At 49.1% G+C, this 115,343-nt stretch carries 98 protein-coding genes, 7 pseudogenes, 2 riboswitches and 1 other annotated feature (1 of these 108 running past the window's edge); of the genes and pseudogenes, 15 read left to right on the forward strand and 90 right to left on the reverse strand.

The window, feature by feature from the left end:
- The first annotated feature begins 280 nt into the window (after positions 1-280).
- From DWZ16_RS05610 to DWZ16_RS16630, 3 genes and pseudogenes are all read left to right on the forward strand, one after another.
- Positions 281-601: an AAA family ATPase gene (locus DWZ16_RS05610; RefSeq protein ID WP_107001446.1), complete on the forward strand. Its 321-nt coding sequence runs from the start codon at positions 281-283 to the stop codon at positions 599-601.
- Positions 602-703: 102 nt separating this feature from the next.
- Complete coding sequence (locus DWZ16_RS05615) at positions 704-991, forward strand: hypothetical protein (protein WP_107001445.1); 288 nt, start codon at positions 704-706, stop codon at positions 989-991.
- A 66-nt stretch (positions 992-1,057) separates the two neighbouring features.
- Positions 1,058-1,182: pseudogene (locus DWZ16_RS16630) on the forward strand (hypothetical protein); the annotation flags it as partial.
- Between the two features lie 40 nt (positions 1,183-1,222).
- Here DWZ16_RS16630 and DWZ16_RS05620 read toward each other — a convergent pair.
- Positions 1,223-1,437: pseudogene (locus DWZ16_RS05620) on the reverse strand (type II toxin-antitoxin system YafQ family toxin); the annotation flags it as partial.
- Between the two features lie 75 nt (positions 1,438-1,512).
- Positions 1,513-2,841: an RNA-binding domain-containing protein gene (locus DWZ16_RS05625; RefSeq protein WP_118522442.1), complete on the reverse strand. Its 1,329-nt coding sequence runs from the start codon at positions 2,839-2,841 to the stop codon at positions 1,513-1,515.
- Between the two features lie 212 nt (positions 2,842-3,053).
- Here DWZ16_RS05625 and DWZ16_RS05630 point away from each other — a divergent pair, with 212 nt between their 5' ends.
- Both DWZ16_RS05630 and DWZ16_RS05635 read left to right on the forward strand, forming a co-directional pair.
- Entirely contained in the window at positions 3,054-4,598 is a 1,545-nt protein-coding gene (locus DWZ16_RS05630; RefSeq protein ID WP_118522443.1) for a glucan-binding protein, read from the forward strand.
- Between the two features lie 229 nt (positions 4,599-4,827).
- A complete protein-coding gene (locus DWZ16_RS05635; protein ID WP_118468352.1) occupies positions 4,828-6,504 on the forward strand; it encodes an AAA family ATPase in 1,677 nt (558 codons plus the stop codon).
- 203 nt (positions 6,505-6,707) lie between these two features.
- Here the strand turns inward: DWZ16_RS05635 and DWZ16_RS05640 are convergent, their stop codons facing one another.
- From DWZ16_RS05640 to DWZ16_RS16640, 3 genes are all read right to left on the reverse strand, one after another.
- Positions 6,708-8,234: an AAA family ATPase gene (locus DWZ16_RS05640; RefSeq protein ID WP_243015228.1), complete on the reverse strand. Its 1,527-nt coding sequence runs from the start codon at positions 8,232-8,234 to the stop codon at positions 6,708-6,710.
- A gap of 405 nt (positions 8,235-8,639) precedes the next feature.
- Positions 8,640-9,560, reverse strand: a complete 921-nt coding sequence (locus tag DWZ16_RS16635) for a hypothetical protein (protein ID WP_412694293.1) — start codon at positions 9,558-9,560, stop codon at positions 8,640-8,642.
- A gap of 113 nt (positions 9,561-9,673) precedes the next feature.
- Positions 9,674-10,237, reverse strand: a complete 564-nt coding sequence (locus tag DWZ16_RS16640; RefSeq protein ID WP_412694294.1) for a hypothetical protein — start codon at positions 10,235-10,237, stop codon at positions 9,674-9,676.
- A gap of 630 nt (positions 10,238-10,867) precedes the next feature.
- On the opposite strand from DWZ16_RS16640, the gene DWZ16_RS05650 reads away from it, so the two are divergent.
- Both DWZ16_RS05650 and DWZ16_RS05655 read left to right on the forward strand, forming a co-directional pair.
- A complete protein-coding gene (locus DWZ16_RS05650) occupies positions 10,868-12,655 on the forward strand; it encodes a phosphotransferase (protein WP_118468357.1) in 1,788 nt (595 codons plus the stop codon).
- Positions 12,656-12,978: 323 nt separating this feature from the next.
- Positions 12,979-14,349 carry an N-acetylmuramoyl-L-alanine amidase family protein gene (locus DWZ16_RS05655; protein ID WP_118468359.1) on the forward strand — a complete coding sequence of 457 codons (1,371 nt, stop codon included), beginning with the start codon at positions 12,979-12,981 and terminating at the stop codon, positions 14,347-14,349.
- A 113-nt stretch (positions 14,350-14,462) separates the two neighbouring features.
- Here the strand turns inward: DWZ16_RS05655 and DWZ16_RS05660 are convergent, their stop codons facing one another.
- The 22 genes and pseudogenes from DWZ16_RS05660 to DWZ16_RS05765 form a co-directional block, all read right to left on the reverse strand.
- Positions 14,463-16,580, reverse strand: coding sequence for a glutamine synthetase III (locus DWZ16_RS05660; RefSeq protein ID WP_118468361.1), 2,118 nt, complete (start codon positions 16,578-16,580; stop codon positions 14,463-14,465).
- 103 nt (positions 16,581-16,683) lie between these two features.
- Positions 16,684-17,547 carry a class II fructose-1,6-bisphosphate aldolase gene (fba, locus tag DWZ16_RS05665; protein WP_022360285.1) on the reverse strand — a complete coding sequence of 288 codons (864 nt, stop codon included), beginning with the start codon at positions 17,545-17,547 and terminating at the stop codon, positions 16,684-16,686.
- A gap of 118 nt (positions 17,548-17,665) precedes the next feature.
- Complete coding sequence (thrC, locus tag DWZ16_RS05670) at positions 17,666-19,150, reverse strand: threonine synthase (RefSeq protein WP_118481948.1); 1,485 nt, start codon at positions 19,148-19,150, stop codon at positions 17,666-17,668.
- Positions 19,151-19,338: 188 nt separating this feature from the next.
- Entirely contained in the window at positions 19,339-20,850 is a 1,512-nt protein-coding gene (locus tag DWZ16_RS05675; protein WP_243015227.1) for a tetratricopeptide repeat protein, read from the reverse strand.
- Between the two features lie 37 nt (positions 20,851-20,887).
- Positions 20,888-21,463, reverse strand: a complete 576-nt coding sequence (locus DWZ16_RS05680; protein WP_118481940.1) for a TPM domain-containing protein — start codon at positions 21,461-21,463, stop codon at positions 20,888-20,890.
- Positions 21,373-21,768, reverse strand: a complete 396-nt coding sequence (locus DWZ16_RS05685) for a TPM domain-containing protein (protein WP_118481939.1) — start codon at positions 21,766-21,768, stop codon at positions 21,373-21,375. The genes DWZ16_RS05680 and DWZ16_RS05685 overlap by 91 nt, the downstream gene beginning before the upstream one ends.
- Positions 21,765-22,850: a TFIIB-type zinc ribbon-containing protein gene (locus tag DWZ16_RS05690; protein ID WP_118481938.1), complete on the reverse strand. Its 1,086-nt coding sequence runs from the start codon at positions 22,848-22,850 to the stop codon at positions 21,765-21,767. The genes DWZ16_RS05685 and DWZ16_RS05690 overlap by 4 nt, the downstream gene beginning before the upstream one ends.
- Before the next feature lie 5 nt (positions 22,851-22,855).
- On the reverse strand, positions 22,856-24,166 hold the full coding sequence (locus DWZ16_RS05695; RefSeq protein ID WP_118481937.1) for an SPFH domain-containing protein: 1,311 nt from the start codon (positions 24,164-24,166) through the stop codon (positions 22,856-22,858).
- Between the two features lie 55 nt (positions 24,167-24,221).
- A complete protein-coding gene (locus DWZ16_RS05700; RefSeq protein ID WP_243015226.1) occupies positions 24,222-25,115 on the reverse strand; it encodes an ABC transporter permease in 894 nt (297 codons plus the stop codon).
- A 7-nt stretch (positions 25,116-25,122) separates the two neighbouring features.
- Positions 25,123-26,085: an ABC transporter ATP-binding protein gene (locus tag DWZ16_RS05705; RefSeq protein ID WP_118481935.1), complete on the reverse strand. Its 963-nt coding sequence runs from the start codon at positions 26,083-26,085 to the stop codon at positions 25,123-25,125.
- Positions 26,085-28,541 carry a hypothetical protein gene (locus tag DWZ16_RS05710; protein WP_118481934.1) on the reverse strand — a complete coding sequence of 819 codons (2,457 nt, stop codon included), beginning with the start codon at positions 28,539-28,541 and terminating at the stop codon, positions 26,085-26,087. The genes DWZ16_RS05705 and DWZ16_RS05710 overlap by 1 nt, the downstream gene beginning before the upstream one ends.
- Before the next feature lie 196 nt (positions 28,542-28,737).
- Entirely contained in the window at positions 28,738-29,877 is a 1,140-nt protein-coding gene (locus tag DWZ16_RS05715; protein ID WP_333489842.1) for a HAMP domain-containing sensor histidine kinase, read from the reverse strand.
- Entirely contained in the window at positions 29,867-30,571 is a 705-nt protein-coding gene (locus DWZ16_RS05720) for a response regulator transcription factor (RefSeq protein ID WP_022360295.1), read from the reverse strand. Before DWZ16_RS05720 ends, DWZ16_RS05715 begins: the two co-directional genes overlap by 11 nt.
- 158 nt (positions 30,572-30,729) lie before the next feature.
- Positions 30,730-32,857 (reverse strand): annotated as a pseudogene (locus DWZ16_RS05725) (RNA degradosome polyphosphate kinase).
- 2 nt (positions 32,858-32,859) lie between these two features.
- On the reverse strand, positions 32,860-34,425 hold the full coding sequence (locus tag DWZ16_RS05730; RefSeq protein WP_118293389.1) for an HD domain-containing protein: 1,566 nt from the start codon (positions 34,423-34,425) through the stop codon (positions 32,860-32,862).
- Position 34,426: 1 nt separating this feature from the next.
- Positions 34,427-35,699, reverse strand: a pseudogene (locus tag DWZ16_RS05735) (ATP-binding protein).
- Between the two features lie 130 nt (positions 35,700-35,829).
- A complete protein-coding gene (locus tag DWZ16_RS05740) occupies positions 35,830-36,954 on the reverse strand; it encodes a bifunctional chorismate mutase/prephenate dehydratase (RefSeq protein ID WP_118468371.1) in 1,125 nt (374 codons plus the stop codon).
- Between the two features lie 3 nt (positions 36,955-36,957).
- Positions 36,958-37,701: a lysophospholipid acyltransferase family protein gene (locus DWZ16_RS05745; protein ID WP_107001428.1), complete on the reverse strand. Its 744-nt coding sequence runs from the start codon at positions 37,699-37,701 to the stop codon at positions 36,958-36,960.
- 296 nt (positions 37,702-37,997) lie between these two features.
- Positions 37,998-38,441, reverse strand: coding sequence for a type IV pilin protein (locus tag DWZ16_RS05750; RefSeq protein ID WP_118468373.1), 444 nt, complete (start codon positions 38,439-38,441; stop codon positions 37,998-38,000).
- On the reverse strand, positions 38,413-38,595 hold the full coding sequence (locus tag DWZ16_RS05755; protein WP_022360303.1) for a DUF4250 domain-containing protein: 183 nt from the start codon (positions 38,593-38,595) through the stop codon (positions 38,413-38,415). Before DWZ16_RS05755 ends, DWZ16_RS05750 begins: the two co-directional genes overlap by 29 nt.
- Positions 38,596-38,615: 20 nt before the next feature.
- Complete coding sequence (locus tag DWZ16_RS05760) at positions 38,616-38,903, reverse strand: hypothetical protein (RefSeq protein ID WP_243021938.1); 288 nt, start codon at positions 38,901-38,903, stop codon at positions 38,616-38,618.
- A gap of 114 nt (positions 38,904-39,017) precedes the next feature.
- Positions 39,018-39,968, reverse strand: a complete 951-nt coding sequence (locus tag DWZ16_RS05765; RefSeq protein WP_118481933.1) for a hypothetical protein — start codon at positions 39,966-39,968, stop codon at positions 39,018-39,020.
- Positions 39,969-40,640: 672 nt separating this feature from the next.
- On the opposite strand from DWZ16_RS05765, the gene DWZ16_RS05770 reads away from it, so the two are divergent.
- Positions 40,641-41,585: a D-2-hydroxyacid dehydrogenase gene (locus DWZ16_RS05770; RefSeq protein WP_022360306.1), complete on the forward strand. Its 945-nt coding sequence runs from the start codon at positions 40,641-40,643 to the stop codon at positions 41,583-41,585.
- Between the two features lie 120 nt (positions 41,586-41,705).
- Here the strand turns inward: DWZ16_RS05770 and DWZ16_RS05775 are convergent, their stop codons facing one another.
- The 10 genes from DWZ16_RS05775 to DWZ16_RS05820 form a co-directional block, all read right to left on the reverse strand.
- Positions 41,706-42,140 (reverse strand): protease complex subunit PrcB family protein, encoded by a 435-nt coding sequence (locus DWZ16_RS05775; RefSeq protein ID WP_107001425.1) that lies wholly within the window; start codon positions 42,138-42,140, stop codon positions 41,706-41,708.
- A gap of 55 nt (positions 42,141-42,195) precedes the next feature.
- Positions 42,196-43,338: an ABC transporter ATP-binding protein gene (locus tag DWZ16_RS05780; protein ID WP_118468376.1), complete on the reverse strand. Its 1,143-nt coding sequence runs from the start codon at positions 43,336-43,338 to the stop codon at positions 42,196-42,198.
- 28 nt (positions 43,339-43,366) lie between these two features.
- The gene (locus tag DWZ16_RS05785; protein WP_181357239.1) at positions 43,367-44,443 is read right to left on the reverse strand and encodes a FecCD family ABC transporter permease; all 1,077 of its coding nucleotides are present in this window, start codon (positions 44,441-44,443) and stop codon (positions 43,367-43,369) included.
- Between the two features lie 36 nt (positions 44,444-44,479).
- Positions 44,480-45,829, reverse strand: a complete 1,350-nt coding sequence (locus DWZ16_RS05790; protein ID WP_118522444.1) for an ABC transporter substrate-binding protein — start codon at positions 45,827-45,829, stop codon at positions 44,480-44,482.
- On the reverse strand, positions 45,826-46,620 hold the full coding sequence (locus tag DWZ16_RS05795; protein WP_118481931.1) for a sirohydrochlorin cobaltochelatase: 795 nt from the start codon (positions 46,618-46,620) through the stop codon (positions 45,826-45,828). The genes DWZ16_RS05790 and DWZ16_RS05795 overlap by 4 nt, the downstream gene beginning before the upstream one ends.
- 219 nt (positions 46,621-46,839) lie before the next feature.
- The gene (spoIIID, locus tag DWZ16_RS05800; protein WP_117796058.1) at positions 46,840-47,121 is read right to left on the reverse strand and encodes a sporulation transcriptional regulator SpoIIID; all 282 of its coding nucleotides are present in this window, start codon (positions 47,119-47,121) and stop codon (positions 46,840-46,842) included.
- Between the two features lie 88 nt (positions 47,122-47,209).
- Positions 47,210-47,689 (reverse strand): acyl-CoA thioesterase, encoded by a 480-nt coding sequence (locus DWZ16_RS05805; protein WP_107001412.1) that lies wholly within the window; start codon positions 47,687-47,689, stop codon positions 47,210-47,212.
- Between the two features lie 244 nt (positions 47,690-47,933).
- Positions 47,934-49,148 (reverse strand): AAA family ATPase, encoded by a 1,215-nt coding sequence (locus DWZ16_RS05810; RefSeq protein ID WP_022360314.1) that lies wholly within the window; start codon positions 49,146-49,148, stop codon positions 47,934-47,936.
- A gap of 13 nt (positions 49,149-49,161) precedes the next feature.
- The gene (locus tag DWZ16_RS05815) at positions 49,162-50,607 is read right to left on the reverse strand and encodes a sodium:proton antiporter (RefSeq protein ID WP_227589679.1); all 1,446 of its coding nucleotides are present in this window, start codon (positions 50,605-50,607) and stop codon (positions 49,162-49,164) included.
- A gap of 217 nt (positions 50,608-50,824) precedes the next feature.
- Positions 50,825-51,157 (reverse strand): hypothetical protein, encoded by a 333-nt coding sequence (locus DWZ16_RS05820; protein WP_118472607.1) that lies wholly within the window; start codon positions 51,155-51,157, stop codon positions 50,825-50,827.
- Positions 51,158-51,427: 270 nt separating this feature from the next.
- Here DWZ16_RS05820 and DWZ16_RS05825 point away from each other — a divergent pair, with 270 nt between their 5' ends.
- The 3 genes from DWZ16_RS05825 to DWZ16_RS05835 all read left to right on the forward strand — a co-directional run bounded on the left by DWZ16_RS05825 (position 51,428) and on the right by DWZ16_RS05835 (position 54,367).
- The gene (locus tag DWZ16_RS05825) at positions 51,428-52,165 is read left to right on the forward strand and encodes a glycyl-radical enzyme activating protein (protein WP_118522445.1); all 738 of its coding nucleotides are present in this window, start codon (positions 51,428-51,430) and stop codon (positions 52,163-52,165) included.
- Positions 52,166-52,525: 360 nt separating this feature from the next.
- Entirely contained in the window at positions 52,526-54,061 is a 1,536-nt protein-coding gene (locus tag DWZ16_RS05830) for a BCCT family transporter (protein WP_118522446.1), read from the forward strand.
- 48 nt (positions 54,062-54,109) lie between these two features.
- The gene (locus DWZ16_RS05835) at positions 54,110-54,367 is read left to right on the forward strand and encodes a DUF4177 domain-containing protein (RefSeq protein WP_022360320.1); all 258 of its coding nucleotides are present in this window, start codon (positions 54,110-54,112) and stop codon (positions 54,365-54,367) included.
- Positions 54,368-54,425: 58 nt separating this feature from the next.
- Here the strand turns inward: DWZ16_RS05835 and DWZ16_RS05840 are convergent, their stop codons facing one another.
- From DWZ16_RS05840 to DWZ16_RS05895, 12 genes are all read right to left on the reverse strand, one after another.
- On the reverse strand, positions 54,426-56,684 hold the full coding sequence (locus DWZ16_RS05840; protein ID WP_118522447.1) for an ATP-binding cassette domain-containing protein: 2,259 nt from the start codon (positions 56,682-56,684) through the stop codon (positions 54,426-54,428).
- Between the two features lie 146 nt (positions 56,685-56,830).
- On the reverse strand, positions 56,831-57,424 hold the full coding sequence (locus tag DWZ16_RS05845; protein ID WP_107001407.1) for a TetR/AcrR family transcriptional regulator: 594 nt from the start codon (positions 57,422-57,424) through the stop codon (positions 56,831-56,833).
- Positions 57,425-57,628: 204 nt separating this feature from the next.
- Positions 57,629-58,384, reverse strand: coding sequence for a HesA/MoeB/ThiF family protein (locus tag DWZ16_RS05850; RefSeq protein WP_182427301.1), 756 nt, complete (start codon positions 58,382-58,384; stop codon positions 57,629-57,631).
- Between the two features lie 20 nt (positions 58,385-58,404).
- Positions 58,405-58,602 (reverse strand): sulfur carrier protein ThiS, encoded by a 198-nt coding sequence (gene thiS, locus DWZ16_RS05855; protein ID WP_022360324.1) that lies wholly within the window; start codon positions 58,600-58,602, stop codon positions 58,405-58,407.
- A gap of 39 nt (positions 58,603-58,641) precedes the next feature.
- On the reverse strand, positions 58,642-60,852 hold the full coding sequence (locus DWZ16_RS05860) for an aldehyde ferredoxin oxidoreductase family protein (protein WP_207663868.1): 2,211 nt from the start codon (positions 60,850-60,852) through the stop codon (positions 58,642-58,644).
- 15 nt (positions 60,853-60,867) lie between these two features.
- Complete coding sequence (locus tag DWZ16_RS05865) at positions 60,868-61,254, reverse strand: 4Fe-4S binding protein (protein WP_022360326.1); 387 nt, start codon at positions 61,252-61,254, stop codon at positions 60,868-60,870.
- Positions 61,254-61,706 (reverse strand): MOSC domain-containing protein, encoded by a 453-nt coding sequence (locus tag DWZ16_RS05870; protein ID WP_118468388.1) that lies wholly within the window; start codon positions 61,704-61,706, stop codon positions 61,254-61,256. Before DWZ16_RS05870 ends, DWZ16_RS05865 begins: the two co-directional genes overlap by 1 nt.
- Before the next feature lie 13 nt (positions 61,707-61,719).
- Positions 61,720-63,627 carry a molybdopterin biosynthesis protein gene (locus tag DWZ16_RS05875; RefSeq protein WP_117796064.1) on the reverse strand — a complete coding sequence of 636 codons (1,908 nt, stop codon included), beginning with the start codon at positions 63,625-63,627 and terminating at the stop codon, positions 61,720-61,722.
- Between the two features lie 74 nt (positions 63,628-63,701).
- Positions 63,702-64,931 carry a gephyrin-like molybdotransferase Glp gene (gene glp / locus DWZ16_RS05880; RefSeq protein ID WP_118522449.1) on the reverse strand — a complete coding sequence of 410 codons (1,230 nt, stop codon included), beginning with the start codon at positions 64,929-64,931 and terminating at the stop codon, positions 63,702-63,704.
- 250 nt (positions 64,932-65,181) lie between these two features.
- Positions 65,182-65,322: riboswitch (molybdenum cofactor riboswitch) on the reverse strand.
- Positions 65,323-65,464: 142 nt separating this feature from the next.
- A complete protein-coding gene (locus DWZ16_RS05885; protein WP_118522450.1) occupies positions 65,465-66,175 on the reverse strand; it encodes an ATP-binding cassette domain-containing protein in 711 nt (236 codons plus the stop codon).
- Positions 66,162-66,845, reverse strand: a complete 684-nt coding sequence (locus DWZ16_RS05890) for an ABC transporter permease (RefSeq protein WP_022360331.1) — start codon at positions 66,843-66,845, stop codon at positions 66,162-66,164. Before DWZ16_RS05890 ends, DWZ16_RS05885 begins: the two co-directional genes overlap by 14 nt.
- A 209-nt stretch (positions 66,846-67,054) precedes the next feature.
- Entirely contained in the window at positions 67,055-67,975 is a 921-nt protein-coding gene (locus DWZ16_RS05895; RefSeq protein WP_022360332.1) for a substrate-binding domain-containing protein, read from the reverse strand.
- A gap of 127 nt (positions 67,976-68,102) precedes the next feature.
- A riboswitch (molybdenum cofactor riboswitch) is annotated at positions 68,103-68,224 on the reverse strand.
- Between the two features lie 585 nt (positions 68,225-68,809).
- On the opposite strand from DWZ16_RS05895, the gene DWZ16_RS05900 reads away from it, so the two are divergent.
- Together DWZ16_RS05900 and hypD are read left to right on the forward strand one after the other, a co-directional pair.
- Positions 68,810-69,730 carry a trans-4-hydroxy-L-proline dehydratase activase gene (locus DWZ16_RS05900; protein ID WP_118522451.1) on the forward strand — a complete coding sequence of 307 codons (921 nt, stop codon included), beginning with the start codon at positions 68,810-68,812 and terminating at the stop codon, positions 69,728-69,730.
- 17 nt (positions 69,731-69,747) lie between these two features.
- The gene (gene hypD, locus DWZ16_RS05905) at positions 69,748-72,183 is read left to right on the forward strand and encodes a trans-4-hydroxy-L-proline dehydratase (RefSeq protein ID WP_243021939.1); all 2,436 of its coding nucleotides are present in this window, start codon (positions 69,748-69,750) and stop codon (positions 72,181-72,183) included.
- 195 nt (positions 72,184-72,378) lie between these two features.
- On the opposite strand, the gene DWZ16_RS05910 is transcribed toward hypD, so the two are convergent.
- The 33 genes and pseudogenes from DWZ16_RS05910 to DWZ16_RS06070 all read right to left on the reverse strand — a co-directional run bounded on the left by DWZ16_RS05910 (position 72,379) and on the right by DWZ16_RS06070 (position 103,403).
- Positions 72,379-73,461 (reverse strand): ethanolamine utilization protein EutH, encoded by a 1,083-nt coding sequence (locus tag DWZ16_RS05910; RefSeq protein WP_118522453.1) that lies wholly within the window; start codon positions 73,459-73,461, stop codon positions 72,379-72,381.
- Positions 73,462-73,558: 97 nt separating this feature from the next.
- Positions 73,559-74,851 (reverse strand): 2-hydroxycarboxylate transporter family protein, encoded by a 1,293-nt coding sequence (locus tag DWZ16_RS05915; RefSeq protein WP_118522454.1) that lies wholly within the window; start codon positions 74,849-74,851, stop codon positions 73,559-73,561.
- A 21-nt stretch (positions 74,852-74,872) separates the two neighbouring features.
- Positions 74,873-76,018, reverse strand: a complete 1,146-nt coding sequence (locus DWZ16_RS05920) for an SEC-C metal-binding domain-containing protein (protein ID WP_182427302.1) — start codon at positions 76,016-76,018, stop codon at positions 74,873-74,875.
- Positions 76,019-76,378: 360 nt separating this feature from the next.
- On the reverse strand, positions 76,379-76,891 hold the full coding sequence (locus DWZ16_RS05925; RefSeq protein WP_117796070.1) for a nitroreductase family protein: 513 nt from the start codon (positions 76,889-76,891) through the stop codon (positions 76,379-76,381).
- Positions 76,892-76,920: 29 nt separating this feature from the next.
- Positions 76,921-77,424, reverse strand: a complete 504-nt coding sequence (gene greA, locus DWZ16_RS05930) for a transcription elongation factor GreA (protein ID WP_022360596.1) — start codon at positions 77,422-77,424, stop codon at positions 76,921-76,923.
- A gap of 3 nt (positions 77,425-77,427) precedes the next feature.
- Positions 77,428-78,780, reverse strand: coding sequence for a phosphoglucosamine mutase (gene glmM, locus DWZ16_RS05935; protein WP_107001396.1), 1,353 nt, complete (start codon positions 78,778-78,780; stop codon positions 77,428-77,430).
- A 179-nt stretch (positions 78,781-78,959) separates the two neighbouring features.
- On the reverse strand, positions 78,960-79,814 hold the full coding sequence (rfbD, locus tag DWZ16_RS05940; protein WP_107001395.1) for a dTDP-4-dehydrorhamnose reductase: 855 nt from the start codon (positions 79,812-79,814) through the stop codon (positions 78,960-78,962).
- Complete coding sequence (gene rfbB / locus DWZ16_RS05945; RefSeq protein WP_022360599.1) at positions 79,814-80,836, reverse strand: dTDP-glucose 4,6-dehydratase; 1,023 nt, start codon at positions 80,834-80,836, stop codon at positions 79,814-79,816. Before rfbB ends, rfbD begins: the two co-directional genes overlap by 1 nt.
- A gap of 14 nt (positions 80,837-80,850) precedes the next feature.
- Positions 80,851-81,744 (reverse strand): glucose-1-phosphate thymidylyltransferase RfbA, encoded by an 894-nt coding sequence (rfbA, locus tag DWZ16_RS05950; protein WP_022360600.1) that lies wholly within the window; start codon positions 81,742-81,744, stop codon positions 80,851-80,853.
- Positions 81,745-81,922: 178 nt separating this feature from the next.
- On the reverse strand, positions 81,923-82,474 hold the full coding sequence (locus DWZ16_RS05955; RefSeq protein ID WP_118522455.1) for a class B sortase: 552 nt from the start codon (positions 82,472-82,474) through the stop codon (positions 81,923-81,925).
- Positions 82,475-82,669: 195 nt separating this feature from the next.
- Positions 82,670-83,158 (reverse strand): deoxycytidylate deaminase, encoded by a 489-nt coding sequence (locus DWZ16_RS05960; RefSeq protein ID WP_022360603.1) that lies wholly within the window; start codon positions 83,156-83,158, stop codon positions 82,670-82,672.
- A gap of 31 nt (positions 83,159-83,189) precedes the next feature.
- Positions 83,190-84,266: a peptide chain release factor 1 gene (gene prfA, locus DWZ16_RS05965; RefSeq protein ID WP_107001390.1), complete on the reverse strand. Its 1,077-nt coding sequence runs from the start codon at positions 84,264-84,266 to the stop codon at positions 83,190-83,192.
- An 18-nt stretch (positions 84,267-84,284) separates the two neighbouring features.
- A complete protein-coding gene (locus DWZ16_RS05970; protein WP_118492409.1) occupies positions 84,285-85,283 on the reverse strand; it encodes a N5-glutamine methyltransferase family protein in 999 nt (332 codons plus the stop codon).
- A gap of 32 nt (positions 85,284-85,315) precedes the next feature.
- The gene (locus tag DWZ16_RS05975; RefSeq protein WP_118492411.1) at positions 85,316-86,272 is read right to left on the reverse strand and encodes a DUF1385 domain-containing protein; all 957 of its coding nucleotides are present in this window, start codon (positions 86,270-86,272) and stop codon (positions 85,316-85,318) included.
- Positions 86,273-86,358: 86 nt separating this feature from the next.
- On the reverse strand, positions 86,359-86,568 hold the full coding sequence (gene rpmE / locus DWZ16_RS05980; RefSeq protein ID WP_022360607.1) for a 50S ribosomal protein L31: 210 nt from the start codon (positions 86,566-86,568) through the stop codon (positions 86,359-86,361).
- Positions 86,569-86,884: 316 nt separating this feature from the next.
- Positions 86,885-88,696, reverse strand: coding sequence for a transcription termination factor Rho (gene rho / locus DWZ16_RS05985; RefSeq protein ID WP_118522456.1), 1,812 nt, complete (start codon positions 88,694-88,696; stop codon positions 86,885-86,887).
- Positions 88,697-88,961: 265 nt separating this feature from the next.
- The gene (locus tag DWZ16_RS05990) at positions 88,962-90,284 is read right to left on the reverse strand and encodes a replication-associated recombination protein A (protein WP_118492413.1); all 1,323 of its coding nucleotides are present in this window, start codon (positions 90,282-90,284) and stop codon (positions 88,962-88,964) included.
- 9 nt (positions 90,285-90,293) lie between these two features.
- Positions 90,294-91,001 (reverse strand): polysaccharide deacetylase family protein, encoded by a 708-nt coding sequence (locus DWZ16_RS05995; protein WP_182427303.1) that lies wholly within the window; start codon positions 90,999-91,001, stop codon positions 90,294-90,296.
- 234 nt (positions 91,002-91,235) lie between these two features.
- Entirely contained in the window at positions 91,236-92,075 is an 840-nt protein-coding gene (locus tag DWZ16_RS06000; RefSeq protein ID WP_022360611.1) for an undecaprenyl-diphosphate phosphatase, read from the reverse strand.
- Positions 92,076-92,087: 12 nt separating this feature from the next.
- Positions 92,088-92,762, reverse strand: a complete 675-nt coding sequence (locus DWZ16_RS06005; protein WP_022360612.1) for a uracil-DNA glycosylase — start codon at positions 92,760-92,762, stop codon at positions 92,088-92,090.
- 165 nt (positions 92,763-92,927) lie between these two features.
- Positions 92,928-93,590, reverse strand: a complete 663-nt coding sequence (locus DWZ16_RS06010; RefSeq protein ID WP_118492417.1) for a hypothetical protein — start codon at positions 93,588-93,590, stop codon at positions 92,928-92,930.
- A gap of 164 nt (positions 93,591-93,754) precedes the next feature.
- The gene (gene rplL, locus DWZ16_RS06015; RefSeq protein ID WP_107001383.1) at positions 93,755-94,126 is read right to left on the reverse strand and encodes a 50S ribosomal protein L7/L12; all 372 of its coding nucleotides are present in this window, start codon (positions 94,124-94,126) and stop codon (positions 93,755-93,757) included.
- Positions 94,127-94,230: 104 nt separating this feature from the next.
- Positions 94,231-94,719 carry a 50S ribosomal protein L10 gene (gene rplJ, locus DWZ16_RS06020; protein WP_022360614.1) on the reverse strand — a complete coding sequence of 163 codons (489 nt, stop codon included), beginning with the start codon at positions 94,717-94,719 and terminating at the stop codon, positions 94,231-94,233.
- Positions 94,720-94,766: 47 nt separating this feature from the next.
- Positions 94,767-94,901, reverse strand: a sequence feature (ribosomal protein L10 leader region).
- A gap of 37 nt (positions 94,902-94,938) precedes the next feature.
- A complete protein-coding gene (ispD, locus tag DWZ16_RS06025) occupies positions 94,939-95,706 on the reverse strand; it encodes a 2-C-methyl-D-erythritol 4-phosphate cytidylyltransferase (RefSeq protein ID WP_107001382.1) in 768 nt (255 codons plus the stop codon).
- 116 nt (positions 95,707-95,822) lie between these two features.
- Positions 95,823-96,868: pseudogene (gene tsaD / locus DWZ16_RS06030) on the reverse strand (tRNA (adenosine(37)-N6)-threonylcarbamoyltransferase complex transferase subunit TsaD).
- Positions 96,869-96,996: 128 nt separating this feature from the next.
- Entirely contained in the window at positions 96,997-97,908 is a 912-nt protein-coding gene (locus tag DWZ16_RS06035) for a ribonuclease Z (protein ID WP_118293360.1), read from the reverse strand.
- 221 nt (positions 97,909-98,129) lie between these two features.
- Positions 98,130-98,372 carry a hypothetical protein gene (locus tag DWZ16_RS06040; RefSeq protein WP_181357235.1) on the reverse strand — a complete coding sequence of 81 codons (243 nt, stop codon included), beginning with the start codon at positions 98,370-98,372 and terminating at the stop codon, positions 98,130-98,132.
- A 116-nt stretch (positions 98,373-98,488) separates the two neighbouring features.
- Positions 98,489-98,893 carry an ACT domain protein gene (locus DWZ16_RS06045; protein WP_022360619.1) on the reverse strand — a complete coding sequence of 135 codons (405 nt, stop codon included), beginning with the start codon at positions 98,891-98,893 and terminating at the stop codon, positions 98,489-98,491.
- Between the two features lie 85 nt (positions 98,894-98,978).
- A complete protein-coding gene (gene rimI, locus DWZ16_RS06050) occupies positions 98,979-99,467 on the reverse strand; it encodes a ribosomal protein S18-alanine N-acetyltransferase (RefSeq protein WP_118492421.1) in 489 nt (162 codons plus the stop codon).
- Complete coding sequence (gene tsaB, locus DWZ16_RS06055; protein ID WP_118492422.1) at positions 99,467-100,216, reverse strand: tRNA (adenosine(37)-N6)-threonylcarbamoyltransferase complex dimerization subunit type 1 TsaB; 750 nt, start codon at positions 100,214-100,216, stop codon at positions 99,467-99,469. The genes rimI and tsaB overlap by 1 nt, the downstream gene beginning before the upstream one ends.
- Positions 100,217-100,239: 23 nt before the next feature.
- A complete protein-coding gene (gene tsaE / locus DWZ16_RS06060) occupies positions 100,240-100,665 on the reverse strand; it encodes a tRNA (adenosine(37)-N6)-threonylcarbamoyltransferase complex ATPase subunit type 1 TsaE (RefSeq protein WP_022360622.1) in 426 nt (141 codons plus the stop codon).
- Positions 100,568-101,158 carry a YcxB family protein gene (locus DWZ16_RS06065; protein ID WP_118522457.1) on the reverse strand — a complete coding sequence of 197 codons (591 nt, stop codon included), beginning with the start codon at positions 101,156-101,158 and terminating at the stop codon, positions 100,568-100,570. The genes tsaE and DWZ16_RS06065 overlap by 98 nt, the downstream gene beginning before the upstream one ends.
- A gap of 93 nt (positions 101,159-101,251) precedes the next feature.
- Positions 101,252-103,403 (reverse strand): annotated as a pseudogene (locus DWZ16_RS06070) (Tex family protein).
- A gap of 232 nt (positions 103,404-103,635) precedes the next feature.
- On the opposite strand from DWZ16_RS06070, the gene DWZ16_RS06075 reads away from it, so the two are divergent.
- Positions 103,636-104,016 carry a hypothetical protein gene (locus tag DWZ16_RS06075; RefSeq protein WP_118492426.1) on the forward strand — a complete coding sequence of 127 codons (381 nt, stop codon included), beginning with the start codon at positions 103,636-103,638 and terminating at the stop codon, positions 104,014-104,016.
- 93 nt (positions 104,017-104,109) lie between these two features.
- Here DWZ16_RS06075 and DWZ16_RS06080 read toward each other — a convergent pair.
- The 5 genes and pseudogenes from DWZ16_RS06080 to DWZ16_RS06100 form a co-directional block, all read right to left on the reverse strand.
- Positions 104,110-105,326 (reverse strand): annotated as a pseudogene (locus DWZ16_RS06080) (homoserine dehydrogenase).
- A 5-nt stretch (positions 105,327-105,331) separates the two neighbouring features.
- Positions 105,332-105,775, reverse strand: coding sequence for an ACT domain-containing protein (locus DWZ16_RS06085; RefSeq protein ID WP_107001373.1), 444 nt, complete (start codon positions 105,773-105,775; stop codon positions 105,332-105,334).
- Positions 105,776-105,979: 204 nt separating this feature from the next.
- Positions 105,980-107,107, reverse strand: a complete 1,128-nt coding sequence (prfB, locus tag DWZ16_RS06090) for a peptide chain release factor 2 (protein ID WP_117796089.1) — start codon at positions 107,105-107,107, stop codon at positions 105,980-105,982.
- Positions 107,108-107,319: 212 nt separating this feature from the next.
- Positions 107,320-109,902 carry a preprotein translocase subunit SecA gene (gene secA / locus DWZ16_RS06095; protein WP_117796090.1) on the reverse strand — a complete coding sequence of 861 codons (2,583 nt, stop codon included), beginning with the start codon at positions 109,900-109,902 and terminating at the stop codon, positions 107,320-107,322.
- Between the two features lie 145 nt (positions 109,903-110,047).
- Positions 110,048-110,431 (reverse strand): hypothetical protein, encoded by a 384-nt coding sequence (locus tag DWZ16_RS06100; protein WP_118492430.1) that lies wholly within the window; start codon positions 110,429-110,431, stop codon positions 110,048-110,050.
- Between the two features lie 372 nt (positions 110,432-110,803).
- Between DWZ16_RS06100 and raiA the strand changes: the two genes are divergently transcribed.
- Positions 110,804-111,331, forward strand: a complete 528-nt coding sequence (gene raiA, locus DWZ16_RS06105; protein WP_022360630.1) for a ribosome hibernation-promoting factor, HPF/YfiA family — start codon at positions 110,804-110,806, stop codon at positions 111,329-111,331.
- 112 nt (positions 111,332-111,443) lie between these two features.
- On the opposite strand, the gene DWZ16_RS06110 is transcribed toward raiA, so the two are convergent.
- The 3 genes from DWZ16_RS06110 to DWZ16_RS06120 all read right to left on the reverse strand — a co-directional run.
- Positions 111,444-113,111 carry a formate--tetrahydrofolate ligase gene (locus tag DWZ16_RS06110; protein WP_107001369.1) on the reverse strand — a complete coding sequence of 556 codons (1,668 nt, stop codon included), beginning with the start codon at positions 113,109-113,111 and terminating at the stop codon, positions 111,444-111,446.
- A gap of 125 nt (positions 113,112-113,236) precedes the next feature.
- Positions 113,237-113,881 (reverse strand): cyclodeaminase/cyclohydrolase family protein, encoded by a 645-nt coding sequence (locus DWZ16_RS06115; RefSeq protein WP_118492433.1) that lies wholly within the window; start codon positions 113,879-113,881, stop codon positions 113,237-113,239.
- 254 nt (positions 113,882-114,135) lie between these two features.
- Positions 114,136-115,343: the 3' portion of an SH3 domain-containing C40 family peptidase gene (locus tag DWZ16_RS06120; protein ID WP_118492435.1), read on the reverse strand. The gene runs 340 nt beyond the window's last position; only the last 1,208 of its 1,548 coding nucleotides appear in the window; the start codon falls outside the window, past its right edge; the stop codon is at positions 114,136-114,138.

Below are 115,343 nucleotides of genomic sequence, written 5' to 3' on the forward strand. Positions count from 1 at the left end.
CCGACATCAATTCCGAGTACCAAAGTTTTTTCTGTAATAGCTTCAATTTTTGCGTTCTGTGTGTTAGACTTCATTGTAGATACCTCTCTGTATAATAAGATTTTTACTAACCTGCCAGTCAGTAGTCTTATTGTACTCTGAGGTATTTTCAATTTTCAACGTCTACGCTTTTTATTATACAGGAAGCTCCTTTTACTTTTTGAAATAATTTTCTCGAAATCCTAACTGCATTACCAGGTCATTATACTTCGGATATGGAAAAGTATCGGGAGGTGTTTTCATGTATCGAAAAATTACAATATTTTTAGAATACTGGAAAAACAGTAAACATCGCAAACCATTGATATTGCAGGGGGCCAGACAGGTAGGCAAAACCTATTCTGTTCTCGAATTTGGACGTACCCATTACGAAAATACTGTTTACTTTAATTTTGATACAAATCCAAAGCTTAAGCAGACATTTGATGAAGACATTAGTCCTGAATACTTGGTTCCGATTCTTTCTCATATATCCAGTCAGACGATTGTCCGCGAAACAACATTAATTGTATTTGATGAAAACAAGAAAATCGTGCCTCTGTATGCTGCTTTTTGTATATAAAATACTTTTTACAAAGATAACCAGAAATTTTATGTATTCTTCACAAAAGGAACACATCTTTGCGTTACACTAAAGCCATCAATTTTAAGGAGGCAATCGAGTATGACAGCTAATACAAAAACAACCTGGAGTGTCTGGGGAATCCTTTTTGGCATGGCGATTGTGCTGGGAATCGGAGTGGCATTTTTAGCATTTACTTTAACCAGAGATCCACAGATTCTGGCATTTTTATATGATAAAATCACAGTTCCGCAGAGCCTGCACTTCATTACCAATTTTAAATGGATTTTTAACCTGCTGGTTGTCTGCGTAACAGCAATTCCGGCCGCAGCCGTACTTTATGTAAGCGAGCGGGGATTCAGCCGCTGCGTGCAGCCAAAAGAAAAATAAAGACAGATAAACAAGAAGTGATATATGCTCTAAGTGACTTCTTAATCATGATATTTGTCATGGTTAGTGAAGAAATCACTTAGAGCATTTTTGTTTCAAGACGAACTTGAGATTGAGATCGCGGAACTGGAAAAGGCTGTTACCGGCTACGAGCAGAGCCAGAAATCAGCAGAGAAATTTATAGCCTTGATTGACAAGTATGAGAATTTTGACACGCTGACAAACACCATCCACAAGCAGCCAGTCGGGAGAATATGACATTCCCGATGACCTGCCCAATCGCCGGACAGGTCATGGTCGCGGTTCTTATCCGGCAGCGGCTCGCCCATTGCCAGCAATGCTACGACCTGCTCCAGCAGCTCGATCTTCAAGCCACGCTTTATGGCTCGTTTGTAGTCTTTTTTGAAACCGGTCGTGTATTTAACGGTATATTTGGTTTCTTTCATCTTTTCAGGTCAGCAAAGCTGAATCGGAATCCGAGCTTCCAGTTTGCACGTTTAAGTTCTGATTTAGCTAATCGCTTACTCTCCTGTATAATAAACATTTTTTCCAGAACCATTTATATGCAATTTTCCGGCACTGGATAATTCCTTTAAGATCCTATACGCTTTTGTTGTACCTATATTTAAAAGCGCTTCGGTTTCTTTTCTTGTTATTTTTTTATGCTCTGCTACATAGGAGAGAATTTCTTCTTTTTCAGAGGCAAGCGGCTGTCGATAAACTGCTACCAGACGTTTCCTTGGTTTTGACAGCTTTTGTATTCCTTCGTTTCTATTTGGAAGTGTAACACGGAAAACACCTTTTGCTGTTTCAAAAAAAGGCTTTTTTTCGTTATCTCTATAGGCTCGTTGAATTTTTCCAATTCCTGTACCATAACTTTCTATTAACATCATGCGATAAAAAATAGCTGCCAAATTAGGATTCCTTGGCTGCGATACACCCAGAAAAATAGAATTTAATTCCAGTCCGGAAACCAATCCTCCCAATGAGACAATTTCTATACGATCGTCATAAATATTTATAAGATTACTTCCACTAAACGAATAATCTCGATGAACAATACTATTTAAAAGAGCTTCTCTGATTGCCTCTTCTGGGTAATCTTTTTTGTCAATACGGATTAAACCCGAAAAACTGGCTTGCGTTTTATTGTTTAAATCAATAAACTGATAAACGTCTTCCAATTGTTTTAAAATAGAACCAGAAAATTCCTTTCTATCTCTGAAAACCGCTTTATCTGTTCCTTGAAAAAGAGCCACTTTTGTTGTTACTTCACATTGATCCGATAATAGCAATGCAAGATTTGTGTATAAATGATCATCACCTATCAGTTTTAATGTTTGCATCTGTGATCTTCCAAACGCAATTTTTCGTTTGTGCATCTCATTTTCAAAATACTCAAATGTCAAATCCTGATTCATGCTTCGGCTTGTTTCATAGGAACATCTGCCGCTTTGAATGATCATTTCCCGGATGCCCTCATCTGTCATGGGTTGTGAAGAACTTCCTTTTCGAACATATACACCACTGGGCTTTAGACCTTTTTCCCGAATATAATATGGACGATTCGTTCCTGTTGCAATATTAATTTCAACGACCGTTTTTCCGTCAATTTCCACAGTTTTTATATTGACAAAAGGCATAATATCAGGTGCGATAGAATCTTTTAAAGAACCTGCAACCTGAAGCATGATTGCATCTGGATCATCTACGCCAATAATTGCTCCATCTTTTCTAACACCAATCAAAATAGTACCTCCAGAAGCATTTGCAAAGGCAATTACTTCTTTTCGAATCTCAGGTACATATTCTTGCTTAAATTCCACCTCTTGATTCTCAAACGAAAGCATACTATTCACCTTTCTTTCTTTCTTTCTTTCTTTCTTTCTTTCTTTCTTCTATTGTATTTGGGAAAGAAAGAAAAGTCAACGAAAAAAAGAAACGAAAAATCGACAAATCCCACCTCCCGATACTTTTCTATATCCGAAGTATAATGACCTGGTAATGCAGTTAGGATTTCGAGAAAATTATTTCAAAAAGTAAAAAGGAGAGTGCATTAATTATGAGAAAGCAGACTAAATTAGTTGCAGTACTTTCTGCAGCAGCTTTACTCGCTATGGGTGCTTCCATGACTTCTTTCGCAGCTGGTTGGGAGAAAGATGACGCTGGTGTTTGGCACTACTATGACAGCGACGATGAGATGGTAACAGGCGAGTGGAAAAAAGACGGTGGTAAGTGGTTCTATCTGGATGATGACGGCAACATGCTGACAGATTCTTGGGTAGACGATGACTACTATGTAGCTGAAGATGGTCATATGCTGACTAACGAGTGGAAGAAGACCGTGTCCGATGACGATCAGGATGATCCGGACGAGGATGGCGAAAGCTGGTACTACTTCGGCAGCAAGGGTAAAAAGACCACTTCTGATGATAAAAAGATCAATGGCAAGACTTACTTCTTCGATGAAGATGGAAAAATGCAGTATGGTTGGTATGCTGATTCTAACAACAACGTATACTACTTAGGCGAAGAGGATGACGGTGCTAGAACCAACTCTTCTTGGCTGTGGTTAGCTGCTCCGGATTCCGAAGATGATGATGAGAAAGATGCAGCAGATGCCGTAAGCCATGATTCTCAGAATGATGATCCGTGTGATGAAGAAGGTTGGTACTGGTTCGGTAGCGACGGTAAGATGTACAAAGACGCTAAGCAGAAAAAGATCAACGGTAAATACTACTACTTCAACAATCATGGTCAGATGCTGTATGAGTGGATCAATGGTGTTAAAGCAAACGTGGCTTCCAATGCAAAACTGGATAGCGATTCCATCGAAGCTACCGCTTCTGAAGTACGTTACATGAACGTAGTTGAAGAGGGCTGGAGAGCTGATGGCTGGTATCAGATCGATGGTGCTGATGCACTTAAGGCAGGCGATGATACCGATTGGTATTACTTCAAAGACGGTAAGGCTAAGAAAGCTGATGACGGTGAGAAGAACAATACTGACTTAACTGATGACGGTGCTAAAGTATATACCAAGAAGATCAAGATCAATGGCAAGAACTTCTGCTTCAATGAAATTGGTCAGATGCAGACTGGTTTACAGATGATCGATAAGAAATTCTACTACTTCGACAATGATGGTTATATGAAGACCGGCAAGATTGCTAATGTTGAAGAAGAGGATGATAACTACACCTACTACTTCGAGACCAAGAATGGTAAGAATGGTCAGGGTTATACAGGTGAGAAATCCGGTTACCTTTACTGGAATGGCAAGAGACTGGAAGCAGATGATGATTACAGAATCTATGTTGTAGATAAGAAATACTATCTGGTAAACAACAAAGGTAAACTTCAGAAATCTACTTCTAAAGAGTATGATGTAGAAAATTTTGGTGATGACGTTAAGTTTACGTTCAGAAACACATACGAGATTGCCTCTTCTACTAAAGATGGTTCTGAGGGCACCTATAAGAACGCCGCTACATTACCGAAGATTGAGCTGTTCGACAATGCAATTTATCAGGATGCACTGGGCGTTACACACTACGAGAATACAGATGCTTACGAGGCAGCACAGAACGCTGTAGCTAATAAATAATCTATATCTCAAATAACATTTAAAGAAGAGCTGTTACACAAACGTGTGGCAGATCTGAATAAAATGAAAAGGGTTGTGCACTTATATGGTGTAACAACCCTTTTTTGTTAGGGCGATTCCCAGGGGACTTTTTTCTATCTGTTCAATCTCTTTCTCCACCTTGTTTCCCCCATCCTTTCATGATATGATAATAAAAACAGCCTGATTTTTCGAAAGGAGCGATGATTCTATGACGAATCTTAATATTCCGGTTGGCGTCTCGGATTTTTCTCAGATACGTGAAAATGAATATTACTATGTGGATAAAACGGGACTCATTTCGGAATTATTAAAGAAAAGCACAGCAAACGTCACGCTGATTACTCGCCCCAGACGATTTGGAAAGACGCTGGCTATGAGTATGCTGGAACATTTTTTCGATATTCGACATGATAACCATTCGTTATTTCAAGATTTGGAAATCAGTCATGAATCAGCTATTTGTCAAACATGGATGAATCAGCGTCCGACTCTTTTTATTACCTTTAAGGATGTAGATGGGATTACATTTGACAGTGCTTTTGATATGCTGAAATTTGTCATATCCCAGATATGCATCGAATACTCTTATTTGGAGCAAAGCGATGCCGTCAGCGATGCATATAAAGAGATTTTTAAACGACTAAAAAATCAGACTGCATCTGCAACAGATGTAAAGGGTTCTATCCTGATTTTGATGAAAATGATGCAGGCTTATTATGGGAAGACAGTTATTCTTTTGTTGGATGAATACGATGTTCCCGTTGCGAAAGCAAGCAGCAATGGGTATTATCAGGAAATGCTGGAAATCATGAAAGCAATGATGAGTACCTCATTAAAAGATAATTCCAGCCTCTGCTTTGCGGTTGTGACAGGATGCTTGAAAATTGCTAAAGAAAGTATCTTCACTGGAACCAATAATTTTGTTTCGGATACCATCACAGATTCTCGATTAAATGAATATTTTGGCTTTACACAAAACGATGTAAATCAGATTTTAAAGGAATCCAATACTGCCGAATATTCGGATGAAATTAAAGCCTGGTATGACGGTTATCATTTCGGATGCTTTGATGTATATTGCCCGTGGGATGTGATGAATTATCTTCGGGATCTTCAGCATAATCCTTCCATGAAGCCTGAGAGTTATTGGAAGAATACAAGCGATAATGCAATTATTCGCTCTTTCATTGATTATGCTGGAAGCAGTATCACAATGAAATTGGAAAAATTATTGTCCGGCGGATATATTTTCCAAAAGATTGAAGAAAATTTAACCTATGATTATCTTCATTCTTCCGAGGATAACTTATGGAGTATTTTATATTTAACCGGTTATCTGACGCGCGTTCGAGAGATGGATATTCAAGAAACTATTCCAGATGGAACAACCGCGTTGATGATTCCGAATAGGGAAATCAAAGATATTTTTGAGTCAACAATTATAAAATGGTTTAACGAATCAACGAAGCATTGGAACCGCACAGAATTATTTCATGCGGTATGGGATGGAAACAGCGACAGGATGACGGATGAGATGAATAAACTTTTAAGAAAAACCATCAGTTATCATGATTACCGAGAAGACTTTTACCATGCATTTCTGGCAGGTATTTTTACTGGTGCCGGTTATGTGGTGGAGTCGAATAAAGAGCATGGAGAAGGACGAAGCGATGTGATTGTCTACGACTCTGAAAATGGACAATTGGCCCTTTTTGAAGTGAAATATTCCAGCACGCTTGACCAGATGAAACAATCCTGCCAAAAAGCACTTGCCCAGATCGATGAAAAAATGTATGCAAAAGAATTTGAGGATTCCTATGATAAAATTTTGTGTTATGGAATTGCTTTTTTTAAGAAACGCTGCCTGGTATATTTGAAAGATTGAATTAGTAAACGGTACAACGTTCGACCTTGACAAAAAGAGGACTCCGCCACCTCAGACTTCTCTGAAGTGACGGAGTCCTCTTATATCAAGCTATCAGCTTAATGATTCAGATTTGAATTGGATGTCAAATCACATCGGCCGCAAAAAGAGGATTTCTCAATCAACATCTCTTTTTACTGCCGCCGTGACAAATAACTTGCTTTTCATTTTTTAAATTCTAAAATTTTACATTCATGTTTTCGCGTCTTTAAATCATAATTGATTCCAACCAGCAGCATATTTCCTGAATAATCTTCCAGATTCTGGAAATATTGTTTTTTTAATATCTGGTGAATTGCGCCTTCGGCCGATTTGTTCCATTTTAGTTCGACAATCAAAGCTGGCTTATCCGGAAATTCTTTTCGCGGTAAATAAACTATATCTGCAAATCCAGATCCCGATGGAAATTCACGATAAACCTGATAAAAGTTTCTGGCAGCGTAGAGTGCCAGTGATACAGTATAACTCAGTGCATTTTCATTATTATACTGTAAATGGGATGTTTCAAAATGAGCCTGTTCCATATAGACAGCTACTTTTTCTTCATCTTTTCTCCAGATAGCATTAAGTAAATCAGCTGAGTTTTTTAATGCTTTCGAGACCTCTCCCCATTGAGAAACCGAAACCGCATTTACAAACTCTCCACGGATTTCATTATTCGGAATAAAAACTGATTTATGGCTGAAATCGTATCCAAGATATCCCAGATGAATCAGCAAAGTCAGGACATCATCCTCGCTGTGAAATGTCGTCATATCATTGCTGAAACTACCTGTATTGACCGGTACCATTTCTCCGGCCATCATGCTGAGAACATCGTCTTTCAGCCCATCAAAATTCATGTCAATATATCCGCGCAGTGCCTCAAATGTTTCGGTCTGGTTCCAATAAGAATCGCAGATACCAGAAGTCATAGCAGCCACAACCGAACGCGGACTGTAAATAGAAGAGGCTTTTTCAAAGCGATATCCATCATACCATTCTTTGATTTCTGCCAAATCCATTTGATAATCTGAGCAGAGGCAGCGCACCTCATTTTCTGTGAAACCGACATATTGCGCCAGAACACCTGGATTTGCCATCGAGAATTCATCAAACATATTGAGCGCAGAATGGGTACCGTATTTTTTTATTGGCAATATTCCTGTCATATATGCCAGATGTATATGTGCCTTATCCTTTAGAAAATCACGAAGAAAATCCAGATATCGTTCCTGAGCCGCTTTATCTTCTGCGTATTCCCTAAAAATACAATCCCATTCATCAATGATTATAATAAATGGCTCATTTGTTTCAGCATAAATTTCCTTCATATTTTCCGTCAGATCTAATTCATCATAAAAATCAATCGTTGGATATTCACGGCGAATTTCTCTCATGAGTGAACGCCGGATCCGCTGAATCAATTCTTCTACATTAGAGCTTCGACTTAAAAATTCCTGGATATTTAAAAATATAGTTGTGTAAGTGTTTAAATATTTTTTATAATCTTTTGAACAGCTGATTTTTCGGTCTTTAAATAAAGTATCAGACTGACATCCCTTACTATAATAAGCAGCCAGCATATTGGCTGTAATGGATTTTCCAAATCTCCTTGGGCGGCTGACGCAGATATTTTTCTGGTTTGTTGCCAGCACACTGTTGGTATAAGAAATCAGCTCTGTTTTATCTACATAGATCTGAGAATGCACCGCTTCTGAAAAAGCTGCGTTTCCGGGATTTAAATATATACCATATGGCTCCCTCTCTTTTTAATAAAACTGCACGTTTATCACACATCATGATAATTTGTTGTTTTTATTATCATATCATGAAAGAATCAGTGAAACAAGACTTGGAAGATATGCTTAAACTCAAAATGATAGTACTGCAGAGAGTTTTGCATATTCTATTCTTTAACTGACAGAGGGCAAATGCAGTCATACAGACAGGCTTCATTTACATTGCGACCACATAAAAAACTCCGCCATCTCGAAACACTTCGAGGTATCGGAGCTCTTTTTACTAAAAAAGAAGCGGCATTCCAGGAAATATCCTGAAATACCGCTTCTCAATTATCCTAGGTCAAATGACTAATCGAATAAAATTCAGATTAATTATTTGTTTAATCCTAACCAACCTTCAACAGCCTTAGTACCAGCCAGATTTGTGTAGGTATAAATATCGTCATCATACAGCTGGATGAACGGTACAGATACGATCTGATCCTCTGTAACAACATCTTTACCAAACTGAGCTTCTGCATCAGCAATCAGATCCTCAGCTTTGATTGTCTTACCGCTAGCTAAAGTAACGGATACAACTTTCTTGCCGCTGATCTCTACTTTTACATCATCCTCAGCGATGCCCTTGTTCTCGATGTCATACTTCTTGGAGGTCTTCTGAACTTTACCCTTGGTATTGGTCAGATAGATATCTCCATCATAGTAGTACAGTCTGTAGTCATCATCTGCATCCAGTCTCTTACCGTTGAAGTACAGATAATCATCTTTCAGACCATTGTAGCCAAGACCATTCTTACCATTCTTGGTGTTGAAGTAGAATGTGTAATCATCATCGTCGTTCTCTACAGATGTTACGCGGCCAGTCTTCTGATAGCCGTTGGCATCGAAGTAGTAGAATCCGCCGTCAGCCTGGCAGTACTGTAAGCCATCCTGCATCTGACCTTTTTCGTTGAAGGAGAAGTATTTACCTTCAATTTTGATTCTCTGAACGTATACAGCTCCGTCATCATCGTAAGTAGCGAAGTCTTTGGAACCGCCATCAGCGTATTTAACTTCACCGTCATCGATGTAGTACCAGTCTGTATCACCATCAGCATCCAGATCCTCAGCGCCGTCGATCTGATACCAGCCGTTACCTCTGGAACCATCTTCAACTTCGTTGTAGTATCTCATTACGCTGGTTGTAGCTAATTCGCCCTTAGCAAGGTTACCATCAAGCTGTGCGTTGGAACCCTGTTCAACAGCCTTACCATCAATCCACTCGTACAGCATCTGACCGTGCTCGTTGAACATATAGTATTTGCCGTTGATTTTCTTCTTGCCTGTGTCATGATATGCTTTACCAGAAGACTGGAACCAGTACCAACCCTCATCATCACAGTTGTCATCTTCAGAACAATCAAGAACTACTTCCAGATCATCATCATCATCCAGATCGTTCTCATTGTTACCGGATTTCTCAAGCCACAGCCACTGAGACTCAGCTCTCCAACCTCGTCCTCAGTACCTAAGTAGTATGCGTTGCCGTCTTCCTCGTGCCAGCCATACTGCATCTCACCATCTTCGTTGAAGTAGTAGGTCTTGCCATTGATCTTCTTATCTGTATCGGTAACTTTTTTACCTTTGTTGTTGAAGTAGTACCAATGCTCGCCGCCGTCTTCCGGATCATCTTCATCCTCATCAGCCATGGTCTTTTTCCACTCGTTGGTCAGCATATGACCATCTTCAGCTACATAGTAGTCATCATCTACCCATGTATCTGTCTCCATCTCACCATCTTCGTCAAGATGGAACCATTTACCGCCATCTTTCTTCCACTCATCGGTTACCATCTCATCATCGCTGTCATAGTAGTGCCAAACTCCAGCGTCATCTTTCTCCCAACCAGCTGCGAAAGAAGTCATGGAAGCACCCATAGCGAGTAAAGCTGCTGCAGAAAGTACTGCAACTAATTTAGTCTGCTTTCTCATAATTAATGCACTCTCCTTTTTACTTTTTGAAATATTTTTCTCGAAATCCTAACTGCATTACCAGGTCATTATACTTCGGATATGGAAAATTATCAATAGTTTTTTTACAGAATTTCCAACTTTTTATTTTGAAGTGGAATATTGTCTGTATTTCCTATGTTTCTCTTCCCTGTGAAGTACTGCCTTTCTCCGATACACCCACATTATAATACACGTTTTTCCAAAATACCATAACATTTATCTGTGCATTTTCTTACGGATTTTTTACGAAAATTCTTTATAGTTTCGTAATTGTATTTATATTTGTACAATCATGTTTTAACCGCCAAAATGCCTATATTTCCAGTATTTTTTACGTTTCTTATTTCCCACAGACCACCTTATCAAGCCTTTCGTCACTGTTCACGCATACGTGCCCAGTAACAGTCTTTATTCTTCCCCCCGCAGCATTGCTTTTTCCGTTTACTTTCTCTGTGTTTATGCTATAATGTTCATATATCACTTTTAATTTTATTTTTTGAACACACAACAGCTAGAACCTATTTTCACTCTTATCCATCTATAATGATGACGAAATACGTGAATATATAAGAGAAAAATAAAAGAATTTAATAATTCAGGAGGTTTTATATGGATCGCTATGGACTGATCTGCCGGAGTTTCTATGAGAATCCGGATGTGACCCAGCGGGAGCTTGCTTCGATTTTGAATCTTTCCCTGGGGACTGTGAATAAATTGCTTGGGGACTGCCTGGAGGAGGCATTTCTCATGACGGATATGGATACGGGGAAATATCTGCTGACCGAACAGGGGCTTAAGTATCTGGAACAATTTAAAGTGGATGGCGCCGTCATTACCGCCGCCGGGTTTGGCTCTCGGTTTGTGCCGCTGACGTTTGAAACGCCAAAAGGGCTTCTGGAAGTGTTTGGCGAGCGGATGATTGAGCGCCAGATCAAGCAGCTCCATGAAGCGGGGATCACGGATATCACAATTATCGTCGGTTATTTAAAGGAAAAGTTTGAATATCTGATCGACAAATATCAGGTCAAACTCCTCTATAACCCGGAGTACGCCACCAAAAATAATCTGGCTACGATCTACCATGCCCGCGAGCTGTTCCGCGGCCGCAATATGTATCTGCTTGTCTCGGACAACTGGATTCGGAACAATATGTACCATAAATATGAGTGCGGCGCATGGTACTCTTCTGTTTATATGGATGGTGAAACGTCGGAATGGTGTCTTTCTTCTAATAAAAAGGGACGTATCACATCGGTGCAGGTCGGTGGGCATGATTCCTGGGTCATGTATGGACCTGCGTTCCTCTCGCGTGATTTTTCCAACCAGCTCATTCCGCTCATTGAGGAAGCCTATCATCAGCCTGGCACAGAACAATGGTACTGGGAACAGGTTGTCGTCGATCATATCAAAGAACTGGATTTTTCGATGAACTGCCAGCCGGCGGATCAGGTCTATGAGTTTGAAAACCTGGAAGAACTGCGCCTGTTTGATCCGAAATATCAGAATCATTCGGACAATGCCGCCATGCAGCTGGTCGCACACGTTTTCAATGTAAAAGAGGAAGCGATACACAACATCCGCTGTCTCAAATCTGGTATGACAAACCAGTCGTTCCTGTTTGAACTGGATGGAAAACATTATATCTGCCGCATTCCGGGTCCGGGAACAGAATTTCTGATTAACCGGAAAGAGGAGGAGGCTGTTTACAAGGCGGTCACACCGCTTGGCATTACCGAACATATTTTGTATTTTGACGGAAAAACCGGCTACAAGATCGCCCAGTATTATGAGGGCGCTCGGAATGCGGATGCAAAGAATCCGCAGGAGATGGCCGCCTGCATGGAGATGCTGCGGAAGCTGCATCATTCCGGCGTGACGGTTCCGCACACGTTCCGCATTCGGGAACGGATTGATTTTTATGAAAGGATCTGCCGCGGACATGAGGAAATGCTGTTCGAGGACTACCCGGCGGTCCGCGCCCGGATGAATGAACTGATGGATCGGCTGGATACACTGAAACGTCCTTGCTGCCTCTCCCATATTGATTCGGTTGCAGACAATTTCCTGTTTCTGCCGGACGGCTCCCTGCGTCTGATCGACTGGGAGTATGCAGGCATGTGCGATCCGCTCATTGATATTGCGATGTGCAGTATTTATTCATATTATTCACAGGAAGAGCTTGACCACCTTCTGGAAGAATACCTCCAGCACGCCCCATCAGACGAGGAACGCTTTGTCACGTATGCCTATGCGGCGCTCGGCGGTTTCCTGTGGGCGCTCTGGGCGGTCTTCAAGAGTATGGAAGGGCGCGAATTTGGCGATTACACGATCGTGATGTACCGGTATGCGAAAAATTATTATCGAAAAATTGTTTCCGAGGACTTGTTAAAATTGTAATATTTCCGTTAGGTATTTTACATTTTTCTATGTTATACTTATAAAGTAATTTGATATGATACCAGGGTCAAAAGGTCAGAAGTTCGACGCAAGCTTGCTTGCAGGAGAATTTTTGACCTTGGGACCCGCCAAAAACATGAGTAAGTAGCCATTTTTCAAAGAAAAATGAGCGAATTACGAATGTTTTTGAAGATTGCGGGAGCATATAGTGCGGAGCATCTGGTATCAGAGGGGTCAAAATGCCTTTTGACCCCAACATCTTTGATATTAATTTCTACTGTAATCATAGATAACGATAAATCACATTGCAAGGGGGATACGCGATGCGGAAAAGATATGCAAAGCTGCTTGGGCTTGCCTGCCTGATCGGTGCCATGGGGCTGCTTCCTTCTTCCCAGAGCCGTGCGGCTGGATGGCTGAAGGACGGAAACTACTGGTACTACATGACCGACGACGGTCAGAAGCATACCGGATGGGTACATATCGGAGAGAAATATTATTATATGGATGAATCGACCGGCAAAATGGTGACTGGATGGCGTCAGGATTCATCCACTTCCGCCTGGTATTATTTCAACCAGAGCGGCGAGATGATGACTAAATGGCAGAAAATCAACAACTACTGGTACTATTTTAACCAGTACGGTGTGATGCAGAAGGGCTGGCTCCAGCTTGATACGGTCTGGTATTATCTGGGCGATGATGGACGGATGTTTACCAACTGGCAGAAGATGGATAACGGCACCTGGTACTATTTCGGCACGGACGGGGCGATGCGGACTGGCTGGCAGAAGGTAAACAGCACCTGGTATTATCTCGACGAAAATGGAAAAATGCTGACCGGTTGGCAGCTTATTAAAAATGAATACTACTATCTCCATGATGGCAAGATGCTGACTGGCTGGCTCAATGACAGCAACGGAAACACCTACTACATGGACAAGACAGACGGCAATATGAGCCGCGGCTGGAAGCAGATCGACGGCACCTGGTACTATTTCAATGAGTACGGACACCGTCAGAAAGGCTGGATTAAGGTATCCGGCACCTACTATTATCTGGATGAGAACGGTAAGATGGCTTCGAACACAACCCGGACGATTGATTCGGTGAAATACACCTTTGCCAAGAGCGGTGCGTGCCAGAATCCACCGTCCAGTCTCTCCGGCATGAGCGACAGCTATTTTGACCCAAGTGCTTCACAGGGAACAGGGACTTCGTCTGGCAGTTCTTCTTCAAGCAGCACTTCGGGGCCAAGCGGAACGGCTTCGAACAATTCCAATTCAGGGACCTCCAGTTCAGGTAACACCAACAATTCGAATAGTTCCGATCCTTCGACCAGTTTTACTGCACCGGGAAGTTCCAACAGCTCCAGCTCGTCAAATGCTTCTTCGTCGGGCACAACCGTTCCGATTCCTGGAAGCGGCTACAGCAGCTCCACTTCCACGCCGGGCGGGACTTCCAGTTCGTCAGGCTCTTCGAATAACCAGACAAGCAGCAGTTCCACCAGCGATACCGGCAATGTACCAAGCCGCATCTACAGCAACGGCACGTCTTACACCGCACCGACGACATCGAACTCCAGCTCGTCAGGCTCTTCGTCAAATTCGTCCGATAAACGGATTAACGGATTTACCTCCAATCAGGGCGATACGATTCAGGAGGGACAGACGCAGGGTCCTGGACGGAAATAAACCGTATTTGCAAAATATATAAGTGTTGTTAAAAAAAGATTTTGACCAACGATTCATAGCTTATATCGATGGTCAAAATCTTTTTAATTAAAATCATACCTTCTAAAAGCTGCCTACACCTCAAACACCAAATCCCCATAACTCGGAAATGGCCATAATTCTTTATCTACCAGCATTTCCAGTTCGTCTGCCGGTTTACGGAGAGCTACCATCGCCGGGCACACCTCATGCAGATAGGCGAATGCTTTTTCTTTGTTATCCTTGATCGCAGATGCCTTTGCCAGGATATCTTTGAGTGCCGCCAATGCCACCTTCATCTCTGAAAGTTTATCAGAGGTCTCTAAAAGCAGTTCTTTCTGGACACTGACATCGGCCTCCTCACAGGCAGTCCGGACGGCTGTCAGGGAGGAAGCAAGCTGAGTCGTATATTTGACAACCGCCGGGATGATCTGCTTGCTCGCCATGTCGATCATCGTCTTTGCCTCGATGTTGACGGTCTTGGAATATGCCTCATACTCAATCTCGGCGCGGGATTCCAGCTCGGTCCGGGTGTACACGCCAAATTCTTCAAAGAGCTTGATCGCTTTCTCGGTCCGGATTGCCTCGACAGAATCGATACCCGCTTTCAGGTTCGGGAGTCCACGGCGCTCTGCCTCTTTAACCCATTCCTCAGAATAACCATTTCCGCTGAAAATGATACGGCGGTGCTCTGCAAACAGACGCTTGATGATATCATGGACTGCGCTGTCAAAATCATCGCTGTTTTCCAATTCGTCCGCAGCCTCTTTAAACGCTTCTGCCACGATCGTGTTGAGCACGACGTTCGGGGATGAAACAGAATCCGAAGAACCAACCATACGGAACTCGAATTTGTTACCGGTAAACGCAAACGGTGAAGTACGGTTGCGGTCGGTTGCATCCTTGACGAAATCCGGAAGTGTCGCTACTCCCGTCTGAAGTACCTCGCCTTTCTTAGAATGTGCGGCTTCGCCCGTGCTGCACAGCTGATCGATAACATCCTCCAGCTGCTCGCCCAGGAAAATAGAGATGATCGCTGGCGGCGCCTCTGCCGCACCCAGACGATGATCGTTGCCCGGAATCGCGGTGGACTCGCGCAGCAGATCCGCGTGTCTGTCAACTGCTTTCATGATGCACGCCAGAACCAGAAGGAACTGTACATTTTCGTGCGGCGTCTCGCCCGGATTCATCATGTTGATGCCGTCGTCGCTCGTCAGGGACCAGTTGTTGTGCTTACCGGAACCATTGATTCCGTCAAATGGTTTCTCATGCAGCAGACAGGTCAGACCGTGATGTCCTGCGACACGCTTCATCGCCTCCATGACCATCTGGTTGTGATCGACTGCCAGATTGACCTGACAATAGGTTGGCGCTAATTCATGCTGTGCTGGTGCAACTTCGTTGTGCTGTGTCTTTGCACTGACCCCCAGACGCCACAATGTCTCATTTAACTCTTTCATGAACGCACCGACTCTCGGACGGATGCTTCCAAAATAGTGATCATCCATCTCCTGCCCTTTCGGCGGCATCGCGCCAAACAGGGTACGACCGGTGTAGATCAGGTCTTTTCTCTGTAAATATTTGTTCTTATCAACCAGAAAATACTCCTGCTCCGGTCCCACATACGGAATCACACGGTGGGAAGTCGTATTTCCAAACAGGCGGAGAATCCGGAGTGCCTGCTCGTTGATTGCCTGCATGGAACGCAGCAGCGGCGTCTTCTTATCCAGTGCTTCGCCGCGGTACGAACAGAATGCAGTCGGTATGTAGAGTGTCACGCCCAGCGTATCTTCCCGCAGAAATGCCGGGGAAGTACAATCCCAGGTTGTATAGCCGCGTGCCTCAAAGGTGGAACGAAGTCCGCCCGACGGAAACGAGGATGCATCCGGCTCGCCCTTAATCAGCTCTTTACCGGAAAACTCCATGATAACGCGTCCGTTGGAATCCGGTACGGAGATAAACGCATCATGTTTTTCTGCCGTGATGCCGGTCAGCGGCTGGAACCAATGGGAATAATGCGTCGCACCGCGCTCGATCGCCCAGTCTTTCATCGCGTGTGCGACAACATCTGCGATGGACGGATCCAGCTCAGCTCCGTCTTCAATGGTTTTCTTCAGTTTTTTGTAAACACTTTTCGGAAGGCGTTCCTGCATCGCCTTGTCATTAAACACATTTTTTCCGAAAATTTCCGGTACATTGATAATCTCGCTCATTCAATCCCTCACATTAATATGAAAACAGACCGGACCGCCGGTATGTATATCCGCGTTGCGAAATGTACATTCCTGCAGTCCGGTCATGAACCTTACTTATTCATCAGGCTTTTCCGATAGAACCGAACAGTTCCATCTTTGTCTTAACCGTCTCTTTGATCGCCTCAAAACCAGGTGCAAGAAGTTTACGCGGGTCAAATCCTTTGCCCTGCTGATCCTTACCAGCCTCGATATACTGGCGGGTTGCCTCTGCAAATGCCAGCTGGCACTCAGTATTTACATTAATCTTCGCTACACCTAAAGAAATGGCTTTCTTGATCATATCTTCCGGAATACCGGTACCACCGTGAAGAACCAGCGGCATATCGCCTACTTTTTCTTTTACGGCTGCCAGCGTCTCAAAGCTTAAGCCTGGCCAGTTTGCCGGATATTTGCCGTGGATATTGCCGATACCTGCTGCCAGCATATCAACTCCGAGGTCTGCAATCGCCTTGCACTCGTTCGGATCTGCACATTCGCCCATACCGATCACGCCGTCTTCCTCGCCGCCGATGGAACCAACCTCAGCCTCCAGGGAAATACCTTTCTCCGCGCAGACTTTGACTAATTCTTTGGTTTTCTCTACGTTCTCGGCGATCGGATAATGGGAGCCGTCAAACATGATGGAAGAAAATCCAGCATCGATACATTTGTAGCAGCCCTCGTAGGTGCCGTGATCCAGATGCAGCGCAACCGGAACCGTGATGTTCAGCTCTTCGATCATCGCTTTTACCATCGCAGATACTGTCTTAAAGCCAGTCATATACTTGCCTGCGCCCTCAGAAACACCTAAGATAACCGGTGAGTTCTGCTCCTGTGCCGTCAGTAAAATCGCTTTGGTCCATTCAAGATTGTTGATGTTGAACTGACCAACCGCATATTTGCCATCTCTTGCCTTCTGAAGCATTTCCTTCGCACTAACTAACATATACAAACCTCCTCGTTGTCTCTTTTTGATCTAACCAGAGTCTATTATATACCATAATTCAGTATTTGCCTAGCCTGTCAAAAAAATAACAGGCAATTATTTTAATATTTTGTAACTTTTACTGTAAAATCTCCGAAACGGTTTTCTCCATCTCCTCCGGCTTGCACTGGCGGTTGTGACGGATCTCTGCCTTGCGGATCTCCTCGATCGCCTGCGGGATCTTCACGCCGGATGCTTTCTCCATCTCGTCGATAAGCTCGAACTCGCCCTTGCCTTCTTCGCTGCCGAAGATTGCCTCCATGACGCTGCGGGAGAATTTATATGGGCTTGCCGTCGATGCGATAACTGTCTTCTTGGTATCGCCTGTCTCCTTCACATAGTTATGGTATACGCAGGATGCAACGCCGGTATGCGTATCGATCATATAACCGGTCTCATCATAGAGACGCTTGATCTCGGCTGCATTTGCCGCCTGATCAGCATAACCGCCGACAAAATCTGCCATGCGCGCACGCATCTCGTCGGTAACCGAATATTTGCCATCTTTCGAAAGCTCTTCCATGCGTTTCTTGGTCTCCTCCGCATCGCAGCCGGTGGAGAGATAAATCAGACGTTCCAGGTTGCTGGAAATCAGAATATCCATCGACGGGGAAGAGGTCAGGATGAATGGACGGTTCTTGTCATATACGCCTGTCTTAAAGAAGTCGTACAGAACTTTATTGTCATTGGACGCGCAGATCAGCTTGTCGATCGGCACACCCATCTGTTTTGCAAAATAAGCCGCTAAGATATTGCCGAAGTTTCCGGTCGGAACGGTTACATTGATCTTCTCACCGTTCTCGATCTCGCCGTTTTCAAGCAATTTTGCATACGCATATACATAGTATACAACCTGTGGTACGAGACGACCGATGTTGATGGAGTTTGCGGAAGAGAGCTGATAGCCTCTGCCTGCTAATTCTTTGGCAAATTCTTTGTCACCAAAGATTTTCTTGACACCGCTCTGTGCATCATCAAAGTTTCCGGAAATACCGACAACGCTTGTGTTCGCGCCCTTCTGGGTCAGCATCTGCAGCTCCTGCACACGGCTGACGCCGTCCTTCGGGTAAAATACGATAATTCTGGTTCCCTCAACGTCTGCAAAACCAGCCATCGCTGCCTTTCCGGTATCGCCGGAGGTTGCGGTCAGGATCACGATCGTGTTCTCCGCATGGTTCTTCTTCGCCGATACGGTCATCAGATGCGGCAGGATCGAGAGCGCCATATCCTTGAAGGCAATCGTGCTTCCGTGGAACAGCTCCAGATAATATGCTCCGTCTGCTTTGACAAGCGGCGCAATCTCTTCCGTATCAAACTTACTGTCGTAAGCGCGCTCGATACAGGTTTTCAGCTCTTCCTCTGTGAAATCAGTCAGGAACTGCTTCATAACTGCATAAGCTACTTCCTGATATGTTTTATGGGATAATTCTTCCAGGCTGCAATCTAACGCCGGGATATGATCCGGCATGAACAGGCCGCCGTCTGCTGCCAGTCCCTTTAAGATCGCCATCGAAGCCGTTACGTTGTTTTCACCGCCACGGGTACTGCTGTAATTGATTGCCATGATTTTCATCCTCTCTTTTTATCTTTCCCCGTCGTCCCCATCTTTGCAAAGGATGCCGGAGTCAAACTTTCTGCCATGTAAGTGTTCTGTGTGGTTTTGCAGTTCTCCCGCAAAGTTACGGACCCCCCTGCTCACTTTAGTTAAAAATTCTATCATACTTTATGGCACAGCGCAAGAAAAATTCCCCCTTAATACGTGATCTTCCAGCGCCCAAACAATCCCTTCTTAAAATGGGAAAACCGCCGTGAAGCACTCTCATTTCCCATCTCGATCGCCTTCTGGTAGCACTGTGCCGCCCGCTCGAGATCTTCCGGGGATTCATTTTTCCGTTCGTAGATAAATCCAAGCTCATAGAGTGCATATCCGTCACATTCCGTCTGTGCCGCCCGCTCAAAAAGCTCCTTCGCCTTATTTTCATCGGCGGTGCAGCCTTCTCCCTTCATATAGAGATAGCCTAACTTGGATGCAGACTGCAGGCTTCCGGCTTCTTCGCACCGGTTCAGCCACTCAAATGCTTTTGCATAATCGCGGTCTACTCCCTCTTCGCCCTGGAAATACAGGCATCCAAGAATCTCCATGCACTCTGGATTTCCCTGCGAAGCGCCTTTTTCGTACCAGGAAACCGCCTGCTTCATATCAATCTCGCCGTTCAGACCATCCCGATAGATATTTCCAAGCGCCAGACTTGCCTGTCCGTCCGTCTCGATCCCAGCTGCCTCCCGCAGAAGTTTTTCTGCCCGGACGGTGTCCTGCTCGTCGGACGGGCGCAGATACAGGCGGGCTAACGGAAGCGCCGCCTCTTTGATGCCTGCCGCATATGCTTTTCCATACCAGTAAAACGCTTTTTCATCATCGCGCTCCACCAGTTCATCCTGATAGAACAGATTTCCAAGTTCTTCAAAGCTCTCCGCCTCGTTCCGCGCCGCGGCTCCTTCCAGCGCCTGGACGGCCGCCTGGATATCGCGCTCTGTGCCCTGTCCGTTTAAGTACATCTGTCCCAGATACAGCATGGCGCGGGAAGACCCCTGCTTTGCCGCCGCATAGTCATATTGGAATGCAACTTCCCAGTCTTCTTCCTGGCGATAATGTTCCCCCATCTGGAAGAGTCCCCAGACCTCCCCGCTGGCGGCGCACTGATTCGCCCAGCGAAGTGCCTCTTTTTCATCTTTTTCCCGGTATGTACCATTCTGGCAGCATTTTCCCATCTTAACCATCGCCGGGATAATGCCGCCGTCCGCCGCCCGTTCGTACCAGAAGAGGCACTGCTCACGGGCGCTCTCAGTCTGCGGCATATAATCGGCCAGATCTTCCCACTCAACTGCCTCGCCCATCTGCCACGCGGCATAGACATCGCCCATCTCAGCGGCATCCCGCACCTGACGGTAACTTTCCTCGATGGAATAACGTGCCGACTGCTTCATCTGTTCGTCATACTGACCGGCGCGCAGCGCTCCTAACACTGCCCGGGCACTTCCCGCCGAAGCCCCCCGCAGGTAACATTCATACGCTTTTTTCTCATTGAACCCGACAGCCCCGTCCCCCCAGCTGTAACAGTGTCCTAAAAAGAACCATGCTTCTGCATCGCCCGCATATGCCGCCTCTTCCAGCCAGGTAACTCCCTGGGCGTACATCGCATCGTTACACTGTTTCCAGATCTGGTCTGCACCTTTCTCACATAAGCCTGTCATCAGGATTGTCATATATCATTCATCCGCCTTCCACACGAAATTGTATCAATTAAAACTTTCTGCCTCCGCCGCCGTGCATCCTTCCGCTGCTGCCCTGATGTATGGTCGTCCTTCCAGCCGAACCGCCCGAAGCGCCCGGACCCGGATTTTTTGGAATCCGTCTGGTCACTACCGACCGGTTTACAAACTGCTCCTCATTTTGGACAAAATGCAGCGCACTGTCCGCTCGGTATGCCATATGGAAACCCAGCGACTGGCGGTGTTCTTTCTGCATCTTATACTGGCGCATCACCGAAAAGCACGGGAGTGCCGCCACGATCGCTGCCGCAACCGCCGCAAACAGCGCCTCATACCATTCCAGGGAATGTTTTTTCTCCTCGCGCACCTGCGTATATTGTCCCGCCGGAACGCCCATCTCCAGATAATTTTCGATGCTGTCGATCGCCCCCAGAGCGCCTTCCGCATAGTTTCCATCCGCCACGCTGTCATATGCCGCATCCAGCACCTTCTCTACCCGCGCATCCGTCAGCACCTTCATCGCATACCCGGTGGTAGAAACGTATATCTCCCGGTTGTCCATATCGATCGAAAGCAGAATACCACTCGCATCGTCCCCGACGCCCAGTCCGTGGGTGTCGTAAAATCATCGGCATAGCTTTCCGCCGATTCTCCCTGTGCGTCCTCGACTGTCAGTACCGCCAGATCGGCATCCTGTGAATCACGCACCTCATCGATCCGTGTCTCCAGCTCCTGCACTTCTTCCGCGCTGAACAGTCCCGCCTCGTCGAAGACGCGCGTGCCTTCCGCCGCCCATATAGGGCTGACCTGTGAAAATGAAATAAATGCTGCAACGGAGAAGCATATAAAATCTTTCAGCCGTCCATATTTCTTCTTTTTCTGTGTGACTCCCGCATTTTGATTCTCTATCATATCAGGTATCCTCCCAGCAGCAAAAGTACAAACACAGGAATGAAAATCGTCAAAAACAGGCGCACCAGTTTTTTCGAATCAACCGGCAGGACGCCGCAGACCTTTCCATTTTCCCCATTCATCGCAAAATAGTACATCTGACCGCTCTTCGGATCCGGGTAGGTCATCATCCACACTGGAAGCATGGCATAGTTCCATTTTTCCCCCGTGATGGTCTCCCGGTGGTTCCGGATATCCACATGATCGTAGCCGGAGACGCTATTTTGCAGAGATTCTCTCGTATACTGCTTGATCTCCTGCTCAATCTCCTGTGTAAATTCTTCCTTTTCCCGGTCGCGCCGCTCCGCTCTAAATCCCAGAAAATAGCCTGCCTGAAACGGGCGCAGCTTCTTCATATCAAACGGAAGCACGGTCTCGGCAAGGCTGCGGTCCGCCTGCTTTAACGCGTTGCGCGCCACATCCTTGATGGGAAGCTCCGCCTTTTTCTCCAGATGGTAACGGCTCGTCTCGATATACTCGATCTCCCCCGCCACCGTCACGCGTTTCCGCAGCGCCTCCGCCTGCATCTCACCGGATACCTGGCAGCTATACATCCAATATGGATAATAAATTCCTTCCAGATACTCCATCTGACGCGGCGAGTAGAAATCATCCGGCACATACTTTTTCTTCTGAATCCAGTTTTTAAAGATTTCTTTTGCCTTTTTCTTGTCGATCTCAAACGGAATCAGACCGTCCGGGCGGTATTTACCGTCCAGACTTCCCGAAAGAACCACCGGATTGTGACAGTAACAGCAGTACGTGGATGCTGTCGTCTCCTGTGCCACAATCTCCGCGCCGCAGCTCGGGCAGGTATAGAGAACCATCTTAGACTCCGCCTGCTTCTGGCTCTCTATCTTTTCCGCTTCCGGCATTCCACCCGGCTTCGAAGCTTCCTCTGACTTTCTGGCTGCCTCTTCCATCTCTTTCAACGTCTCTTCCGTAAACGCTGAGAGGCAGTATTCACATTTAAATTTCTGCGTCTTCGGATCAAACACCAGTCCGCCGCCGCAGTTTGGACACTTATATGATTGTATCTCCATACGCCCTATGACCTCGGTTTTCCGCATTCGGAACAAAACTTACCTGTATTGACCGTTCCGCAGCTGCAGGTCCACGGACCGGCTGGTCTTGGCTTGCCGCACTCGGAGCAGAACTTTCCGTGGTTGACATTGCCGCACTCACAAGTCCAGGATTCTGCCGGAGCTGCCGCACTGCCCTGCGGCGCTGCGTTCTGTCCTGCCGGTTGTGCATAGCCGCCCTGTGGTGCTCCCGGCTGCTGTGCATAACCACCCTGCGGCGCTCCATTCGCCTGCCCCGGCGCATAGCCGCCCTGCGGTGCCGCATATCCCTGCCGCGCCGCCTGCTGCATCTGCATCTGCTGCAGGTTGGACGCCGATGCGGCGCCCATAAATCCGCCGCCGAAGTTCATGCCGGCGCCCATTCCCATGAAGCCTGCCATCGCACCGCTTCCGTTGGAACCGGCTGCCTCAAAGCCGCGTGCCATCGCGCCCTGCACATACCCCTCGCGCACCGACGGGTCGCCGAGCATCGCGCCCTGATTCCGCATATTGATGAGTTTCTGCGATTCTTCATCATAGGAAATGCTGGCGATACCGACTGACTGGATCTCCATGCCACGCAGACGGTTCCACTCCTCATCCAGCGTCTCCGCCATATAGCGTCCCAGTTCCCTGCCTTTGGAGGCTACAAAGGAAATCCGCACGCCATCCGCCGACATCTGGTTGATCGAGGTCTGCAGCGCTTCCAGAAACTCCGCTAAATACTGCTCATTGATGGAATCAATCTCCACCTGATCCTGATTTTTCGGAATAGCCTCCGCATAAAATTTCAGTGGATCCGTAATCTTGATGGAGTAAGTTCCATGTGCGCGCAGAAACAGCTCGGAATTATAGAATAAATCAAAATAGTTGATCGGCGTCCGTGTGCCGAACTTGATTCCCTTGATCTCCTGGAGATTAATATAGTAGACCTTCTGTGCATACGGCGTCTGTCCGCCATAACGCACACGGTTGAAGGATTCTTTCAGTGCATCGCCGAACTGTCCGTTAAACAGAGACGGCAGGGATGAATTCTGCACTGTATAATAACCCTCTTCCGCTGTATAATCAACGACCTTACCGCCGTCCACCAACATCATAAACTGATTCGGGTACACATGGATCACAGAACCATTGGACACCGTTTCCGGTGTTCTCTTCCGGTTCTCCCCGCGGCGTGTCTGCACACCCGCTGAAAATACGGTCTGTTCCCCCATATTTTCCGGTTCAATCACTTCCAGCCACTGATCTGCCAGCCCGCCGCCGACCGCGTGTGCCGCTGCTCTGATAATTCCCATACTCACTGCCTCCTTCTCCAAATTCATAGTTTCTCTGTTTTTCTGCTTTTTCTATCTATCGGTTATCATTCCCTTTATTTTTCCCATGCCGATTCCATTTTCCCGGCGTGATCGCCCATACTGCTGCCGCGATCAGCACCATCGCCAGCATACACTGCAAAATCAGGCTGCACGCCGTCCAGTGTGCTGTGATCGCATTGTCTGGAAATACGCCAAACAGTGGCTCGAACCATTTTCTCATGTCGCCGCTTCCCGCCTGTCCGTTAATTACATTATAAAACGAGACAGCCGGATTGAAAAGAAAGAGATAGCGTAAAATGCCGGAACTTGCCATTTCCGATGCATTGAGATTAGATGCATACGAATCTGCCGCCCGGAGCGCCATCCGGTATGCAAACAGATTGACCGCCATCGTTCCCGCCGTCAGCGCCACCACCGTCACATAGGAGCAGACGGTCGATACCGTCGAGCGGCGCAGCACCGATGAATAAAAGATCCCGATACTGCCCGTTAAAATTGCCACAACGCCGTGGCACAGGAACAGCATCCCGATGTCCTGCAGCGTAACGCCCCCGTAGACAAATACGAGCGCCTGTACCGGAAGCGCCGAGACCGCCAGCACCAGCATCGTCACCAGCGAGGACGCCAGTTTTCCAAGCACCATGTCACGCGGCTCCATCGTGGTCGTCAGCATCAGTTCCAGCGTCTGGCGTTCCCGCTCGCCGCTGATACTGCTGGCAGTCAGCGCCGGCATGATGAAAAGCAGCATGATAAATTCGATCGAGGAGACGAACGTGTAGAGATCCAGAAACTGCGAATACTGGATCTCCGCCGTCGTCCTGACCTGCTCCGCCACCGAATACATATTAAACAGCGCCACCGCCGCCAGAATACTGTTAAAAACAAACAGAATCGCCATCATGCGGATGCTGCGGCTCCCGACTGTCATTTCCCTCCTAAATACCGGATTCCATCTCATGTTTCAGCACCGCCCTCTCTTCTTCATGTTCTGTGATCTGCATAAACAGTGATTCCAGGCTTCCCTTCTCGCGCATAAAGCTGCTGACCATCACATCTGCATCGATAAGCTGCTGCAAAAGCAGCGCCTCATCCTGCCGATCCCCCAAAAAGCCCAGCTTGATCTCATCCCCCTGCACCGCGATCGTCTGCACGCAAGGATGGCTTTTCAGGATCGCAAGCGCCTTTTCTTTCTGGCTGAAAATCGAGATCAGAAGCGGATTGGACGAGTTGATCCGCGCAAAAATCTGATCCATGCTGCCCTGCAGAACCGTTCTTCCCTGCTCAATGATGCCGATCGAGGTACAAAGCTCTGACAATTCCGATAAAATATGGGAGCTGACGAGCAGCGTTTTTCCCTGATCGCGCAGTTCTTTCAGAATCGCCGTATACTCCACCCGGGTGCGAGGATCCAGCCCGGAAGCCGGTTCATCCAGGATCAGAAGATCCGGATCGTGGATGAGCGCCCGCGCCAGACATAGGCTCTGCTTCATACCTCTCGAAAGCCCGTCCACGAAAAAGTCCTCTTTATCTTCCAGCCGCACCTGTTCCAGAAGCGTATGGCAGCGCGTCCGCGCCTGCAGCCCCGTAATTCCGTAGCAGGATGCGAAAAATTCCATATATTCCGATACTTTCAGGTTATCATATACTCCGAAGAAATCCGGCACATAGCCGATCCGCCGCCGGAGTTCTTTTCCGTCTGAGTAAACATCCAGTCCGCCGATCTCCACCTCGCCCTCGTCGGGAACGAGAAGTCCCGCAAGAATCTTGAGCGTCGTCGTCTTGCCTGCCCCATTGGGACCCACGAATCCAAAGAGTTCCCCGTCCGCGACCTCCAGATTCAGCCCATCCAGCGCTTGAAAATTGCCATATCGTTTTCTGAGGTTTTTAATCGTCAGCATCACTCTCTCCTCCCTACGACATAGATTCTTGGAAGCTGGCTTTCCCAGCCATACTCTCCCGTCTGTTCCGGCACATATTTGACGGTCAATGTGTTCGACGGAGACAGGTACGGCGAAAGCTCCTTTGCCGAATACTCTGATTTCAGCTCAATCCGGTCATTGCGCCCGGTCTCATAGTTATAGAAATACATACTTCCGGAGAAGGATGACATATACGGATAGAGCGGATTTTCCGAAAATCGCGGTGACAGAGTCTCAAACGTAAGCTTTTCAATGACAAGGTCACTTCCCAGCGAATATTCGACCGTCGCAGCCTCCGCTGTTTCCCCGCTATACATTGTGTTGTACGCCGCCTCATAATTTCCGGCGAGCACCGTTGGATCTTCCTCAAGCGCCGAACGGTAAAGTTTTCCGTCTTTTTCACGGTTCAGCGAGATTGACTCGGTCACCATGCAAAATCCTTCCCGAAGTGTCCTCGCATCCGCCAGGAAATCTTCCTCTCCCTGGAGCTTCCGGGTTGAAAATGCCACCAGGCACGCCTCAGACGGATTGCGCCCCGCGCCGGAATCCAGATAAAAGCTCAAAAGTCTCGTCCACTCCTGCGCCTTTAAATAGTCCGGATCCTCAATCTCCGCTTTCTCATACTGATCCGCCCCGGTCACCATCTGTGCTGCCGCATACGAATAGCTGACCGGATAATCGCAGCTCTCCTTTCCATCCAGAGAAACCGTCTGCCCAGGCTCTAATCTTCCCAGCAGCACCGCTTTCCCATTGATGAGCAGAGCCGCATTCTCCAGCGGTTCCTCAAAACAGTTTTTTACCGTTCCCGACACCACGCCGTCAAAATAGGAAATATTTCCCTGAACGCCCATCGCGTCCGTTTTCTCCAGCTCACGACGCAGGGTAAACAGATTCGGTGAAAATGCGACCGTATCCCGCATTTTAATTTCGACCCGTTCCGGCTGATAAACAAAGTTTGTATGATACTCTTCCTCACCGGTAAAGCGCACCGCCGAAACCGCATCGTAATAGTAACTGCGCGTCATCGGGCGCACCTCATAGCCCGGCTTTAAGCTCACCGAATACGGCTTGTTATAAGGGCTTCGGATGTTCATATAAGTGGCTTCTTCCGCCTCTTCTCCCGAGGTATCCAGAATCGACGCATACGTCACAAACGGCTCCCGGAAGCGTGTCTTTACGCCCAGCGCATAAATAATGCCGGTAAACAAAAACGCCCCCAGTGTCACCGCCGGCAGATAATACCGGTAAATTCCCCGCTTTTTTAAGTAGAAATAGATGCCCGGACCGATCAAAAGCAGATAGACCACCACGATCACCGTATATGCCGCAACCTTCGGAAGCCGCCCCGCATTGCCGGTGTTGACCAGCCCCTGTACGCTGAAATACGAGCCCGAATAACCGTAGTAATCCTCCTGTGCCAGCTCGTCCACGGTATCACTTCCCAGCACCAGCGTATACAGCTTTTCAAATGAGGATGGATTGGCCAGACACAAATCGCTGATCGCATCCATCGAAAAGGCAGCTGCCACGATCCGCCCCTGTTTGCAGTTCGTATGGGATAACAGCGGGAACACTTCCCCCGCCAGCAGAGTGCTGCCGTTCTTCAGGTTCACATCGACGCATTCTGCCTGGATCTCCCCCGTCTGCTCGCCCGGTGCCGTCTCCCCGCCCAGACTGACCGGAACGATTACCGCATCCAGATACGGCGGCTCCAGCACCTTCTCTGCAAACCTGCCATAATTTCTCGCACAATCCACACCGCCGCCAAAGAGGATCGTACCGCCGTCTTCCACCCAGCGCCGCAGCGCCTCATACTGGACATCGCTGAGCGAATCCAGGTCAAATCCAGACACAATTACCAGATCCAGCGGATCGTAACCCAGCCGGTTATCCGGCGCCTGCTCGGCATCAAGAAAAACCGCCCGCGTCCGAAGCGTCCCATACCGGATGCCCGCGCCGTCTAAATAAGAAAGTGCCTCCGGCGTATCCGTCAAAATTCCGATATAGCTCTCCGCAACGTCCTCCTCAGAACCAAGTTTCAGACGTTTCCGGATGACCGTTTTCCCGCTTACATCCTGTACCGATACAAACATCTGATCTGCCCGCACACCCAGCGGGATATAATATTCTTGTTCAAACTTCTCCCCCGCTGCCAACGATACCGGATAAGAATACTGGTACGCCTCCAGACTGGACTGTGCGGTCAGAAACTCCAGCGTTCCCTCAAACGGCGCTGTATCATTATTCAGAAGGACCGTTACCCGAAGGTAACGGTCACTCTTTGCCGTATTGTCAAATCCATAGGAAACATCCATCGACAGCGGCGCATCTGCTTCCTTCTGTGAGGCATATGCGTACCCTGCAGGAAGGCAGAATAGTGCCATCCATCCGATCAATATCGCAAAAAAGAACTGTATTCCCCTCTTTTTCTGCATCCTTTCTCTCCCTATCTGTAACTGTTCACGCATACGTGCCCAGTAACGGAATTTGCCGTGGCTTCGCATTTAAATACGGCAAATTCCTGCTGCCACCATGTTTTCTTACGGCACTTTCGGTTCCAAAAGTGCCTACCTGTGAACAGTAACCAAAAATCCATTAAAATGTCTATCAGATTCTTTCCCACACTCGCCTTTACGGCGTCTGGAAATTTTCCCTGTTGATGTCAAAATTCGTCCGCAGGCGCACCGTAAAGACCGTTCCATTCAGATCGCTCGTTACCTGAATCGTGCCGCCGTGCATATCGACGATATTTTTGGCGATCGCCAGACCTAACCCTGTGCCGCCCGTGTTGGTCGATCGCGACTGTTCCACGCGGTAGAATTTATTAAATAAGAGAGGCAGCTCGTCTGCCGGAATCACGTAACCGTAGTTCGTCACCGAGACGGTCACGACCTCTTCCTCCGCATGAATCTGCACCAGCACCCGTTTTCCGTCCGCACCGTACTTGATCGCGTTATTGATCAGGTTGTCAAAAAGGCGCGCCAGAAGATTTCCGTCTGCCGTGATAACCTTGCCCGGGACATTGCTCTGCAGCTCGTAGGAGAGGTTTTTGTCCTTGAAGCTCGGATAAAATTCCTCCAACAGCTGGCTGAGCAGTTTGACGATGTCCACCTTCGACACGTGCATTGCCACTTTTCCATAATTCATTTTGGTAAAACCAAACAAATCTTCGATCAGTTTTTCCAGACGTTTCGATTTTGCATAGGCAATATCAATATATTTTTTCTGCATTTCTGCAGGAATCTCCACCTTGCCGGACAGAAGTTCAAGATAGCCGGTGATCGAGGTCAGCGGTGTCCGCAGATCGTGTGCCACATTGGTAATCAGCTCGTTCTTCGTGCGCTCCGCCTCGCGCTCCTTGTCCATCAGATTCCGGATATCCCCGACCATCTTATTTAAATTGACCGCCATCGCCGTAAACTCGTCATCGCCCCGCACCTCGATCGTCGTATTCAAATCGCCCTCGGAAATATTCTGAATCGCGGACGAGATCCGGCTGATATAGCGCATGGACCGCTCCTGGAGGGCAAAAAAAGTGACTGAGAAGATCGCGATGCCCGACAGAAGATAGACAAATGCCATCAGTGTCTCTGTCTCCGTCAGGCGCAGGAAAAAAGAATCCCGGTACCGCGTCTCCCGCAGATAGCTGCTGATCATCGAAACATTGGCAATCAGAAACACCTCCACCAGGCATGCCACCACGGTGCTGTAAACGATGTTCATGACCATCCGTGTCCGGAACCGGCGACTCATATCTTTTTTATTTTTCAATTTTGTATCCTACCCCCCAGACCGTTGTAATGATCTTGTTCTGTCGGGTGTCCTCCTTCATCTTGCCGCGAAGCCGTCTGATATGTACCATAACCGTGTTATTTGCCTCGTAGACTTTCTCATTCCATACCTTCTCAAAGATTTCATCGGTGCTGAAGACCCGCCCCGGATTGGATGCCAGCAGATACAGAATGTCAAATTCGATCGGCGTCAGCTTGATCTCCTCGCCGTACACCGTCACTTTATGATTATCTTTGTTGATCGTGAGCCCCTTGATCGAGATCTCATTTTTAACCTGGTTTCCTGCACCGCTCTGCGGATTTAACTGCGTATAGCGGCGAAGCTGTGATTTGACGCGCGCCGTCAGCTCCAGCGGGTTAAATGGTTTCGTCACGTAATCATCCGCGCCGGTTCCCAGTCCCAGAATCTTATCCAGATCCGCTGAGCGCGCGCTCAGCATGATGATCGGGATATTGTTCGTCTCCCGGATCTTGCGGCACATCTCCAGACCATCCATTCCCGGCATCATGATATCGAGAAGCACCAGATGAATCGTCTCCTTCTCCAGAATCTCCAATCCCTCTAACGCATTGGATGCCTTATATACTTTATAACCATCACTGACCAGATAAATCTCCACCAGATCGGCAATCTCTTTCTCATCATCCACCACCAGAACGTGTATTTCAGACATAAAAAAACCTCCCTCATATGTAATGCAGGTTCCCGGTATCTCTATGCGAAATACCAGACGAATATACCTGTTTCCAGTTTACCATATGGGGAGGATTTATGCTTTAAAAATTTATTACATTTTTGGAGAATTTTGCTTATCTGCGAACTACAATTTCTTTATTGTTCCAGCGGAATAAATACCCTCATCGCCGCCGGGTCCTGCTTTTTTCCAGCTTCCTTCGCCGCCTGCACTGCCTCCGCACAGAAGGTATCCTGCGCGCAGACCGGCTCTTTGCCGCGGCGGTTGCGTTTAGCGTAGGTTCCATCCGGTCTCAGGTACTGCGCCTTGACATTGTCGGCAAGCTGTACCTCTAAGATGTGACAGATGCGTGCTTTCAGCTTCTCATCCTCAACCGGGAAGAGAATCTCCACACGACGGTCGAGGTTTCGCGGCATCCAGTCGGCACTTCCCATGAAAATCTGCGGTTCACCGTCGTTCTCGAAGTAGAAAATACGGCTGTGCTCAAGGAAATTTCCAACGATCGAGCAGACCGTTATATTCTCGCTTAATCCCGGAATCCCGGCGCGCAGACAGCAGATGCCGCGGACGATGAGTTGTATTTTTACCCCCGCATTGGACGCCTCATAAAGACTCGCAATGATCTCACGGTCGCACAGGGAGTTCATCTTTGCCACGATCCGCGCTGGAATACCTTCGCGGGCGTTGCGCGTTTCCCGCTGGATCAGGCGCAGAAAACGTCCGCGCAGCCACAGCGGCGCCAGCGACAGCTTGTTCCAGCCAAGCGGCTCCGAATAACCCGACAGCATGTTAAAGACTGCAGTCGCATCCTCACCGATCAGCGGATCACAGGTTAAAAGACCGCAGTCGGTGTAGAGTTTTGCCGTCGAATCGTTGTAATTTCCAGTTCCCAGATGGACGTAGCGGCGGATGCCCTCTTCCTCGCGGCGCACCACCAGCGTGATCTTACTGTGTGTTTTCAGCCCCAGCAGACCGTAGATAACGTGGCAGCGGCTTTTTCCAGCATCTTCGCCCAGAGAATATTGTTTTCTTCGTCAAAACGGGCTTTCAGCTCAACCAGAACCGACACCTGTTTTCCATTGTCCGCCGCTTCGGCGAGCGCCGCGATAATCGGGGAGTTGCCGCTGACACGGTAGAGGGTCTGCTTGATCGCCAGCACCTCCGGGTCGCGGGCAGCTTTCTTGATAAAATTGACGACCGGCTCAAAGGTCTCAAACGGGTGGGTCAGCAATATATCGCCTTTTCGGATATTGGCAAAAATATCATCCTCATTCATCAGCGCCGGAACCGGCTGCGGCGTATACGGCGGTGTCTTGAATTCATCAAAGCCCGGCAGACCGAACACCTTCATGAGGACGGTCAGATCAAGCGGCCCGTCAATCTCATAGATCGCGTGCCCGCCGACGTGCAGCTCCTGTTTGAGGATGTCTAAGAGGCGCTTGTCCGCCTTTTTCTCGATATCCAGGCGAATGACCTCGCCCCACTGGCGTTTCTTGAGCTTCTGCTCGATCTCCTTGAGCAGATCCTCCGCCTCATCCTCGTCGATGCTCAGATCGGCATTTCGCATGACACGGAACGGATGGCAGCTGATAATATCATAATTTAAGAACAATTTGTCGATGTTCCGCTCGATGACTTCTTCCAGGTAAATGATAGATTTGCCCTCCTGGCACGGCAGCTCCACCACGCGTGGAAGCCCGCCCGGCACGCAGACCATCGCAAATTCCAGCTCACCGTCTCCTTTTTTCTTGCGGACCAGCGCGGCGATATTTAACGATTTATTGTGAATAAGCGGGAACGGGCGGGAGGAATCAACCGCCATCGGCGTGAGGACCGGGTAGACCGATTCCTCAAAATACCGATCAACGTACACCGCTTCTTCCTTCGTCAGCTTCTCATGCTCAGTGACCACACGCAGACCGTGCTGTTTTAAGAGCGGCAGAAGCATCCGGTTATAGATCCGGTACTGATTCTCGACCAGCTCATGCGTTTTTCCATCGATCGCATCCAGCTGTTCCTGTGCCGTCATACCCGCAATATCCCGCTTCGTATAATTGGCGTGAACCATGTCCTTGAGGGATGCCACGCGGACCATGAAAAACTCATCCAGGTTCGACGCGTGATACTTAAAAATTTCAGACGTTCAAACAGCGGGGTCGTCTTGTCACGCGCCTCACCCAGAATCCGGTAGTTAAATTCCAGCCAGCTCAGTTCACGGTTTACATAATTTTCAGGTTCTCCGTATTTCAACACTGCATCCGACATCCTTATACCCCTCTTTTCTGCCTGAGTACAGGCCGTATTCCAAAGACTTCCTCAAAGAAATCTGCCTTCTGGTCAAATGAATACTGCTCCAGCACGATACTCTCCGGACAGTCCGTCGTAATCACCAGACTGCCGTTCCGCACAGCGATGCGGCTGTCGCTCAGCTTCTGGCGGTGGCTGCGGTCCATCGAATTGGCCAGACGCAAAATTGCCGTCAGCTTCGCAATCAGGATCGTCAGCTCTCTCCGGGAGGTTCCAAGCCCCGCATACTGGGACAGATCCGACTCCAGGATGACCTCATCGTAGGCATATTCCTGAATGTTGTAGCGCACAATATTGGCTACAACCTCGCGCTCCAGATGGGAAATTCCGATGATCTCCGTATCCATGATGATCTGGTACGAGCTTTCCGAACCGCGCGTGATGCTGACAAACTTGCCGCAGTCATGCAGGGTCGCTGCGATCTTTAAAAGCAGGCGTTCCCGCGCTCCCAGACCATGGTATTTTTTCGTTGCATCAAAAATCATCTCCGCCGACCGCTCTACCTCGCGCACATGTGCGCCGTGGCAGCGGTAGCGCTTCGCCATCTGGCGCGCCGTTGAGAGGATATCTGCCTCAAAATCATGATGGAAGCGGACCAGACGGTTTTCCTGTGCGTACTCTGCCGCGATACCATCGCAGAGTGTCGTCCCCGGTGCCCAGATATAGGAAGCACCCGTCATGTCTAATACCTTCCGGTAGAGAATCGCACTTGGAATCAGCACTTCTGCGTAATCCTGCGGCAGCTCATAGCGCTCCTGAATCTCCTCCGAGGACATTCCAATCAGCTTCTCGCAGAACACGCCAAATTCCTTTGCCGTGAACCGCGCCCCGCCTTTTTCATGCATGCCGCGGCTGATCATATAGTTCATTGTCTCGCCGGTCGCAATCAGCGTCTCGATCTGATGCTCTTTTAAAAATATCTTCCGGAATGTGTATAATTCATTTTCTACCAGCTCGTCGATGATCGCCGGGATCTTTCGGTAATCGACGCGCCAGTGTGCTGACATTTCGCTTAAGCGCAGCACGCCGAGCAGAAGGTTCTGCGTCGATACCAGTACCTCCTCATCAAAGAGGGAGATCTGGGTGCTTCCGAATCCGACATCCATCAACGCCGCGCCGTTTTTCACGGTGCGCTGGAATTCTTCCTCCCTGGCTGCAACAGCTTTATAACTCTTAAAACGCAGCTCCGAGTTGTTCATCGTGCGGACCCGGAGTCCGGTACGCACCAGAATCCGGTCCAGTACCATCTGGCTGTTCCGCGCCTCCCGAAGCGCACTGCTCGCAAATGCCCGGTAATCCGATACCCGGTATGTTTTCATCACTTCCCGGAACTTATTCAGGACCTCGCACATTTCCTCCACGATCTCGTGGCTCAAACGTCCGTCATTGTACGTGTCTTTGCCAAGCGCCAGCGCATGGCGCACATGATCGATCTCGCGGATTCCGGCGGAAGCAGAAATCTCGAAAATTCCCAGCTCCAGTTCGAAGGAACCCACATCAATAGCGGCAAAGGTTTTAACGGTCATATTACTTGATCTCTCCTTTCAGCTTGCTGCGTAAGTTTGCAATAAACTGGGTGGCAGTACGTCCGGACAGCCCGCCGTGGCTTAACTCCCACTTGTTGGCTTCCAGAAGCAGATCTGCCTCCGGCATATGGATGTGGTATTTGTCTGCCAGCACGCGAACGATGTTCTGGAATTCTTTCTTGTCCGGTGAGCCGTAGTAGATCGTGACGCCAAAACGCGCAACCAGGGACAGTTTTTCCTGCACCGTATCGTTGGAGTGCAGATCGTCGTCCAGCTCGCGCTTATCACTGAATTTTTCGCGGATTAAGTGGCGGCGGTTCGATGTCGCATAGATCAGGACATTCTGCGGCTTGATGCCGAGACCGCCTTCAATGATTGCTTTCAGATATTTATATTCCAGCTCATATTCCTCAAAGGAAAGGTCGTCCATATAAATGATAAATTTATAGTTGCGGTCTTTGATCTGCTCCAGGACGTCTGACAGTCCGCGGAACTGGTGCTTATACACCTCGATCATGCGGAGTCCGCGGTCATAATACTGATTTAAGATCGCCTTGATACTGGATGATTTACCGGTACCGCTGTCACCGAAAAGCAGGCAGTTGTTTGCCGCGCGCCCCTCGATAAATGCCTCGGTATTCTCAATCAGCTTGGCTTTCTGCAGCTCATAGCCTACCAGATCGCTCAGCTCGATATGTTCCACGCGCGTGATCGGCTCGATATCGACCTGTTTTGCCTCGTCATCCATGATAATATGGAATGCTTTGTTAAGGCCAAACTTGCCAACACCAAATTCTTTATAAAATTCGGTCACGATATCCTGAAATTCCTGATCACTCTCCGCATTCTCCAGGGAAACCGATAATTCAACGATCCGATCGCGGATGCGGTGGTTGAACGCCTTGCTGTTTTCCAGCGCATTTTCGTAATGCTTCATCTCCGACCAGATGCCGTTCTCAGTCTCGTCCAGACGGGCAATATCCAAGGAAAAAAGCTCTCTGACCTGTGCAAAATCGTGGCGTGCAAGCTCGCTCAAGCTGCCGCCGACCGGTCCGATGATCTCACAGGATGTGCTGTAGGCATTTTCATTGTTTGCCATGCAGAACGCCAGGAAACAATGCCACAGGTTCGCGGAATCCATAGGTCACTGCCAGATCGATGAGCTGACTCGCGCATGCATATGCATCCGGGCGTGCCTCGCCTTCTTCTGGTTTTAAGAGGCTGCACATGTCGTCAAATAACTGCTGATACCGCAGGTTGCGGTATAAAATCATCGTATTTTTTCTTTTTTCTTCCATTATTCTGCCTTTCCGGTTACCATCACATGCTTTTACGGCACTTTCAGTGTCAAAAATGCCTGCCCGTGGACAGCACCCCATTCTGTCTTGTCCTAAGCTAAAGAGTCTAGTAATTTCCTAATATTTTTACATTTTTCGCTTCGCGCATGATTCCGTACAGTGCATTCTGCACACCGGCATCCTCCAGGTTTCCCTCGATGTCCACGAAGAAGCGGTACTGCCAACTCTCCTCCGGGATCGGGCGGGACTCGATCATCCGCATATTGACGTCATTGAAAATAAAATTGCCGAGCATGCTGTACAGCGTACCGCTGCGGTGCGGCAGCTCGAAACAGAGGCTGATTTTCTCTGCGCCCGCCTGATAGACGCGATCCTTCGCCAAAATCAGGAAACGGGTCGTGTTGTCCGGACAGTTGTTGATCGGACCTGCCAGCTTTTTGAGCCTGTAAATCTCACCTGCCACCTCACCTGCCACTGCCGCCTGTGACGGATCCTTCTCATCGCGTACCTTCTGTGCCGCCACAGCATTATTTTCCATGCTGAGCTGCTGCCAGTCGTGCTGGTTTAAGAAGTCGCTGCTCTGCATCAGCGCCTGCGGATGTGCATAAACACGCTTCACATCGGAAAGTTCCGCATCCGGTGTGCCAAGCAGGTAGTGGTGTACCGGCAGAAATGTTTCCGCCACAATCACATTGTCGTATTTTAAAAGCAAATCATAGTTGTCCGTCACAGCACCGGCGGAAGAATTTTCAATCGGAAGCACCGCAAAATCAGATTTTCCCTCCTGAATCTCCACCATCATATCCTCGAACCGGCGTACATGATGGATATCCGCGTCTTTTCCAAAGAACTGCAGCGCCGCCGCATGACCGTAAGCGCCCTCTAATCCCTGGAACACCACGCGTTTTCCGGCTGTTTCAAGCTTCTCCACCTTATGGAAGCCCAGATCCGGACCGCCGACGCGCCCTGCGATCGTCTGATACTGATACCGGCGGCTCAGCGTCATCATCTGCAAAAACAGCTCGGCAACCGCCTGCTTGTTGAACTCGCCCTCTGCCATCGCCTGAACTGACTCGATCTTCTGTTTCTCACGCTCGGCATCGTAAACCGCCTTTCCGGTCGCGATCTTATACTCTGCCACCTCGCTGCAAAGGCGCATTCTCTCCTCAAATAACTTTTCTATCTGGGTGTCAATCTGATCCAGACGCCCTCTTATCTCCAGCAAATCCATCTCTTAGCTGTTCTCCTTTTCCATCTCTGAAAGCATCCCTGCGATCTTTTCTCTCGTATATGCGCCGACAAACTTCCGGTTCTCCGGATCCAGCTCTTTCACGATGAACGGCTCGCCGAACTCAATCACGACATGGCTCGGACAAATAAGTGGAATATGCTTCTCAAAGACCTCCGCTGTTCCCTTGATCGCCACTGGAACAACCGGACAGCCAGATTTCTCTGCAATCTTCAAGCTTCCCTCTTTAAATGGAAGCAGATCTGAAAGCTGTTCATTTTTATTGCGGGTTCCCTCCGGAAAAATCCAGACAGAAACGCCGCGGCGCACCTTCTCGATCCCCGCCAGAATCGTTTTTAAACCTTCTTTTATATTGTTCCGATCTAAAAACAGACAGTTGACATTGAGCATCCATTTTGACAAGAGCGGAATCTTCTCCATCTCTTTCTTTGCCACAAATCCCATCAGTCCCGGAACCGTCGTATAGCCAACCAGGATATCAAAATAGCTCCGGTGGTTTCCCACATAGAGCACCGGGCGATCCTGCGGAATATTTTCATATCCGCGCACCTCTACCGTCACACCTGCCATTTTGAGCAGTTTTTCAAAAATATTACGCACCATCTGGGTGCTTTCTTCCTCCACTGCGACCGGATCTACCTGTCCCTGTTTATCCATACGGTGCAATGTGCCGATGGAACCAACAAGGAAGCTGACGATCGTTCCTACTATCTTTATCGCGCGAAACATACTGATACCTCTCTTTTCTCTTGTATCTGTCCGAAACCGTCTGGTTTTTATCCTGCTATTTTCATTTCCAGACAGACTGCTTTACTGTCTCATTATATAGAAAGAAGCAGGGTTTTACAAGACTTTCCTTGTAAGACATCCTGCCTCTGTTACTGTTCACGCATACGTGCCCAGTATCGGAATTTGCCGTGGCTTCGCATTTAAATACGGCAAATTCCTGCTGCCACCACGTTTTCTTACGGCACTTTCGGTTCCCAAAGTGCCTACCTGTGAACAGTAACCTGCCTCTCTATTTTTTATGGATTCACAATCTCCGTCTTTCCGCTGATCAGCGCTTCCACCTCGATTCCACCTATCTCGCACAAGATTCCCTCATAGCTTTCCAGTGTATCGCTGTAATACACGCTGTAGATAGACACATCCTCAGAAATCTCTCCATCCAGATAGTTTTCCAGCGGATTTTCTCCCAGTTCCCGGAAAGAACCACCCAGATCCATCATCAGCTCCCAGCTTTCCGGATGAATGTCCTGTTCATCCAAATCATGTAGATACATCCAGAGCGCCATGCATAGAATCCTCGCCTCGGCTTTCGCCCGCACTTCCTTCGCTTTCTGTACCTGTCCGGACATGATCGGGATCGAAACTGCAACGAGAATCGCCACAATCCCGGTCACGATCAGCAGCTCTGCCAGCGTAAAGCCTGACCGTGCCCTAGCGGAACTGGTTCTTTTCTCTGTCATAGGTATATCCCACCGCCTGCAGCTTCTTCTCAAGCTCCGACCGTTCTGTATCAAACGCACTGCATAATTCATCTAAATCCGGGTAAAAATCTCTGAGCTGTGTGTTCACAAAGCTCAGGCACATAATCGGATCGTTCGGTATTTTTCCTGCCATCTTTTTCCCTTTCTGTCCTTTTATTCATACTCAAACGTAACCGTCACATAGTAACCGCGGTCATTTTCCTCGATCGCCTTTACCACGCCGTGATCGGCGGGAATCCGGTCATTCAGCTTAAAAAGCCCCGACATCGCCACCGCCGGTTCAATCATATAATTGACATTAAACGGCGTCACCGACTCCGTCACCTCTACTGTCTGTCCGACTTCTACCAGTCCCGGACGTTCCATTTTAAATACAACATCTCTTGTCACGCCGTTTTTCCTCTTCTTTCTGGTCTGATCCCCAATTCTGGCTGCCGGCATATCCTCACGCCGTGCCTCTGATTTCAAATTTTTTTTACACGAACCATAACCGCCAGCTTACCAGTTTTCTAGTATACGGCACTTTTTTCCTTTTATCAACTGCACCCACATAACCTACCGTTCGTTTTTTTCACGCGCCATCCGCCGCAGCTGCCGAAATCCAAGCCATGCCAGTAAAAGCAGCAGCAGACTTACACTGATCGTCAGTCCGTAGTGAATCCACCGTCTCCAGAACGGAAGCGGGAGGTTTTCCACCGGCGCAGTCTCTGTTTCCACCAGAGTTCCCGGATCCACTTCTATTTCTGTCATCTCTTCCACATCCAGTTCCGCTTTTTCATACTCCATCCGCCTCCGGTAACGCTCATATTCCGGAAGTCTGACCGTTCCCCCGTACACTGCCCGGCAATCCCATACGCGGCGTTTTGCCTGTACCGCCGCATTGCGGCACCAGATGCCAGCCTCATCCTGATAAGCATCTCCCTCCCAGCTTGCCGACTCAATCTGCACCTCATCCTCCGATAGCCCTGCACTTGCAAGCAGGTCTTCCCTGCACACCTCCAATGGCAGCACTTTCTCATCATGCATCACGGCAGTTCCACCCAGCCGGTATGTGTCCGCCCCGTATTCGTGAAATACGACCGAAATCTCAAATCCATCCTGCCAGTGTTCGTTCTCATAAGAGGTTCTTTTCAGATCCAGCATAACCGATACCGTCTTCCGGCTCTCCCGATCCTCCACCTCCATCGGCGCTCTCGCCGGGATCTCCTGTTCCCGCGTCACGGATGGATAGACCATCTCCCCCGAAACCTCCCGCGTTCTGCCGCGCACCGGCACCGCCTCTATCTCTGTCCCCACAAGCCGGTAGGTAATTTCCCCCTCTTCCAGATATTCTTCCGGCGCTTCTGGTATCTCAGCCTCTTTCAAATAGGAAGAAGAATAACGGATCCGCCGTTCTCCCGCCTTATCTTCCTGTGCGTAAGCCTGTCCGCCGGTGCCCTGCAGGCACAGCACAAATGTCAGCACTGCCAGCCTCCAGCCATATCTTCTGTCTTCTCTTTTCCCCATACATTCTCCCTTTCTGCCATTCCCCGGCAAATGTCTCCTGCCAGCCGAACCGCATTCTTTCGTAAGCACGTTCTAAATTTCCGTACTCCTCTCTCAACCTTCTCCATCCTTTCTAAAATTGTTATTGTTCACGCATACGTGCCCCGTAACGGAATTTGCCGTGGCTTCGCATTTAAATACGGCAAATTCCTGCTGCCACCACGTTTTCTTACGGCACTTTCGGTTCCAAAAGTGCCTACCTGTGAACAGTAACGATATGATACTTATATTCAGCACTGCTCAATCATATGACTGCTATTTTTTTGTTTCATAGGACGCAGTTTCCCCTGAAACAAAAAATGCATTATGAAATTTCATAAATACCCGGATATTTCTGTGAATCACAGATGCCCTCTTTGCGGGCAGAATCATCGAATGCCGTCCGGAACCGGACTTTGAACTGCATTGTACCTTTATTATAGTCTGCCCTATCTCAAAATACAATTTATAAATCGCTCCCGCGGCATTTTCTACAAAAACACCTTTTTATCCATCATTTACTTATAAGTGTTATACAAAAAATCGAATACGACTTTCTGTTTGGTACGGCAAAATGACTTGACTGGACAGCAGATTTTAGGTATACTTGCATATAGGTACATTTTACAAAATAAGAGCGGAGGAAATTAAACTATGAAGTGTCTTATCATTGACAAAGTATACGCTGGTATTGCTGAAGAACTCAGCAAATACATGGAAGTTAAAACTGCAGAGAATCTGCCGTCCACCAAGGATCAGTTATTAGCTGAAATCGGTGACGTAGACGTTCTGATCATGCGTGTAGATCCGAAGATCGATCAGGAGATCATCGACGCTGCTAAGAACCTGAAGGTTATCGGCGTTTGCTCCGTTGGTCTGAACCACATTGATATGGACTATGCAAAATCCAAAGGAATCCAGATCTTCAACGCACCGGGCTTAAACGCTAACGCAGTTGCAGAGCTGACCATTTCCAAGATGTTAGATATCTCCCGTGGTACTTTCACAGCTAACTACGATGTAAAAGTAAAACACGAGTGGAACAAATATAAATTCGAAGGTCGTGAGCTTCGCGGCAAGACTCTGGGTGTTATGGGCTTCGGTCGTATCGGTAAGAGAGTCGGCGAACTTGGTCGTGCATTTGGTATGACTGTCGTTGCTTACGATCCATTCCTGAAACCGGAAGATTTCGAGAAAGAGCATGCAACTGGCATGTCCGTAGACGAGATGTTAAAGGTAGCTGATTTCGTATCTATCCACGTACCGCTGACACCAGAGACAAAGGATCTGTTCAACGCTAAGTCCATCGCTGAGATGAAGGATGATGCAGTTGTTCTGAACATGAGCCGTGGTGGTATCGTAAACGAGAAAGACATGTACGAGGCTCTGAAAGCTGGCAAGATCGGCGGCTACGCAGCAGACGTTATGGAGAACGAGCTGGCTGGCAGCGGTCTGACAGGTGATGATACATTCGCAAGCCCGCTGTTCGAGTGCGACAACTTCATCGTTTCCCCGCACATCGGCGCTCAGTCCGTAGATGCTTCCAGAGACATCGGACTTCACATCATTTCCAAGGTAAAAGAGGCTCTTTCCCTGTAATCAGGAAACCAGTCTTATACTCATATAGGAAATCCTGCGGAAATCGTTCTGCAGAAACTGCATAAAGACAGGAACCGGATGATACTCTCGCCGGTTCCTGTTTTTTTGTTTCATAGGAAACTACTGGAATACCACTGGTTCCTCCAGCAGTTCCGTCCGCAGCACAATATACGGATACGACGGCTCTTCCCCGGTCGGCTCGCTTCTCTCCGGTCCTTTTAACTCGGTCTTGACGATGATCGAATTGTCCGTCAGGTACAACTCCGGAACCGTAATGCTGTAACCGCCGGTCTCCTGCTTGCCGTACCCGGCAGCTATGTAGAGGTCATTTCCGCTTGTGTAAGTCAGGCGGAAGGAATCGTTCTTCTTTTCTTCTATGATCTGCGCCAGCTCCTGCGGCGTCTCATCGGGACCTATGACGGCAAATTCCAGATCCCGCAATTTTTCTGCCTGTTTTTCACCGCCGCATGCAACCGCATAGACCCCCGCCAGAAAGATTCCCATCACAACCATAAGGCTTAGAAGCCATTTTTTCCTGCTTTTCTTACTTTTCATCAAATAAAAAACCTCCCGCTCCCCTGCACGCAGCCACGCGGCAAAATGCTTTGATTTACTGCATTTTATGAAGCGGAAGGTTGTGATATTCAATCTTTTTTCCTTTTTCCCTGGCATACGCCAGCAACCGGTCGTTCGCCGCCGCCCAGCCCCCATACTGCCTGCGGCACGCAATCACGCACTGGCACGCATCCAGACATTCTCTGGCTTCTTGTTCCTTTTCCTCTGATATTTCTTCAAATGCGGGGACTGCAATCAATCTGGACGCCAATGTACAAGCCGCCGGATAATCTAAGTCGGCTTCCGATACGATCCCTGCCGCAAACGTGGTTCCAGCTCTCTGAAGCTGCCAGAAGACAGCGCGCCCGCTTCCTCCTCCTGCCAGCACAAACACCTCTGGTGCCCCCTCCGGACGCGGAAGCTCCATACTGCCGCCTGTCTGACGGAAGCGCCCTTCCTCGACCTGGAAAAGCTCGGAAAGATGTTCTGGAGTCAGCATCTCTTCCGGGCGTCCAAACCGGCTTTCCTGCCCCGGGCTGACGCACAGCACCCAGTCAGAGACGCGCTCCGCCAGATCAAGTTCATGAATGGATAAAATGACTGCCACCTTCTTGCGGCGCGCCAGCTCCTGCAAGACCGACATAAATTCCAGCTTATAACGGATATCCAGATAGGAAGTCGGCTCATCGAGAAGCAGCAGTTCCGGCTCCTGACAGAGCGCCCGCGCCAGCATCACCCGCTGCCGCTGACCGTCGCTGAGCGTCTGGAAGTCCCGCTCCCGAAGCTCTGATACCTGCACTGCCTCCATCGCCTCATCAACTGCCTTCCAGTCCTCCTCCGAGAGGACACCAAACCGCCCCGTGTACGGATAACGCCCGGCTGCCACAACATCCCGGCAGGTCATCCACTCTGCATGAACCTTTTCCGTAAACATGACCGCCATCCTCCGTGCGCGCTCCGTTCCCTTCATTCCCAGAAGGTCCGCGCCGTCCAGGTAAACCGCGCCTCCCAGAGGGGGAAGCTGCGCGGCGACACTCTTTAAAATGGTCGATTTTCCGGCTCCATTCGGTCCGACTAAAGTCAGGATCTCACCCTTCTTTATCCCGATCCGGACTGGATTTAAGATCTGTTTTCCACCGTATCCAACCTGTAAGTCCTCTGTATAAAAGTAGATCTTCTCCTCATTTTCTGGATTCATGGTATTTTCTCCTCCGCTGCTCTATGCTTCAGGTGCTCTTTCGATGTTTCCGCATCATCACAAAAATCACGACCGGCGCACCGAAGACAGCTGTTACCGTGCTGATGCTCAATTCCGTCGGGGCAAAGACCGTCCGCGCCAGCCAGTCGCTGAACAGGCAGAACACGCTTCCGCCCAGGAAACAGCCCGGAATCAGCACCAGCGGTCTTGTATCGGCAAACAGCCAGCGGATCAGATGCGGAACCGCGATTCCAACAAAGGAAACCGGACCGGCAAATGCCGCTACGCAGCCAGATAAGATGCTGGACAAAATCACCATAAAGAAACGCAGATGTGCGACATTGACTCCCATGCTTTTCGCATACGTCTCCCCCATCTGGTATGCGCCGATCGGTTTGGATAACAGAAACACCGCTGCCGCTGAGACAAAGGTCACGCCCGCCATGACTGCCACATTTTCCCAGGTCATACCAGAAAAACTTCCGCGCGACCAGTTATGCAGGTTGACAATATCCGCATCGCTGGCGAAGGTCACAACAAAATCCGTGATTGCCGAGCAAATATAGCCGATCATCACGCCCCCGACGATCAGCATTGCCATCTGTTCCATTTTCCGCGCGACCAGGAGCACAAACAGCATAGAGAGAAGCGCTCCGGCAAATGCCGCTGCCACCAGCATCCCCGAATTGATCGTAATATTCCATTCCAGAAATCCGACCATCACAAGTGCTACCAAAAGCTTTGAACCAGAAGAAATTCCCAGCACAAAGGGACCCGCGATCGGATTGTGGAAAAAGGTCTGTAACAGATACCCTGACAGTGCCAGCGCCCCGCCAAGGATCAGCGCCGCCAGCGCGCGCGGCAGACGGATCTCCCAGATGATCGTCCACGCCATTCCACGCAGCTTAGGCTCCCGCAGTTCCTGTAAAAATTCCATGATCGGAACCGATACACTGCCTGAACAGACACTCCAGATAAGCGACAGGAGCAGCAGCATAATCAGAAGCAGAAATGCGCCTGCGATCCGCACCTGTCTGCCTGCCTGCGCCAGGTTTCTTTGTTTTTTTTCCTGTTTTTGTCTGTTTGCTTCTGATACTGAACGCATCGTTTCTCCTATCTATCTTTATTACACTTTCCATCCTCACGACTGCAATTTATACAGATATGTCCCATCTTCCTGGCTTCCGCTGAAAATCGCATGGATATCTTCCAGCATCGCTCCAACTGACATAGATTCCTGATAGAGATTCTTCGTCGTACACCAGACATTTCCCGCCTGTACCGCCTTGAAATCCTTGAGAACCGGCGCTTTTGCCAAAAGCTCCGAAATTGAGTGAATCTCCCCGTCGATTGTACTGTTATAAATCAGATAATCGGATTCTTTCGCAGCTGCATAAAATTCTTCCATCTGCATATTGACGGTCGAAGACCTCTTTCCGTCATCCCCCAGATGCCCGAATATGTATCTGCCGCCCGCTAATTCTATCATTTTCGGTATATAATCAGAGGAACGGCGCACGTTCACGCTGCCCTGGTTCGTAATATAGAAAAATGCCGCCGACGGCTTTTCCGCCTGTGCCGTCTGTTCTGTTTTTACGCTCCCGCCTGCGTTCTCCGCATCCGAACCTTCTTCTGTAACACGCTGCAAAGCTGCTTCCTGCTTTGCAAATGCCGCTTCCGCCTCTTTTTCTTTACCGGTCAGCACTCCATACAGGCGGATCCATTCCGTCCGCCCCAGCGGATGTGCTTCGTAGCTGGAATGATCCACAAGCACCGGGATTCCGAAACTTTCCAGCTTTTCTTTTACCTCCGGCGAATGGAGAATCATCGTATTTTCTATTGCCAGACCGCAGCCCTCCGAGACAATCCGCTCATAATCCGGTTCGCTGTACTTGCCTGCGTAGAGAATTGACCCATTCTCCATCGCCTCCTTTGCCTCCGGGATGTACCAGCCCGACGCATCGGTTCCCGAAAACCGGATATCCGGGAGCGCTCCCAGCATCCGGAACATATCCATGGTCGCGGTCGCTACCAGATAAATCTGTTTGACCGGGCGCTTAAGCACCTGGATCGAATCCGGAAGATCTTCCGGCACCTTTCCGCCCTCTGGAATCAGAAGAAAACGGCTTCCATCCGCAACCGAAACTGCTTCGTACTGCATCCCGTCCGCATCCTCATAGGTATCGACCGCAAACTGGGTCGCATAGGCAAGCTCCATCCGCGATTTCCAGGCCAGGGACGCACTGATCGCCTCACCCGGCTGTGGAAGTGATGCCTCCGCCACCTGTGCATCCACGTTTTCTGCCGGCTGGGACACTTTCGTACCTTTACCCGCCTCATTGGATATCTCACTGGCGGATGTAGACGACGCTGCCGCCACCGCACTCTTTCCCGTATTTCCACAGCCACTCAAGAGCAGCACCCCCATAAGCGACAGCCCTGCCATCCTAAGTAACCTTTTCTTTCCCGTTATCCATCCTATTTTCTTCATTTTTCCCACTCTGCCTCTCTCACGTGCGCCACATACAGCTTCCGGATCGCCTCAACCTCTCCCAGTCCCCGGATGCGGCATTCCACCTGGTATCCGGCGCGTTCCAGGCGGCTCTTCCAGGAATCCTCCTCTTCACCTGCCATATCCTGATTCGCATGGTCGCCTGCAACCACCATGAGCGGCTGCAGTACTGCCCTCTGATAGTGTTTCTGCGCGCCCAATTTCTCGATCACCGCCTGTAAATCCGGCTGCGCCTCCACGGTTCCGATGTAATAATTTGCATAGCCGCCCGCGATCATCCTATCCTGCATCTTCTGATACACCTGATTGGAAGCCGCGTCCGTCCCATGCCCCATCAGGCAGAGTGCCGTTTTTCCATCGTCATATCCGCCCAATTCTCCTGCCATCGCCCGGATCACCGCATCCAGATCCGCTTCACTGGCAAGAAGCGGTGCTCCCAGCGCCAACCGTTCAAAACGCCCCTGATTCGCTTCCACTTCCGCTTTTACATCCATGTATTCAAATCCATCCATCAGATGGGTCGGCTGCACAATCAGACTTTTAATCCCATCGGCTGCTGCCCGGTCAAGTGCCTCCTTCAAATTGTCGATCGACCGTTGATCCCGCTTTTTCAATTTATCAATGATCCTCTGGCTGGTAAATGCCCGGCGCACCTCATATGCCGGAAATGCCTCCGCCACTGCACGCTCAACCGCTCCGATCGTCTTTTCTCGGCTGTCATTGTAGCTTGTCCCGAAGCTGACTACCAGGATTGCCTGTCTTGGTTCCATCTATCCATTCTTCCTCTTTGTTTTTTATCTTTCAATTCAGAATTTTCCCGTTCCTCCTACGCTGCCATATGCCTGAATCTGGCTGACATATAGCTTTATGAATCGAAGCTACTATAGCATATTTTGAAATAGTTTGCAATGAAGCAGAAAAAATGGCACTCCGCCCGTCCAGGCGGAATGCCCCTTTTTCTGCTTTCAGCTTCAATTTTACCAGCTTTTCTATTTCTCGTCCCGGCTGCACGCGCGCAGCTGGTGCTCATGCTCATATTTTTCTTTCGTCGCCATCCCGCCCCGGATATGGCGTTCCGCTTTGTTGATGTCCAGTACCACACGCGCCCGGGATGCAAGCGGCGGATTGATATGGGAAAGGCGCTCGGCCACATCTTTATGCACGGTAGATTTACTGATCCCAAATTTCCGGGCCGCCTGCCGCACTGTCGCATTGTAGTCTATGATGTAATTAGCGATCGCAACCGCCCGTTCCTCGATATATTCCTTCATGGGAGTTCCCCTGAGAACGTTTTTTACATCTTATTACATCGGTTTCCGGTTTATGCAAATTCCCTTTCCCAAACAAAAACACTGCCGATTAGTAGTTCTCCGCACGGCGGTGTTTCCGCAAGTCGTTTCTCTTCACGCCAGCTTCCCACTCTGCCTTCTCCTCATCGGTCTCGACAAGCAGTCCCGGAACTTCCATCGGATGCTCGTTTTCATCCAGCGCTACCATAACCACATAAGCGGTATTAACCAGTTTACGTGCGCCGCTTAAAGACTCTACGAATGTATCGACACGCACTTCCATGGAGGTTCTTCCAACGTAAGTCAGCTTACCCTCGATAATCAGGGTATTGTTCAGGTGGACTGCCTCTTTGAACTGCAGGTTATCAACCGATGCAGTTGTCGGATTGCAGTGCGCGTGGCGGCGCGCAACAACGGTCGCTACAACGTCGATCCATTCCATCAGCTGACCGCCAAACAAACGACCAGCACCATTTAAGTGACTATTTAATACAAGCTGTGTCTGGATAACAGCTGAATCCGCTACGCGGCGCATAATTCTTTCTTCCATAATTTATTTCTCCTTTCGAGAAGGATGCCTCTTCCAATCTCCCGCTTTCGAAGGACTTCCCTGTGATATGGTACCTAGTATACTGGCTTTCCCTCAAATTTGCAAGTATTCCGCTGCAAAAATTCTGAATCTTTTTAGTTATACATCCTATTGGCAGTAAACTATAAATGTAAAAAAACGACCGAAGAATCTGGGGGCAGCGTCTGTTGTCTTTCGCTGACTCCCATCATCTTCAGCCGTTCTCTTATTTATCCTCTTCCCGCGCCGTGATCATCCGATAGATGAAATCCACGGTTCCATCGATACCGTAGCTGGCACTGTTGATACAGAGATCATAATTGTTGGAATGTCCCCAGTTTCGGTTTGTATAGTAATGATAGTACTGGCTGTGGACATGATCCAGATGCTTTAACATATGGCGTGCCTGCTTGACCGTCAGGGAACTGTCAATCTCCATCGCACGTTTGATACGCTGCTCAAACGGCGCCGTGATGTAGATACTGATATGCGGGATGTTGTTATTTGCCATGATGGCATCTCCGCATCGTCCCAGAATAACAAAATCTTCCTTCTTCGCCATGTCAACCAGAAGGTCGCTCTCGTTGAAGAAGACCGCATCACGCTTCGGCAGTCCATGGAAACGGCTGAACTCGCGCATGCGCTGGCGCAGGGTCAGATGGCGCTCCGGGATGAATGCCTCACTCGGGTTTACATTGGCATCCTGATCGTGCGCCGGCTCTTTCTTGATTCCCGGCTTGATTCCGTAGCTGACAGAATCCTGTATAGAATCCTTCTGAGCCTCGAGACGTTTCAGAACCGCTTCAAAGATCTCCGCGTCGTAGAAATTGATTTTCAGCTTATCTGCCAGCTTAAATCCGATATTTACACCGCCGCTTCCGTAGGTCCAGCTGATACATACGATCAGGTGGTCATTTTCGGAGAAACGGTTTTTCAGGTTAAATGTATTCAGCTTCGCCAGCTCTGCGTTGATAACGTCGCCGCTCGCGAAACTGGTCGGCAGACTCATGACTTCGGTCAGAATCCGGTTGTACTCGGTCATGACGAGCTTCCGCTCTTCCTTATTCTCGATGGTACGCGCCATGTTTCCGATCAGGGCAATCTCACTTCGAACCAGGTTACCCTGCGGGCGTGTCAGCATCAGATGAGTCAGCTCATCCACGCAGCGCTTCCGGTCACGATTGAAAACACGTCCCAGAGAAGAACCTAACTGTGCATAAACCTCCGCATCCAGATCGTAAATACTCTCCGCCAGTTCACGGATTCGTTTTTCATCTCTTCCAGGCACCGTGCTGCCCGGCTTCTTCCCTGCTGAATCCTTTTCGGCTGCATTTTCCGCACCCGTTACTTCATTCGCATACTGGGCGCTGTCCTTTTCAAGCGCCTGCTGCGTCTGATTTTCCATATTATCTGTATTGGTATGTTCCTGATTGTTGCTCATCGTCACTCACCCCCTATAAAAAGAATAACAGCATATCAAGTGCAAAGACCGGAACCAGAATACCGAACGACCAGAGCAGATATCCGAAGAAGGACGGCATACGCACACCGTTTTCATCCGCAATCGACTTAACCATGAAGTTCGGTGCATTTCCGATGTAGGTGTTCGCACCCATAAATACCGCACCACAGGAGATCGCCATCAGCATCTTGATCGGAACCGTTCCTAACGTCGTCACCATGCCCTCCGTAAATCCAAGCGCACCTGCCGTTGTTAAAAATACCAGATAGGTCGGCGTGTTATCCAGGAAGCTGGACAGCAGACCGGTCGCCCAGAACATTTCAAACGGCTCGGAGATGCCCAGATTCGCGCCATTTGCTTTCAGAATCATCAGGGCTGGCTGCATCGTGATGAAAATACCGATAAACAGAACCGCAACCTCCTGAATCGCGCCCCAGGTAAAGTGGTTCTCACGGCGGATCTCAACCTTCGTGGTCTTGAAGGACAGGAAGGCCGCCACCAGAATGATCACAATCTCAATGATGGCCGGATAGCTTAATTCTACCTCTCCAAACAGATGGATGCCAAGCACCTTTCCGGCTGCATCCTGGAACTGCGGCATGGACGGTAAGGTACCGCTTAAAATAACGGCTGCCACGATCATAACCAGGAAAATCAGGTTGTGCGCGCCGCGCAGCTTTACTTCGGTACCCGGTTTGCTGATATCCGGTTTCAGACCGCTCGCGATATCCTGACGATATGCCCTCTTATCAATAAAATAGAAGATTGTCAGCAGCACCAGCATATTGAAGAATAAGATCGGCGCCAGATGTAAGCTCCAGAAGAACGGTACGCCGCGCATGAAGCCCATCAGCAGAGGCGGGTCACCGATCGGGGTCAGACATCCGCCGATGTTGGATACAAGGAAAATAAAGAAGATAATGATATGACGTTTCTTCTTTCTCCATGCATTCATCTTGACAACCGGACGAATCATCAGCATACTGGCACCGGTCGTACCGATCCAGCTTGAAAGCAGGGTTCCCAGTGCCAGTAGTCCTACATTGACACGCGGAGAACCTGCCAGGTCACCGGACATCGTGATATTACCGGCAACGCAGAAAAGTCCAAATAACAAAATAATAAAGGTCAAATAGTCATTGACCAGGCATTCCAGAACCGTTTCCAGTGCTGTCCCCGCACTGTAACGCATCGCAAACGGAATGATAAAAAGAATTGACCAAAGAGCAACCGCATGAGGCTGGTGCTCTTCCCACCATTCTGCCTTCACAAGCGGCAGAATCGCAATACAGAGAAGCAGTCCCGCAAATGGAATACACATCCAGAGCGGCACAGAGGATGCCGATGCACCGCCTTCCTGTTCTGCTGCCAGAGCCGTCATCGGATTTGCCATCAAAAATAATCCCAGGCTCGCGCAAAACGCACTCAATCTTTTCACCTTCGTAACCTCCCAACTTTTTTCTTTTTTGTTTTACATTTTCCATTTCAGCCACTCATTATAACAAGTTTATTTCCTAAATACAACCGTGTTTTTCACGTTGTAAGCGTGATTTTCCGTGAATTTTTCGTTAAAAGTACCTTATATTAATTCTTATTAATAAGTGTTGTAAGCCTGTGCTCATAACATAAACAAATACCTCTTTTGTGTATAGAAATTATGTATAATACTGTAATTTCACGTTAGTGCCTTTTTGTGTAATAGGGGATTCCAAGGAATTTCCTATTACACAAAAAACCGCCCGCCGATATCCCGACAGACGCTTCCTACATTCACATATAACTTTCTCTTGAACTATACTCTCTTTCCAGAGTTCATATTTCAATTCCATATCTTCCCCGCCATCTTCCATCTTTTTCCTGCAGCTGTTTTCGCGCTTCATTTTAAGCCAGCCGCCCGATCTCTCGCGGTATTCCTTCGTGGTTTCTTTTTCGATATGTGCCAGTTGGCAAATCTGCCGCTGTATAACCTGCTCTTTCGCAGCGTTCACACATATTCTCTCTCGAACCTGTTTTATTATAGCGCTTTTTTGTAAAATTTATTTCCGCTTTTTTGTCAAATCTTTGTAAAAAAATCAAGCAGCAAATTGGAGAAACTGTCTCATTTACTTTTTATCTTCTTTATGCTATAGTTAGCCTGTATTTTGCATTCAGATGTATTACGAATCCATTCGGAAATTCCGGTGCCATCCCGTGCCGGAATTCTCAATGCCTTATCGTGTTTTATAAATATCAGAAGGATTTTCAGGAGTATTGTATTCATGCAGGCGAATATATTTAAGATCAAACGAAATGAATTGGCTGACGGTTCCGGGCTGCGGACTACGATTTATTTTAAAGGATGCCCCCTGCGCTGTGTCTGGTGTTCAACACCGCAGGCGCATGAGCGCCCGACCCGGATTCTCTGGGACAGCAAGCACTGTCTCTACTGCAATCTCTGTGTCAGCGAATGTCCCACCGGAAGTCTGGCATTTTCAGACAACCGTCTCACCTTTACCCCGGACACCTGTACATTCTGCCGTGCCTGTACGGATCACTGTCCGTCCCGAATGCTTCATTTCGTCGGTCAGATGATGAATATGGATGAAATCATGGAAAAAATTCTTGCCGACCGGGAGCTCTATGGAAATGGCGGCGTCATTCTCTCCGGCGGCGATCCGCTGATGCAGCCGGAAGCAGCCACCGCTGTCCTGAAAAAATGTAAAGAACACGGCATCCGCACCGCGATTGAGACGACCGCTTTCGCCAAACCGCTGGCCTTTTCCCGCTTCATCGCCAACGCAGACATGATTATCATCGATTTAAAACATTATTCTGAAAAGAAATATGTCCAGTCACCGGCGTCTCAAATCATTCGATTCTGGAAAATCTGGACTTTGCCGTCTCTATCGGAAAAAAAGTGGCGGTCCGCATTACCATTACCCCCGGCATCAACGACACGCTCATCGATGCCCGCAGGTATGCCCACCTTTTGTCTGAGCACCACATCAGACATGTAATTCTGCTCTCCTATTCAAATCTGGGGATCATTAAATATGAAAAATACATGCAATCTCCGACGCTTGCCCGCGAGCAGACCTTCTCCGGCCAGGATATGGAGAATTATGCGAATATGCTGCGCGGACTGGGGTTTGATGTGCAGATTGAGCAGTAGGGAGGCGGCAGGTTTTTTCCATTGCCGCCTCCCATACATTTTTCCATCTATTTCCTTGTTTCTCTATTTTTTCCCAAATTTTTCATTGATTTTTTTTCCACCCAATGCTATAATGTGTTCAATATTTAATTTATTTATCAAAAAATGAACATGAACCATTTGCAAAAATCCTCATTTTTACAAATGATTTAAAAGGAGGTTTCCCATGCAAAATCCACAATTCCAAACAGCGCCAGAGCCAAAACGCCTGGACTGGACCACGATGGTCGTCCCATTTCTTCTTATTATAATACTCTGTCTCTGCTTTCTGGCTGCGCCAGATGCATCCAAGGCAGTGTTGGAAAATCTCCGGAGCTTTCTCGGGGAAAACTTCGGTGTCGGCTACCTTGCCATCGGACTCGGCATTTTTCTTCTGTCAATCTACATCGCCTTTTCCCGCTACGGAACCATCCGGCTCGGAAAACCAGATGAGAAGCCGCTCTATTCCAATTTTGCCTGGGGTTCGATGATGTTTACCTCCGGACTTGCGGCGGACATTCTCTTTTACTCCCTGTGTGAGTGGGTTCTCTACGCCAATGACCCGCATCTGGCAGAAATGGGCAGTATTCAGGACTGGGCGAGCACATACCCGCTCTTTCACTGGGGTCCGATCCCGTGGGGCTTCTATGTCGTGCTCGCCGCTGCCTTTGGCTTCATGCTTCATGTGCGCGGCTGCCATAAACAGAAATACTCCGAAGCCTGCCGCCCGATCCTCGGAAAACACACAGACGGGCTTGCCGGAACCCTGATTGATCTGATGGCGGTCTTCGCACTGCTGGCCGGCACAACCACGACTTTTACGCTGGCGACCCCTCTGATGAGCCAGATCGTCTCCGAACTCTTCGGATTCGGCGACACCCGCCTCATCACCATCGCGATTCTGGCAGTCACCTGCCTGGTATATACCGTTTCCGTCGTGCGTGGCATGAAGGGCATCCAGAAGCTCGCGGCGTCCTGCGTCTACCTCTTCTTCGCTCTTCTGGCGTATGTGCTGCTGTTTGGCGGTGAAGCTCGCTATATCATCGAAACCGGCTTTTCCTCCATCGGAAATCTGGTACAGAACTTTATCGGACTCTCCACCTACACCGACCCACAGCGCACCACCTCATTTCCGCAGACATGGACAATGTTCTACTGGGCATACTGGATGGTCTGGTGCGTCGCTGCCCCGTTCTTCATCGGAACCATCTCTCGTGGACGTACGATCCGGCAGACAATCCTCGGCGGCTACGTGTTCGGGCTTGGCGGCACGTTTGTGAGCTTTATTATCCTCGGAAACTACAGCCTGGGACTCCAGGTGTTCGGAAAACTGGATGTCATGGGGCTTTATGCCGCCAGTGGCGACCTCTATTCCACAATCACTGCCATCATCCGCACGCTTCCGCTCGCCCCGATGGTTCTCGTTCTGCTCGCGGCGGCGATGATCGCCTTCTATGCCACCAGCTTTGACGCGATCGTACTGGTTGCCTCCGCCTACTCCTACAAGAACCTGACAAGCGAGGACGAACCGCACATGGCGATCAAAACCTTCTGGTCCCTGAGCCTGATTCTACTGCCGATGGTCCTCATTTTCAGTGATAATTCAATGGCAAACCTGCAGACCGTGTCCATCATTGCAGCATTTCCGATCGCGTTTATCATTCTCCTGATCGTGGCGGCGTTTTTTAAGGATGCGAAGAAATATCTTTCCAGGGAAATATAATTGTGATATCATTAAGTCAGTTTAAATATGCAAAGGAGGAGTAGCATTATGGCATGGGATGATGTTGCAGGAAAAGCTGCAGGAAATAATGGGGACAAATATGTTGTTTTACAGGTTGTTTTAACAGAAAAACTACTTGGCACTGGTTCAGGCACAGCAAGTCTTACTAATCTGCAATCAGAAATTAATAAACAAGCGGCCAAAGGATACCGGCTTCACACGATCTCAACAACATCTTCTGGCTCTAAGGGTTTTCTTGGCGGCGATAAAATTCAAGCTACCATGGTATTTGAACGAATTGATTAAGTGTTGTTAAAAATATCCCGAATGCACTTTCCGATGCATTCGGGATATTTTTCTTTATTTATAAGCTCTCCCGCAGATACTCCCGCGTCACACTCCGCTCCGCTTCCAGCATCTCCTTCGGTGTCCCGGCAAAGAGCAGGTCGCCGCCTGCGAGTCCGCCGCCCGGTCCGAGCTCCACGATATAGTCGGCGTCCTTCATCACATCCAGGCTGTGCTCGATGATAAACAGCGTATTGCCCTGATCGGTCATCCGGTTGAAAAGCTTCATCAGACGGCGGATATCGTCGAGATGCAGCCCGTCGGTCGGCTCATCCAGAATGAATATCTGTCCCCGCTCATCCAGCTTGCTCGCCAGCTTCACACGCTGCAGCTCGCCGCCGGAAAGCGTCGTCATCGACTGATTCAGGTGCAGGTAACCGAGTCCGACCTGTACCAGCGTATCGAGTTTCTTCACAAAATCCTCAGCCTCAAAGAACTGGATCGCCTGACGGACGGTCATATCCATGACTTCCGCAATATTTTTTCCCTTGTACTGATAGTGCAGCACTTCCTCCGAATACCGCGTTCCGTGGCAGACCTCGCAAACCGTCTCAATCGAGTCCATATATGCCATATCCGATATAATCACACCTTTACCCTGACACGCCGGGCAGGCGCCCTTGGAATTGAAACTGAAATATGCCTGTGCGACATGGTTCGCTTTCGCAAAAAGCGCCCGGATCGCATCCGCGATATCCAGATACGTCGCCGGGGTTGAACGCAAATTGATACCGATATCCTTCTGCCGGATCGAGATCACCTCGCCTGGATACTGGCTCGTAAAATATTCCATCAGGGAGCTTTTTCCCGAACCAGCCACACCGGCGATGACCGTCATCACGCCAAGCGGCAGCTTTATGCTCAGATCTTTTAAGTTATGAAGCTTCGCGTGCTCGACCTGATACCATCCGGTCGGCTTGCGGTACTCCATCTTCATCGGCGTTTTCGTCCGCAGCATCCGCCCGGTCACAGTGTCCGCTTTCAAAAGGTTCTCGTAGCTTCCCTGATACATGATCTGTCCACCGTTTATGCCCGCTTCCGGTCCCATATCCACAATGTGATCCGCCAGCGCAATGACTTCCCGGTGGTGTTCCACAATCATCACGGTATTTCCGTGCTCTTTCAGCTTGATCAGCGAATTTTTAAGATTCTGGATATCGCGCGAATGCAGTCCGACGCTTGGCTCATCAAGCACATACATCATATCGGTAAGCGGAGAATTGATGTAACGCGCGATCTTGATACGCTGCGCCTCGCCGCCGGAGAGAGTGTCTGTTCCACGGCTTAAAGAAAGATAGCTGAGTCCGATCTCAATCAGCGCATTCATCCGCTTCAGGATCTCGGTCTTGATATCGCGCGCCAGCGGATCATCGATCTGGCGGATAAACTCTGCCGCCTCCGGGATCGGCATATCCGAAACCTCGCAGATATTTTTTCCGTTAATCAGGCAGCTCCGGATCTTCGCATTCAGCCTCGCCCCGTGGCACTCCGGACACGTAAAGGTGCTGACAATGCGATCCAGCTCTTTCTTATGAAGCTGTCCTTCCTTAGATGTAATGATACTGCGGTACATACGCGGATAAATGCCCTCATACTTCGCGGATTTCGGCCAGTTTGCCGGCGGGTTTTTCAGGCGGATCTGCGGCGAATAGAGAAATAAATCCATCTCCTCCTTCGAATAATCCTTGATCTTCTTGTCCAAATCAAACAGACCGCTGTACGCGTACCGCTTCCACCGCCATGCACCGGTCGTGAACGCCGGCCACTGGATAACGCCCTCATCGTTTAGGCATTTATCAAAATCCACCAGCTTGTGGATGTCCAGCTCCGTCACAACACCCAGGCCCTCACAGCGCTCACACTTGCCGCTCGGATGGTTGAAGGAAAAGCTGTCCGAATAGCCGACAAACGGTTTGCCCACACGTGAGAAGAGCAGGCGCAGCAGCGCATATATATCGGTGTATGTGCCGACCGTTGAGCGGGAGTTTGCCACCGGCTTTTTCTGATCGATCACGATCGTGACCGGAAGATTCTCCATGCGCTCAACCTCCGGACGACCATATTTCGGCAGAAACTGCTGGACAAAACTTGGAAATGTCACATTCAGCTCCCGCCGCGACTCTGCCGCAATCGTATCAAGGCAGAGCGATGATTTGCCCGAACCGGACACACCGGTAAAAACCGTGATTTTCTTTTTCGGAATTTTCAACGACACATGTTTCAAGTTGTTTTCCGTTGCATTCACAATGCTTATGTACTCCTGATTTTCTCGTTCCATCTGGCATTTTTCCTTTCTTAAGCTGCATTTTCCCGTCCCAGGTTCCTTTATTTTAAAGGTACTCAATGCTATCCTGATCTGTACGCGGCTATCACGCACAAAAGCAGACAGAAAATACCCCTAAGAAGCATTTTCCGTCTGCTTTTTTATTTGACTTCCTGCTTTACACGCACTCCGCCGAACAGCAAAGGCATTGTCTTTCTTGTATACTCTCCAAGCGCATAGCCACCGTCTGAAATGCAGTAATCATAGATGATTGCCCTCTCGCAGAGTGCATACATATGTGCAATCTCGTAATATGGCATACTGCGGGTAATCTGCCCCCGGCGCTGCCCCTCATCGACCAGCTGATTTACCATCTTATAGTAAAAACGGTTCTGGTTTAAAAGATGCTTATCCCCCTTTGTCACCACCTGTGAGGAATAGAGTGACGCCAGAAGCCCTACCGGGATATCCGACTCTATCAGATCATGTACACTGAAGCAGAGCGTCATAAGCTTGTCAAAGCTGTCCATCTCCGGATCCAGCGCCTGCATTACCTCTTCATACTTTGCATCAAAGATCTCTGGGAGAGATGCCAGAAGCTCATCCTTTCCACTATAATAATGATAGAAGCTTCCCTTTGATGTTCCAGACTGCAGGATAATCTCATCGATCGTCGTCTCCTCATATCCCTTCTCATGAAACAATTTCCATGCAACACGGGCAATTTTTGCTTTTGTGTTATTACCCTTCGCCATTTGCCTTTTACCTCTTAACTTCTCAATAATCGTAATTTCAGGGAAACATTCCTGGTCATCTAATTTACCTTTTTGTTTACCTGAATCCAGCCGAAAGCAGAGTGGATAATCTTCCTCATCTGCTTTCGACAATTTAATTTATTTTATCATTCTTTTCCTGTGAAGTAAAGAGATTGTTCATAGTGTCTATTTTTAATACCATTTTCACGTCCGGTGAAGTTCAGTATGTGCATGGCAGCTGCACTGGGGATGCACCGGAACTTCTATCAGATCCGTGGACCACGTTTTGGCATCAATGAACAGCATTTTTCCAATCAGCGCCTCTCCCTTTCCCAAAAGAAGCTTCAATACTTCTGCCGCCTGCATACACCCGATCATGCCGGGAATCACGCCAAGCACACCATAAGCAGCCGAATTCGGGTTTCCGGATGGATCCTCTGCCTCCGGACAGAGACAACGCAGACATGGTCCGTTCGATGCGAACACGGTAACCTGTCCCGCAAATTCACAGATAGCTCCATATACATCCGGCTTTCCCAGCTTCATGCATGTGTCACTCAGCAGATAGCGGGTTGGAAAATTATCCGAAGCATCCACAATCACATCAAACTTTGCAAGAATTTCTTCTGCATTTTCAGCTGTAATCCCCTCTGGGTATAATTCTACCTGCACCGAATGGTTCCGGCTCTGAAGCTGCTCCGCCGCCAGTTCTGCTTTTGCTTTTCCAATGTCCTGTTCCCTGTAAAGGATTTGCCGCTGCAGATTGCTGACATCCACCCGGTCAAAATCAGCAATCCCGATCGTACCGACTCCTGCTGCTGCCAGATAGAGGCTGACGGGAGATCCAAGTCCCCCCGCCCCTACTACCAGCACCCGGCTTTCCGCCAGCTTTTTCTGTCCTTCTTCTCCTACCTCCGGCAGGAGAATATTTCTTTTATAGCGTTCTTTGTCTATCTCCAAACCAGCGTCTCCTTTCTGAATCAACCGCCCCCCAGTAAATGATAAATCTTCAAATCATCTGCTTCTTCAAGTGTTACTTTATCATAGTCTTCTGGCCAGACCAGCTGTCCATTTACCTTCACGACCAGCTTGGGCCAGGTAAATTTCATGTGTTCCATCACACCCCTGATTGTCAGTCCTTCATGCCAGTCCGGATATGGACGGTTATTCAGTACCATTATATCCACTTCCCTTCTGCAACGTATTAATGAATAGTCTTACTGAAGCGGCTCAACTACTTCCAAAAGCTCCGGAAGATCCATGCCAAGCTCTTTCAGGTGTGCAATTGTCGGAACGCCGTTTAAATTCCAGCCGCGCTTCGGATATACCGCATCAATCAGCTTCTCATATTCCCCTTCTCTGTACTTTCTGGTCGCATCCATCTTTTCCTTTAAGGACATTTTTTCGACTTCTTCTTTTGTAAAACCAACCAGCTCTACCAGCTGACCATCGTAGCGCTCCTGGCGGGACAGATACTCTTCTTCCGTAACCGGTCCCTGGGAGCGGTATGGAATCGCGTCGTTCGCACGCAGTCCCTTGCCCAGACGGATGTTGAAAATACGCTGGAAATTGTAGACACGCTCAGACATTTTAATCATATCATCCCTATCAATCTTGGTTCCAGTGACACCATAATAAAGATCCAGATAGTTATCTACGTGCTCCGGTACCTTCGCCGGTTCATCGGTCATGCTGTTGTCAGCCGGTACAATATCATTCCACGGCAGCTTACAAAGTCCCAGAAGACCAAACCAGGTTCTAAACATCGGATAGTAATACAGCGCTTCCGCCTTATCCTCAAAGGTAGGGATCTGGTTATTTACCTGATCCATGAAAATCAGCCATGCCTCATCATGCTGCGGTCCCTTATTGGTCAGACCATAGCCGCCCTGCTGCGCCAGGGATTCTTTGGAAGCATACTCTGAATATTCAAGTCCCTTCTGTTCCATCGCAATATCATTCATGAAATCCATATCGCCCCAGCCCTGCGCTGCAAAATACTCTTTCTGCTTGTGGCTTCCAAGTGCCGCAATCTTGCCAAAGCCTTCGTTTCGCGCCATCTGGTGCAGCAGCTCCAGCTCCGCCTCTGCATTGCCCCATACAAGCTCCAGACCGCCGGTTCTCTCCTTATTCAGGATACCATTTTCATAGCATTCCATCAGGAAGGCAGTCATGGTGCCAAAGGAAATCGTATCAATGCCATATGTATCACAGTAGAAATTTACTTCCAGAATTACCTGCGGATCGGTTACGCCGCAGTTCGGACCAACACCGGCTGCTGTCTCATACTCCGGACCATCCACACATACTTTATGTCCCTTATACGGACCTGTCTTTAATTCAAACTGATCGGCTGTTTTAGCACACGCCATCGAACATCCATACCAGCATCCGTCCGCTCCGCCCTGGGTCAGCCATTTATTTCTCCATACCTCCGGTGCCATCTCATCGATCTTATCCGTTCCGCCATATTTATAATTGCGTGTCGGCAGAATATCATAATCGCTCATGATACGCAGGGAGTATGCTGTTCCGGATTTACGCATTGAATTCTGTTTGTCATCCTGTGTCGCCACCTCACGATGGAATTTCAGGCCATCCCGGTTCAAGATACTGATATCATATACATGGTTCAGATTTGCTTTTACGCCTTTAAAATGGCATACCAGCGCTTTAATGTGCTTGTCCGCAAAGACACGTCCGATACCACCACGTCCAGCCTGTTTTAAGCGGACTACATTTCTTTTCGGATCATAGAATGTAAAATTCAACATAGAGAGGTTGCAATGATCCGCCGCTGAACCAGAACATACGACCGCCACGTTTTTGCGATCATTGTCATCCTCCGCATACATGGTTGTCAGCTCTTCTCCCAGTACATGTGCATCTTTATGCTCTAACGGTGCTTTTTCAATTGAAACGGTTCCCTTATTGCCATCGATGACAATAATCACGTCTTCCTCCGCTTTTCCAGTCAGCTCGATCACATCAAATCCGGAGAATTTTAAGAATGGGCCAAAATATCCGCCGACGTTTGAATCAATCGGGATATCTGTCATCGGTGAAATGCTGCATACCAGACATTTTCCGGTACCGCCGTACTGCGTGATTCCGGCAATCGGTCCTGCCGACATGGTAATGGCATTTTCCGGAGAGTTCCACTTTGTATCCGGATTCGTTGCATCCCACAGATAACGCAGGCAATAACCTTTGCCGCCGGTAAATTTTTCTTTGACCTCCTGAGGAATGTCGATCATATCGATGGTGTTATCTGTCACATTGATTCGAAGGCGCTTATCCGTATATCCATGATACAGCGGCTTTGGCTCATATGTAACCTGATTGAGAACCGTGTGGGCCTCTTTCATTTTTTTGATTTCTTCCATATCTGCGTCCGCATAACGCGGAAGATCACACATTTTAATCATGCCTTTCTCCTCCTTTTACTCTTCTACCAGACGGATCGCTCCGGTCGGACATGCTTTTACGCACAATCCGCACGCCGTACATTTGGACGGCTCCAGATAATCATCACACTGTACCATAACATTCTCCGGACAGAATCCAACGCACATCAGACAGCCGGCACATTCTTTCTTATTCAGCCGGTAAACGCCTCTCGCATCCTCCGTAATCACACCTGTATTGCATACTTCTGAACATTTTCCACACTGTGTGCACACAGCAATATGATGGCTTCCATCCTCCTTGTCGGTAATGCGGATGCAGGATTTCATTGGATCCGAAACCTTGTAAAATGCCTTCGAACAGGCTTCTTCGCACTGGTGGCATCCAATGCAGAGTGATTCATCTTTCTCTAATCGTCTCATCACAGTTCCTCCTTTTTGTTCAATTTCATTATTTCATCCGAAACAGATACATACCCGTCCCGAATCACTTCCAAAAATATGGCTCCTGCCGAAAGGCGGCAGAAAACTCCTTTTTCATGGTAAATACACTCTGGAAAACACTTTTTTCCATACCCGGAGACACGGAATACCGCCCCTCCCGCCGCCAGAAGATCCCCCGTATTTAACTGGGTGGTATCTATTCCCTCCGTTATCAGGTTTGCCTTGTAGCGACGGAAGCAGAGTCCCGGTTCTGTCTGCTTCTCCATCCAGTCCCGGGCTTCTCCCGCCAACAGCGAAGTCTGCCTTTCACCTCCCGCTGCATGCCGGTCACCCTCCATTCCGATCCCCCTTCGGAACCAGGCGCTCTCCACGGCTTCTCCCGGCTGTCCCCTCTGCCGGAACACATATAATTCACGCACAACTGCTCCCATCTAATCCCCTCTTTTATAAATATAAAATTTCTCCGGTTCTTGCCAGCCCATAACCACCGAGCTTCTCCACTCTCTCTGCAAACTCCCGGCTTTTCAAAACCGCCAGAAAATGCTGTACCGGTGGAAAATCCAGAAATCTGACTGGAATCGCAAAGTCATACTCTTCCCGTCCAATCTCAATAAAATCAAGTCCCATTGCCCTGGCTGCCGACTGGATTCCCATGCCCGCGTCTGCATCGCCGCCGGACACGGCAGCCGCCACTGCCATATGCGTTGCCGCCTCTCTGTCATATCCGTGAATCTCTTCCGGTGAAATACCGGCTTCCTTCAGCTTATAATCAAAAAGGACTCTTGTCCCCGCTCCTCTCTGTCGGTTGACATAATTCAAACCACGTAGATCTTCAATTTCATGGATTCCAAGCGGATTTCCTTTTTTTACGATAATTCCCTGAATTCGCTCAACCCCCTTGACAAGTGCCATTTTTTCACCCGCAAACAGTTTTTTCAGGATCGCAATATTATATTCTCCTGTCTCTTCATCCAGCAGGTGAGTCGGAGCCAGATGCGCCTCTCCCCGCTTTAATGCCATTAAACCGCCCATACTGCCTACATGCGTACTGGAAAGGTAATTACCCGGGTACATACACGGCAGCAAATCTGCCATCACATCCAGAATCAGATCATGGCTTCCAATTGCCACTGCCGTACTTCCAATTTCCTCCAGGGAACGGTATAGCTCTACGTCAACGGTATCTCCCGCCTCGACCCCCTCGCTATTCTGAGGAATCACACAGAATCCGTCTGCCCGCACCAGGCTCATTGCTGCTCCCGCCCCGCGCGCCAGTGGAGAAGCGACGAGCTTGTCACCCACTTCTCCCACCTTCACCCGCACATACTCTTTATGTTTCAGGGATGATACAAGGCGTTTGGATATGACAGCCCGCACCGTCGTGCCGCCTGTTTCTGTACGTCCTGCCAGTTTCTGCAGCACAGGAATCACAAAATTTTCAAAGTTGATATAGGCGGATACCGGATATCCCGGAAGTCCGATTACCGGTTTTCCATTGACAATCGCCAATATTACCGGTTTTCCCGGCTTGATTGCCACCCCGTGTACCAGAACCTCCCCCAATTCTCGAAGTACATGAACCGTAAAATCTTCAGTTCCTGCACTGGAGCCGGCATTGACAATCACCATGTCATAGTTTTCAACCGCCTCTGCCACCTTTGCTTTCAATGTTTCATATTCATCCGCAATCGGCGGAAAACGATGGGGCGCACCGCCATGTTCCGTTACCAGTGCCTCAAACACTCTCGAATTTGATTCGATGATGTCCCCATCCCTGGGTTCCTGTCCCGGCTCTATGATTTCGGTTCCCGTCGGAAAAATCGCTACCGACGGCTTTTTCAACACCTCAATCTCTGTAATTCCGCCAGACAGGAGAACACCTATATCAATCGGGCGTATCTCATGATAACCGGGCATCAGCATCTCACCCGCTACGATATCTTCTCCGATCGGGCGCACATGCTGCCATGATGCAGCTGCATCCGTAATCTGCACCGATCCGTCCTCCTGCTCCAGCAGATCCTCCGCCATGATAACTGCATCGCATGGTGCGTGAATCGGATCGCCCGTATCCACCACTGTAAAATCTGTACCTGGATATAGGGTAAGTGGTTTCCGCTCCGATGCTCCCTTTGTTTTCTCTGCCTCAACCGCGATTCCATCCATCGCCGCCGCATTGTAAAGCGGGGAACAATATTTCGCATAGACTGCCTCTTTTGTAATCCGGTGCAGGCTTTCCGTCACAGGAATCCATTCTGCCTTGGGGCTTAATAATTCCCCCAGTGCTTTCTGGTAAAGGGCTTTTGCCTCCTCCACCGGTGTATTATTCAGATATAAATTTCTCTTTCCCATCTCTGCCTCTATTCTGTTTCCACCAGGCTCTGCCGATCCTTTATCCTCCGCCGCCCTTCTGGAAGCAATTCATTTTAAAAGCGGTATACCTTCACCTGCTCACCCTTCTTCAGCCCCTCCTGATTCATATCAATCAGAACGTAGCCGTCTGCCTCTGCCATCGTCGAAATCAAACCTGATTTTCCAAATACCGGTTCTGCCTCCAGCCCCTGCGGAGCCATCTGAAGCTTTACCAGCAGGCAGGTTGTTTTTCCGGGTGCACCCGCCAGGTTCGTTGTCATAAAGGCTTCTAACGGAGGTTGATCCGGCTGACCGGTTACCTGCTTCCAGAGCCACACAAATAATAAGTGGAAAACGGCAAGCGCTGCTGCCGGATGCCCAGGAAGTCCTCCTAACAGCGTATGTTTCTCTTTATCATATCCCAGAATCGTCGGTTTTCCCGGTTTCAGTGCCAGCCCATGGGTAAATACTCCCTCCTTGGAGATGCGGTTTAATATCTCCATAGTCATATCTTTCTTTCCCTGGGAACTTCCTCCGGAGATCAGAATCAAATCACAGGCTTTGACCGCCTCCCTGATTTTCTCCTCTAAAAGCACTTCTTCATCCTTCACTGCCTCTGCCGAAACAAGCTCCAGACCTGTCTTCTTCACATAACATGACAGCGCCCATGTATTAATATCCCGCACCTGCCCCGGTCCAGGAACCTGATCGATCCTAACCAGTTCGTCGCCCGTCGATAGAACCGCCACCTTCCACGGTTTAAAAACCGGCACCTGCACCACGCCAAGCGCTGCCAACGTTCCCGCCTGCGCCGGGCCAATCCGGGTTCCCACTTTAAGGACTATATCCCCGGTTTTTACATCTTCTCCCGGAAGCACGATGCATTTTCCATACGGAACATTTTCATACAGGGCAACCTCATCTGTTCCGAACCGTTCACTGTATTCTACCATCACCATGGCATCTGCCCCTTCCGGAACCATGCCGCCGGTCGGTACATAGGCACAGGTACCCGGTTCAATCTTTGATACCGCCGGATGTCCTATCTCTACTTCTTCCAGCACCTTCAGAAAAACCGGGATACTTTCTGTTGCGCCCGCCGTGTCCTTTGAACAGACTGCATACCCATCTACACTGGAACGGCGGAATGCAGGAATCATTTCCTCAGAGACAATATCTTCTGCTAAAATGCAGCCAGATGCATCTGCAAGCGCAACCCGCTCCGTCTCTGGCAGGCACTCTTTTGCCGCTTCAAGCAGACGTTCCCGCGCCTGCGCCAGCGTATCAACTTTCAATAACTTCATAGTTCCTCCCTTGCGGCATGATTCTTCTTCGCGAAGGTATGCATCCACGCGAAGTGCTTTGGATTCATAGACCGCCTCTCCGAATGAAACAAAAAAAACGAATACAGAAAACCTTCCGCTCTCTGTATCCGTTCCTGATGATGCAGTCTGCCTCTTATGGCTTTCTGCTGATATGCACTTATCTACATCAGGCTTTGCTTGGGCTAGCGGAATTTACTGCTCTTTTCCAGAACTTCCGGGGCTTCATCCCGATCTTCCGAGAGCTATTCCTTTCCAATGCATCGTCTGATGCGGGGAGGCACCCGCGTTTCCCCGGATACCCATTGGCTTTTCTTCCATCCTGTCAATCGGTTCACAGCTTAGGCAGAAAAGCTCGAAATCAACTCTGTATAACTGCCGCTCTCGTGCGACAATTCTCTTTCTCATGATTTTCTACCAGAAATTATACCACATTTTCACAAACTGTGTCAATCATCCCAAGCAAAACTCTTTTCATTTTTTTCACATCCAGCGCAATTATCTCGCATTTTTATTCATATTTCTAAACTTTTTTCATTTTCACGATATGAAACCTCTGTATCTGCCAGATATCGGCGTATGGACGGGTGAGACGGGTGAAGAAGGATTTCTTCCGGTGTTCCAGACACCAGAACATTCCCCTGCTCCATAAAATGTACCTGGTCACAAATCTTGCGGACATGCACCAGCTGATGGCTGATTAGCAGCCATGTCATCTTATTTTTCGTCTGCTGCTCCCGCATCAGCTGTTCAAACAATTCTGTACTGTCAGGATCCAGGTTGGAAAGCGTTTCATCAACAATCACAAACGCAGGGTCAAATACCAGCGCCCTGATAAATGATAATTTCTGCTGTTCTCCGCTGCTCAGGGAACGAGCATACTGATTTTTTTTCTGCAAAAGCCCACATCGTTCCAGCCAGGCATCCATCTTCGCCTCATCTGGGCGGATTCCCCGTATTTTCAGCGGATAGATCAGGTTCTGATACACCGTATCATGCAAAAGATACGGTCTCTGTGTTGTCATCGTAATATCCCGGGGTGTCAGTCCCTCGTAATCAATCCTCCCACCATCCGGAACCAATATCCCCTGTATCAGCTTGGAAAGAGTTGTTTTTCCGCAGCCATTGGTTCCTATCAGACCATGGACCTTCCCGCTCTCCAGATACAGTTCCTCGATTTGAAGCGTAAACTGATCTATCTTCTTTTGCAGTTTAGAGATTTTCATCCGGTGTCTCCTCCTGTCTGAAATGTTCTGCCAATGTCTGTACCGCAAATGCCAGAAGCATCAGGATCACTCCCAAAAATACCCCTTCATAATAATCGCCTGCACCTTTCAGGGTTGAAATCGCAGTTGTCATTGTCCGGGTGCTGTTTTTTATATTTCCACCTACCAGAAAGACCGCCCCGACCTCACTGATGGAACGCCCATATCCAGACACAACCGCAAAATAAATTTCATTTTTCATTTCACGCAGCAGAAGCCGCGCGGTCTGATGCCGGTCAGCTCCCATCGTCCTGGCAAACGCCCGGATCGAAGGCGCCGTGCGGACCGCATATGAATATACCATTCCACAGACGATCGGAGTGATGATCAGAACCTGGGCTGCCACCATTCCTTTGATCGTAAATACCCATCGAAGCGCCCCAAACGGACCTTTTTTTCTCAAAAGCATATATGTGAGCAGTCCGATGACGACCGGAGGTGCTCCCATCAAGGTCCGGTTCACGCGGACTACCAGCTTTTTTCCTGGAAATTTCGTCTGCTCCAGCACAAGTCCCAGAAAAATTCCAAGCATGGACGCAATCAAGGTTGACCAGAAAGACATCACCAGCGTTACCCGGATAGAATCTATCACTCCGACCGTACCAAAAAATTTTGAAAACAGGTTTCCCATATTTTTTCTCCCAGCATATCCACTGAAACACCTTATGTTCTGCAGGCGTTCTCATTTTCTCAATTCTTAATGACAGAAAACCGGAAAAAGTGCATCCTCCCTTCTCCGGTTTCCTGTTTATACATTATAAATTCTGCAAGGTTCAACTGCCTGCTTTATTCGTTTAAATACGCTAATCCCTGCACTGCCGCATATCATCCGGCAGTATTCTATTTCTGCTCTGCATTCGGGAAGAATAACGGCTCGCCGTACTCCTTTACGCCGTATTCACCGATCAGCGTCTGGATTTCCGGAGAACAGATCCACTTGATAAACGTATTCGCTGCCTCGTTGTTGACATCCGGATATTTCTCCGGATTTACTGCGATAACGCCGTACTGGTTTAAAAGTTCCTTGCTGCCTTCACATACAATATCCATATCCGGGAAATCTGCCTTCTTGGCAAGCCAGGTACCACGGTCAGACAGGCAGTAGCCGCCTTTTTCATCTGCCATCGCCAGTGTATCAGCCATTCCAGCGCCTGCCGATACATAGTTTGGATTGCTCTCATAATCTGTAATTCCCAGCTTCTCCCAGATTCCGGTCTCCTTGTTATGGGTACCAGAGTTGTCTCCACGGGACACAAATGTCAGCTGCTCGTCCATGATCTGTTTAAATGCAGCGTTGATATCATCCGTCTTTGCAATCGGACCATCCTTCGGTCCTACGATCACGAAATCATTATACATAACCTGGAAGCGCTCTACACCGTAGCCGCTCTCCACGAATTCTTCTTCTTTTGCTTTGGAATGAACCAGTATCACATCGACTTCACCATCTTTTGCTTTCTGAATCGCATCACCGGTTCCTACTGCCGTCCACTGTAAGTCAATACCTGTATCCTCTAAAAAGATTGGCTTTAAGTAATCCAGAAGACCCGTATTATCGGTACTGGTCGTCGTTGCCATCAGAAGCGTCTCTCCGGATGCTTCCTTGGTCTCCTCTGCACTGCTTTCCTCAGCAGCCTCTGCGGTTGTCTCTGCGGCGCTTTCCGCCTCCGTCGTCTCTTTTGCACTTCCAGAGCAGGCTGTCATAGACAATGCTGTCATAGCCGCCATTGCTAATGCAATGATTCTGTTTGTCTTCTTCATAAAATTGTTCTTCTCCCTTCTTTTGTTTAAGAATACTCTGAAAAACATTTCATCGGAACGAGACTCTGGCAGAGGATGCGCCGCCTTTTACCAGCTGCCTTTCTTCCTGATAAGCAGCAGGTCCTACTTCTCTTTCCAATGCATTTCTTTCCAAATGCGGGAGGCATCCGGGTTTCCCCTGATACCCATTGGCTGTGAACCCTGACAATATACTGTGTTAGGTTTTTCAGCTCGAAATATAGTTTTCCTGGCTTCTGCTGTCCGGGTTTTTCTAATACTTCCCGAAACATCCTTATACATTTTTACTATACCATGTCAAAATTCTTCTTGTCAACCGGGCAACTTTCACATGAGCGAAATTTTTTCATTTTTTCAAGCTTCTTATTTATTTTGTCTTTTGTTTTCTACTGCTCTTTTCTACTGTTATTCTGGATTTTTAGTCTTTTTTCACTTCTATCTTGATTTTCCCTTTTCATATTTGTGCGATGCTCTTTTAACTGTGCTTAATTTTTTGTTTTTGTTTTATATTTATGAATATTCAAATCATTTTATCTTTTCTACAATTTTCACTTTCTTTTCATGCATAATATCCTCACTTTTGCCGATTGTAAGCCCCCATTTTCTATGATATCTTATATGTTATATTAATTTTCTTTTATAGTCATTCCGCATTCCGCTTGTTTCAGCGTGATCGGATGATTATTTTTTAGATTCGTCTGTTAAAAATTAAATTAATACATTTTTTTCAATTTACTCTTGTATTCTTGAGTTGGTTGTAGTATTATAGACTCAGAACTAGAACACAGTCTAGTTTTTGCAAAGGAGGGGGAAAGGATGGCAGAAACTCCTTACATATTTAACATCCAGAAATTTTCAACGCACGACGGCGATGGTGTCCGCACCACGATTTTCTTCAAGGGATGTCCCTTACACTGTATGTGGTGCCACAACCCGGAGAGTCAGCATTATTATAAGGAACTGATTTTTCATCGGCACAAATGTACCGCCTGTGGTCGATGCGTTGCAAAATGTAAACAGGGAGCCAATTCCATCGTAGACGGCAAGATTGTATTTGACCGTTCCAAGTGTACCGCCTGCGGCGTCTGTACCGACTGGTGCATCACAGAGGCCCGGGAGTTAGCCGGTAAGGAATACACGGTAGATGCACTTGTCAAGGAAGCGATGAAGGACAAAATCTTCTATGAACAATCCGGCGGCGGTGTAACACTCTCCGGCGGTGAAGTTATGGCTTCCCAGCATATGGACTATGTGGAAGAGGTCTGTCGCAAGCTCCACGAGAACGGTGTCAGCGTTTTCATCGACACCAGCGGCTACACAGACTATGAGAATCTGAAGCGGATTCTTCCTTATGTAGATGTTTTTCTCTACGACATCAAAGTGATGGATCCGGAAGACCACAAGAAGTATATTGGCGTTGACAATTCACTGATTCTAGAGAACTTAAAGAAATTAAGTGATGAAGGCGCAGGTCTTTATATCCGGCTTCCGATTATCCAGCAGGTCAACGCAACCGATGAACACATTGAAAGTGTCATCCATTTCCTGAAAGAAAACAATATTCACGCACGTCAGGTAAACCTTTTACCTTATCATGACATCGGAAAGGGTAAATACGCCAGCCTCGACATGGAGTACCATGATGATGAGATGAGCGTACCGGTGTCCGAGCTTATGGAACACTTTAAGTCCATGTTCGAAGAACAGGGATTCAACAAAGTCAATATAGGAGGATGATTTAAATGGCAGAAAAAATGGATACTTCATTCGTAATCAACACACCAGAAGGTCTGTTAAAAGACAACGACCGCGGATGTACCGAAAGAATTAAAAGACTGAGAAGACTCAGCCATTCTACCCAGCCGCATCTGGATCTGGAAAGAGCCAAAATTGAAACCGATGTTTACAAAGAGTACGAAGGTTCCGTATCCGTACCGGTTTTAAGAGCTCTCGTTCTGAAAGAGTACTTCTCCAAGAAAACTCTTTACTTAGGCGATGATGAGCTGTTAGTTGGTGAGAAGGGTAAAGACCCTCAGTGTTCACCGACTTTCCCGGAGCTGTGCTGTCATACCATCGAAGATATGCACATTATGAATGATCGTAAACTGGTTAACTTCACCGTTACCGAAGACGATCTGAAGCTTCAGGAAGAAGAGATCATTCCGTACTGGAAGAACCGTGCAGTCAGAGAGCATCTCTTAAAAGCTATGACCCAGGAATGGAGAGACTGCTATGAGGTTGGTATGTTTACCGAGTTCATGGAGCAGCGTGGACCGGGTCATACAGCCGGCGGCAAGAACTTCTACATCAAGGGCTACGGCGACTACAAGAAAGAGATCGAGGAGGCTATCAAAGATCTTGACTACTTCAATGATCCGGAAGCTTATGACAAAGAGCAGGAACTTCGCGCTATGGATATCTGCTGCGATGCTATCATTATCTTAGGTAAGAGATATCACGATCTGGCTCTTGAGAAAGCTGCTGAGGAGAAGGATCCGGTCAGAAAAGCAGAGCTTGAGCAGATTGCAGCTAACTGTGCGGTTGTTCCGGAGCACAAACCTGAGACCTACTGGCAGGCACTTCAGATGTACTGGTTTACACACCTTGGTGTTACAACCGAGTTAAACCCGTGGGATGCATTTACACCGGGTCGTCTGGATCAGCATCTGATTCCGTTCTATGAGAAAGATACCGCTGCAGGTACTCTGGATGATACAAGAGCTCTTGAGCTTCTTGAGTGCCTCTGGGTTAAACTGTTCAACTCTCCGGCTCCGGTTAAGGTTGGCGTAACCTTAAAAGAGTCCGGTACATACGTAGACTTCGCAAACATCAACTCCGGCGGTGTGAAGGAAGATGGTACTGATGCAGTTAACGCTGTTTCTTACTTAATCCTTGACTGTATGGAAGATATGAGACAGAACCAGCCGAACTCCAACGTTCAGATTTCCAAGGTTACTCCGGATAAGTTCTTAAAGAGAGCTTGCGAGATCGCTCGTCAGGGCTGGGGCCAGCCGGCATTCTACAATACCGATGAGCTGATTCAGGAGCTGGTAAATCAGGGCAAATCTCTGGTAGATGCAAGAAACGCTGGATGCTCCGGATGTGTTGAGACAGGTGCTTGGGGAACCGAGGCTTACTGGCTGACCGGTTACTTAAACATCCCGAAGTGCTTACAGCTCGCTCTGTATGATGGCTACGATGTAATGTTCAAAAAACAGATCGGACCGCACACCGGCAAGGCAGAAGACTTTAAATCCTATGACGAACTGTGGAACGCATTCAAGACACAGCTTGAGTACATCATCGATGTTAAGATGCGCGGCAACCTGGTTATCGAGAGAATTTACGCAGAAATGATGCCGGCTCCGTTCCTTTCCATCTGTACCGATGACTGTATCAAGAAAGGTAAAGACTACAACGCTGGCGGTGCAAGATACAACACAAGCTATATCCAGGGTGTTGGTATCGGAACCATTTCCGATGCACTTTCCGCTATCAAGTTCAACGTATTTGACAATCAGAAGTTTACCATGAAAGAACTCATCGACGCTATGAACGACGACTTCAAGGGTCATGAGGATATCCTGAACCTGGTTAAGAATAAGACTCCGAAATACGGCAACGATGATGATTATGCAGATGACATCATGGTAAGCGTATTCAACGAGTACAAAGATTATATCACCGGCAGACCTACCACCAGAGGCGGTGTATATCATGTAGATATGCTTCCGACCACCTGCCACGTATACTTCGGTGATGTTATGATCGCAAGCCCGAACGGACGTCTGGCACATATCCCGCTGTCTGAGGGTATCTCTCCGGAGAAGGGTGCAGATATTAACGGACCGACCGCAGTTGTTAAATCCTGCTCCAAGATGAATCACTGTGAGACCGGTGGTACTCTGCTGAACCAGAAGTTTACTCCGGCTGCTATCGCAGGCGAGAAGGGTATTGACAACCTGGCTGCTCTGATTCGTTCCTACTTCGCTATGAACGGACATCATATGCAGTTCAACGTTATCGACCGCCAGACTCTGATTGAAGCTCAGAAGAACCCGGAGGAATACAAAGAACTGATCGTCCGCGTAGCCGGATACAGTGACTACTTCCGTAACCTGGATAAACCGCTTCAGAACGAGATCATTGAGAGAACCGAGCAGAGCTTTGGAGGCTGTGGCTGCTGTTAATTGCTCGCAACCGTTTGACAACTCTAAAAGTCTTCATTGCATCATATGAATGCCTTCTATGAAAATGATATAGCCCCAAAAGGGCAGAAAGCCCCGGCAGCGAAACTGCCGGGGCTTTCTTATTTCTTTCTTTTTCTATCTATCTTCCCATTCTTATCGCAATATCCGATTCCTTACTGTACTTCCTGTCCAGCTCTACTCTGCTATCATTTTTGACCTTCTCAGACAAATAACCGCCAGGGCAACTGCCAGTCCGCCTGACAGCACCTTGCTGATCATATAGGCTGTTACCCAGTTTCCCGGTATCAGGGATGCTACGAAGGTCATCTGACCGCCTACCACATAGGCACCTGCAACAGAGAAAGCGGCATTTAATACTTTTCCTCGCTTATCCATCTTGGAAAACAATGGCAGCATCGCAAGGCTCTGTATAAAGGAAAGGAACAGTCCGACAACTGCCTCCTCATTGATACCCAAGGCCGCTCCGATACGCTGGATCGGCTTTTGGAGACGTTTTAACGCCACCTGCGACAGCACCAGACCGCCGCACGCTGCGATGACCATCCGGAGTACCATAAAAAGCATTTCCTCAATCAAGGCATCCTCGACAACCGCATACTTCGGCATGAAAATTCCAAAGACTGCCACACCAAACAGGAGAAAACTAAAAATACGGATCGCATTTCCGAGGAAAATCATGATCTTCATCGTCAGCGCCGGAACCAGCACAAATGCCGCAATCAGCACCATGCACAGCACCAGCACCGGGATCATATTAAAAAAGAGCTGACGGACAGGCAGACCCAGCATCAGACCTCCGACCGCCAGACCAGACGGTATGGCAATCAGCCCGAAGATGAATCCCCGCATCAGCTCTCCTATTTCATCTTTTCGAACGGCTGCCAGAAAGACCGGCAACTGGTATCCGACCGTCATTCCCAGACTGCCTGCTACCATCGCACCGGTAAATGCCGCCAGCGCCGGTGTCGCCGCCAGCTTCTGTGCCATGCCAAGCGCCCCCATATCCGGCGCCAGAAGGCAGCTTGGAATGAGCGCCGGATCAAATGGCATATGCTTTGCCGCCTCCGCAATCGCTTCCGCATGCGTCTGCACATATGTAACTCCGATCGCATAAAATCCGACCGTGGACATCGCCAGACCGCCCATCGTGGCAAGCCCCTTTTCAAAGTTCGGCATCAGCCCCAGCTTTCCTCCCAGTATCTCATCCAAAAGCCCGGCTGCCGCAAATACAAGCATGATCGCAATGAATATGTTCATAAGACCTACCTCCCAGCTTTTCCCTATTTCTCTATTCCCCTGTTTTCACTTATTTTCCCTCTATCAGACACATTTCTCTGTCAATCACAATTCTTTTTTACCTCGCCAGCAGCTGTATCAGCACGCCCCCGATCGTCAGCATCAGTGCTCCGCAGGAACGCGTCACAATCTGTGCAAATGGAAGCAGTTCCATCCGTTTCGAACTGCTGAGCACCGCCACATTTCCGGAACCGCCCATGTTCGTCGTACACATCCCCGCTGCGATCGATGATTCCAGCGGATAAAATCCCATCTTGATGCCGATCAATCCGGCGGTCAGTGTGATCGCCCCGACAATCAGCACGACACTGAGCAGATAAAACGGAGTGATCGTGTGTAAAATCGTCTTTAAATCAATCAGCGTCGCCCCGATTCCGGTCAGCGCCGCCGCTGTCCAGCTGTGGATCGCGAACTGTCCCCACTCTCTCGCCGCGTCCTCCAGGCGCTCCGAAAGGATTCCCGTTCCCTTCACAATCACAACTGCTACAATCATCCACGCATACGTCGGTACAATCGAAATAAAATGATGGCAGAGCGCCCCCAGTTCATAAAATGCCATTGAAATAAAAAGCCCCGTACATAAGAGTGCGAAGGTCGGTTTCATCGGAGGCTGTTTCTTCACTTCGTGACCGTCATTGACAAGGCAGCCATTTCCGGTCAGGGATGGCTTTCGCTCGCCGATATTATTGGCTAAGCCGCCAAAAATGATCGCCACGCAATTTCCCAGCACCGTCGCCGGTGCGATCCGCGTCAGGATCTGTCCGGCGTCCGTCCCCAGAACCGACGAATACATTGCCGACAGAGGCACTGCTCCCGCCGTCATGCCGCCGCTCGTCATCGGAATACCGATATACAGGATGCCTTCCAGAAAACTATCCCCCATCACCATACCGAGCAGACCTGAAAGTATCACGCCGACTGCCAGCGATATGACAGCTGTCGGAAGCAGTTTCACCGTTGCGCGGATCAGAAGCCCGCGGTCGATATTGAAAAGACTTCCTGTGATCAGCGCTGAGATATAGAAGACCAGAAATCCTTCTTTGTTGACAAAATTGTCCAGGATCTCATGCGTCTGCTCCGGAATCAGCCCCAGCGCCTGGATGACCGCCGCCCCCAGAATACAGATGACCGAGCCGCCCAGGTACGTTTTCACAACCGGTGTATGATTTCCCAAAAAATTGAGTCCCTCGCCCAGCACCATCAGCGCAATCATGCCGCCGACCAAGCCTGCCGGAAGACAGTCCATATACATACAGACCACCACCAGCGCCAGGATGCCTAGATACAGAGGGATGGAAAAACCAGCGATCGTATTAGCTTTGCCAGATATTTCTTTCCTCTCTTGCTGCATTTTTCATTTCACCTCTGAGTATTAATTTCTTCCACAACACTTCTTATATTTCTTCCCAGATCCGCAAGGACACGGATCATTCGGATAAATCTTCTCCACCTTTTTCGCGGTTACCGGTGCTGGCTGGGACATTTCCGGCACCATCGCCGGCATGCCGCCGATCATACCTCTCTCACTTAATTCCCACGGTTTATTTCCGCGGTTTTCTTTTGTTCTCGTATTGTTGAACGCATCCATGAGAAGTCTTAAAAATTCGCCCATCTGCTGCTCGCTCTGGAAGACAATCCCTTCTTCATGCATCTTATTCATCAGTTCTGCCGGTGATTTTCCTTCATAACTGCTGGTCCACGTCTCAAAGCACCATCTAGCCGCTTTCTCATACGGCACATCCAATTTTTTTATGAAATAGGACTCCAGCTCCTTATAAGCCAGCGCACCTGCCTCATACCCTTTCTGACAGATTTCATCCAACTGCTGTGCAGACGGAATATAGAATTTTTTATTCTGCTGCTGTTTCAACAAAGCAGTGAATCCATCCCCCTCAAAAACTGGAAGATGTACATACAAGCCCCTCTCGGAATAAAGCGGATTCTCTTTCGGCAGGTCCTGCATTCCCAGTTTCTCCATCGGGAAAATGCAGGATTCTGTGATGTCCTCCGGCATTTCCTCCAGCATCCCGATCATTTCTTCGATCGTGCCTTTCACCTTCAATTTGTACAGTTCATACAAAATTTCCAGCGGCGCAATCTCATAATAATCGATAAAGAAGCTGATACACTTCATCAGCCAGCCTTTTTTGCTCTGAACCGCCCGGAATGCCTCATCGTCAATCCCGCTAAAACCCTGTGCAATCTCTTCAAAGACAGTAAAGCAGTCACTCACTTCCTCAAAACTTCCAAGTACGTATTTATATAACTGCATTCCATCCATAATCTCTTCTGCAGAAATTTTCTGTGGCTCGGTACAGGCTTTGCAAAAAAGCACCATCTGCTCTTTCGTCAGGCATGAAAGTCTGCCCCGGAGTGCCTCTTTTGTCGTTAAATATTCTACAATTCGGTCAATCAGGTCATCCTTTTTAAGCCGGGAACAGTTCTTTAACTCGTAGCTTCTTGCTTCGTTTAATAAGTCTTCTTTGGTCCATTCTTTTAAATATTCTCTTAATAACATACAATTTCCTTTTCTCATCCTACATCGTTTCATGCTTCTCTTCATATTTTTTTATTATACTTTTAAATGCACATGGATTGCAAGATATATCGTTACATATTTCTGCTTCGCGCGAGTGCGCATCATTGGCATTACACAAAAATACAGCCTGTCTCCAAGCTTTTCAGGAAACAGACTGTATCAATTAAGGATTATGGTAAATAAAGGATTGTCGTAACTGTTCAGTAGGTCTGCGCATTTACTGCGCTGACCGTACGAAAACATGGGCCAGCAGGCAAAAATCCCATTGCCGCAGGCAATTTTTAATGGATTTTTGCGCGTGACTGTGAAGGTACTGAACAGTTACGGATTGTCTATATTTTACAGAAATACTGCCAGCTCTTCTAGCGGCTTGCGATCTGCATGCAGCCTGGACGGATGAGCTGTCTCTGCCGGATATCCAAGCGGCAGATAGGCCGTCGGCTGTAATCCCTTCATCTCTGGGAACTGCTCCAGCAATTTTTCTGGATTAAACATACCAACATACGTTGTTCCCAGTCCCAGTTCTGCTGCCTGCAGCATCATCTGGGAAACCGCCAATGTCACATCGATCTCTCCATGATTTTTCCCGTCCTCTTCCCTTTTCCAGGAAATCTCTGGATCATAGGCTGCTACAATCACAACCGGCGAATGAAAATGACACGCCGTACATGCATCCGCTTTCGCCAGAGCCTCCTCACTCTGCATCACGAAAAAGCGCTGTGGCTGTAAGTTATGTGCCGTCGGGGCTTTGCGTCCCGCCTCCAGCACTTTCTGTAATTTTTCTGCCTCAACCGGACGGCTGTCAAATTTACGAAGTGAATAACGTGCATCACATAATTCTTCAAATTTCATAGTAATCAAAACTCTCCTTTGTATTGCGACTAATAACTACGAATCCGATCCGAATCCTCTTCTCCCGTTTTCTCGATCTTCCGGATCTCCACCACATAGCTGCTCTTATCGTTGACCTTCACTTCCACCTGATCACCCACATGGTGTCCTTCGATCGCTTTTCCGAGCGGCGACTCGATGCTGATCCGGTTTTCCAGGGAATTGCCCCGGATGCTCGTTACCAGACGGTATACTTCTTCCTCGTCGTCATCCTCAAAATACAGGGTAACCGTATCATTCATTCCGACCTCATCCGGGCGGGATTCTTCCGATACGATCTTAGCGTGCTTCAGCATATTTTCCAGATAGCGAATACGGCTTTCATTCCGGTTCTTATCCTTCTTAGCAGCATAATATTCGAAGTTTTCGCTCAAGTCACCCTGTGCGCGCGCCTCCTTGACCGCCTCGATCGCCTCTTTGCGGACCACCAGCTTCCGATGGTCGATCTCTTCCTGAATCTTCTTTACATCACTTTCTGTCAGCTGCTCTCTCATGTCTTACTCTGCCAGTCCCTTTTTTTCTATCATTTCTACAACCTGTGCTACATATTTTCCGCAGATTTCATCCGTCGGTGCCTCGACCATCACGCGGATCAGCGGCTCCGTACCACTCGGACGAACTAAGATTCGACCGGTATCGCCCAAGGCATCCGATACCTTCTGAACCTCCGCCTGCACGTCGCGGTCTGCCTGCGCCGCCTCTTTATCCTTGACTCTGACATTTTTCAGAACCTGAGGATAAATCTGCACCTCATCAGCCAGCTTTGCAAGTGTCTCTTTCTTCTCCAGAATCACTTCCATCAGCTTTAATGATGTTAAAATGCCATCTCCGGTCGTCGCGTGCTTGCTGAAAATGATATGGCCCGACTGCTCGCCTCCCAGGCAGTGACCGTTCTGGGACATATTTTCATAGACATACTTATCGCCAACCGCCGTCTTCTCATAAGAAATACCCTCGCGCTCAAATGCCTTATAAAGACCGAAGTTCGACATAACCGTGGTGACAACCGTATTGTTGACCAGCGTGCCCTGTTCTTTCATGTATTTTCCACATACATAGAGGATCTTGTCGCCATCTACCAGCTTGCCCTCACTGTCCACTGCCAGGCAGCGGTCCGCATCTCCATCATAAGCAAATCCAACATCCAGATGATTTTCAACCACATATTTCTGCAGTCCCTCGATGTGGGTGGAACCGCAATTTGTATTGATATTCAGACCATCCGGCGTGTTGTTGATGACATGTGTCTCCGCGCCCAGTGCGTCGAATACGTTTTTCGCAATCGCGGAAGCGCTTCCGTTTGCACAGTCAAGACCTACCCGCATATTTTTGAAAGACCGTGTTGCCAGGGAAATCAGATAACCGATATAGCGGTTGCGTCCCGCCGCATAGTCAACGGTGCGTCCGATCGCATCGCGCTTGGCAAATGGAATTTCGCCCATCTCGCCATCCAGATACGACTCAATCTTCTCGATCGTCTCCTCCTCCAGTTTCTCGCCGCGTCCATTGATGACCTTGATTCCGTTGTCATAGTATGGATTGTGGCTTGCGGAGATCATGATACCGCAGTCAAACTCCTCGGTGCGTACAACATACGATACACTCGGAGTAGTTGTCACGTGAAGCAGATAGACATCTGCGCCGGAAGCGGTCAGTCCCGATACCAGCGAATACTCAAACATATAGCTGCTGCGTCTCGTATCCTTGCCGATCACGACCCGGCAGCGATCTGCTTTCGTCTTCTGTCCATAGTACCAGCCCAGGAAACGACCTACTTTATAGGCGTCCTCCACGGTCAGCGTCACATTTGCCTCGCCGCGGAATCCGTCTGTTCCAAAATATTTACCCATTTTGAGAGTTCCTCCTACATCATCAAATACAGAGTCCAAAGGTCATGTACATTTATGGAAATCCCCCACTAACATACATGACCTTCTACGATTTTGATTCCAACCTGAAGAAAATCCTGCAGCCAACGGCGCTTCACACTTTCTGCCGTTGCTGCTTTCTATGTCTGATTGCACATTTTTTACTGAATTTCTTTCAGATAGCGACCTACCGCATCCTGCCAGGACGGAAGGCGCTCAAATCCGTTGTCCGAAAGTTTTTCTTTGCTGATCCGGCTGTTCATCGGGCGTTTTGCCTGACCCGGATAAGCAGCTGTATACTCAGCAGTGCTGACCGGCGTCACCTTGACGTCCATGCCCGCCTGCTTAAAGATCTCAACTGCAAATTCATACCAGCTGCAAAGTCCCTCATTCGTCGCATGGTAACGACCATATTTATCACTCTGAATCATATCAACCAGCAGACGCGCCAGATCGTATGTGTAAGTCGGGGAACCGATCTGATCATCCACAACACTGACTGCCCCGCGCTCTTTGCCAACGCGCAGCATCGTCTTGATGAAGTTCTTGCCGTTCACGCCAAATACCCACGCGATACGGACGATGAAAAACTTCTTTACCAGCTCCTCAACTGCCAGCTCGCCCTCATACTTCGACTGACCGTAGGCGTTGAGTGGTTCCCGGTGGTCATCCGGCTCCCACGGGCGGGTGCCCTGACCGTTGAATACATAATCGGTACTGATGTACATCATTTTGATGTCCAGACCTTTGCAGACCTCAGCGATATTTCTCGTTCCATCTGCATTGACTTTACGGCAGAGTTCCATATTCTGTTCCGCTGCGTCTACTGCAGTATATGCAGCGCAGTGGATCACTGCATCCGGCTTTGCCTCGGTGATCACGCGGCGGCATGCCTCTGCATCGGTAATATCCATCTCATCGACATCCACACCGATGCCAGTAAGACCCTGTTTTTTCAGCTCATTCATCACGTCATAGCCAAGCTGGCCTTTAACGCCTGTCACTAATACTCTCATTATAATCTATCTCCATACATTTTTTCGAAGTACTGGCTGTACTCACCGCTTAAAATGTGTTTCCACCAGTCCTGATTGTTCAGATACCAGTCGATCGTCTGACGAATGCCGGTGTCAAAATTGTATTTCGGCTTCCAGCCAAGCTCCGTCTCGATCTTGGTCGGATCGATCGCATAACGGCGGTCATGACCCGGACGATCCTTGACGTAACGGATCAGGCTTTCCGGCTTGTCCAGCGCTTTCAGGATGGTTTTAACAACCTCCAGGTTGGTCCTCTCATTATGTCCGCCGATGTTGTAAATCTCACCGACGCGTCCCTTGTGGAGAATCAGATCGATCGCCTCACAATGATCGGATACGTGCAGCCAGTCGCGGACGTTCGCGCCGTCGCCGTATACCGGAAGTTCCTCGTCTGCCAGCGCACGGCTGATCATCAGCGGAATCAGCTTCTCCGGAAAATGATATGGACCGTAGTTGTTGGAGCAGCGGGATACTGTCACCGGAAGTCCGTAGGTTCTATGGTATGCCAGTACAAACAGATCCGCACTCGCCTTGGAAGAAGAGTACGGGCTGGAGGTATGAAGCGGGGTTGTCTCCGTGAAGAAGAGATCCGGGCGGTCTAACGGCAGATCGCCGTATACCTCATCGGTCGATACCTGATGATAACGTTTAATTCCATAGGTGCGGCAGGCATCCAGCAGGGTGGTTGTTCCCATGACATTGGTACGGACAAATGCCTCCGGGTCCGTGATGGAACGGTCTACATGGCTCTCTGCTGCAAAGTTTACTACGATGTCCGGCTTTTCTTCCTCGAAGAGTTTAAACACGAAGTCGCGGTCTGCGATATCGCCGTGTACAAATTTGTAATTTGGTTTGTTTTCAACCGGTTTCAGTGTCTCTAAGTTACCCGCATAGGTCAGAAGATCCAGATTGATGATCTGATACTCCGGGTATTTATTTACCATATGGTGTACGAAGTTTCCGCCGATGAATCCGGCTCCGCCTGTCACGATAATCTTCATTGTTTTAACTCCTTTTAATTCTGATGTATTTTATCAACATATTTCCCATCCAGTACGTCTTTCAGATATTTGCCATACTGGTTTTTCTTGTATACCTCGTATGCCTCCAGCACTTCTTCCTTGCTGATCCAGCCGTTTAAGTACGCAATCTCCTCCAGGCACGCGATCTTGCGGTGCTGGTGGGTCTCTACTGTCTTAACGAAATTGGTTGCCTCAACTAAGGACTCATGTGTACCGGTATCGAGCCAGGTAAAGCCCTGTCCCAGAAGAATGACATCCAGATCGCCATTTTCCAGATAGATACGGTTCAAATCGGTGATCTCAAGCTCGCCTCTGGCAGACGGTTTTAACTGTTTCGCATACTCTACTACCCGGTTGTCATAGAAATACAGACCCGTTACACAGTAATTGGACTTCGGTTTCTCCGGCTTCTCCTCGATGGAGATCGCCTTGCCCTGATCGTCAAATTCTACGATACCGAAGCGCTCCGGATCATCGACATAGTAGCCGAATACAGTCGCGCCCTCTTTCTTGGCAGAGGCAGCACGCAGGCGTTTCACAAGTCCCTGACCCTGGAAAATATTGTCCCCCAGAATCATCGCTACGGAATCATCCCCGATGAACTCCTCGCCGATGATAAATGCCTGTGCCAGTCCATCCGGACTTGGCTGCACGGCATAGCTTAAATGTAAACCAAACTGATGTCCATCGCCCAACAATTCCTTAAAACGCGGTGTGTCATCCGGTGTCGAAATAATCAGAATATCCCGGATTCCCGCGTTCATCAGAACGGAGATCGGATAGTAAATCATCGGTTTGTCATAAATCGGAAGCAGCTGTTTGGAAGTTACGCGTGTCAGCGGGTAAAGGCGTGTGCCTGAACCGCCTGCTAAAACGATACCCTTCATATCTTGTTCTCCTCATATGTTTTATTTTCACGCCTCTTTTCTAAAAAAAGGCAGATCTCATCACTATAAGTAATATACCACATTTGCCTGCTGCTTGCAAATTTATTTGCCTTACACTTCTTCTATGTTTACACATAATTTTCCCTCTACTGTTCTTGCATTCCACAACCCATGAGCATCATTCATCCACTGCATACACAATCGTCCGCGCATCCGCAAATTCATAACTGCATGTCACAAAGGAATACAAGTGGGAAACCTCCTCGTCTGGCAGTTCGCGAAACCGGCATCCCTCCGTCATTTCTTCTATATAAGGATGCATCTCCGACCGATCCGCAAATTCCGTCCTACGCCGTTCCCCCTGACTGCCCGCAGTGAGCGCTGCAATCAGACGGAGTGTCCGCCTTTTCCCATCTGGGAAATAGAGGTAAGCAGTCCGATGCTTCTGGAAGAAATCTTCGTCTTTCAGGCGGACCAGCTCGGAAAACCGGCTTCCGTCCTTCATATGATGCCCGTAAAAGATCGAATGAAAATCCGACGCATCCGGTGCACTCTCGCAGTCCAGAAAGACGGTCCCGGCTGGATCTGGTTTTCCATCCAGCCCGATGCTGCGGTACGATTCATTGTCGCTTGTCTGGACAATCGGTTCGTCGATGTGAGTACCGGGAATGCGAATCCAGGCAATGACGTCAGCATCTGGCATTTTAAGGCTGCGAAATCTGGCTGCCATATCGGCTCTGACGCATCTGAATCAGATTTTCCAGATAAATTCTTCTCTACCTTTCCTTCAGATTGTGAATCTCTGTTTTCCGCCCTTCTAACCGCATCCCCCACACCATCCGCCAGAACCAGACATCCAATCACGATCAAAAAAGCACAGAAGATGCGGCGTGCCCAGCGGGCAGCGCCGTCTCCTGTGCGCTTCTTAGTACCCAAATTTTCCTTCCAGCGATTCATCTTCGCGGATCCAATCTTCTACATCGACTTTTCGGTACTCATTTTTCGTATCACGGATATAGACATGTTCAATTCCGGCATTGATTACCATGCGCTTGCACATCGAACAGCAGCTCGATTTTTCCACATACCCGCCGGTTCTCGCATCGACACCGGTCAGATACAGCGACGCGCCGATCATGCGCTCTCTGGAGGCACTGATCAGGGCATTTGCCTCGGCATGGACACTGCGGCACAACTCGTACCGCTCGCCGCGCGGCACATGAAGCTCCTCGCGGATGCAGCGACCGATATCGGAACAGTTTTTCCGTCCGCGCGGGGCGCCCACATAGCCGGTCGAGATAACCTCATCGTTATTCACAATCACTGCCCCGTAGTGCTTTCGCAGACAGGTACTCCGCTGCGAAACCATTTCCGCCAGATCCAAATAATAATTGACTTTATCTCTTCTTTCCATATAGGATCCCCCTTCCGTTTTCTCTAATTCTTTAGATGCCCTCATTCATCTTCGCCAGCTTCGCCGCCTGATCGGCTGCAATTAAGCTGTCAATGATCTCATACAGATCGCCGTCCATGATCGAATCGATCTTATACAAGGTCAGTTTGATGCGGTGCTCGGTCACACGTCCCTGCGGGAAGTTATAGGTACGGATCTTCTCGGAACGGTCACCGGTACCGATCTGGCTGCGGCGTTCTGCCGCTTCCTCGTTCTGGCGTCTCTCCAGCTCCAGATCATATAGCTTGGAACGCAGAAGACGGAACGCCTTTTCCTTGTTCTGTAACTGCGATTTCTCAGTCTGGCTGTAGATCACGATACCGGTCGGAATATGGGTCAGACGTACCGCGGAGTCAGTCGTGTTGACACACTGTCCACCGTTTCCGGACGCACGCATAACGTCAATACGGATATCTTTATCATCGATGACAACGTCCACATCCTCTGCCTCCGGCATCACGGCAACCGTCGCGGTCGAAGTATGGATACGTCCGCCGGACTCGGTCTCCGGCACACGCTGTACGCGGTGGACACCGCTCTCGTACTTCATCTTGGAGTAAGCGCCCTGGCCGGTAATCATGAAAACGACCTCCTTGAAGCCGCCGATTCCATTTTCACTGACGCTGACAAGCTCAGTTTTCCAGCGGTTGCGCTCTGCAAAGCGCACATACATACGGTACAGTTCGGACGCAAATAATGCCGCCTCATCGCCGCCTGCACCTGCACGGATCTCGACGATAACGTTCTTTTCATCGTTCGGATCTTTCGGAAGAAGCAGAATTTTTAATTCCTGCTCCAGATCTTCAATGCGCTTTTTCGCAGCATTTAACTCTTCCTTCGCCATCTCGCGCATCTCCTCGTCGGATTCCTCATCCAGAAGCGCCAGACTGTCCTCTACGTCCTGTTTTGCCTTCTTATACTCTTTATATGCCTCCACAATCGGAGCCAGATCCGACTGCTCCTTCATCAGCTTGCGGAAACGATTTGTATCGCTTGCCACTTCCGGGCTGCCGAGCTCTTCCATCAGCTCTTCATAACGGATCAGCAAATCATCCAATCTGTCAAACATGATATCCTCCTCTATCGTCTAACGGTTCCACCGTGCCTTTACCACGCGGTTAAGCCCCGGCTCATCCTTTATCACTTCTATCTCCCGATACCCGGCGATGGTCAGTATCCGGCTGACCGCCTCCGCCTGATCATATCCTATCTCAAAATATACGCAGCCGCCCTTGTTCAGATGTTTGCTGCACTCCAGCGCCAGAACCCGGTAAAAATACAGACCGTCCTCGCTGCCGTCCAGCGCCAGCCGCGGCTCATGGTCGCGTACCTCCGGTTCCAGACCGTCGATCACCGCCGATGGGATATACGGCGGATTCGACACAATCACATCGTACATGACATCCGCCTCCACTGCCTGAAACAGATTGCTCTGCAAAAGTGTCAGGCTGTGTTCCTCGATCTCTGCCTGCAGGCGCGGTCCCTTTGCCAGCCACGTTTTCAGGCGGATGCACCACGGATCCTCCGATACCTGAAACGATTCTGACCGCGCAGTTCCCTTCTGAATCAAAAAGAGACGTCTCGCATTTTTCTTTGCCACGCGCAGCGCCGCCTCGGAAATATCCACCGCCGTCACGTTCTGGTAGCCGCCAAGCACGGCAAGGCTGATCGCGATACAGCCGGATCCGGTACACATATCCAAAAGTTTCAGATCCTTTTCCGGGTAATCCCGAAGAACCCGCTCAACTAACGTCTCCGTATCCTGGCGCGGAATCAGGACATTTTCATCGACAGAAAATGTCATTCCCATAAAATCCTGCATTCCCAGAATCTGCTGCAGTGGAATGCGCTCTGCCCGTTTCTGAAGCATTTCCTGATAGCGCCCATAGCCCTTTTCCAGGCGTTCCGCATGGATCGGACGGTTCTGATCCAGATAATAATGCACCCGGTCAATCTCGAACGCCGCTTCCATCAGATACCAGGCATCCGTCCCTGCGTCCGGCACACCCGCCTCACTTAAGCGCGCGCCGCCCTCATCCAACAGTTCTCTCCAGGTCAGGTCTGTTCTTCCGTTTTCCTCGCTCATCGACTCATCCCCTCTGTCGTACCGTGTTCTATTTATGACTCTTCCAGCTGCTTTTCCCAGCCTGGGAAATTCTCCGTCAGGTATTCTCTCCAGTCAAAAACTGCCTCGGTCGCCGCGATCGCCACCTCAATCATCGAGTCATCCGGCTCCTTCGTCGTCAGACCCTGCATCCACATACCCGGACGGCTCACCAGATCCATAAACTTCGAATTGCTCCGTCCGGCGCACTGCAATACCTCATATGATATACCTGCAATGACCGGAACCAGAATAATACGGCTCAGAATCCGCATCCAGATCGTATCGACCCGGATCACCATAAACATCAGAATACTGATCACCATGACAATCAATATGAAACTGGTACCACAGCGCTTGTGCTCCTTAGAGCTCTCGCGCACATATTTTACCGTCAGCGGATGTCCGTGTTCCACACAGTTGATGCACTTGTGCTCCGCCCCGTGGTACATAAATGTCCGCCGGATGTCCTCCATCCGCGAAACGAGTTTAATATAGATAATAAAAATCGCGATCCGGATCACACCTTCCAGCACTGCCATCAGATGATCCGATGTGATAACTCCCTTAAACAGGTTCGCAATCCCCAGCGGCAGGAGCATAAAAATAGCAATTGCCAGGATAAACGAAATTACCAGCACTGCTGCCATGATCGCACTCTCCAGCTTCTCGCCGAACACACGGTCTAAAAGCTGTTCGAATTTTCCCGGCTCTGCATCCTCATCATCTTCAAAAAAGCTGGCGGAATACGACAGACTCCGCATGCCGATGATCATCGAATCTGCAAACCGGAACACGCCGCGCACAAACGGGAGCTGTAAAATCTTCGCTTTTTTCGTGATACTCTGGTATGTGTCTTTTTTTACTTCTATCTCTTTGTCAGGCCGGCGGACTGCCACTGCATAGTCCTCGCCTTTCATCATCATGATTCCTTCAATTACCGCCTGACCGCCAATTCCTGAATACTTCATGCTGTCCTTTCAAAATAAAAAAAGAAGAAAACAAAAAGGCTGAGTTTAATGTCGCCACTAAAACCCAACCTTTACATGGTTCAAACTTATTTGCCTGCGTTGATGCCGTACTTGCGGTTGAACTTATCGATACGTCCGCGGGCAGCGGCTGCTTTCTGCTGGCCTGTGTAGAATGAATGACACTTGGAGCAAACCTCTACGTGGATGTCTTTCTTGGTAGAACCAGTTACGAACTCGTTACCACAGTTGCAAACTACTTTTGCCTGATAATAGGCTGGATGGATTCCTTCTCTCATTTCTTTCACCTCTCTGAATTTTTCATTGCGATTTCCGACCGCTTTTTTAATTGCAAGCCGTCTTAAAACGGCTCTATATAAAGCTCCGCACATCCAGGCACGCTATTCCATCATTTAAGCGTTCCTTCCACTCGTAAGGACGACTCACGCAGATGTCAGAACTACCGTCTGTTAATACAGCCTTATAATTATATCATGGTGTGTACTTTTTAGCAAGCAATTTTATCTATTTTTCAATACTATTTTTCTTCTTACAGTCCTGTTTTCCTGCCTGGAAGAAAGTCCTCACAGATGCGCTATTGGTGAAACATGATTTTTAGTAAAATGACCCCTTTTTCCGCGTGATCTCCACAAATTCCGTATTGTTCTTCGTCTTGGCAAACAGATCCAGGATCCGCTCAACGGTATCCTCCGGTTTCTGCGTGTTGGTCGCCTTGTGAACGATATCGACCGCTTCCGCCTCGGCGGACGAAAGAAGCAGATCATCTCTTCGCGTACCGGAACGCAGGATATCGAGCGCCGGGAAGATGCGCTTCTCGGAAAGTTTGCGGTCAAGAACCAGCTCCATGTTGCCGGTTCCCTTAAATTCCTCGTAAATAACATCGTCCATACGGCTGCCCGTCTCAATCAGCGCGGTCGCCAGAATCGTCAGGCTGCCGCCCTCGCGTATATTTCTCGCCGCACCGAAGAAGCGCTTCGGCATATGCAGCGCTGCCGGATCCAAACCACCTGAAAGAGTTCGTCCACTCGGCGGAACCACCAGGTTGTAAGCCCTCGCCAGACGGGTGATACTGTCTAAAAGAATCATAACGTCCCTTCCGTGCTCGACAAGGCGCTTCGCCCGTTCTACTACCATCTCCGACACACGTTTATGACGCTCCGGCAGCTCGTCAAACGTTGAATAGATGACCTCGACATTTTCTCCCGTTACCGTCTCACGGATATCTGTCACCTCCTCCGGACGCTCATCGATCAGAAGGATGATCAAGTGCATTTCTGGATGGTTCTTTGTGATGGTCGTCGCCACCTGCTTTAACAGGGTGGTCTTTCCGGCTTTTGGCGGGGATACGATCATGCCTCGCTGTCCTTTTCCGATCGGGGACAGCAGATCCATCACGCGCATCGCCATGGAAGTCTTAACCCCCGGATATTCCAGGTGCAGACGTTCATTTGGGAAAATTGGCGTCAGATTTTCAAAATTCGGACGTTTTTCCACCACGCTGGTCGGGTATCCATTGACCGAATTAATATATAATAATGCGGCAAATTTCTCCGTCGCCGACTTCACACGACGGCTTCCGCGCACGATATCACCAGTTTTCAGATTAAAACGGCGGATCTGGGACGGCGCCACATAAACGTCATTTTCACCCGGCAGGAAGTTTTCACAACGGATAAATCCAAATCCATCCGGCATAACCTCCAGGATTCCGTTCGCCTCGATGCCGCTGTCCAGCTCCTGAAATTCATTTTTCAGATCCTCCATGCGTGCATTTTCCACCTCAGTACGGGTGCTTTCCATCTGCTGCACCGGCGCGGTACGTTCCGGCTGACTGTACTCGGAGGCTGCTTCTGCCATCTGCGGTGCCGGTGCGGTATGTTCCGGCTGGCTATACTCGGTTCTTGCGCTCATCGCTTCATTGTAATTGTTACGCGGCACATAGGAATTTCTCTGATACCCCTCTCGCTGCGTGTACTCGCGTCTGCGATTATCCTGATAACGGGTATTATTATTCTCACGGCGTGTATAGGAGCCGTATTCATTCCGGCGGTATCCGCCTTCGCTGCGGCGCTCATAACTGGAATTCTGCCCTCCCGCAGCCCGTTCTCCGTTGGCAGATCTCCGCGGCTGCGAATACGTCTGTGCCGATGTATTCTGCCCTGCATCCGTTCTGCGCGGCTGCACGTGCATTTCCGTTCTCTCTGCCGGTTCCGCCGATCCAGCCGGATGCTCACTGACAGAAGCCTGGGGCGTTTCTTCTTTCTGTCCCTCTTCCACCGGCTTCTCAAGTTCGCACAGCCTGTCTATGATCTCCGCCTTTTTCAGGGTGCTGATCCCCTTTAACCCCTGTGCCTTCGCCATTTCCCGAAGCTGCACCAGAGGGAGTGTCTTTAATTTTTCTCTCATATAATTCTCCTTGCCCTGTTTAATTGTGTCATATTCTCTGGGATTCAAAAATCAGAAATAAGAAACGTGTGGATGTCTTCCAGGTACTTACACGAAACCGGACAGGCAGATACCTGCCCGGCATACCTTTTTAACATAGCCTTTTATGCTGTGACTGCTCTTTATCCTGCAGCCACCTTGGTTTTATTATAAACGGTTTTCATAAAAATTCAAGTAGACATTTTCTTCATACATATCAATTCAGGAACATATGGGAAGCTTTTTCTCATTCAGAGCCCTTCAGGAAGCGCAGCCACTCCCCAATCTTCTTCTCATACCCATTTTCTGACGGGCGGTAAAATGTGCTGCCCTCCAGTCCATCCGGCAGGTACTGCTGCTTCACATAATGGTTCGGATAATCATGTGCATACTTGTACCCGTCGCCATGCCCCAGCTTCTCCGCCCCGCTGTAATGGCAGTCGCGCAGATGGGACGGCACCGTAAAGTTGCCCTTTAACCTGACCGCCTCCTGTGCCTCATCGACCGCCACATACGCCGCGTTGCTCTTCGGTGCGCTCGCCACATAGGTAGCCGCCTGCGACAGGATAATCCGCGCCTCCGGCAGACCAATCCGCTCCACTGCCAGCGCCGCGCTGACCGCAACCTGAATCGCCTGCGGATCCGCATTGCCGACATCCTCCGATGCACAGATCATGATACGCCGCGCAATAAATTTGATATCCTCGCCTGCATCCAGCATCTTCGCCAGATAATAAACTGCCGCATCCGGATCGGTACCGCGCATACTCTTGATAAACGCTGAGATCGTATCGTAATGGTTGTCCCCCGTCTTGTCATACTTCACGGCACGGCGCTGGATGCACTCCTGCGCCACATCGAGTGTAATGTGAATCAGCCCATCTCCACTCCGTTCCGTTGTGAGAATACCAAGCTCGATCGCATTGAGCGCCGCGCGCGCGTCTCCGCCTGCCATATCGGCCAGAAAATCGAGCGCCTCGTCCGTCGCCTCCGCGCGATAGCTTCCCATGCCCTTTTCCTTGTCATGGATCGCCCGCTCTAAAAGCTCGCGGATATCCGCATTTTCCAACGGTTTCAGCTCAAAAATACGTGATCGGGAAATCAGCGCCCCGTTGACCTCAAAATACGGATTCTCCGTCGTCGCACCAATGAGCAGAATCGTCCCGTCCTCAACAAACGGCAGAAGATAGTCCTGCTGCCCCTTATTAAAGCGGTGAATCTCGTCGATAAACAGGATCGTGCGCTTTCCGTACATCCCCAGCGCATCCTTGGCATCCTGCACGACCTGTTCCATATCTTTTTTCCCCGCCACCGTCGCGTTGAGCTGCTCAAAACGCGCGCTCGTCGTGTTGGCAATCACGCGCGCCAGCGTCGTTTTGCCCGTTCCGGGCGGTCCGTAAAAAATCAGCGATCCGAGCTTATCCGCCTTGATCGCCCGGTACAAAAGCTTATCCTTTCCTATGATATGCTTCTGTCCCACCACCTCGTCAAGCGTGGACGGGCGCAGCCTGGATGCCAGCGGTGCCTCCTGCTCGATCGTATTTTTCCGCATATAATCAAATAAATCCATCGTATCCTCTCAATCAATCAGACATTCTTCTATTGTAACAAAAGTATATCCTTCCGCCGTCAATGTGTCAATCGTTTCAAGCGCTGCATCGACCGAAGTCTGATATGCATCATGCATCAGCACCACTGTGTGAACCGCCGCATTTTTACAGATATGCTTCACAATCCGCGCCGTATTCCGGCTTTTCCAATCCAGCGTATCGACGTCCCAGAACACCGGCGTCATCGACACTCTCTCCTGAAGCTCCGTACTCCATGAACCATACGGCGGACGTATGTATTCCGGACGTTTTCCCGTGACCGCCTCGATCCAATCGGCCGTCTCCCGAATCTCCTCCACGCTCTTTTCAATCGGCTGGCGCGCCAGATCCACATGTGCCATGCAGTGAACCCCGATGAGATGACCGTCTTTAGCCATCTGTCGCACCAGTTCCTCATTACCCGGAATATTTTCCCCGACCAGAAAAAAAGAGGCTTTCACGCCCCTCTCGCGCAAGCCGTCCAGCAGCTTTTTCGTGTACACCCTGTGCGGTCCATCGTCGAAGGTCAGCGCCAGCTCCCCGCCGGAAAAGCATTCCGGGGAGGAAACCGTCTGGTCCGCCTGCTCCACTTTTGCCAAATCTTCCCACTGCATCCCCACTGCCAGCCTGCACACGATTCCTAAGAAACACAGATCCAGCAGCACTGCCGTGCACAGGCAGAGCAGTTTTTTCCTCATGGAACCCTTATTTTGAATGATCCGATTTACCATTTTAGACGTGTCAGCCCTGAACTGTGACAGGGCATCCCCTTTATATTTGCGTTTCCGCTTCCATGTATTATATGAACGCAAAAAAGGATCCAGACCTCCGCATTTCTGTCAGGTCTGAATCCTCTTTTTCTATTTAATGTGCTCTCGGAATCTTTCCGCCAGCCGCAAAAGCAAGTGCAGGAAAGACTCCGAGAGTACATTTTAACCTACTAGCGCCGAAATACCAAAGTAGGACAACACCACGATACCAAGCACAATCCGATAATATCCGAAAAACTTGAAATCATGCTTGCGGACATATCCCATCAGGAACTTGATCGAGTACACGGACACGCCAAATGCGACCACCATACCAAGAACCAGATAAATGAACTCCGCGAAAGAAAATCCGCCGCCCTGAATGAAAAATTTCACAATCTTTAAAAAACTCGCACCGAACATAACCGGAATCCCAAGGAAGAATGAAAATTCTGCCGCCGCCGGACGTGAACAGCCGATCAGCATCGCGCCCAGAATCGTCGCGCCCGAACGGGAAGTACCCGGAATCATCGCCAGCACCTGGAAACAGCCGATCAGTGCCGCTGTCTGGAACGAAATCTGCGTCACGCGCTCAATCGGAAAATGACGGTGTACGTTTCGATTTTCCAGTACGATAAACAAAACGCCGTAGAGAATCAGCATCGCTGCTACGACATAGCCATTCATCAGCTTATCCATGAAATGGTCAAGCGGAAGCCCAATCACCGCTGCCGGAATGCAGGCTATAATAATTTTTATCCACAAACGGATTGTACCGCGCTTCTGCGCCATCGATTTGTGCGGTGAAAACGGATTCAATTTATTGAAATACAGCACCATAACCGCCAGAATCGCACCCAGCTGGATGACAACCATAAACACTTCCCGGTACGCCTCGCTGACATCCAGATGGATGATCTCATCCACCAGAATCATATGCCCGGTACTGCTGATCGGAAGCCATTCCGTGAAACCTTCCACGATTCCCAGTACAATTACCTTTAAAATCTCAACAAAACTCATGTCTGCTCCTTCCTACACGTTTTCTATCTGCCAGTCGATCGGGGCAACACCATGTTCTTTTAAAAATTCATTGGTCTTGCTGAATGGGCGGCTGCCGAAAAATCCGCGGTACGCAGACAGCGGGCTCGGATGCGGTGCTTCGAGAATCAGATGCTTCGGATTATTAAGCATCGATTTCTTCGCTTGTGCCGGACGTCCCCACAGAATAAATACCATCGGACGGTCCTGCTCATTTAAGATCTTGATCGCAGCATCCGTAAACTCCTCCCAGCCGATTCCACGGTGGGAATTAGCCTGATGCGCGCGGACGGTCAGAACTGTGTTCAGCAGCATGACTCCCTGCTTCGCCCATTTCGTCAGATAGCCATTGTTCGGGATGTAGCAGCCGAGATCATCGTGCAATTCCTGATAAATATTCACCAGGGACGGCGGGATTTCCACATCCGGCTTTACCGAAAAGCAAAGCCCATGCGCCTGTCCCGGACCATGGTAGGGATCCTGACCTAAAATAACCACCTTTACCTCGGAAAGAGGGGTAAAATCAAATGCATTGAAAATATCATTCGCATCCGGATATACAACATGCGTCTCATATTCCCGTTTCACAGTATCGTATAACTTTCTGTAATATGGCTTTTTAAACTCTCCGCTGAGCGGAGCCAGCCAGTCATTACTGATTGCTCCCATTGCCCTATCCTCTCGTCCATGTCATTTTCTGTCGTTTTCTGTCAAACGATGGTTCCATTTTAGCACAATCGAAGCGGTTTCTCAAGTTTTGCTTCCCAAATGTCCCCTCCGCAGATAAGTGGACGTTACTGTTCACGCATACGTGCCCAGTAACTAAGTGGACTCTCAATCGCAGGAAGCAAAATTGCGGATAAAGCCGACCGAATTCTGCGGAATCGATACGGTCCTCTCCTGAATATCTCCGACAATCTGGTAAAACTTCTGGTTTATCCGATACATATGCGATTTGCGGTTAAAAAAGACCGTCTTTTCAAAGGGCCAGCGGATGACGGTCGGCGTCTTGAAATCCACTCCCAGCTCGAGAATCAGAAGCGCATGGTTTAAGGTTCCAGCCAGCCATTCCCGGTAGAGATTCCAGCTTTTCAAATAACCTTCCTCGATATACGGATTCGCCAGAACTGTGTTTTCTGTCAGCGGCGCCCCACAGTGCGGGCAGATACCATCCGCCACCTCGCCGCGCTCCCAGATATCCTTCGTACAGCCTTTCGAACACTGAAGCCAGTTCACATTACCGCACGGCGCCGTGATTTTCGCTTCATCCAACGGGCTTTCAAAGATGCGCGCATCCTTTGCGGTTGTCACGATAAAATAATCCTTCCCCTCTGTCATCGATGCCAGCGCCCGGTATGCCTCCTGTACCTCCGCGCCTCCCGCCTTCTCCCATTCGCTTCCAAGCCCAATCAGCAGAAATTCGCACACCTTAAGCCGTTCCCGAAGCGTTTTAAGTTCCTCATCTGCTGCCGTTTCATTTCTTGTCTTCTCTGCCATCTTGATTTGATTCCCCCGTTTAAAAAAGAGTCTGCATCTTCGCGGAGTATTTTTTATTTCATAGGACGCAATTTCCTATGAAATAAAAAGAGCCCGGCATGCGCTCACGCACACGCCAGACTCCCCATCTGTAATGCAATTAGCTCTATGCGAAATTACTTAAATTACTTTAAGGTAACTTTAGCGCCTTCAGCCTCTAATTTAGTCTTGATGTCCTCAGCCTCTTCCTTGGAAGCGCCAGCCTTAACTACCTTCGGAGCACCGTCAACTACTTCCTTAGCCTCTTTCAGACCAAGACCTGTAGCTTCACGAACTACCTTGATAACTTTAACTTTGTTCGGGCCAACCTCTGTCAGCTCTACGTCGAACTCAGTCTTCTCTTCTGCTGCCTCAGCTGCACCTGCTGCTGCTACAACAACGCCTGCTGCTGCGGATACACCGAACTCTTCCTCGCAAGCTTTTACTAAATCGTTTAACTCTAATACGGATAATTCTTTGATTGCCTCAATGAACTCAGCTGTTGTTAACTTTGCCATTTTAATATTCCTCCTGTGATTGAATTTTAAATCGGCCTTATGCGGCCTCTTGCTTTACTATGCGGCTCTCACGCACCTTACACCCTGCTTTGTAGGTAAGGGTCTTATGCCTCCTGCTGCTCTGCGATCTGTTTGATAACACGAGCGAAGTTTGTGATCGGAGACTGCATGCTTCCAAGAAGTTTTCCAAGAAGAACTTCTCTGGACGGGATGGTTGCGATAACCTGCATGCCCTTTGCATCGTAGTAAGTATCCTCTACAACGCCGCCCTTGATCTCAAGCTTGTCTGCTTTTTTAGCGAACTCAGCTAAAATTCTTGCCGGAGCTGTAGCATCCTCTTTGGATACAGCCAGAGCGGTCGGACCCTCCAGATTCGGCTCCAGAGCCTCGAACGCGGTACCCTTAGCAGCGAAACGAATCATGGTGTTCTTATATACTTTATAAGTAACACCAGCTTCTCTTAACTGCTTACGGAGCTGTGTGTCCTGCTCAACTGTCAGTCCACGGTAGTCAACTACTACTGCGCCCTTAGCGCCGTTGAATAATTCTGCGATTTCAGCAACAACCGGCTGCTTTAATTCAACTTTTGCCATGATTGGTTTACCTCCTGTTTTATTTCTATAACCGCCTGGTAAACGTTTTCTGTAAAATAAAATCCCTCCGTCACACGCAGGACAGGGGGATAGAAATATACAACGATATCAGTTCCCTCGGCAGGCGTATTAACCTTATGCCTTTCGGCACCTGCTGTCTTCGGCAGTTAAACACGATAAATACTATAACATAGAAGTCAAGGGTTGTCAATAGACCTATTAACTTTTTTTATTTTGTAAAAATGCAGCCGCGACCTCCATATCCTCCGGTGTTGTCACCTTGATATTCCGGTAAGAACCTTCGGTCAGGCGTACCTTGTGATCGGTCATCGTCTCGACCACCATCGCATCATCCGTCACTCCCTGCTGGTACTCTTCCCGACTCATCATCTTGTCATACGCCGCGCGGATCAGCGGGTAAGTAAATCCCTGCGGTGTCTGAATCATCCAGACATGCGCCCGTTCCGGCGTCACAGAGGCAAATCCGTCCGCATCCACCAGCTTGACCGTATCCTTTGACGGCATGCCTGCCACTGCTGCGCTATAACTTCGTATATCTGATACGATACGTTCAATCATCGGCTCGTCCACAAACGGACGCGCCCCGTCATGAATCAGGACGCAGTCCCCCTCCCCATAGGAAAGCTGGCTGCCGAGCGCCTTTAACCCCTCGTAGACCGAATGGTAGCGCTCTTTTCCGCCCGCAACGATAGCGCGCACCTTGGAAAATCCATATTTTCCTACAATCTCGTCCCGGCAGTACGCGATCTCATCCGCCCCGGTCACCAGAATCACATCATCGACCCGGCTCTCCTCAAACGCGTGAAGTGCATACCAGATGACCGGCTTTTCCTCCAGAAGGAGAAACTGCTTCTGAATATTGCTTTTCATCCGTTTTCCCTGTCCGGCTGCCAGAACGATAGCGGCGGTGCGGGTCGGATGCGGTGTAATTTTCTCTTTCCCAAATTGATCCAATGTATGTTCCATCTCGTTTCTCCTCCATGCCAGAACGATCTCTTAAAACACTCTTTTTCCACTTTTTGTCAAATCAATATTTTTAAAAAAAATTAACCGCAAAACAATTCTTCCTGAAAAAATTTGTATTATCTCTCGCCCAGCTTCAAATTCGGCACCGCATTCAGATCCCAGCCTGCGCGCGCGCCCTTCTTATATTCATAGTACGCCGCCGCGCCGATCATCGCCGCATTGTCCGTACAGAAGATCGGTGACGGATGGAAGAACTGGATGCCCGCCTCTTTACAGGCCTTCTCCATGCCCGCCCGGAGAGCGGAGTTGGATGCCACACCGCCGGCGATCGCCACGCGCTTATAGCCGTGCTGTTTCGCCGCCTCGATCGTGCGCGATACCAATACTTCCACAACCGCATTCTGGAACGAAGCCGCCAGATCCGGCACATTGATCTCCTCGCCCATCATTTTCGCATGGTTAATATAATTTAAGACCGCCGATTTTAAGCCGCTGAAGCTGAAATCATATGGATTGTCGCCCACTTTTGCCCGTGGAAACTCAATCGCATGTGGATTCCCCTCTTTTGCCGCCTTATCGACCTTCGGACCGCCCGGATAACCGAGCCCGACCGCGCGTGCCACCTTGTCAAACGCCTCGCCTGCTGCATCGTCTCGGGTGCGTCCCAGAATCTCAAATTCGCCATAATCTTTCACAATCACCAGATGTGTATGTCCGCCTGACACGATCAGGCACATGAACGGCGGTTCCAGATCCGGATTTTCGATGAAATTTGCCGATACGTGCCCCTCGATATGGTGTACGCCGACCAGCGGCTTCTTCGCCGCATACGCGAGTGCTTTGCTTCCGCCACACCGACCAAAAGCGCGCCAACCAGCCCTGGACCGTAGGTAACTGCAATCGCCGTCATCTCCTCCAGACTCATATGTGCCTCTGTCAGCGCCTCTTCAATAACCTGGTTGATCTTCTCGATATGCTTTCTCGACGCAATCTCCGGCACAACGCCGCCAAACAGCGTGTGAAGATCGATCTGGGAAGATATGATATTGGAAAGAACGGTACGTCCGTTTTTCACGACTGAAGCTGCCGTCTCATCACAGGAACTCTCGATTGCAAGAATGTAAACATCTTCTGATGGGTGTCCGTTTTCTGTATCATGCACGGAAATCTCTGCCCTCGATACCGGAGCTTTCCCCGGTCCCCGTTCCAATGCTCCTGAAACTGGCATTTTCATCCGTTCTTCCTTCTTTTCTTCTATATTCTCTCTCTTTTCTTCCGTCTGCATCGCCCTTACTCCTCATCAAATCCCAGCTCTGCCGTCCAGCCATCACGGGCGGCTTTCGCTCTCGGGAATATCTCACGCACTTTATCCATATAATCATCCGGACGGATGAGCGACGGGCTGTAATGAGTCAGCCACATTTCCTTCGGCTGGGCCTCCTTCGCCAGGTGCGCCGCCTCCTGGAATGTCATATGCTTGTATTCTCTCGCCTTGGCTTCTTTCCCGTCCTCGCCGTACATGCCTTCACAGATAAACAGATCCGCATCCTTCGCGTACTCCGCAATTACCGGAAGCGGTCTCGTATCGGTACAGTATGACACCTTGATTCCCTTCCGGTCACCTCCGAGCACCATATCCGGTGTCAGCGTTCTGCCCTCCTCCTCGATCGTCTCCCCCTTCTGCAGGCGGCTCCAGAACTTCTGCGGAATCTCCTGCGCCCGCGCGCGTTCCACATCGAACCGTCCCTTTCTCGGAATCGAAATCGAGTACCCATAACAGGTCACATTATGGTTGACCCGGTACGCATCGATCACATACGGTCCAATCTGAAGCTGCTGTCTCGGCTCCGTCAGCTCGATAAACTCAAGCGGAAACGGCAATTCCGGCGCGATCGTCCGCAGTGCCGTCACCACGCGTTCCAGTCCCTTCGGTCCAATCATCGTGATCGGCTCCGTCCGCTCCGCATTTCCCATCGTCAACAAAAGTCCCGGCAGACCGCTGATATGATCCGCGTGATAATGTGTAAAACAAATCACATCCACCGGCTTCGGGCTCCAGCCCTTTTCTTTCAACGCAATCTGCGTGCCTTCCCCGCAGTCTATCAGCAAATTGCTGCCCGAGCAGCGGACCATCAAAGCCGTCAGCCACCGATACGGCAGCGGCATCATCCCGCCCGTTCCCAGCAAACATACATCTAACATGGAACATCCTCTTTTCTATTAAATAAATGATTTATAATAAATCTTTTTAATTAAAAGTCATGCAAAAAGCTGTCAAAACAGCTTTTCTCCTAACTCCCATATCATTTAATAATATCATAAAGAAATACTATGTTGCAAGCCAGAAATTCAGCAATCCAATTCACTGGCGAGACGCAGATGGCGCACCGCCTGTCCCGCGTTTCTCCGTTCCCCTCACGACTCTACAATAGTTCCGTCCTCTCCTCCTTATCTGCCTCAATCAGAAATTCCCGCGTCACTCCATCATAGCACTCCTCGCACAGATCAAAATGATGCACCTCCCCATCTTTCTCCGAAAAATAGTCCCATGCCACATCAAAATGCGCCGCTCCTTCGCGCAGAATGCCTTCTTTCACCGCCAGCTTCTTCCCGCACCGGTTGCAGACAACCGACAGAAGAATGCCGCTCTCTCCATATTTTCTCATGCTCTCCTCGCCTTTCTCTTCTATATACACAAAATGGAGAAGCCATGTCCTCCACAGCTTCTCCATCATTATACTGTTTTTTATACCGGTTTTTAAGCGGAAAGTGCTGGAAATACTTACAGTACCTTATATCCCTTCGATGTCAGGCAGATGCTGACCTCCCTCACATCGTCCGTGTGAAGCACCATAACCGGCTTGCCAGAATCACGATTGAAGGAGAGATACAGGTAATCTACATTGATATTGCTCTCTTCGAGGGAAATTAACAGACGGTTGAGTGCTCCGACCTCGTCATCCAGTTCGACGCCAAGCACCTCTGTCAGACGGCAGAGATAACCAGCTTCCGCCAGCACTTTCTCCGCGTGCTCTGGATTAGAAACAACCATACGGATAATACCGTACTCCGCACTGTCATTCGTGATCGAACCCCAAATGTTAATATTCTCCTTCTGAAGAAGGGATGTAATATTCTGTAAACGTCCTTTCTTATTCTCTGCAAAAATAGATACCTGACTCAGCATATGAACCTCCTACCGTTCTTTTCTTTTGATTTAACACTGTAAAGTGTTACGCTTTTATCTGTTAAACAGTATACTCATTTCCATTTCATCTGTCAATGCTTTTTCCGCTTCTTTTCCAATAAATCAGCGCATCTTCCGTCGGCCCGCTGTAATAATTCTTCCGAACCGCCTCTTTCTGAAAGCCATACGCCTCATACAGCGCAATCGCCGGGGCATTAGATGCACGCACCTCCAAGGTGATATCCTCGACGTTTTCTTCCTCTGCTTCCTTTAACAGCCGTTCCATCAGAAGCCGCCCATAGCCGCGCCCCCGGCACGCGCCGTGAACCGCGATCCGCATCAGCTCGCCTTCCCCGGCAATGACGCGGAAATTGCAGTAGCCACGGACGGTTTCATCCTCTTTCAGCACCCAGGTTTTATCCCAGCTGCTCGTCAGCAGATCCTGTAAAAGCTTCTCCGACCATGCATCCGAAAAGCATTCCAGTTCCAGTGCCCGGACCGCAGGAAGATCCCCCGGCTGAAAATCCACTATCTGAACACGAAGCTCTTTTTGCGTTCCCGTTCCTGCCGCCATTATTTCTTCTCCACGACCACAATACCGGCTGCCAGCTTATCCATCTCGCCCTGGCGCTCTGCGACCTCGCGCTCGCGCTCCGCCTGCGATTTCCGCAGATAATCCGGCTTGTGCTCGGCTGCCGTCTCGGTCTTTCCCTCTGCCAGATACACTGCGCCAAGCGCTGCCACCGCCGAAGCTCGCTGACGGCTCGCCTGTGCCGGTGCAAACGAATACGGCACCTTCATCTCTTCCTCGATCACCGCCCGGTTGACCGGCACACCGTCCCCCAGGAAAATCACGCGCTCGCCGCGCTCATTTAACTCAGCAATCAACGCATGGATATCCGTAATGTACTGTTCTTTCACAATCTCGAACTTCTCTTCATACCGATAGAGTCCCGTGTACACCTGCTGCCGTCTCGCATCCAGCATCGGGCAGATGAGCGCCGAAGCCCCGTACAGACAATATCCCATCGCATCCATCGTCGGCACATGGATCAGCGGCTTCCCAAGCGCCAGTCCCAGTCCTTTCGCTGTCGCAGAGCCAATCCGAAGCCCCGTAAAAGATCCTGGACCGCCGGATACTGCGATTGCATCGATGCTTTCCAACGGCACCTCCAGCATTTTCACAATCTCATCAATCATCGGAAGAAGTGTCTGCGAATGCGTTTTTTTCAGATTCACCGTATATTCCGCCGTGATCACATCATCCGTAACAATAGCAACCGATGCCACCAGGGATGCGCTTTCGATTCCCAAAATTCTCATTTTCTCTTTCCTCCTGTCGCCGGCTACTGCTCGTTTACTGAAATTTTCCGGTAATCAAAGCCCTTTTCCAAATCCTTTTCAATCGTGATCTGGATCGGATGTTCCGGCAGGATCTCGCGGATGCGCTCCGACCATTCGATCAGGCAGATGCCCTCGCCGTAGAAATAGTCCTCATAGCCAATCTCATCCATCTCGTCCACATCGCCGAGACGATATACATCAAAATGGTAGAGCGGCAGGCGCCCATCGTCGTACTCCTGCACGATCGTGAAAGTCGGGCTGTTGACCGGTTCCTGAATTCCAAGTCCCGCGGCAAACCCCTGCGTAAAAACCGTCTTTCCTACGCCCAGATCACCATTCAAACAATACACCTGCCCTGCCTGCGCTTCCATTCCAAGCTTTTTTCCAAACGCATACGTCTCTTCCGGGCTGTTTGTTTCTATCATCATGCTCGAATTCCTCTTCTCTTTTCCTGCGGCAGATTTCTTGTAAGCTACTGAGAAAAATCTGCTCCTCCGAACCTCTGAACACGCGCTTCGGCATCAGGTACGCCTTGTCTCGACCCAGGTAAAGCACATAGATTCCCGCGATCTTTTTCACTTTTACCAGCTTATCCCAGCTGATCTCACCCTTGCCGTTCGCCTGGCGGGCACGGATGCCCTCGTCTCCAATGTGAAATACAATCTCAGCTCCCGTTTTCGCATCCCTGGCGGTGCGCTCTGCCTGTTTCCAGATTGCAAAAATCTGAAAGCCTGTCAAGGCAATCACTCCCAGAATCACCAGATTCGTCACCTGCGTTCCCAGACGTTCCTCGCTGGCTGACGCTGCAATAATAACGAGCACCGTCAGTATGATGCATCCGATTCCACGCAGTCCCGCCCAGAAATTGTACATCGAATAAATAAAAATCTCTTTTGGCTGTATTTTTACACGTAAGTCCATTTTATCTTCTCCCTAATTTTCTATGCCTTATCCGCCGCCCCATTCCAGTCAGCGCTCCTGCATCCTATAACCAACGGCTGAATCTGCCGTGGTTTACTTCGTCTCCCGGATTTTCATCGTCAGCGAAATGCGCTTCTTCGCCACATCAACCGCCAGCACCTTGACCTCCACGATATCCCCGACGCTGACCGCCTCCAGCGGATGCTTGATATAGCGGTCTGTCATCTGGGACACGTGAACCAGACCATCCTGATGCACGCCGATATCCACAAACGCACCGAAATCAATGACATTCCGCACGGTTCCTTTTAAAATCATGCCCGGCTTCAAATCCTTCATTTCCAGCACATCCGTGCGGAGAATCGGCTTCGGCATCTCCTCACGCGGGTCGCGCGCCGGTTTTTCCAACTCGCTCACGATATCGAGCAAGGTCGGCTCGCCGATCGAAAGCTCTTTTGCCAGCTTTGCCGTATCCGCGATCTCCTTGCGGATATTGCGGATGCCGCCCGCCGCGATCTCCTTCGGATCATGTCCAAGCTGCTTTAAAAGCGCCTCCGCTGCTTTATAGCTCTCCGGGTGCACACTCGTCGCATCGAGCGGATTCTTGCCGCCCTGGATCCGCATAAATCCGGCGCACTGTTCATACGCCTTCGGTCCCAGCTTCGCCACCTTCAAAAGCTCACGGCGCGTTGAAAATGCGCCATTCTCCTCCCGATATGCCACGATATTTTTCGCAATCGTCTTGTTAATGCCGGAAATATAGGCGAGCAGCGGCGCCGATGCCGTATTCAGATCCACGCCGACCTTATTTACGCACGTTTCCACCACGCCCTGCAGCGCTTCGCTTAAATTTTTCTGGTTCATATCATGCTGGTACTGACCGACTCCAATGGATTTCGGATCAATTTTTACCAGCTCCGCCAGCGGATCCTGCAGGCGTCTCGCGATCGATGCCGCGCTTCTCTGTCCGACATCAAACTGCGGAAATTCCTCCGTCGCCAGCTTGCTCGCCGAATAAACCGACGCGCCCGCCTCATTGACGATGACATACTGAACTTTCTCCGGAATTTCTTTTAAGAGTTCCACGATGATCTGCTCAGATTCTCGGCTTGCCGTACCATTCCCCACTGAGATCAGGGAAATACCGTACTTGCGGATCAGCTTTTTCACGATCTCCTTCGACTCTTCCACGCGGTTCTGCGGCGCAGTCGGGTAAATGACCGTCGTATCGAGCACTTTTCCCGTCTCATCCACAACTGCCAGCTTGCAGCCCGTCCGGAATGCCGGATCCCAGCCGAGCACCACGCATCCTGCGATCGGCGGCTGCATCAGGAGCTGTTCCAGGTTCTTGCCAAATACCTGAATCGCGCCGTTCTCTGCCGTTTCTGTCAGCCCCGCGCGGATCTCGCGCTCGATCGCCGGTCCGATCAGGCGGCGGTAGCTGTCCAGAATCACTTCTTCCATCACGCGCGCCGCATCCCCATCCGGCGGATAATCAGCTGTTTCTCCATATACCGGACAATCTGCTCCTCCGGCGCTATAAGCTTCACGCTCAGAATCTTCTCTTTCTCACCGCGGTTGATCGCCAGCACACGGTGTCCCGCCAGCTTTTTGACTGGTTCGGAGAATGATAGTACATCTCGTACACCGACTGTATCTTCTCATCCTTTGCGGATGCCTCCAAAAGACCGTCCTGCATCGTCTTTTTACGTGCGTAGTTGCGGTATTTTGCCATCTCGCTGATCTGCTCAGCCAGAATATCACGCGCGCCGTCTATTGCCTCTGAAACATCTGCAACACCCTTTTCTTCCGACACGTACTTCGCCGCCTCCGCCTCCAGGCTGCCGCCCGCTTCCTGCTTGTAAATCCAGACTGCTAACGGTTCCAGCCCTTTCTCACGGGCAATTCCGGCACGGGTGCGCCGTTTCGGGCGGTACGGAAGATAAAGATCTTCCACCGCAACCAGCGTCGCCGCATCGCGGATCTGTTTCTCCAGCGCCGGAGTCAGCTTCTCCTGGGCGCGGATCGCACCGATCACCTGCTCCTTTTTATCCTCCAGATTCCGAAGATAGCGCAGACGCTCATCTAGCTGGCGCAGCACCTCATCATTCAGGGAACCGGTCGCCTCCTTGCGGTAGCGCGCGATGAACGGGATCGTGTTTCCCTCATCGATCAGCTTTACCGCCGCTTCGACCTGATTTCTCCCTATCTGAAGCTCTTCTTTCAATGCCTGTATAATATCCATGCAAAAACTCTCCTTCAATATCAATACGCTGTTTAATCATACCATTCCAGCGCATATTTCGCAAGTCAATGCCTAACTGGACAAGCGGCTTTATTCATGATACACTTTTATCGGATTCAATCCGCCAGATGGGCATAGATTTTGTTTTGCCCTATTCAGCGGCTGTCTCTAATTTTCAGAAAAGGATGTAGCTGTTTTCTTTTTTCACAGTTATGAAAGGATTAGATATACGATGAGTTATTACGATGAAACACCTTCTCCGAAGGAACATTCAGATACAAATGAAACCCGGCGCAATCGTTCGCGCCGCTATGCCACGATGTCAATGATGTGCGGCATCTTCGCATTTTTCTCCCTGTTTTTGAGTTTTTCCGCCGCGATTCTGCTCGGAATGTCGGCGAATGTACTGTTTGTCCTATCCAAGGAGGAAGGACAGCCGCGGCGCGGCAGCGCAGTGGTCGGGCTAATACTGGGAGTTATGTCTACCATCTTTGGAGTAGTTGAGTTTTTCTGCCTGATCCAGGTGTACCATATGATTACGGATCCGCAATATGCGCCGTTTTTTGATCAGGCAATGGAGTTGTATGAGAGTTTGATTGGTCCGTTACAATAAAATGATTGGCAAGAGGACCTTTTTCTGTGTATTTCTTGCGTTAAAAAGCACACCGCGTCATGAATGACTTTGGCGTGCTTTTTACTTTATATCCTATTTTGTATAGCGAATCGTCTGGCGGATATCTTCCTCGAATACCGCTGCCAGTTTCCGGAAGCGTGCTTCGGTCATTTCTCCGGTTATGACCGCAAATTCGTCCATCTCCGGGAGTTCGATGGTTTCTGCTTCACCGAAGGCTGCACGCACATCGGCAAGTTTGTCGGCTGATTTGCCTGCCAGTCGGAGGAAGTAGCTGAAGGTTACTTCGCCCATCGGTGCAACTGGCTGTTTTTCGTCGGTCCAGCCGGTCGGGATGTTGTCTTCCATGTGTCCGGCGATCTCTACGATGTCGCTGACGACTGCGCTGGCGGTCGGGAGTTTTCCGGCGCCGCTGCCGTAGAACATGACGGTTCCAAGTGTATTGCCGCGAACCATGACTGCATTGTATACGTCATTGACTGCAAAGAGCGGATGATCCGGTCCGATCATCATCGGGCATACATAGACGCTGGCTTTATTGCCTTCCATGCGGCTGGTTCCAAACAGTTTAATCGAAGTTCCCAGCTTTGCCGCATATTTGAAATCAGTATCGGTAATCTTTGTGATGCCCTCGGTCGGCACATCTTCGTAATTTACTTCTTTTCCAGTTGCCAGTGAGGTAAGAATCGTGATCTTGCGGCAGGTATCGTAGCCTTCTACGTCTGCCTCCGGGTTGCGCTCTGCATATCCGAGTTCCTGCGCTTTCTTCAAGCTTCCTCAAAGGTCTGACCTTCTCTTGCCATCTTGGTAAGGATATAGTTGGTTGTACCGTTTAAGATACCGCTGATTTCCTCGATCTTCTCGCCTGCAAGAGACTGAGTCAGCGGACGCAGAAGCGGAATGCCGCCGCCTACGCTGGCTTCGAAGAGGAAGTTTAAGTTCTTCTCGCGTGCAATCGCCAGAAGCTCGGTGCCGTGTGCCGCTACAAGTGCCTTGTTGGAGGTCACAACGTGCTTACCGGCTAACAGGCACGCTTTTGCAAACTTGTATGCCGGATTGACGCCGCCCATCGCCTCTACAACGATCTCTACTTCTTCGTCTTTTTCAATGATCTCAAAATCATGAACAATCTGCGCTTCGTGCGGATCACCCGGAAATTCACGCAGATCCAGAATATATTTTACTGCAATCTCTTTGCCGGTTTTTTCTGTGATTTTGTCTTTGTTGGTTTCTAATACTTCTACGACTCCGGAACCAATTGTTCCATAGCCCATCACTGCTACCTGAATCATAATCTTTACTCCCTGGCTATAATTTTTACGTTGTGTACTCCCGAATTTTCTTCCATCTCTTCGACCATATGCGATATATTTCCGGTATCCGAGCGGACTTCCACGCTGAGTGTCAGCGTCGCCACATTGTTGACCGGAATACTCTGATGAATCGTCAGAATATTCGCCTTGTAAATCGCTACGATATGAAGAAGATCCGATAAAAGTCCCTGTTCATCATCCATCTGCAGCACCATGGTAATCGTTTTGCCCTTGGCGTTGTCGTAAAATGGAAAAATATCGTCCTTATACTTATAAAAGGAACTCCGGCTGATCCCAAGCTGGTCGGTCGCCTCCTGAATCGTCATCGCCTTTTCCGACGCAATGAGCTTCTTCGCTTCCGCCACCTTCAAAAGGACTTCCGGCACTGCTTTCTGCTTTAACAGATAATACTTTGTCTTTTCTTCCATTCCATCTCCGCTTATGTACGCACCAGAAATACATTTGTGTTTACCAGGAAGATATTATCACATTTATTGACGCTCTGCAATCTATTTTTTTCATAATAATCGAATTGTATCTGTAAAAAAACAGCCTGAACTGACGGCACTCGACAGAGTGTTTTCTTCTCTGTCAAACTTTTGTGCCGCCAATCCAGGCTGATTTATCTTCTTTTACGCCTCTTCTGTCTTCTGGTTTTTCAGGCTGATCCACTTTAAATACGCACTGATAAACAGATCAATATCTCCATCCATTACCGCGTTCACATTGCCATTTTCAGCGTTCGTCCGGTGATCCTTGACGAGCGTGTACGGCTGCATAACGTAGGAACGGATCTGGTTTCCGAAGTTAATGTCCTTGACATCGCCGCGGATGTCGGACAACTTCTCGGCATTCTCCTGTTGTTTGAGCAGGTACAGCTTTGCCTTTAACATCTGCATCGCCTTGTCCTTGTTCTGGAACTGGGAACGCTCATTCTGGCACTGTACGACGATACCGGTCGGCAGATGCGTGATACGGATCGCGGAGGACGTCTTGTTGATATGCTGTCCACCGGCACCACTCGAGCGATAGGTATCGATCCGCAGATCGTCCGGATTAATCTCCACATCCAGATCTTCTTCAATATCCGGCATGACATCACAGGAAACGAACGAGGTCTGACGCTTGCCAGCCGCGTTGAACGGGGAAATACGGACCAGACGATGGACGCCTTTCTCCGATTTCAGGTAGCCGTAGGCATTTTCGCCGTTGACCTGCAGTGTGATGGACTTAAGTCCCGCCTCGTCGCCATCCAGGAAATCAAGCACCTCGGTCGTAAAGCCCTTTTTGTCCGCCCAGCGCTGGTACATACGATACAGCATACTGCACCAGTCCATCGCCTCGGTACCACCCGCGCCCGCGTTCAGCTTGAGGATCGCGTTGCAGCCGTCGTACTCGCCGGACAGGAGTGTCTTTGTGCGGAGTTCTTCCAGCTCTTTGACGAACTCATCTAACATCTCCTGAATCTCCGGAATCATCGCCGGGTCATTTTCCTCATAGCCCATCTCGATCATGACCTGGATATCCTCATACTGCTGTTCAAGGTGCTTGTAGCCATCCACTGTATCTTTGAGATTTTTCGCCTCACGGACCGTCTTGGTCGAGCGCTCCGGATCATCCCAGAAGCCCGGTTCTTCCATTGATTTGTCAAGCTCCGTGATGCGGCGCTCCTTATTTTCCAGATCCAGGGAATCCTTGACCTCTTTCAGCGTCTCATCGTAGGTTGATAACGTATACTTAAACTGATCTAATTCAACCATGCTCTCACCTTCTCCATTCTCATCTATCTGCTGCCATTTTTCTCAACGGTTCAGCATTCTTTCAGTTATATTTTGTTACGGATCACACACATATAGACCGTAACTCTTTTTTATATTTGGAAAAATTCCCGGAACCAGGTATTTCGCCATAGTTTCGGGAATTTTCTGCACAGACTGCTGCAAAATCACAGCAGCCTGCCTTCTTTCATCTATTAATTCTTCGCGTACAGCTTCCGTCCACAGCACTGTTTGTACTTCTTGCCGGAACCGCATGGGCACGGATCGTTCGGGTAAATCTTCTTCTCCTCACGCTTCTTCGGTGCCTGCACGGTGCTGTCGTCACGGTTGGTTCCCGTTACCTTGGCAGCCGGTTCACGCTCGACCTTCTGCTCTGCACGGATGTGGAACAGAATACGGACGGTATCCTCACGGATCGCTGCCGTCATGCTGTCGAACATCTCATAGCCGCTCATCTTATACTCAACCAGCGGGTCTCTCTGACCATATGCCTGCAGACCGATGCCTTCGCGCAGCTGATCCATATCGTCGATATGAGCCATCCACTTTGCATCAACCACTTTCAGAAGGATCACGCGCTCCATCTCGCGTACCTGTTCCGCGCTTGTAAACTCTGCCTCGCGTGTCTCATAAAGCTTCGTTGCCGCCTCTTTAAGCATATGTTTCAGCTCGTTTTTCTTCATATGCTGCTGGTCTTCCGTCAGCTGAATCGGCTCTAACGGGATAACCGGAAGCAGCAGGGAATTTAACTCGGACAGATCCCACTCAGCCGGTTCCTGCTCATCAGAGATGGACATATCTACGGCGTTTTCTACGATATCCGTGATCATCTTCATGATAACAGAACGCATATTCTCACCATCCAGTACACGGCGGCGCTCTGCGTAGATTGCCTCACGCTGCTCGTTCATAACCTCGTCGTATTTTAACAGGTTCTCGCGGATACCGTAGTTGTTGGTCTCGATCTTCATCTGTGCTTTCTCAATCGCCTTGGAAAGCATCTTGTGCTCGATCTGCTCATTCTCCGGTACGCCCATCGCGTTGAACATATTCATCAGACGCTCTGAACCGAAGAGACGCATCAGGTCATCCTCCAGGGACAGGTAGAAACGTGATTCACCCGGATCGCCCTGACGTCCGGCACGACCGCGCAGCTGGTTATCAATACGTCTGGACTCATGACGCTCTGTACCGATAATCTTTAAGCCGCCCAGTTCTCTGGAAATCTCATCCAGCTTGATATCCGTACCACGACCTGCCATATTAGTCGCGATCGTAACGGCACCATGGATACCTGCATCTGCTACGATCTCAGCCTCCAGCTCATGGAACTTCGCATTTAATACCTTATGCGGAATGCCGCGTCTTGTCAGCATCTTGCTCAGAAGCTCGGAAGTCTCGATCGTAATGGTACCAACCAGAACCGGCTGTCCCTTTTCATGGGCTGCTGCCACTTCCTCGACAACCGCATGGAATTTCTCTTTTTTCGTCTTATAAACCGCATCCTCGTAATCAATACGCTGTACCGGTCGGTTCGTCGGGATGGAGATAACGTCCATCTGGTAAATGTTACGGAATTCCTTCTCCTCGGTCTGTGCCGTACCGGTCATACCAGCCTTCTTGTTGAACTTGTTGAAGAAGTTCTGGAAGGTAATGGTTGCCAGCGTGCGGCTCTCACGGCGCACATGTACGTGCTCCTTCGCCTCAATCGCCTGATGGAGACCATCGGAATAACGGCGTCCCGGCATGATACGTCCGGTAAACTCATCGACGATCAGAACCTCGTCATCTTTTACCACGTAGTCCTTATCGCGGAACATCAGGTAGTTGGCACGCAGTGCCAGAATGATGTTGTGCTGGATCTCCAGGTTCTCCGGATCCGCCAGGTTTTCGATGTGGAAGAAATCTTCAACCTTCTTCACACCAGCCTCGGTCAGGTTGACTACTTTATCTTTCTCATTGACTACGAAATCGCCTGTCTCCTCGATCTCCTCGCCCATGATGGCTGCCATCTTGGAAAATTCTGCTGATTCCTCGCCCTTTTCCAACTGACGTGCCAGAATATCGCAGACCTCATAGAGCTTCGTGGACTTGCCGCTCTGTCCGGAAATGATAAGCGGGGTTCTCGCCTCATCGATCAGGACGGAATCGACCTCATCGATGATCGCATAGTCCAGATTCCGCATAACCATCTGCTCTTTGTAGATCGCCATGTTGTCACGCAGATAATCGAAACCAAGCTCATTGTTGGTAACGTAGGTAATATCACAGTTGTAAGCTTCCCGGCGCTCGTCGGAATTCATCGAGTTTAAAACCACGCCGACCGTCAGACCGAGGAATCTGTGAACCTCGCCCATCCACTCTGCATCTCGTTTTGCCAGATAGTCGTTGACGGTAACGATGAATACACCCTTTCCAGCCAGCGCATTTAAGTACGCCGGTGCGGTAGAAACCAGGGTTTTACCCTCACCAGTACGCATCTCTGCGATACGTCCCTGATGCAGGACGATACCACCGATCAGCTGAACCGGGTAATGCTCCATATTTAATACTCGTCTCGCCGCCTCACGCACGGTTGCAAATGCCTCCGGCAGAAGGTCGTCCAGCGTCTCGCCGTTCGCAAGGCGCTCTTTGAACTTGCGCGTATTGTCACGCAGTTCATCATCCGATAAGGCAGTCATCTGCTCGCGCATACCTAGAATCTTATCCACGATCGGGCGGATCAGCTTCAGCTCGCGTTCGCTGTGGGTACCAAACACTTTCTCTATCAGATTCATGCTTTTCTCTCCTATTTCTTGCTTTCTCATTCTTTTTTCGTTTTTATAGCTCAATGTATGATATGTTTTAGATCGAAAAGATCGTATAGGTATAGTTATACAATCTTATTTATTCTAACACTAACAGGGATTTTATTCAATGATTTCATGATTTTTTTACATTTATTCTGCGCACACGCCCGGCTGAGATAAGCCGAACCTGCCGTACCCGGAAAATCCCAGCCATAAAACAAGACCCTCCATACACGAACAAAGGAACCTGCTGTAAAACGCTGCCTCCCTGCCTATCCAGGTAAAACGTTTTTTCTTCTGCCAGCCCGCCAACTTTATGGTAAACCAGACAAGTTGCACAAAATATATGTTCGACTTTCTTGTTGTCCACATTATCCACATTTTGTCCCCAGTTTTGTGGATAAGTTTTGCACACCCATTTTTTCCCTTTTTTAGGGAAAATGGAGTTTTGCACCGACTTATCCACATTATCCACAATTTCCGTCTGTTCACGAAGCACCCATTTTCCCCGGCGCATTTTGATTTCTTTTTTGTTCAGATCTCATAAACTTGCATATTTCTTCCAAAAATACAAGCAGATCTATTGACAAATGAAGAACCCTCGCATTGCCTCCAAACCCCCGTTTTTTCTAGCTTTTTCGGCCTTTTTCTGTTGCAAAAACACACCCATTCTGCCCTATCCTGCAAGACTCTTTTTTCATATTTCATTGTCCGCCGCACAAACCGCGCGCAAATCCCTTATAAAACAACAGCAATTCGTGAAAAATCAAACGACACAGTATTTCGACCTGTTTTTCAATTAATTGTGTTGACAATTTTGCGAAAAAGGTTGAATTTAACATCCAAAAGTGGTATACTATAGCCATCCCAATAAAAAGGAGCGATGATTATGCGTTATAAGATTACTGGAAGAAATATCAATGTTACCCCGGGGTTAAAAGCAGCTGTAGAGGAGAAGATCGGAAAGTTAGAGCGATACTTCAATCAGGACACTGAAGTGAATATCACACTTACGGTTGAGAAAGATCGTCAGAAGATCGAGGTTACCATCCCTGTCAAAGGCACCATCATCCGTGCAGAGCAGGAAAGCAACGATATGTATGTATCGATTGATTTGGTAGAAGAAATCATCGAGCGTCAGCTCAAAAAATATAAGAATAAAATCGTAGACAAGAAACAGGCGGCCGTTGCATTCTCTGACCTCTTCATAAACGAAGAATATGATTCCAACGACGAAGTAGATATCGTCAAAGTAAAGAAATTCGCTATGAAGCCGATGGATCCGGAAGAGGCTTGTGTACAGATGGAACTCTTAGGACATAGTTTCTATGTATTCCTGAATTCCGAGACCGAGCAGGTCAATGTTGTTTACAAACGTAAAGGCAACACCTACGGATTGATCGAACCAGAATTTTAATTCATCGCTTCGTACTATAAGTAGACAAGTTTCCTAGCAAAAAGGGGAGCTGCCATGTGGCAGTTCCCCTTTTTGCGTTGTGTTAAGTTCCATTCATATCCTATTTCTTTTCTTAGAACAGACCCGTGATCCGTCCATTCTCATCGACATCGATCTTCTCTGCCGCCGGCACCTTCGGAAGTCCTGGCATCGTCATGATGTCGCCGGTCAGCGCTACGATGAAGCCTGCGCCCGCGGATACTTTCAGGTTGCGGACAGTTACTGTAAAGTTCTTCGGTGCGCCGAGCAGCTTCGCATTGTCCGAAAAGCTGTACTGCGTCTTCGCCATACAGATCGGATAGTTACCAAATCCAAGCTCAGTCAGGCGTTTTGCCTGCTTCTTTGCTGCATCCGTGAGTACAACGCCGTCGCCGTGGTAGATCTTCTTCACGATCGCATCCAGTTTCTCCTCGATCGTTGTATCGGTCTCGTAGCAGTAGTGGAACTCGCTCTCAGTCTCGCACAGGCGGATGACTTCTTTTGCCAGCTCCTCGCCGCCTTCTCCGCCTTTCGCCCATACCTCGGACAGAGCTACATTGACACCGACCTCATGGCACTTATCCTCGATCAGCTTTAATTCTGCCTCGGTATCCATTGGGAAGCGGTTGATCGCTACGACACACGGAAGTCCATATACCTTGGTAATATTTTCTACATGCTGCATCAGGTTCGGAAGTCCCTTCTCCAGTGCTTCCAGATTCTCTGCGTTTAAGTCAGCCTTCGCCACGCCGCCGTGATGCTTCAAGGCACGTACCGTCGCTACTACAACGACCGCCGACGGTTTCAGCTCTGCCATCCGGCACTTGATATCCAGGAATTTCTCCGCACCCAGGTCAGCGCCGAAGCCAGCCTCTGTGATCGTGTAATCACCCAGCTTTAATGCCATCTTTGTCGCAATGACGGAGTTACATCCATGCGCGATGTTCGCGAACGGACCGCCGTGGATAAATGCCGGTGTATGCTCTAAGGTCTGTACCAGGTTTGGTTTCAGGGCATCCTTTAAAAGAGCCGTCATCGCGCCCGCTGCTTTCAGATCACCGGCAGTGACCGGTTCCTCGTCATAGGTATAACCTACGATAATCTTGGAAAGGCGTTCTTTCAGATCCGTAATGTTGCGTGCCAGGCACAAAACTGCCATGATCTCGCTGGCAACCGTGATGTCATATCCGTCCTCACGGGTCACGCCATCCACGCGGCGTCCCAGACCATCTACGATGTTGCGGAGCTGACGGTCATTCATATCGACAACACGCTTCCAGGTAATGCGCTTCGGATCGATGCGGAGTGCATTGCCCTGATAGATATGATTGTCCAGCATCGCTGCCAGCAGGTTGTTTGCTGCGCCGATCGCGTGGAAATCACCGGTAAAATGGAGGTTGATATCCTCCATTGGAATGACCTGTGCATATCCGCCGCCAGCTGCACCACCTTTGACACCAAAGACCGGTCCCAACGACGGCTCACGAAGCGCTACGGTTACCTTTTTGCCAAGACGTTTCAATCCGTCTGCCAGACCGACCGTGGTCGTGGTCTTTCCTTCTCCGGCTGGAGTCGGGTTGATCGCGGTCACCAGAATCAGTTTTCCATCCTTGCCCTCGGTCTCCTTCAGAAGACTGTAGTCTACCTTTGCCTTATAATTTCCATACTGCTCCAGATACTTCTCGTCTACGCCTGCTGCCTGTGCAATCTCACCGATTTTCAGTGGATTCGCTGCCTGTGCAATCTCAATATCTGTCATCATTACTCCTGTACCTCCCTGTTTTTGCGGTTTTGCCTGTTCCGGAAGTTTTCACACAGTGAATGTTATCTGCTTTATCTTCTGTAAAGAAGATCCCCCCTGTGAATTTCCCGGAAAGACTGTGAATGTTATCTATTATATACTGTGTCTGACAATTTGGAAAGACACAAAATTGATTTTTCACAAAAAATTGCATCCGATTCCAGTTTTTCTACTTTTTTCCCAAGTTCTGATACATAACTTTCGTCCTTGATCGATGCCAGATTGATCTTCACATTAAAGAGGGCACCCACAACCGCTGTCCGGGCTAACATCGCCGCAATCAGACCGTCGGAAACGGCACCTTTATTGCCCCTCTTTACGACCGCTTCCGCCATCGGAAAAATCTTTGCCGCTGACTCCGCAATCGCAAGCGGCGCTTCGGTCGCCTCTTTTAACCCCTGCTGCAGGGCGGCAGTGCGGATTTTTTTCTCCTCCTCCGTCTCCTTCGGAAGCTTCAGCGCTCTCATATATCCATTGAACGATTCGCTGTCCTTTTTGATCCCCGCCAGCAACTCCTCATGCAGCGCAGCGCCCTCAGCTGCCAGCGCCTGCATTTCCTCCTGCACCCCGGCATATGTTTCCTTTCCGATCGTCAGATTTGCCACCATTTCCATCAATGCCGCGCCCAGCGCCCCCACCATCGCCGACACGCTTCCGCCGCCCGGTACAGACGCCTTCGAAGCAGTTTCTTCTACAAACTGGTTTACGGAAAGTTCTCTTAATTCTGCCATGATTTTTCTCCTTTTTTATAAAAAGAATGTGCCTTGGCACATTCTCGCGCCGAGCGCGGTCGCTTGCGACATGTTTCTGCTTCGCGCGAGTGCATACATTTTCCTATAAAAATGAAAAAATACCGCAAAATTACTTGTCTCACCGTTCAGAAATCTTCTGCCCCGCTGGCAACGTAATTTTGCGGTATTCCCACCGAGCCCTACGGATATGAAATCGTTCCGTAAGAACCGATATACTCCTTTATCTGCGTTTACTAATTTAAGAATGAAACTGCCTTACACGGTGTTCGGTAGTTGGACGGCGAAATCTTGATGCCGCTCTTTGCCGTACTTGCGTGGATAACCTGTCCATTGCCTATGTAAAGTGCTACGTGATTGATATAATTGCCGCTCGCATAAAAAAGCAGATCGCCCGGCTGTACTGCGCTGACCGCAACCTCCTTGCCCTTTGCCGCCTGATCTCTCGAGCTTCGTCCGGTTGAAATACCGAAATGTGCAAATACACTCATTGTAAATCCGGAACAGTCCGCGCCGTTTGTCAGACTGGTTCCGCCGTATACATACGGATTTCCAAGGAACTGCTTTGCATATGCCACAACCGCAGAACGGGTAGCATTTGTTACTTCATTTCCAGAAGAGGACGTACCGCCTGTGCCTGGTCCGCCGCCCGGTCCAACGCCGCTTGCAGTGGTCGCTTTCGTCGCTGCCGCTGTAGTCGGCGCTTTCGTCTCAGCTGCCTTTGTCGTCTCCTTGGCTGCCGCTGTCGTCCCAGCTGCCTTGCTTTCGCTCGGATTCGCCTCTATTGTTCCGCTGTAGGAAGTCTCCGGTGCTTTGGTCGTCTCTTTGGCAGCTGCCGTGGTTTCCTTCGCAGCTGCCGTGGTTTCCGCTGCCCTCGACTCTTCCTCGGCTTTCTTCTTTACCTGTTCCAGGTTCTCGATCGCCGCATTCGCTTCCTGTTTCAGTTTTTCTTCTTCAGCTTTCTGCTGCTGTTCCTCAGCTACGGAAACTGCCTGCTTAAAGTCTACCTGCGTCGTAATATAATCTTTATACACATATCCGACCAGATCATTATCGACGGAAATCTTGGCAAAATCGCCCTCTTCTCCGATCACCTCATACTCTGCATCGGCAGAAAGAAGATCCAGCGTCTTGCCCTCTAAGCTCGGCGTCTCTCTCAGGCGAAGCGTAGAGGTATTTGTAACCTTCGCGTAGGTTGTGCCGACTTCCCTGGCAATCTTGGACGCCTCCTCACCGGTCACAAAATACTGTGCTTTAATATAACCGGTCACGGAACCCGACTGGATATGGTACCATTTGCCGCCCTCGCCGTCCACCGTGTCCAGAATTGTCGCCGCACAGTTATTGTAAATCTTTCCGACTACCTCGCTGCCTGTGCTCGCCTGTGCGCGAACATTGACATAATTGGTCACACGGGAAATCGCGATATTATCGTAGATCGACT

Source organism: Clostridium sp. AF29-8BH (genome assembly GCF_003478145.1).
GTDB lineage: Bacteria > Bacillota > Clostridia > Lachnospirales > Lachnospiraceae > Otoolea > Otoolea fessa.

Excerpts from the sequence above, each read along its gene's own strand:
- DWZ16_RS05610 (WP_107001446.1), top strand. The coding sequence starts at position 281 with ATGTATCGAAAAATTACAATATTTTTAGAATACTGGAAAAACAGTAAA.
- DWZ16_RS05615 (WP_107001445.1), top strand. The coding sequence starts at position 704 with ATGACAGCTAATACAAAAACAACCTGGAGTGTCTGGGGAATCCTTTTT.
- DWZ16_RS05625 (WP_118522442.1), bottom strand. The coding sequence starts at position 2,841 with ATGCTTTCGTTTGAGAATCAAGAGGTGGAATTTAAGCAAGAATATGTA.
- DWZ16_RS05630 (WP_118522443.1), top strand. The coding sequence starts at position 3,054 with ATGAGAAAGCAGACTAAATTAGTTGCAGTACTTTCTGCAGCAGCTTTA.
- DWZ16_RS05635 (WP_118468352.1), top strand. The coding sequence starts at position 4,828 with ATGACGAATCTTAATATTCCGGTTGGCGTCTCGGATTTTTCTCAGATA.
- DWZ16_RS16635 (WP_412694293.1), bottom strand. The coding sequence starts at position 9,560 with ATGTTCAACGAGCACGGTCAGATGCTGTACGAGTGGATTGATGGTAAG.
- DWZ16_RS16640 (WP_412694294.1), bottom strand. The coding sequence starts at position 10,237 with ATGAGAAAGCAGACTAAATTAGTTGCAGTACTTTCTGCAGCAGCTTTA.
- DWZ16_RS05650 (WP_118468357.1), top strand. The coding sequence starts at position 10,868 with ATGGATCGCTATGGACTGATCTGCCGGAGTTTCTATGAGAATCCGGAT.
- DWZ16_RS05655 (WP_118468359.1), top strand. The coding sequence starts at position 12,979 with ATGCGGAAAAGATATGCAAAGCTGCTTGGGCTTGCCTGCCTGATCGGT.
- DWZ16_RS05660 (WP_118468361.1), bottom strand. The coding sequence starts at position 16,580 with ATGAGCGAGATTATCAATGTACCGGAAATTTTCGGAAAAAATGTGTTT.
- fba (WP_022360285.1), bottom strand. The coding sequence starts at position 17,547 with ATGTTAGTTAGTGCGAAGGAAATGCTTCAGAAGGCAAGAGATGGCAAA.
- thrC (WP_118481948.1), bottom strand. The coding sequence starts at position 19,150 with ATGGCAATCAATTACAGCAGTACCCGTGGCGGTGAAAACAACGTAACG.
- DWZ16_RS05675 (WP_243015227.1), bottom strand. The coding sequence starts at position 20,850 with ATGACAATCCTGATGACAGGCTTATGTGAGAAAGGTGCAGACCAGATC.
- DWZ16_RS05685 (WP_118481939.1), bottom strand. The coding sequence starts at position 21,768 with ATGATAGAGAATCAAAATGCGGGAGTCACACAGAAAAAGAAGAAATAT.
- DWZ16_RS05690 (WP_118481938.1), bottom strand. The coding sequence starts at position 22,850 with ATGGAGATACAATCATATAAGTGTCCAAACTGCGGCGGCGGACTGGTG.
- DWZ16_RS05695 (WP_118481937.1), bottom strand. The coding sequence starts at position 24,166 with ATGGGAATTATCAGAGCAGCGGCACACGCGGTCGGCGGCGGGCTGGCA.
- DWZ16_RS05700 (WP_243015226.1), bottom strand. The coding sequence starts at position 25,115 with ATGACAGTCGGGAGCCGCAGCATCCGCATGATGGCGATTCTGTTTGTT.
- DWZ16_RS05705 (WP_118481935.1), bottom strand. The coding sequence starts at position 26,085 with ATGCTGACGATTAAAAACCTCAGAAAACGATATGGCAATTTTCAAGCG.
- DWZ16_RS05710 (WP_118481934.1), bottom strand. The coding sequence starts at position 28,541 with ATGCAGAAAAAGAGGGGAATACAGTTCTTTTTTGCGATATTGATCGGA.
- DWZ16_RS05720 (WP_022360295.1), bottom strand. The coding sequence starts at position 30,571 with ATGTCTGAAATACACGTTCTGGTGGTGGATGATGAGAAAGAGATTGCC.
- DWZ16_RS05730 (WP_118293389.1), bottom strand. The coding sequence starts at position 34,425 with ATGACCGTTAAAACCTTTGCCGCTATTGATGTGGGTTCCTTCGAACTG.
- DWZ16_RS05740 (WP_118468371.1), bottom strand. The coding sequence starts at position 36,954 with ATGGATTTGCTGGAGATAAGAGGGCGTCTGGATCAGATTGACACCCAG.
- DWZ16_RS05745 (WP_107001428.1), bottom strand. The coding sequence starts at position 37,701 with ATGTTTCGCGCGATAAAGATAGTAGGAACGATCGTCAGCTTCCTTGTT.
- DWZ16_RS05750 (WP_118468373.1), bottom strand. The coding sequence starts at position 38,441 with ATGACAGAGAAAAGAACCAGTTCCGCTAGGGCACGGTCAGGCTTTACG.
- DWZ16_RS05755 (WP_022360303.1), bottom strand. The coding sequence starts at position 38,595 with ATGGCAGGAAAAATACCGAACGATCCGATTATGTGCCTGAGCTTTGTG.
- DWZ16_RS05760 (WP_243021938.1), bottom strand. The coding sequence starts at position 38,903 with ATGCCGGCAGCCAGAATTGGGGATCAGACCAGAAAGAAGAGGAAAAAC.
- DWZ16_RS05765 (WP_118481933.1), bottom strand. The coding sequence starts at position 39,968 with ATGGGGAAAAGAGAAGACAGAAGATATGGCTGGAGGCTGGCAGTGCTG.
- DWZ16_RS05770 (WP_022360306.1), top strand. The coding sequence starts at position 40,641 with ATGAAGTGTCTTATCATTGACAAAGTATACGCTGGTATTGCTGAAGAA.
- DWZ16_RS05775 (WP_107001425.1), bottom strand. The coding sequence starts at position 42,140 with ATGAAAAGTAAGAAAAGCAGGAAAAAATGGCTTCTAAGCCTTATGGTT.
- DWZ16_RS05780 (WP_118468376.1), bottom strand. The coding sequence starts at position 43,338 with ATGAATCCAGAAAATGAGGAGAAGATCTACTTTTATACAGAGGACTTA.
- DWZ16_RS05785 (WP_181357239.1), bottom strand. The coding sequence starts at position 44,443 with ATGCGTTCAGTATCAGAAGCAAACAGACAAAAACAGGAAAAAAAACAA.
- DWZ16_RS05790 (WP_118522444.1), bottom strand. The coding sequence starts at position 45,829 with ATGAAGAAAATAGGATGGATAACGGGAAAGAAAAGGTTACTTAGGATG.
- DWZ16_RS05795 (WP_118481931.1), bottom strand. The coding sequence starts at position 46,620 with ATGGAACCAAGACAGGCAATCCTGGTAGTCAGCTTCGGGACAAGCTAC.
- spoIIID (WP_117796058.1), bottom strand. The coding sequence starts at position 47,121 with ATGAAGGAATATATCGAGGAACGGGCGGTTGCGATCGCTAATTACATC.
- DWZ16_RS05805 (WP_107001412.1), bottom strand. The coding sequence starts at position 47,689 with ATGGAAGAAAGAATTATGCGCCGCGTAGCGGATTCAGCTGTTATCCAG.
- DWZ16_RS05810 (WP_022360314.1), bottom strand. The coding sequence starts at position 49,148 with ATGAGCAACAATCAGGAACATACCAATACAGATAATATGGAAAATCAG.
- DWZ16_RS05825 (WP_118522445.1), top strand. The coding sequence starts at position 51,428 with ATGCAGGCGAATATATTTAAGATCAAACGAAATGAATTGGCTGACGGT.
- DWZ16_RS05830 (WP_118522446.1), top strand. The coding sequence starts at position 52,526 with ATGCAAAATCCACAATTCCAAACAGCGCCAGAGCCAAAACGCCTGGAC.
- DWZ16_RS05835 (WP_022360320.1), top strand. The coding sequence starts at position 54,110 with ATGGCATGGGATGATGTTGCAGGAAAAGCTGCAGGAAATAATGGGGAC.
- DWZ16_RS05840 (WP_118522447.1), bottom strand. The coding sequence starts at position 56,684 with ATGGAACGAGAAAATCAGGAGTACATAAGCATTGTGAATGCAACGGAA.
- DWZ16_RS05845 (WP_107001407.1), bottom strand. The coding sequence starts at position 57,424 with ATGGCGAAGGGTAATAACACAAAAGCAAAAATTGCCCGTGTTGCATGG.
- thiS (WP_022360324.1), bottom strand. The coding sequence starts at position 58,602 with ATGGTACTGAATAACCGTCCATATCCGGACTGGCATGAAGGACTGACA.
- DWZ16_RS05860 (WP_207663868.1), bottom strand. The coding sequence starts at position 60,852 with ATGATTAAAATGTGTGATCTTCCGCGTTATGCGGACGCAGATATGGAA.
- DWZ16_RS05865 (WP_022360326.1), bottom strand. The coding sequence starts at position 61,254 with ATGAGACGATTAGAGAAAGATGAATCACTCTGCATTGGATGCCACCAG.
- DWZ16_RS05870 (WP_118468388.1), bottom strand. The coding sequence starts at position 61,706 with ATGGGAGCAGTTGTGCGTGAATTATATGTGTTCCGGCAGAGGGGACAG.
- DWZ16_RS05875 (WP_117796064.1), bottom strand. The coding sequence starts at position 63,627 with ATGGGAAAGAGAAATTTATATCTGAATAATACACCGGTGGAGGAGGCA.
- glp (WP_118522449.1), bottom strand. The coding sequence starts at position 64,931 with ATGAAGTTATTGAAAGTTGATACGCTGGCGCAGGCGCGGGAACGTCTG.
- DWZ16_RS05885 (WP_118522450.1), bottom strand. The coding sequence starts at position 66,175 with ATGAAAATCTCTAAACTGCAAAAGAAGATAGATCAGTTTACGCTTCAA.
- DWZ16_RS05890 (WP_022360331.1), bottom strand. The coding sequence starts at position 66,845 with ATGGGAAACCTGTTTTCAAAATTTTTTGGTACGGTCGGAGTGATAGAT.
- DWZ16_RS05895 (WP_022360332.1), bottom strand. The coding sequence starts at position 67,975 with ATGAAGAAGACAAACAGAATCATTGCATTAGCAATGGCGGCTATGACA.
- DWZ16_RS05900 (WP_118522451.1), top strand. The coding sequence starts at position 68,810 with ATGGCAGAAACTCCTTACATATTTAACATCCAGAAATTTTCAACGCAC.
- hypD (WP_243021939.1), top strand. The coding sequence starts at position 69,748 with ATGGATACTTCATTCGTAATCAACACACCAGAAGGTCTGTTAAAAGAC.
- DWZ16_RS05910 (WP_118522453.1), bottom strand. The coding sequence starts at position 73,461 with ATGAACATATTCATTGCGATCATGCTTGTATTTGCGGCAGCCGGGCTT.
- DWZ16_RS05915 (WP_118522454.1), bottom strand. The coding sequence starts at position 74,851 with ATGCAGCAAGAGAGGAAAGAAATATCTGGCAAAGCTAATACGATCGCT.
- DWZ16_RS05920 (WP_182427302.1), bottom strand. The coding sequence starts at position 76,018 with ATGTTATTAAGAGAATATTTAAAAGAATGGACCAAAGAAGACTTATTA.
- DWZ16_RS05925 (WP_117796070.1), bottom strand. The coding sequence starts at position 76,891 with ATGAAATTTGAAGAATTATGTGATGCACGTTATTCACTTCGTAAATTT.
- greA (WP_022360596.1), bottom strand. The coding sequence starts at position 77,424 with ATGAGAGAGCAGCTGACAGAAAGTGATGTAAAGAAGATTCAGGAAGAG.
- glmM (WP_107001396.1), bottom strand. The coding sequence starts at position 78,780 with ATGGGTAAATATTTTGGAACAGACGGATTCCGCGGCGAGGCAAATGTG.
- rfbD (WP_107001395.1), bottom strand. The coding sequence starts at position 79,814 with ATGAGAGTATTAGTGACAGGCGTTAAAGGCCAGCTTGGCTATGACGTG.
- rfbB (WP_022360599.1), bottom strand. The coding sequence starts at position 80,836 with ATGAAGATTATCGTGACAGGCGGAGCCGGATTCATCGGCGGAAACTTC.
- rfbA (WP_022360600.1), bottom strand. The coding sequence starts at position 81,744 with ATGAAGGGTATCGTTTTAGCAGGCGGTTCAGGCACACGCCTTTACCCG.
- DWZ16_RS05955 (WP_118522455.1), bottom strand. The coding sequence starts at position 82,474 with ATGGCAGCCAGATTTCGCAGCCTTAAAATGCCAGATGCTGACGTCATT.
- DWZ16_RS05960 (WP_022360603.1), bottom strand. The coding sequence starts at position 83,158 with ATGGAAAGAAGAGATAAAGTCAATTATTATTTGGATCTGGCGGAAATG.
- prfA (WP_107001390.1), bottom strand. The coding sequence starts at position 84,266 with ATGTTTGACAGATTGGATGATTTGCTGATCCGTTATGAAGAGCTGATG.
- DWZ16_RS05970 (WP_118492409.1), bottom strand. The coding sequence starts at position 85,283 with ATGAGCGAGGAAAACGGAAGAACAGACCTGACCTGGAGAGAACTGTTG.
- DWZ16_RS05975 (WP_118492411.1), bottom strand. The coding sequence starts at position 86,272 with ATGAAGTATTCAGGAATTGGCGGTCAGGCGGTAATTGAAGGAATCATG.
- rpmE (WP_022360607.1), bottom strand. The coding sequence starts at position 86,568 with ATGAGAGAAGGAATCCATCCAGCCTATTATCAGGCAAAAGTAGTTTGC.
- rho (WP_118522456.1), bottom strand. The coding sequence starts at position 88,696 with ATGAGAGAAAAATTAAAGACACTCCCTCTGGTGCAGCTTCGGGAAATG.
- DWZ16_RS05990 (WP_118492413.1), bottom strand. The coding sequence starts at position 90,284 with ATGGATTTATTTGATTATATGCGGAAAAATACGATCGAGCAGGAGGCA.
- DWZ16_RS05995 (WP_182427303.1), bottom strand. The coding sequence starts at position 91,001 with ATGAGGAAAAAACTGCTCTGCCTGTGCACGGCAGTGCTGCTGGATCTG.
- DWZ16_RS06000 (WP_022360611.1), bottom strand. The coding sequence starts at position 92,075 with ATGAGTTTTGTTGAGATTTTAAAGGTAATTGTACTGGGAATCGTGGAA.
- DWZ16_RS06005 (WP_022360612.1), bottom strand. The coding sequence starts at position 92,762 with ATGGGAGCAATCAGTAATGACTGGCTGGCTCCGCTCAGCGGAGAGTTT.
- DWZ16_RS06010 (WP_118492417.1), bottom strand. The coding sequence starts at position 93,590 with ATGGCAGAGAAGACAAGAAATGAAACGGCAGCAGATGAGGAACTTAAA.
- rplL (WP_107001383.1), bottom strand. The coding sequence starts at position 94,126 with ATGGCAAAGTTAACAACAGCTGAGTTCATTGAGGCAATCAAAGAATTA.
- rplJ (WP_022360614.1), bottom strand. The coding sequence starts at position 94,719 with ATGGCAAAAGTTGAATTAAAGCAGCCGGTTGTTGCTGAAATCGCAGAA.
- ispD (WP_107001382.1), bottom strand. The coding sequence starts at position 95,706 with ATGGAACATACATTGGATCAATTTGGGAAAGAGAAAATTACACCGCAT.
- DWZ16_RS06035 (WP_118293360.1), bottom strand. The coding sequence starts at position 97,908 with ATGTTAGATGTATGTTTGCTGGGAACGGGCGGGATGATGCCGCTGCCG.
- DWZ16_RS06040 (WP_181357235.1), bottom strand. The coding sequence starts at position 98,372 with ATGAGAAAATATGGAGAGAGCGGCATTCTTCTGTCGGTTGTCTGCAAC.
- DWZ16_RS06045 (WP_022360619.1), bottom strand. The coding sequence starts at position 98,893 with ATGCTGAGTCAGGTATCTATTTTTGCAGAGAATAAGAAAGGACGTTTA.
- rimI (WP_118492421.1), bottom strand. The coding sequence starts at position 99,467 with ATGGCGGCAGGAACGGGAACGCAAAAAGAGCTTCGTGTTCAGATAGTG.
- tsaB (WP_118492422.1), bottom strand. The coding sequence starts at position 100,216 with ATGAGAATTTTGGGAATCGAAAGCGCATCCCTGGTGGCATCGGTTGCT.
- tsaE (WP_022360622.1), bottom strand. The coding sequence starts at position 100,665 with ATGATGATAGAAACAAACAGCCCGGAAGAGACGTATGCGTTTGGAAAA.
- DWZ16_RS06065 (WP_118522457.1), bottom strand. The coding sequence starts at position 101,158 with ATGGACTTACGTGTAAAAATACAGCCAAAAGAGATTTTTATTTATTCG.
- DWZ16_RS06075 (WP_118492426.1), top strand. The coding sequence starts at position 103,636 with ATGAGTTATTACGATGAAACACCTTCTCCGAAGGAACATTCAGATACA.
- DWZ16_RS06085 (WP_107001373.1), bottom strand. The coding sequence starts at position 105,775 with ATGGAAGAAAAGACAAAGTATTATCTGTTAAAGCAGAAAGCAGTGCCG.
- prfB (WP_117796089.1), bottom strand. The coding sequence starts at position 107,107 with ATGGTTGAATTAGATCAGTTTAAGTATACGTTATCAACCTACGATGAG.
- secA (WP_117796090.1), bottom strand. The coding sequence starts at position 109,902 with ATGAATCTGATAGAGAAAGTGTTTGGTACCCACAGCGAACGCGAGCTG.
- DWZ16_RS06100 (WP_118492430.1), bottom strand. The coding sequence starts at position 110,431 with ATGCGCCGGGGAAAATGGGTGCTTCGTGAACAGACGGAAATTGTGGAT.
- raiA (WP_022360630.1), top strand. The coding sequence starts at position 110,804 with ATGCGTTATAAGATTACTGGAAGAAATATCAATGTTACCCCGGGGTTA.
- DWZ16_RS06110 (WP_107001369.1), bottom strand. The coding sequence starts at position 113,111 with ATGATGACAGATATTGAGATTGCACAGGCAGCGAATCCACTGAAAATC.
- DWZ16_RS06115 (WP_118492433.1), bottom strand. The coding sequence starts at position 113,881 with ATGGCAGAATTAAGAGAACTTTCCGTAAACCAGTTTGTAGAAGAAACT.